Origin of the sequence: Paenibacillus cookii (assembly GCF_018333375.1) — a bacterium.
Lineage (GTDB): Bacteria > Bacillota > Bacilli > Paenibacillales > Paenibacillaceae > Paenibacillus_AQ > Paenibacillus_AQ cookii.
On the sequence record NZ_BORW01000016.1, the window covers coordinates 1 to 108,951 of the forward strand.

The 108,951-nt window shown below is 53.6% G+C and carries 95 protein-coding genes, 3 pseudogenes and 2 other annotated features; of the genes and pseudogenes, 83 read left to right on the top strand and 15 right to left on the bottom strand.

Translation table 11 applies throughout. From position 1 onward, the window contains the following. From KI367_RS15215 to KI367_RS27625, 4 genes and pseudogenes are all read left to right on the top strand, one after another. A partial coding sequence (locus KI367_RS15215) for a hypothetical protein (protein ID WP_212950676.1) occupies positions 1 to 275 on the top strand: 275 nt, incomplete at its 5' end. Between the two features lie 179 nt (positions 276 to 454). Further along, positions 455 to 1,537, top strand: a pseudogene (locus KI367_RS15220) (chitinase); the annotation flags it as partial. 18 nt (positions 1,538 to 1,555) lie between these two features. After that, complete coding sequence (locus tag KI367_RS27620) at positions 1,556 to 1,822, top strand: fibronectin type III domain-containing protein (protein WP_373316236.1); 267 nt, start codon at positions 1,556 to 1,558, stop codon at positions 1,820 to 1,822. Positions 1,823 to 1,943: 121 nt separating this feature from the next. Beyond that, a complete protein-coding gene (locus KI367_RS27625; protein WP_373316237.1) occupies positions 1,944 to 1,994 on the top strand; it encodes a hypothetical protein in 51 nt (16 codons plus the stop codon). 157 nt (positions 1,995 to 2,151) lie between these two features. Here the strand turns inward: KI367_RS27625 and KI367_RS15230 are convergent, their stop codons facing one another. Beyond that, positions 2,152 to 2,691, bottom strand: coding sequence for an NADPH-dependent FMN reductase (locus tag KI367_RS15230; protein WP_036715116.1), 540 nt, complete (start codon positions 2,689 to 2,691; stop codon positions 2,152 to 2,154). Between the two features lie 417 nt (positions 2,692 to 3,108). Here KI367_RS15230 and KI367_RS15235 point away from each other — a divergent pair, with 417 nt between their 5' ends. The 22 genes and pseudogenes from KI367_RS15235 (at position 3,109) to KI367_RS15340 (ending at position 26,058) form a co-directional block, all read left to right on the top strand. Further along, positions 3,109 to 4,911, top strand: a complete 1,803-nt coding sequence (locus KI367_RS15235) for a glycoside hydrolase family 30 protein (RefSeq protein ID WP_212950677.1) — start codon at positions 3,109 to 3,111, stop codon at positions 4,909 to 4,911. A gap of 148 nt (positions 4,912 to 5,059) precedes the next feature. Then, a complete protein-coding gene (metE, locus tag KI367_RS15240; protein WP_212950679.1) occupies positions 5,060 to 7,348 on the top strand; it encodes a 5-methyltetrahydropteroyltriglutamate--homocysteine S-methyltransferase in 2,289 nt (762 codons plus the stop codon). 333 nt (positions 7,349 to 7,681) lie between these two features. Continuing rightward, positions 7,682 to 8,629, top strand: coding sequence for a bifunctional riboflavin kinase/FAD synthetase (locus KI367_RS15245; protein WP_036715118.1), 948 nt, complete (start codon positions 7,682 to 7,684; stop codon positions 8,627 to 8,629). A gap of 38 nt (positions 8,630 to 8,667) precedes the next feature. Further along, positions 8,668 to 8,919, top strand: coding sequence for a YuzB family protein (locus KI367_RS15250; protein WP_036715119.1), 252 nt, complete (start codon positions 8,668 to 8,670; stop codon positions 8,917 to 8,919). A 206-nt stretch (positions 8,920 to 9,125) separates the two neighbouring features. Next, on the top strand, positions 9,126 to 10,061 hold the full coding sequence (locus KI367_RS15255; protein ID WP_036715120.1) for a cation diffusion facilitator family transporter: 936 nt from the start codon (positions 9,126 to 9,128) through the stop codon (positions 10,059 to 10,061). 268 nt (positions 10,062 to 10,329) lie between these two features. Continuing rightward, positions 10,330 to 11,154: a GNAT family N-acetyltransferase gene (locus tag KI367_RS15260; RefSeq protein ID WP_212950681.1), complete on the top strand. Its 825-nt coding sequence runs from the start codon at positions 10,330 to 10,332 to the stop codon at positions 11,152 to 11,154. A 224-nt stretch (positions 11,155 to 11,378) separates the two neighbouring features. Then, a complete protein-coding gene (locus tag KI367_RS15265) occupies positions 11,379 to 11,606 on the top strand; it encodes a hypothetical protein (RefSeq protein ID WP_052147403.1) in 228 nt (75 codons plus the stop codon). After that, entirely contained in the window at positions 11,557 to 12,687 is a 1,131-nt protein-coding gene (locus KI367_RS15270; protein ID WP_212950683.1) for a discoidin domain-containing protein, read from the top strand. The genes KI367_RS15265 and KI367_RS15270 overlap by 50 nt, the downstream gene beginning before the upstream one ends. 198 nt (positions 12,688 to 12,885) lie before the next feature. Further along, positions 12,886 to 14,124 carry an MFS transporter gene (locus KI367_RS15275; RefSeq protein ID WP_036713987.1) on the top strand — a complete coding sequence of 413 codons (1,239 nt, stop codon included), beginning with the start codon at positions 12,886 to 12,888 and terminating at the stop codon, positions 14,122 to 14,124. Between the two features lie 161 nt (positions 14,125 to 14,285). After that, positions 14,286 to 14,633, top strand: a complete 348-nt coding sequence (locus KI367_RS15280; protein WP_036713989.1) for an ArsR/SmtB family transcription factor — start codon at positions 14,286 to 14,288, stop codon at positions 14,631 to 14,633. A 15-nt stretch (positions 14,634 to 14,648) separates the two neighbouring features. Next, on the top strand, positions 14,649 to 15,944 hold the full coding sequence (locus KI367_RS15285; protein ID WP_036713991.1) for an arsenic transporter: 1,296 nt from the start codon (positions 14,649 to 14,651) through the stop codon (positions 15,942 to 15,944). 203 nt (positions 15,945 to 16,147) lie between these two features. Next, positions 16,148 to 16,483 carry an ArsR/SmtB family transcription factor gene (locus KI367_RS15290; protein ID WP_246536970.1) on the top strand — a complete coding sequence of 112 codons (336 nt, stop codon included), beginning with the start codon at positions 16,148 to 16,150 and terminating at the stop codon, positions 16,481 to 16,483. Between the two features lie 205 nt (positions 16,484 to 16,688). Continuing rightward, positions 16,689 to 17,159 carry a pyridoxamine 5'-phosphate oxidase family protein gene (locus KI367_RS15295; protein WP_212950687.1) on the top strand — a complete coding sequence of 157 codons (471 nt, stop codon included), beginning with the start codon at positions 16,689 to 16,691 and terminating at the stop codon, positions 17,157 to 17,159. 130 nt (positions 17,160 to 17,289) lie between these two features. After that, positions 17,290 to 17,551, top strand: a binding site (T-box leader). Positions 17,552 to 17,739: 188 nt separating this feature from the next. Beyond that, a complete protein-coding gene (asd, locus tag KI367_RS15300; protein WP_212950689.1) occupies positions 17,740 to 18,825 on the top strand; it encodes an aspartate-semialdehyde dehydrogenase in 1,086 nt (361 codons plus the stop codon). Between the two features lie 362 nt (positions 18,826 to 19,187). After that, on the top strand, positions 19,188 to 19,670 hold the full coding sequence (locus KI367_RS15305) for a DUF2975 domain-containing protein (protein ID WP_212950691.1): 483 nt from the start codon (positions 19,188 to 19,190) through the stop codon (positions 19,668 to 19,670). 10 nt (positions 19,671 to 19,680) lie between these two features. Beyond that, positions 19,681 to 19,920, top strand: a complete 240-nt coding sequence (locus KI367_RS15310) for a helix-turn-helix domain-containing protein (RefSeq protein WP_212950693.1) — start codon at positions 19,681 to 19,683, stop codon at positions 19,918 to 19,920. Between the two features lie 24 nt (positions 19,921 to 19,944). After that, a complete protein-coding gene (locus KI367_RS15315) occupies positions 19,945 to 20,772 on the top strand; it encodes a DUF817 domain-containing protein (RefSeq protein WP_212950695.1) in 828 nt (275 codons plus the stop codon). A 97-nt stretch (positions 20,773 to 20,869) separates the two neighbouring features. Then, positions 20,870 to 21,664, top strand: a complete 795-nt coding sequence (locus tag KI367_RS15320) for a carbohydrate-binding protein (RefSeq protein ID WP_246536982.1) — start codon at positions 20,870 to 20,872, stop codon at positions 21,662 to 21,664. A gap of 59 nt (positions 21,665 to 21,723) precedes the next feature. Then, positions 21,724 to 21,918, top strand: a complete 195-nt coding sequence (locus KI367_RS15325; protein WP_212950699.1) for a small acid-soluble spore protein H — start codon at positions 21,724 to 21,726, stop codon at positions 21,916 to 21,918. A 248-nt stretch (positions 21,919 to 22,166) separates the two neighbouring features. Then, positions 22,167 to 23,247: pseudogene (locus KI367_RS15330) on the top strand (DUF2264 domain-containing protein). Positions 23,248 to 23,273: 26 nt separating this feature from the next. Further along, a complete protein-coding gene (locus KI367_RS15335) occupies positions 23,274 to 24,803 on the top strand; it encodes a glycoside hydrolase family 31 protein (RefSeq protein WP_212950701.1) in 1,530 nt (509 codons plus the stop codon). Positions 24,804 to 25,074: 271 nt separating this feature from the next. Next, positions 25,075 to 26,058 (top strand): NAD(P)H-quinone oxidoreductase, encoded by a 984-nt coding sequence (locus KI367_RS15340; protein ID WP_212950703.1) that lies wholly within the window; start codon positions 25,075 to 25,077, stop codon positions 26,056 to 26,058. A gap of 87 nt (positions 26,059 to 26,145) precedes the next feature. Here KI367_RS15340 and KI367_RS15345 read toward each other — a convergent pair whose 3' ends face one another. Next, positions 26,146 to 27,042 carry a LysR family transcriptional regulator gene (locus KI367_RS15345; RefSeq protein WP_036714002.1) on the bottom strand — a complete coding sequence of 299 codons (897 nt, stop codon included), beginning with the start codon at positions 27,040 to 27,042 and terminating at the stop codon, positions 26,146 to 26,148. A 108-nt stretch (positions 27,043 to 27,150) separates the two neighbouring features. Here KI367_RS15345 and aroC point away from each other — a divergent pair, with 108 nt between their 5' ends. Further along, positions 27,151 to 28,209: a chorismate synthase gene (gene aroC / locus KI367_RS15350; protein ID WP_212950705.1), complete on the top strand. Its 1,059-nt coding sequence runs from the start codon at positions 27,151 to 27,153 to the stop codon at positions 28,207 to 28,209. A gap of 76 nt (positions 28,210 to 28,285) precedes the next feature. Continuing rightward, positions 28,286 to 28,786 (top strand): GNAT family N-acetyltransferase, encoded by a 501-nt coding sequence (locus KI367_RS15355; protein WP_212950707.1) that lies wholly within the window; start codon positions 28,286 to 28,288, stop codon positions 28,784 to 28,786. A 70-nt stretch (positions 28,787 to 28,856) separates the two neighbouring features. Here the strand turns inward: KI367_RS15355 and KI367_RS27185 are convergent, their stop codons facing one another. Both KI367_RS27185 and KI367_RS27190 read right to left on the bottom strand, forming a co-directional pair. Continuing rightward, positions 28,857 to 29,705, bottom strand: a complete 849-nt coding sequence (locus KI367_RS27185; protein ID WP_246536971.1) for a GTP-binding protein — start codon at positions 29,703 to 29,705, stop codon at positions 28,857 to 28,859. Continuing rightward, positions 29,678 to 30,817, bottom strand: coding sequence for a GTP-binding protein (locus KI367_RS27190; protein ID WP_246536972.1), 1,140 nt, complete (start codon positions 30,815 to 30,817; stop codon positions 29,678 to 29,680). The genes KI367_RS27185 and KI367_RS27190 overlap by 28 nt, the downstream gene beginning before the upstream one ends. A 333-nt stretch (positions 30,818 to 31,150) precedes the next feature. On the opposite strand from KI367_RS27190, the gene KI367_RS15365 reads away from it, so the two are divergent. The 7 genes from KI367_RS15365 to KI367_RS15395 all read left to right on the top strand — a co-directional run bounded on the left by KI367_RS15365 (position 31,151) and on the right by KI367_RS15395 (position 37,852). Continuing rightward, a complete protein-coding gene (locus tag KI367_RS15365; protein ID WP_156124696.1) occupies positions 31,151 to 31,315 on the top strand; it encodes a hypothetical protein in 165 nt (54 codons plus the stop codon). Positions 31,316 to 31,543: 228 nt separating this feature from the next. Beyond that, on the top strand, positions 31,544 to 32,923 hold the full coding sequence (locus KI367_RS15370) for an amidase (protein ID WP_036714006.1): 1,380 nt from the start codon (positions 31,544 to 31,546) through the stop codon (positions 32,921 to 32,923). Positions 32,924 to 33,172: 249 nt separating this feature from the next. Beyond that, a complete protein-coding gene (locus KI367_RS15375; protein WP_212950709.1) occupies positions 33,173 to 34,672 on the top strand; it encodes a spore germination protein in 1,500 nt (499 codons plus the stop codon). Then, complete coding sequence (locus KI367_RS15380) at positions 34,669 to 35,847, top strand: Ger(x)C family spore germination protein (protein WP_212950711.1); 1,179 nt, start codon at positions 34,669 to 34,671, stop codon at positions 35,845 to 35,847. The genes KI367_RS15375 and KI367_RS15380 overlap by 4 nt, the downstream gene beginning before the upstream one ends. 11 nt (positions 35,848 to 35,858) lie before the next feature. Beyond that, positions 35,859 to 36,092: a hypothetical protein gene (locus tag KI367_RS15385; RefSeq protein ID WP_036714011.1), complete on the top strand. Its 234-nt coding sequence runs from the start codon at positions 35,859 to 35,861 to the stop codon at positions 36,090 to 36,092. A 15-nt stretch (positions 36,093 to 36,107) separates the two neighbouring features. Then, positions 36,108 to 37,193 carry a GerAB/ArcD/ProY family transporter gene (locus KI367_RS15390; RefSeq protein WP_036714014.1) on the top strand — a complete coding sequence of 362 codons (1,086 nt, stop codon included), beginning with the start codon at positions 36,108 to 36,110 and terminating at the stop codon, positions 37,191 to 37,193. A 251-nt stretch (positions 37,194 to 37,444) separates the two neighbouring features. Next, positions 37,445 to 37,852, top strand: a complete 408-nt coding sequence (locus KI367_RS15395; RefSeq protein WP_306433240.1) for an SMI1/KNR4 family protein — start codon at positions 37,445 to 37,447, stop codon at positions 37,850 to 37,852. Between the two features lie 34 nt (positions 37,853 to 37,886). On the opposite strand, the gene KI367_RS15400 is transcribed toward KI367_RS15395, so the two are convergent. Then, positions 37,887 to 38,450 (bottom strand): hypothetical protein, encoded by a 564-nt coding sequence (locus KI367_RS15400; RefSeq protein ID WP_212950713.1) that lies wholly within the window; start codon positions 38,448 to 38,450, stop codon positions 37,887 to 37,889. A gap of 146 nt (positions 38,451 to 38,596) precedes the next feature. Further along, complete coding sequence (locus KI367_RS15405) at positions 38,597 to 39,259, bottom strand: hypothetical protein (RefSeq protein ID WP_212950715.1); 663 nt, start codon at positions 39,257 to 39,259, stop codon at positions 38,597 to 38,599. A 331-nt stretch (positions 39,260 to 39,590) separates the two neighbouring features. Between KI367_RS15405 and KI367_RS15410 the strand changes: the two genes are divergently transcribed. From KI367_RS15410 to KI367_RS15430, 5 genes are all read left to right on the top strand, one after another. Then, positions 39,591 to 40,697 (top strand): phosphotransferase, encoded by a 1,107-nt coding sequence (locus KI367_RS15410; RefSeq protein ID WP_212950717.1) that lies wholly within the window; start codon positions 39,591 to 39,593, stop codon positions 40,695 to 40,697. A 377-nt stretch (positions 40,698 to 41,074) separates the two neighbouring features. Next, the gene (locus KI367_RS15415) at positions 41,075 to 41,989 is read left to right on the top strand and encodes an ABC transporter permease (RefSeq protein WP_156124698.1); all 915 of its coding nucleotides are present in this window, start codon (positions 41,075 to 41,077) and stop codon (positions 41,987 to 41,989) included. Between the two features lie 16 nt (positions 41,990 to 42,005). After that, on the top strand, positions 42,006 to 42,884 hold the full coding sequence (locus KI367_RS15420; RefSeq protein WP_036714026.1) for a carbohydrate ABC transporter permease: 879 nt from the start codon (positions 42,006 to 42,008) through the stop codon (positions 42,882 to 42,884). A 67-nt stretch (positions 42,885 to 42,951) separates the two neighbouring features. Beyond that, positions 42,952 to 44,511 carry an ABC transporter substrate-binding protein gene (locus KI367_RS15425; protein WP_052147295.1) on the top strand — a complete coding sequence of 520 codons (1,560 nt, stop codon included), beginning with the start codon at positions 42,952 to 42,954 and terminating at the stop codon, positions 44,509 to 44,511. Between the two features lie 45 nt (positions 44,512 to 44,556). Continuing rightward, positions 44,557 to 50,202 carry a discoidin domain-containing protein gene (locus KI367_RS15430; protein WP_212950719.1) on the top strand — a complete coding sequence of 1,882 codons (5,646 nt, stop codon included), beginning with the start codon at positions 44,557 to 44,559 and terminating at the stop codon, positions 50,200 to 50,202. Here KI367_RS15430 and KI367_RS27630 read toward each other — a convergent pair. Next, the gene (locus KI367_RS27630) at positions 50,199 to 50,837 is read right to left on the bottom strand and encodes a hypothetical protein (RefSeq protein ID WP_373316235.1); all 639 of its coding nucleotides are present in this window, start codon (positions 50,835 to 50,837) and stop codon (positions 50,199 to 50,201) included. The genes KI367_RS15430 and KI367_RS27630 overlap by 4 nt on opposite strands. A gap of 768 nt (positions 50,838 to 51,605) precedes the next feature. Here KI367_RS27630 and KI367_RS27635 point away from each other — a divergent pair. Next, positions 51,606 to 52,682, top strand: a complete 1,077-nt coding sequence (locus tag KI367_RS27635; protein ID WP_373316238.1) for a helix-turn-helix domain-containing protein — start codon at positions 51,606 to 51,608, stop codon at positions 52,680 to 52,682. A gap of 151 nt (positions 52,683 to 52,833) precedes the next feature. Continuing rightward, positions 52,834 to 53,631 (top strand): polysaccharide deacetylase family protein, encoded by a 798-nt coding sequence (locus KI367_RS15440; RefSeq protein ID WP_036714044.1) that lies wholly within the window; start codon positions 52,834 to 52,836, stop codon positions 53,629 to 53,631. A gap of 44 nt (positions 53,632 to 53,675) precedes the next feature. On the opposite strand, the gene KI367_RS15445 is transcribed toward KI367_RS15440, so the two are convergent. Beyond that, the gene (locus KI367_RS15445; protein WP_212950721.1) at positions 53,676 to 54,722 is read right to left on the bottom strand and encodes a PocR ligand-binding domain-containing protein; all 1,047 of its coding nucleotides are present in this window, start codon (positions 54,720 to 54,722) and stop codon (positions 53,676 to 53,678) included. A gap of 260 nt (positions 54,723 to 54,982) precedes the next feature. Here KI367_RS15445 and KI367_RS15450 point away from each other — a divergent pair, with 260 nt between their 5' ends. From KI367_RS15450 to KI367_RS15465, 4 genes are all read left to right on the top strand, one after another. Next, positions 54,983 to 56,128 (top strand): glycerol dehydrogenase, encoded by a 1,146-nt coding sequence (locus KI367_RS15450; protein WP_212950723.1) that lies wholly within the window; start codon positions 54,983 to 54,985, stop codon positions 56,126 to 56,128. Beyond that, positions 56,125 to 57,885: a dihydroxyacetone kinase subunit DhaK gene (gene dhaK, locus KI367_RS15455; RefSeq protein WP_212950725.1), complete on the top strand. Its 1,761-nt coding sequence runs from the start codon at positions 56,125 to 56,127 to the stop codon at positions 57,883 to 57,885. The genes KI367_RS15450 and dhaK overlap by 4 nt, the downstream gene beginning before the upstream one ends. A gap of 218 nt (positions 57,886 to 58,103) precedes the next feature. Continuing rightward, positions 58,104 to 58,781 carry a response regulator transcription factor gene (locus KI367_RS15460; RefSeq protein ID WP_212950726.1) on the top strand — a complete coding sequence of 226 codons (678 nt, stop codon included), beginning with the start codon at positions 58,104 to 58,106 and terminating at the stop codon, positions 58,779 to 58,781. Continuing rightward, positions 58,778 to 60,604 carry a HAMP domain-containing sensor histidine kinase gene (locus tag KI367_RS15465; protein ID WP_212950728.1) on the top strand — a complete coding sequence of 609 codons (1,827 nt, stop codon included), beginning with the start codon at positions 58,778 to 58,780 and terminating at the stop codon, positions 60,602 to 60,604. Before KI367_RS15460 ends, KI367_RS15465 begins: the two co-directional genes overlap by 4 nt. A 154-nt stretch (positions 60,605 to 60,758) precedes the next feature. Here KI367_RS15465 and KI367_RS15470 read toward each other — a convergent pair whose 3' ends face one another. Then, positions 60,759 to 60,935, bottom strand: a complete 177-nt coding sequence (locus KI367_RS15470; protein ID WP_156124688.1) for a hypothetical protein — start codon at positions 60,933 to 60,935, stop codon at positions 60,759 to 60,761. A 96-nt stretch (positions 60,936 to 61,031) separates the two neighbouring features. Between KI367_RS15470 and KI367_RS15475 the strand changes: the two genes are divergently transcribed. The 16 genes from KI367_RS15475 to KI367_RS15545 all read left to right on the top strand — a co-directional run bounded on the left by KI367_RS15475 (position 61,032) and on the right by KI367_RS15545 (position 76,491). Beyond that, a complete protein-coding gene (locus KI367_RS15475; RefSeq protein WP_212950730.1) occupies positions 61,032 to 61,739 on the top strand; it encodes an N-acetylmuramoyl-L-alanine amidase family protein in 708 nt (235 codons plus the stop codon). Positions 61,740 to 61,778: 39 nt separating this feature from the next. Beyond that, the gene (locus tag KI367_RS15480; RefSeq protein WP_306433241.1) at positions 61,779 to 62,456 is read left to right on the top strand and encodes an SGNH/GDSL hydrolase family protein; all 678 of its coding nucleotides are present in this window, start codon (positions 61,779 to 61,781) and stop codon (positions 62,454 to 62,456) included. 38 nt (positions 62,457 to 62,494) lie between these two features. Then, complete coding sequence (locus KI367_RS15485) at positions 62,495 to 63,901, top strand: MBOAT family O-acyltransferase (RefSeq protein WP_212950732.1); 1,407 nt, start codon at positions 62,495 to 62,497, stop codon at positions 63,899 to 63,901. A 12-nt stretch (positions 63,902 to 63,913) separates the two neighbouring features. After that, positions 63,914 to 65,053 (top strand): DHHW family protein, encoded by a 1,140-nt coding sequence (locus KI367_RS15490; RefSeq protein ID WP_212950734.1) that lies wholly within the window; start codon positions 63,914 to 63,916, stop codon positions 65,051 to 65,053. Positions 65,054 to 65,057: 4 nt separating this feature from the next. After that, positions 65,058 to 65,555: a DUF4358 domain-containing protein gene (locus KI367_RS15495; RefSeq protein ID WP_212950736.1), complete on the top strand. Its 498-nt coding sequence runs from the start codon at positions 65,058 to 65,060 to the stop codon at positions 65,553 to 65,555. A gap of 332 nt (positions 65,556 to 65,887) precedes the next feature. Continuing rightward, complete coding sequence (locus KI367_RS15500) at positions 65,888 to 66,643, top strand: RNA polymerase sigma factor (protein WP_212950738.1); 756 nt, start codon at positions 65,888 to 65,890, stop codon at positions 66,641 to 66,643. A gap of 85 nt (positions 66,644 to 66,728) precedes the next feature. Further along, positions 66,729 to 66,929, top strand: coding sequence for a hypothetical protein (locus KI367_RS15505; RefSeq protein WP_212950740.1), 201 nt, complete (start codon positions 66,729 to 66,731; stop codon positions 66,927 to 66,929). A gap of 49 nt (positions 66,930 to 66,978) precedes the next feature. Continuing rightward, a complete protein-coding gene (locus tag KI367_RS15510; protein ID WP_212950742.1) occupies positions 66,979 to 67,791 on the top strand; it encodes a VOC family protein in 813 nt (270 codons plus the stop codon). Between the two features lie 21 nt (positions 67,792 to 67,812). After that, the gene (locus tag KI367_RS27195; RefSeq protein ID WP_246536974.1) at positions 67,813 to 68,124 is read left to right on the top strand and encodes a VOC family protein; all 312 of its coding nucleotides are present in this window, start codon (positions 67,813 to 67,815) and stop codon (positions 68,122 to 68,124) included. A 27-nt stretch (positions 68,125 to 68,151) separates the two neighbouring features. After that, a complete protein-coding gene (locus tag KI367_RS27200) occupies positions 68,152 to 68,598 on the top strand; it encodes a VOC family protein (RefSeq protein ID WP_246536976.1) in 447 nt (148 codons plus the stop codon). A 473-nt stretch (positions 68,599 to 69,071) separates the two neighbouring features. Then, entirely contained in the window at positions 69,072 to 69,512 is a 441-nt protein-coding gene (locus KI367_RS15520; protein WP_212950744.1) for a DoxX family protein, read from the top strand. 25 nt (positions 69,513 to 69,537) lie between these two features. Then, the gene (locus tag KI367_RS15525) at positions 69,538 to 70,389 is read left to right on the top strand and encodes a VOC family protein (RefSeq protein WP_212950746.1); all 852 of its coding nucleotides are present in this window, start codon (positions 69,538 to 69,540) and stop codon (positions 70,387 to 70,389) included. Between the two features lie 209 nt (positions 70,390 to 70,598). Further along, complete coding sequence (locus KI367_RS15530) at positions 70,599 to 71,399, top strand: Nif3-like dinuclear metal center hexameric protein (RefSeq protein WP_212950748.1); 801 nt, start codon at positions 70,599 to 70,601, stop codon at positions 71,397 to 71,399. Between the two features lie 40 nt (positions 71,400 to 71,439). Further along, on the top strand, positions 71,440 to 72,114 hold the full coding sequence (locus tag KI367_RS15535; protein WP_212950750.1) for a GntR family transcriptional regulator: 675 nt from the start codon (positions 71,440 to 71,442) through the stop codon (positions 72,112 to 72,114). 37 nt (positions 72,115 to 72,151) lie between these two features. Beyond that, positions 72,152 to 74,230 carry an alpha-glucuronidase family glycosyl hydrolase gene (locus KI367_RS15540; protein ID WP_212950752.1) on the top strand — a complete coding sequence of 693 codons (2,079 nt, stop codon included), beginning with the start codon at positions 72,152 to 72,154 and terminating at the stop codon, positions 74,228 to 74,230. Between the two features lie 188 nt (positions 74,231 to 74,418). After that, a complete protein-coding gene (locus KI367_RS15545) occupies positions 74,419 to 76,491 on the top strand; it encodes a serine hydrolase domain-containing protein (protein WP_212950754.1) in 2,073 nt (690 codons plus the stop codon). 75 nt (positions 76,492 to 76,566) lie between these two features. Here the strand turns inward: KI367_RS15545 and KI367_RS15550 are convergent, their stop codons facing one another. Continuing rightward, complete coding sequence (locus tag KI367_RS15550) at positions 76,567 to 77,754, bottom strand: MFS transporter (protein WP_212950792.1); 1,188 nt, start codon at positions 77,752 to 77,754, stop codon at positions 76,567 to 76,569. Between the two features lie 118 nt (positions 77,755 to 77,872). Here KI367_RS15550 and KI367_RS15555 point away from each other — a divergent pair, with 118 nt between their 5' ends. Together KI367_RS15555 and KI367_RS15560 are read left to right on the top strand one after the other, a co-directional pair. After that, entirely contained in the window at positions 77,873 to 78,184 is a 312-nt protein-coding gene (locus KI367_RS15555) for an ArsR/SmtB family transcription factor (RefSeq protein WP_212950755.1), read from the top strand. A gap of 166 nt (positions 78,185 to 78,350) precedes the next feature. Further along, positions 78,351 to 79,187, top strand: a complete 837-nt coding sequence (locus tag KI367_RS15560) for a hypothetical protein (protein ID WP_212950757.1) — start codon at positions 78,351 to 78,353, stop codon at positions 79,185 to 79,187. 194 nt (positions 79,188 to 79,381) lie between these two features. Here the strand turns inward: KI367_RS15560 and KI367_RS15565 are convergent, their stop codons facing one another. Continuing rightward, entirely contained in the window at positions 79,382 to 79,771 is a 390-nt protein-coding gene (locus tag KI367_RS15565; protein WP_212950759.1) for a hypothetical protein, read from the bottom strand. A 363-nt stretch (positions 79,772 to 80,134) separates the two neighbouring features. Between KI367_RS15565 and pepF the strand changes: the two genes are divergently transcribed. After that, complete coding sequence (gene pepF / locus KI367_RS15570; protein WP_212950760.1) at positions 80,135 to 81,934, top strand: oligoendopeptidase F; 1,800 nt, start codon at positions 80,135 to 80,137, stop codon at positions 81,932 to 81,934. A gap of 125 nt (positions 81,935 to 82,059) precedes the next feature. Here the strand turns inward: pepF and KI367_RS15575 are convergent, their stop codons facing one another. Both KI367_RS15575 and KI367_RS15580 read right to left on the bottom strand, forming a co-directional pair. After that, positions 82,060 to 83,343 (bottom strand): MFS transporter, encoded by a 1,284-nt coding sequence (locus tag KI367_RS15575; RefSeq protein WP_212950762.1) that lies wholly within the window; start codon positions 83,341 to 83,343, stop codon positions 82,060 to 82,062. Positions 83,344 to 83,358: 15 nt separating this feature from the next. Next, positions 83,359 to 84,174, bottom strand: coding sequence for an MBL fold metallo-hydrolase (locus tag KI367_RS15580; RefSeq protein ID WP_212950764.1), 816 nt, complete (start codon positions 84,172 to 84,174; stop codon positions 83,359 to 83,361). A 182-nt stretch (positions 84,175 to 84,356) separates the two neighbouring features. Further along, positions 84,357 to 84,607: a binding site (T-box leader), on the top strand. Positions 84,608 to 84,663: 56 nt separating this feature from the next. Between KI367_RS15580 and tyrS the strand changes: the two genes are divergently transcribed. The 7 genes and pseudogenes from tyrS (at position 84,664) to KI367_RS15615 (ending at position 91,020) form a co-directional block, all read left to right on the top strand. Next, a complete protein-coding gene (gene tyrS, locus KI367_RS15585; RefSeq protein WP_212950765.1) occupies positions 84,664 to 85,935 on the top strand; it encodes a tyrosine--tRNA ligase in 1,272 nt (423 codons plus the stop codon). 31 nt (positions 85,936 to 85,966) lie between these two features. Further along, complete coding sequence (locus tag KI367_RS15590) at positions 85,967 to 86,437, top strand: ankyrin repeat domain-containing protein (RefSeq protein WP_036713799.1); 471 nt, start codon at positions 85,967 to 85,969, stop codon at positions 86,435 to 86,437. Positions 86,438 to 86,707: 270 nt separating this feature from the next. Beyond that, positions 86,708 to 86,875 (top strand): annotated as a pseudogene (locus KI367_RS15595) (GNAT family N-acetyltransferase); the annotation flags it as partial. Positions 86,876 to 87,056: 181 nt separating this feature from the next. Next, on the top strand, positions 87,057 to 87,641 hold the full coding sequence (locus tag KI367_RS15600) for a TetR/AcrR family transcriptional regulator (RefSeq protein WP_036713801.1): 585 nt from the start codon (positions 87,057 to 87,059) through the stop codon (positions 87,639 to 87,641). Positions 87,642 to 87,753: 112 nt separating this feature from the next. Then, entirely contained in the window at positions 87,754 to 89,184 is a 1,431-nt protein-coding gene (locus KI367_RS15605) for an MFS transporter (RefSeq protein WP_212950769.1), read from the top strand. 38 nt (positions 89,185 to 89,222) lie between these two features. Further along, entirely contained in the window at positions 89,223 to 90,080 is an 858-nt protein-coding gene (locus KI367_RS15610; protein WP_212950771.1) for an NmrA family NAD(P)-binding protein, read from the top strand. Between the two features lie 364 nt (positions 90,081 to 90,444). Then, positions 90,445 to 91,020: a YdhK family protein gene (locus KI367_RS15615; protein WP_212950773.1), complete on the top strand. Its 576-nt coding sequence runs from the start codon at positions 90,445 to 90,447 to the stop codon at positions 91,018 to 91,020. A gap of 156 nt (positions 91,021 to 91,176) precedes the next feature. Here the strand turns inward: KI367_RS15615 and KI367_RS15620 are convergent, their stop codons facing one another. Continuing rightward, positions 91,177 to 92,586, bottom strand: a complete 1,410-nt coding sequence (locus KI367_RS15620; RefSeq protein WP_212950775.1) for an amino acid permease — start codon at positions 92,584 to 92,586, stop codon at positions 91,177 to 91,179. Between the two features lie 217 nt (positions 92,587 to 92,803). Here KI367_RS15620 and KI367_RS15625 point away from each other — a divergent pair, with 217 nt between their 5' ends. From KI367_RS15625 to KI367_RS15665, 9 genes are all read left to right on the top strand, one after another. Beyond that, positions 92,804 to 93,091, top strand: a complete 288-nt coding sequence (locus tag KI367_RS15625; RefSeq protein WP_212950777.1) for a GNAT family N-acetyltransferase — start codon at positions 92,804 to 92,806, stop codon at positions 93,089 to 93,091. Positions 93,092 to 93,114: 23 nt separating this feature from the next. Then, positions 93,115 to 93,921 (top strand): NAD-dependent epimerase/dehydratase family protein, encoded by an 807-nt coding sequence (locus KI367_RS15630; protein WP_212950778.1) that lies wholly within the window; start codon positions 93,115 to 93,117, stop codon positions 93,919 to 93,921. A gap of 154 nt (positions 93,922 to 94,075) precedes the next feature. Beyond that, positions 94,076 to 94,411, top strand: a complete 336-nt coding sequence (locus tag KI367_RS15635) for a TFIIB-type zinc ribbon-containing protein (protein WP_212950780.1) — start codon at positions 94,076 to 94,078, stop codon at positions 94,409 to 94,411. Between the two features lie 271 nt (positions 94,412 to 94,682). Further along, on the top strand, positions 94,683 to 95,810 hold the full coding sequence (locus KI367_RS15640) for a glycoside hydrolase family 88 protein (protein ID WP_212950781.1): 1,128 nt from the start codon (positions 94,683 to 94,685) through the stop codon (positions 95,808 to 95,810). Positions 95,811 to 95,907: 97 nt separating this feature from the next. After that, complete coding sequence (locus tag KI367_RS15645; protein ID WP_036713811.1) at positions 95,908 to 97,632, top strand: sensor histidine kinase; 1,725 nt, start codon at positions 95,908 to 95,910, stop codon at positions 97,630 to 97,632. Continuing rightward, the gene (locus KI367_RS15650) at positions 97,632 to 99,227 is read left to right on the top strand and encodes a response regulator transcription factor (protein WP_212950784.1); all 1,596 of its coding nucleotides are present in this window, start codon (positions 97,632 to 97,634) and stop codon (positions 99,225 to 99,227) included. The genes KI367_RS15645 and KI367_RS15650 overlap by 1 nt, the downstream gene beginning before the upstream one ends. 192 nt (positions 99,228 to 99,419) lie before the next feature. After that, positions 99,420 to 100,352 (top strand): carbohydrate ABC transporter permease, encoded by a 933-nt coding sequence (locus KI367_RS15655; RefSeq protein ID WP_246536980.1) that lies wholly within the window; start codon positions 99,420 to 99,422, stop codon positions 100,350 to 100,352. 18 nt (positions 100,353 to 100,370) lie between these two features. Then, entirely contained in the window at positions 100,371 to 101,207 is an 837-nt protein-coding gene (locus tag KI367_RS15660; protein ID WP_212950785.1) for a carbohydrate ABC transporter permease, read from the top strand. 135 nt (positions 101,208 to 101,342) lie between these two features. Next, positions 101,343 to 102,713: an ABC transporter substrate-binding protein gene (locus tag KI367_RS15665; protein ID WP_036715698.1), complete on the top strand. Its 1,371-nt coding sequence runs from the start codon at positions 101,343 to 101,345 to the stop codon at positions 102,711 to 102,713. A gap of 97 nt (positions 102,714 to 102,810) precedes the next feature. Here KI367_RS15665 and KI367_RS15670 read toward each other — a convergent pair whose 3' ends face one another. After that, the gene (locus tag KI367_RS15670; protein ID WP_212950787.1) at positions 102,811 to 104,139 is read right to left on the bottom strand and encodes an NCS2 family permease; all 1,329 of its coding nucleotides are present in this window, start codon (positions 104,137 to 104,139) and stop codon (positions 102,811 to 102,813) included. A gap of 287 nt (positions 104,140 to 104,426) precedes the next feature. Between KI367_RS15670 and KI367_RS15675 the strand changes: the two genes are divergently transcribed. Both KI367_RS15675 and KI367_RS15680 read left to right on the top strand, forming a co-directional pair. Continuing rightward, on the top strand, positions 104,427 to 105,509 hold the full coding sequence (locus KI367_RS15675) for a peptidylprolyl isomerase (protein WP_212950789.1): 1,083 nt from the start codon (positions 104,427 to 104,429) through the stop codon (positions 105,507 to 105,509). Positions 105,510 to 105,582: 73 nt separating this feature from the next. Next, a complete protein-coding gene (locus KI367_RS15680; RefSeq protein WP_212950791.1) occupies positions 105,583 to 108,798 on the top strand; it encodes a discoidin domain-containing protein in 3,216 nt (1,071 codons plus the stop codon). Positions 108,799 to 108,951: the final 153 nt, after the last annotated feature.

Genomic DNA, 108,951 nt, shown 5'->3' on the forward strand with positions numbered 1-108,951 from the left:
TGAAGGTGGCAGGCATCCGCCTCGCTACTTTCCTGCAAAAGCGACAGAACAAAAAAAGTTGGACGGAAAACATGACGTTTTTCCGACCAACTTTTTATTTTGGGGACTTATTGGACAGCCCCTTTTTCGCGTTTATTGCGCGACAAAACCGAAAAGGCCAGGGCTCCAATCCGAAGCCCCTATTTCTGCGGATTACCCTTTTAAACATACATAATATGGAAATTTATCCCTTTGTATTGTATATTATCCCTTCTGCTCGGCATCCCTTTTCCTGATAATGGAGAGGTAAGCAATCGCCCAAAGGAGATGGCCGGCAAACGCTTGGGAAGAAAGGAGGGGCAGGCAGGCGGTTCAAGCCGAAAATTGTCTTTTGGAAGCGGTATCATTTATTCCATGACAAGGAGGAAGATGCCCGATGATCCTCAAACGTATCGCGTTCCGGAAAACGTGGAGCATGGTCTTGATTGCATTGATGTTTTGCTTTTTGATCCAGGGATTCGGAGCAGCCGTATCCAAAGCCCATGCGGCCGTAGGGAGCAAAACGATGGTAGGGTATTGGCACAACTCCGACAACGGCTCCGGTTTTATCAGGCTCCGCGACGTTTCGCCCAAGTTTGACGTCGTCAACGTCGCTTTCGCGGAACCAGCCGCCGGGGCGACCAACGGGACGATCGGTTTTACGCCCTACAATTACACGGAAGCGGATTTTAAGGCGGACGTTGCCTTTCTGCAGAGCCAAGGAAAGAAGGTTCTCATTTCCATCGGAGGCGCGAACGGGCAGGTGCAGCTTGCAAGCGCGCAAGCCCGCGATAATTTCGTGGCTTCCGTCACGGCGATCATCGAAAAATACGGCTTTGACGGACTGGACGTCGATTTTGAAGGCCATTCGCTTTATTTGAATGCAGGGGACTCCGATTTTAAGCATCCGACAACGCCGGTCATCGTCAACCTGATCTCGGCGCTGCGCACGATCAACGACCATTTCGGGACGGAGTCGTTTTATTTGACGATGGCGCCCGAGACTTTTTTCGTGCAGCTGGGGTATTCGTTTTACGGGGGGAGCTGCATCAGCTGCGACAACCGTGCGGGTGCTTATTTGCCGGTCATTGACGCGACGCGGGATATACTCGACTGGCTCCAAGTGCAGAACTATAATTCGGGGCCGATCACGGGGCTGGATGATCAGTTTCACAATATGGGGACGGCGGATTTTCATGTCGCGATGGCGGACATGGTGCTGACCGGTTTTCCGGTTGCGAAAAATCTGAACCGCTTCTTTTCGGGGCTGCGTCCGGATCAGGTCGTGTTGGGGCTGCCGGCGAACGCGAATGCGGGAGGGGGATTCACATCCGTCAGCGAAGTCCATAAAGCGCTCGATGCCTTGATCAAAGGGGTTCAGCTGCCCGGTTATACGATGCGGGGGAATGCCGGAGGATATCCGGATTTCCGGGGGCTGATGACATGGTCCATCAACTGGGACCGCTTCAACCAGTTCGAATTTTCGAACAGCCACCGCGCCTATCTGGACGGGTTAAGTCCGCCGGTGCCGGATTCCGTGCCGCCTACGGCTCCTTCGAACGTCATCGTCACGTCCCAAACGGCAACCAGCGTATCGTTGAGCTGGAGCGCTTCGACGGATAACGTCGGCGTTGCCGGTTATACCGTATCCTATGGAACGGGGAGCGTTACCGTAAGCGGGACCAGCGCCGTCATCGGCGGTTTGACGCCAAATACAAGCTACAGGTTTACGGTGACCGCAAGGGATGCGGCAGGTAACCTGTCGCCAGGGATGCGGCAGGTAACCTGTCGCCAGGCACCGTGATTGCCGTCACGACGGATGCACAGGGCGGCGCTCAAGCTTGGGCCCCGAATGTCGGCTATACATCCGGCGACGAAGTTACTTACGGAGAAAAACCTATGTCTGCCGCCAGCCCCATACCTCGTTGACGGGGTGGGAGCCGCCGAACGTACCGGCCCTTTGGCAGATGAAATAAACGACACCCTTAAGCGGCATGCCTGCACGGGAAAACGAAGCCCGGCGGCGCCGCTTTTTTTTGATGATGACACCGAGTTTGGCGTCGGCAAAAGGCATATAAAAAACCGCCCCTTTCGGCATCTTTCGATGACCGATCAGGACGGTTTCCGCATTGTTTATCGCAACGTCTTCAAAGCGCCGCTCCATGCCAGCACTTGATCCAACATTCCGTTCAGGTTCGTCAGATGCAGGTCGGCAGGTTTGAAGGTGGAGAAATTTTCGAAGTCGGTGAACAGCGAAAGCGCCGGGTGAACGCGAACGTCCGCCACGGACAATTCGCCCAAAATGCCGCGCAGATGCTCGGCCGCACGGGCGCCGCCCACGGAACCGTAGCTCACGATGCCCGCTGCTTTATTAAACCAGGCGTCGCGCGCGTAATCCAGCGCGTTTTTCAGGGAAGCCGAGATGCTGTGGTTGTACTCTTGCACGATAAACACGAAGCCGTCCAGGCTGAAAAGCTTTTGGTTCCATGCTTCGGCTTGCTCGGCAGCGTCTGCTTCACCCAAAAGTGGCAGTTTGTAGTCCGCGATGTCCACGATTTCGTAGTTTGCGTCGCCGCGCTCATCCGCGATTTTTTTGACCCATTCCCCAACCTGCGGGCTCAAACGTCCTTCGCGGGTGCTTCCCAAAATAATGCCGATGTTCAATTTTGACATATTGTTTTCTCTCCTTATCGTTCGTTTTTATTCGTAATTTATGAGGTATGCATGATCAGTTGTCAGTATCATAAACTCTGCGCATATATTTTGTCAGGCCACTTACAAAAAGTTTGTGTATTATATTTTTTTTGGCTTGGATTCGGTTCCATGGACCCTATTTTGATATATGAAAGGGGAGCGCGAAAAAGTCACGGTAATGTTAGAAACAGGTCATGATTGTGGTAGCGGCCTTCGAAGAGGATGGATATAATCTAGATGAAAGCGCTTACATTTTTTTTGAGCGGGAAGGAGGTGGAAGAACGGAGATAAGACAACGAGCTCGGCACAAGGAGCAGCGGCGTGTTTTGCGAGCATGATACCGCATACGTTTTGTTTTTTAGGATTTCATGACAACGATTCGAAAGGTGGTTTGTTATGAGGAAAACATTCGCCAAAAAACTGATGGGCTTGACGATGAGCGTGATGCTGACGGCTTTCGCGGCCGTTCCTTTTACCGCGCATGCAGCATCGGACGTTACGGTCAACTGGAATGACGTTAAGCAGGAAATCGACGGCTTCGGGGTGTCGCAGGCCGGCTGGTCCGACGCCATCTATGATTTGCAGGAGCCCGTCCGCAGCGAGAGCATGGATCTGCTGTTCAAACCGGACACCGGCATCGGCATTTCGATTTTCCGCGGCGCGTTGTTCCCGCAGTTTAATCCTGCCCCGGGACAATATGATTTCAACGCCAGACCGGACCAAGTATGGGTGATGCAGCAGGCGAAAGCAAGAGGCGTGGATAAGCTGATCGCCAGCACGTGGAGCCCGCCGGCATGGATGAAAACGAACAACTCCACGACGCACGGCGGGTACCTGAAGCAGGAAAATTACGGCGACTACGCGCTGCTCATGTCCAAATTCATCAAAGAATACAAACGGCAGTTCGGTCTTGACCTGTACGCCGTCTCCATTGCCAACGAGCCGAACTCCATGACGTTCCTGACCTGGGATTCGAGCGAATGGAATTCGACGAACTTCCAGGTGTTCCTGAAGGATTATTTGAAGCAAGCGATGATCAACGAAGGGGTGGCGTCGACCAAAGTCATCGCCGGCGAATCGTCCTGGTGGTCGGAGGATCTGATCAAGGACTCCCTGAACGACCCGGCTTCCGCCGAAAGGCTGGACATCGTGGCCGGACATAACTACCCCGTGCCGATCATCAATGCGGAGTTGCCGACAACCCCGTTTACGACCGCCCAATCCAAAGGGAAAAAGGTATGGATGACGGAGGTGTCCAAGGTCGATTCCTACGATCCGGGCATGGGTTCCGGCCTCAAGTTCGCGAAGCAGACCCATAATTTCATGACCAAGGCGGGCGTCAACGCTTGGATGTATTGGACGGGCGCGATCCCGGGCAATAACGACGAAGGTTTGATCAACGTCGACAAAGCCGCCAACACCTACGCGCTGACGAAACGCTACTTTACCTTCGGCAACTTCAGCAAATTCATCAAACCCGGCTATGTGCGGATCGGAGCCCCTGACAATCCCCAGTCCGGCGTATACACCTCGGCTTACAAAGATCCGGCAACCGGAAAGTTCGCCATCGTCGCCATCAACGACACCGATGCCACGGCAGAGCTTGGCTTTGTGCCCAACGGCTTCACGGCTGGACGGCTCACTCCCTATACCACCAACGATAACCTCAATTTAGCGGAAGGCCCCGCCGTTCCTTTGCAAAACGGGAAATTCAACGTCTCCCTTCCTCCAAAAAGCGTCGTGACCTACACGGGCGAAAACGGCTCGCCGTCCCTTCAGGAGCAAACCTTGACGGACGACCTGAACGATTGGTCCAAAACCTTTTCCCATACAAGCGGCCTGGTCATGGATTCCTCCAACAGCGGATATTTTAACGGCGATACGTCCCGCGTGAAACGGAACAGCGGCACGACCGAAAACTTCGTTTACCACGTTCCCAACATCACGAATTTTAAAGCGGACTTGTATCAATTCAGCGTGTGGGACGGCGTCGCATTTTATGCGTCGGCCGACAATCAGCATTGGACCCCAGTCGTGCATACGAGCACGCCGGGAAGTTATACCGGAAGCAAATGGTATAAAAAAACGTACACGCCGCTGGAAATGCCCGCGGGAACGCAGTACCTGAAAATCGAGTTGTCCGGCAGCGACTCCTGGGAAAAGCAAGTATCCCGAGTGGTAATTAACTCTTTATCATAATCTAAAATCGGTGTCCATGTAATATAGCTTTTGGCTATAACTGGATATAGGATAATACAGTTACACTATATCGCTGAATCCGTGATATCTTTCTTGTAACCATTTGGATTGGAATTTTCGCAAAATCCATGATTAGGAGTGTTACAAGATGACAAAAAGCAGTATTTTGGGATATCCGCGCATCGGCGATAACCGCGAATGGAAAAAAGCGCTTGAGGCGTTTTGGGCGGGAAAGATCGAAGAATCCGAATTCCAGAGCCGGATGCAGGACATTCGGTTGAACCATTTGCGCAAGCTTCAGGAAAAGGGCATCGAACTGATCCCGGTGAACGATTTCAGCTATTATGATCACGTCCTGGATACGGCCGCGATGTTCGGCATCGTTCCGAAACGGTTTCCTTATGATGGCGGACCCGTGCCGCTCTCCGTTTATTACGGAATCGCGCGGGGAACGACGGATGCGGCGGCAAGCGAAATGACGAAATGGTTCAATACCAATTACCACTACATCGTCCCTGAATTGGACGGAGCGGAGCCGGCCGTTACGGAAAACAAGCCTTTGGCTGCCTACCGCGAAGCGAAGGAACGCCTTGGCATCGAAGGAAAACCCGTTATCCTCGGGCCGCTCACCTTCCTCAAATTGTCCAAAGGTTATGACGAATCCGAAACGGACGCCTGGCTGGAGCGCCTTGTGCCGCTTTATGCGCAGATACTTCGGGAACTGGCCCTTGAAGGCGCGGAGTGGGTGCAAATCGACGAGCCGATTCTGGTTACCGGCCTAAGCGATGCCGACATCCGGCGGTTGCACAGCATCTACGGCACGTTTGCCGCAGAGGCCCCAACCCTCAACATCATGCTGCAAACCTATTTTGAAGCCGTCGAAAGCTACAGCGACATCGTCTCCCTTCCGGTCAAAGGGATCGGCCTCGATTTTGTCCATGGTTATGCGGGCAATATCCGGTTGATCCAGGCATCGGGATTCCCGCAAGACAAAGTGTTGGGGGCGGGCGTCGTGGACGGGCGCGGCATTTGGAAGGCATCGCTCCGCGAGAAGGCCGCGCTGCTGGAGAAGCTCCAATCCTTCGTTCCGGCGGACCGGATCATCGTCCAGTCCTCGTGCAGTTTGCTGCATGTCCCGGTGACCGTGAGCAGCGAAACGAAATTATTGCCGGAATTAAAGGGGGCGCTTGCTTTTGCCGACGAAAAGCTGGACGAACTGGTTCTTTTGACGAAGGCCGTCTCTTCGGGAACGGACGCGATCGGTAAAGAACTGGACGAATGCGACCTGGCCATCCGTGCGCTGGAGCGGTCCAAGGAACGCAACCGGAACGACGTCCAGCAGGCCGTTGCCGCCATCAGCAAGCAGGACGCCAAACGCAGCCTTCCTTTTGCCGAGCGCCATGCCGTGCAACAGAAAAAATGGCAGCTCCCGGTGCTGCCGACGACGACCATCGGAAGTTTTCCTCAATCCGTAGAAGTGCGCAAAGCAAGGCAGCTGTGGAGAAAAGGGGAATGGAGCGGCGAGCAGTATGCCGGCTTCATCCGGGAACAGATCGACACCTGGATCGGATTGCAGGAGGAAATCGGGCTGGACGTCCTCGTGCACGGCGAATTCGAGCGGACGGACATGGTGGAGTTTTTCGGGGAGAAGCTTGCGGGATTTGCCTTTACCCAGTATGGCTGGGTGCAGTCGTACGGATCCCGGTGCGTCAAACCGCCGATCATTTTCGGGGACGTCGCGTTCGAAAAGCCGATGACCGTCGAGGAAACGCAATATGCCCAGTCGAAAACGAGCCGGCCCGTCAAAGGGATGCTTACCGGTCCGATCACGATCATGAACTGGTCGTTCGTCCGCGAGGATATTTCGCGCGAGCAGATCGCTTATCAATTGGCTTATGCTTTGAGGCAAGAAGTAGAAGCATTGGAGAAGGCCGGCATAGGCATGATCCAGGTGGACGAACCTGCCGTCCGCGAAGGGCTTCCCCTGAAAGAGAAAGACCAGGCCGAATATCTGGCATGGGCCGTCAAAGCGTTCCGCCTGACCACCTGCACGGTGCAGGATACGACGCAAATTCACACGCATATGTGCTATTGCGAGTTCCATGACATGATCGATTCGATTTCGGCGATGGACGCGGACGTCATTTCGATCGAAACCTCCCGCAGCCACGGCGAGCTGATCCATAGCTTTGAAGAGAACACTTACGGGCTCGGCATCGGACTTGGCGTGTACGATATCCACAGCCCGCGCGTTCCCGGCGTCGAGGAAATGACAGGCATGATCGACCGCGCGCTGCGGGTCCTCGATCCGAAGCTGTTCTGGATCAATCCGGACTGCGGATTGAAAACACGCGGCATGGAAGAAACGGTGGCCTCCTTGCGCAACATGGTGGAAGCGACCAAGATCGCACGCGAAAAATATGCCGTACAAGTCTGATTTCATATGCAACGCCCATGGACCCGCAGGATTGCGGGTTTCTTTTTTTTCGGGCGAAAAGTTCGGTATTCAGTTTTCCCCGGTTTGTTAGTATAATTAAATAAGCAGCTAACGAAACGTATGTTTGATGGGGCCAACGCGGATCACAGCGGCGCTACGCGCCCCGGTTCGTATTGAAAATAAGCGATTGATTTTTTCCGTCCATTATGTTCTAATGAAATCACCAAACTTTATATACATTCTAATATACTAAGTGTAGTATGTTTTGTTGAATACGATATTCGCTTTTTAGAAACAATCCATCATATTAAAGGATAAAGCGGGGTATTTTTCATGGAAGTCATCGACATCGCGTCACAACCTCCTTATGATTCCAAGCCGATCGTGCTGATGATCGGAAAATTCGACGGAATCCATAAAGGACATCAGGCGATCCTCCAAACGGCCAACGAACTGAAAAGGGAAGGGGAAGCGCTCGCCGTCATGAGTTTTTCGGAGCATCCGTTGTGGGTGTTGAAGCAGGATGAAGCGTTCAAGCGAAAAATAACGCCTGAGGACGAGAAAATTCGCATCCTTGGGCAATTTGGCGTCGAGCGTTATTACCGGATCCGTTTTTCGAAGGAATACGCCCAAATCTCGGCGGAAGAATTCGTCATGGAGCATCTTTCAAGGCTGAACGTCAAGCGCATCGTGGTCGGCGAAGGTTTTCATTTCGGGCACGGGCAAGGGGGAGGCACGAAGGAACTCGGCGAGCTATGTGCCCGCATCGGCGCGGAAGTGACGGTGATTCCGCTCGTGACCGATAACGGGGTAAAAATCGGCAGCTCGGAGATCCGAACCGACATTTCCGAAGGCCGCGTGGAAACGGCGTTTTCGCTTTTAGGCCGGCCTTATTCGGTTACCGGAATCGTCATACACGGCCAGAAGCTGGGCAGAAAGCTGGGTTTTCCTACTATTAATATGGGCGGGGTGGACGACTATGTTTTCCCGAAGCCCGGCGTTTACGTGGGGACGGCCGATATCCATGGCGAACCGGAAGGGAAAAGCCGGTATCACGTCCTGATCAGCGCAGGGTACCGGCCCACCGTCGATGGTCAGGGGTATTTGATCGAAGGTTACCTGCTGGATTTCTCCGGAGATTTGTATGATCGGACGGTGACGCTGACCTTCATGCATTATCTGCGCGGCGAAATCAAATTTACGGGTCTGGATGCGCTGATCGAGCAAATGAAACAGGATGAAGTGAATGCCAGAAGGTTGCTTAGCGTCGCTCCCGCCTGAATCGGCGGATCGGCCTGCTTGAAGGGAGGCGAAGCGGCATGGGGATCATCATCGTCGAAATTTGCGACGGCAGCCTGATTCAAGAGATCGAGGTCGAACAGATTTTAGAGGCCGAATATCCGGAAGTGGCCGTGCTTGAAAGCACCTGCCTTTCGTTTTGCGGGATATGCGCGAGAAGGCCCTATGCGATCGTCAACGGCAAGCGGATCTTTGCCGAAACGGCCGCCGAATGCCTAGATCTCATCAGGCAGCGTATCGACCTGGAATTAGCCGTCTACGCATCCATTTAGCCATAACAAATTAAAGTTTTTCGGAGATCCTGAAGCAAAGCTGTGCGAGACAAAATCTCGGCAGCTTTTTTTGCGTTTTGCGGCCATGAACATCATCCGCGGTATCCATTAAAAGTTCAATTGACGGGAGACACAAAAACGGGTATATTATTTATATAAATTATCAGATTAGAATAATTCTAATTAAGATACAGGAGGACGCAGACATGAAAAATTACGACTATCACCACCTGGACCATGTGAAAGAACAGCAGACCTCGAAAAAAACGCTTTGGATCACCCTGCTGCTGACGTTGTTTTTTACCATCGTCGAAGTCGCCGGAGGTTTGATCTCCCATTCCTTGGCCTTGTTATCCGATTCGGCGCATATGATCTCCGACGTTTTGGCTTTGGGGTTAAGCATGGCGGCCATTTACATGGCCACGCGCAAACCGAACCGGAAATATACGTTTGGTTTTCTCCGTTTCGAGATCATCGCGTCGTTTCTGAACGGCCTGGCATTGGCCGTCATTGCATTGGGCATTTTTGTGGAAGGCATTCAGCGCATGATCCATCCGGTGGAAGTGAAGCTGCCTACGATGCTGACGATCGCGGTGATCGGTCTCATTGTCAACATCGTCCTTACGGTCGTTCTGAGCCGCAGCATGAAGGAAGAAGAGAACCTTAACGTCAAAAGCGCGCTTTGGCATTTTATCGGGGACCTGTTAAGCTCCGTCGGGATTATCGTGTCGGCCGTGCTGATTTATTTTACCGGTTATCACTTTTTGGATCCGCTCATCAGCATGGTCATCGGGGGAATCATTTTCACCGGCGGGGCCAAAATTATCCGCGAGTCTTACCTGGTGCTGATGGAATCCGTGCCCGACCAATTCGATTTGGACGCCATTCGCAGCGATATCCGCGCCCTGGAAGGCATCAATGACGTGCACGAGCTTCATTTATGGGCCGTATCCACCGATCATTATTCGCTTACGGCACATGTGTTCATCCGGATAGACATGCAGGCGTTTCAGGTGATTTCGGCGATCAACCAACTCCTCCAAGAAAAATACGGCATCGCGCATTCGACCATTCAAATCGAACATCCGTCGATCCATGACCACGGGGAATACGGAAAGCAGTTTTTGTTGAAGCACGCGTAAGTGAAACGAATGAAGCCTAATAAATAGATTGACGTTAAAAATGCAACGAAATACAATATAGGAAAATATGTGAAATAGTAGTGCGTTGTATTTATCCCGGGTGTTTGACCGATATCTAAAGCAGTAGATGGGCCGTTGTTCATCTGCGGCTTTTTGGTTCCCGGTCGTTCGATGATTTTTCATGGCGCGGGACAAGCGATGATTGAAGAACCCCTTTGGGATGGGATGTCTGCATAATGGATGACATAAAAAAAGCGGGAGGGATCGCATGGAAGCATTACCGGTAATCCGTGAAGCATTGGCCAAGCAAATCCGGCAGTCGGAAATCGACTTCACGACTTCGCGGATCCGCTCGATTGGCGAGCAAGAAGGCAACCCGCAAGGGGTCGAAATCCAAACCTTCGGAAATGCGGTGTCCTATTATATCCGGACGATGCCATGGGGCGTATTTAATTCCGTCAAGGGTTTGTCCGATGAGGACATGGATCGCGTGGCAGAAATCATTCAATTTTACCGCGAACGGGATCGTGCATTCGAGTTGGATATCGATCCGGTAGGAACAAGCCCGGAGCTGCTCCGCCATTTAACCGAAAACGGGCTTGCCCATCGGCGTTTCCATTCCGTTTTGTACGGGCTGCCGGCCCCGGAAGCGCCTGGTCTGCCTTCAGGCATTTCGATCCGTCCGGTCGAAAACGAAGCGGATTTTGACGTCTACGCAGGCATTCATTGCATCGGCTCCGGCATGGATATCCGGCATAAACATCATTTCATCCAAAACAACATCGGTTTGCTGAACCGCCCCGGCTGGAATTTGTTCATGGCATCATGGCACGGCCGGCCCGCGGCCGTCGGCGTCATGCATATCAGCGGCCGGACGGCCTCGCTGACCTTGGCGGCAACGCATCCCGAGTTCAGGAACAAAGGACTCCAGACGTCGCTGTTGAAGTGGCGTTTGCATGAGGCCTATAAGGCCGAATGCGAGCTGGTCGCCGCCCAAGCCGCTTTCGGTAGCACTAGCCAAAACAACATGGAGCGGGCAGGGCTGCGGATCGCATGGACGCGGGCCGTTTGGGCGCCGATCGCGGAACGTTGAGTTCCAGCTTAGCGATCAGCCGGTCCGGGCGGATAATCATGTTTTCAAAGGGAAAGCGAATCGCTTTGGTCTAGGCATCTTGCGTTTGGCTGCCGATTTGTAAAAAAAGTGAAAATTTGTGCAAGCGGTCCGATTCTAAAAACCGGGAATTGACACATATCGTTAGATAGCTTCAGTTCTGCATGCACAGAACCTTTTTTACAAATCCCGGGCGAGGTGAATCGATGAAAAGAAAACCGCTTTATTGGCTGCTAAGCTGCCTGATGCTGATCGGGTTGTTTCCCGCGGGCGCATCGGCCCAAACGGAACCGGAATCCGTCATTTACGGGGGAGGCCCGTTTTATTCCGGCGGAACGCAGACGATGGACATCCTGAAGCAAGCAATCCGGCTTCACGACCGTCATGTTATGGACGATCCACGTTCACGGCAACGGAGATCTCTATTACAATGATCAGCTCGTCGTTTCGAACGGAGCGTACGTGGGCGATTCGGCCTGGCCGGCTCGTCTCGCCACGCTCAAGCAAGCCCCGACTTCGGTGAAACGCCTTGAGATCAGCGTCGGTTCTTGGGGCGTCAGCGATTTCCAGAACATCAAAAACCTGATTGCCGCCCAAGGCACCGGTACGAACAGCATTTTGTACAAAAACTTTGCGGCACTGAAAACCGCAACCATGGCGGATGCCGTCAGCTTCGACAACGAGGATTTGTACGACGTTAATTCATCGGTATCGTTTGGCAGCATGCTGGCCGGCCTCGGCTACAAAATCACCTTATGTCCTTATACCAACGTCAGCTACTGGAAAAGCGTCAAATCCCAGCTCGGGGCCAGCGTGGACCGCATTTATTTGCAGGTGTATGACGGCGGAGCGGGGAATGATCCGGCTTACTGGAACAGCCAATTGGGCATGACCGTCATGCCGGGACTCGACAGCAAAACGTCCGGCGGCGGCCATACCCCGGGCCAAGTCGCCTCCCGCATGACCGAATGGAAGGCGCAAGCGGGCATTCACGGCGGATTCATCTGGTATTATGACGCGATTTTGAACAACCCAAGCGCCGGGTCGGCGGGCGATTATGCCGCTGCCATCAACAATGCGCTGTCTTCGCCTAATGCCGGGTCGTTGACGACCGGCGGAACGGTTGCGGCGAGTTCTTCCAACAGCCCGTCCGGGGAAGGGAAGGAAAAGGCGTTTGACGGCAGCAGCGCAACGAAATGGCTGATTTTCGCGAACTCCGGATGGATTCAGTATCAGTTCGGAAACAACGCTTCCCATGCAGCCGCAACGTATTCGATCACGTCCGCCAACGACTTTCCGCCAAGAGACCCGAAAAATTGGACGCTTCTCGGTTCCAACGACGGGACGAATTGGACGACGCTCGATACCCGTTCGAACGAAGCTTTCGCCAGCCGGTTTTTGACCAAAACCTATGCCATTAACCAGCCGTCCGCCTTCAAATATTACCGGCTCCACGTTACGGCGAACAACGGCGGGGCGGAGCTTCAAATCGCGGAAATCGGTTTGTATCCTTAAAATGCGCATACTCCGGCGTGACTGCTGCGGCAGCCCGCCGGATTTTTTATTGATGCTCGAACGTAGTTCGATATATTTGTTATATCTTATATTTACATATGGCCGCTTTTCTTTTATCATTAGTTCCATTATTGCATGTGTGCCGTTCCCGTTGTCAGAGTGCGGCCGCTCGCGCAATCGGCTTGGAGGTTTAGCGGAGTGGAGAAACGTTTGAAAAAAACGAATAGCAGGTATGTCATTCAATTGGCGACCATTTTTTTAGGTTTCATTATCTTTGGATTTTCGGAAAACATCAAAGGGCCGGCCATTCCCCGGATTCAGATCGACTTTATGCTGGACGAATCCCAGATCGGCACTTTGTTGTCGCTGAACGCGCTTGGATATTTGATCGCCTGTTCGTTTACCAATGCGTTGACGCGATGGTGGGGGATTAAAATCGTCAGTAGCCTTTCCTTTGGCGCGATGATTCTTTCAGGCGTATTCATTTATTTGTCCCGCAGTTACCCGGCCTTTTCGGCTTCGTATTTCTTCATGTATATCGGCAACGGCATGCTTGAGATTGCGCTAGCCATTCTGGGGGCGAGAATTTTCGTGAAAAACACGGGAACGATGATGAATTTGGCTCACGGGTTTTATGGGCTTAGCTCGACCGTGGCGCCCATGATCGCAACCGGTTTCATGTCGGCGAGCCTTTTCGGCCATCCCCTTGATTGGCGCGGCATGTATCTCTTGATGCTGTCGCTTTCCGTTTTGCCGATGATATTCGCTTTGTGCGGGACGTTCCCCGGCGATCAGCTGTCCCACGAGGAGCGGGTTCCGTTAAAAACGTTGCTGCGGGACCGGGTGTTATGGTTCACGGTGCTCATCCTTTCGTTTGGCGTCGTCTCGGAGCTGGCGGTCGGCGGCTGGCTGGTCAATTTTCTTGAGAAGGCATACGGCTGGGAGCCGGTCAAAGCCTCGGGCATGCTGTCCGGATTCTTTTTGTGTTTTACGCTGGCCAGGCTGCTTTTGGGACCGGTTACCGATAAAATCGGCTTCACCTTATCTCTGGTTATTTTTCCGGCGTTTTCGGCCGTTTGCACGTTTGCGGCGATCGCGGGCGGGGAGTCTTTTGCGTTTTTGTTCGCCGCGGCGGGCATTGGGGTGGCGATGATTTATCCAACGGTGATGGCTTTTATCGCCAAGAGGTTTCCGGGAGGCAGCGATACTGCAATTACCTTTACCGTTACGCTGATGGGCGTCGGCAGCGTGATCGGCAATTACCTGATCGGAGGCGTGATCGAAGGCGCCAAAGCGATCTTCGGGGGCGAAACCGAAACCGGATTGTTGCGCGGTTTGCAGGCCGGATACGGGTTTATCGGGCTGTGCGCGGCCGTCTGCGCCGTTTGCAGCGTAGTTTTGTATCGATCTTTAAAGAAAAGAAACGAGCTGATTTAATGCAGGCAGTTGTCCCCGGGATTCCGGGGGTTTTTTTCGTACCGGCCCGTTCATGAGTGCCCAGCGTCTCTTTCCGATAACAGGCGCAACAAGTCTATTGTCTATATAAGCATATGCTTATATAATGATGAAGTTCATCAATGAATCGAGGATGTGAGGAGATGCCAAAAAACGTGTCCGACGAAGGGGGCGGGATCGCCCAAATTCTGAAGCTGCTGGGTGATCCGACCCGGCTTACGATCATCAAACTGCTTCAACACAGGGAATGCTGCGTATGCGAGCTGGTCGAAATTTTTGAAGTGAGCCAGCCTGCGATCAGCCAGCATCTAAGGAAATTAAAGGACGCGGGGCTTTTAAAGGAAAGAAAGGCAGGGCAGTGGGTCCACTACGCTTGGAATCCCGAAAGCAGGCATCATGCTCTTATAGCGGACATCATGGACCATGTGCCGGCTCAAGACCAGGAATTCAAGGCGTTGGAAGAACAAGGGATCACGCCTAATTGTTGTTAATTGGAGGGTATACTTTTGCTATCAGTCATTCTAGCCGTCATCATTTTTCTCATCACGCTTACGTTTGTCATTTGGCAGCCCAAAAATCTGTCCATCGGCTGGTCGGCCTGCGGCGGGGCGGTTTTGGCGCTGCTTTTTGGCGTAGTCACGTTCGGGGACGTGTGGGACGTTACCCAGATCGTCTGGAACGCGACGCTGACGTTTATCGCGATCATCATTATTTCGCTGGTTCTGGACAGCATCGGTTTTTTCGAGTGGGCTGCGCTGCATATGGCGCGGGCCGCCCGCGGCAACGGTATTCGGATGTTCGTATACGTGACCGTTCTCGGAGCCGTCGTTTCGGCATTTTTCGCCAACGACGGAGCCGCCCTGATCCTAACACCGATCGTGCTTGCGATGGTCCGGGCGCTTCGTTTCGACGAGAAAAAAGTGTTTCCGTTTATCATCGCCTGCGGCTTCATTGCGGATACGACCTCGTTGCCGCTTGTCGTCAGCAATCTGGTCAATATCGTGTCGGCGGATTTTTTCGGAATCACGTTTATGGAATATGCCGGCCGCATGATCGTACCGGACCTGTTTGCGCTGGGCGCCAGCATGCTGGTGCTGTATTTGTTTTTCCGGAGAAGCATCCCCAAGAAGTATGATTTGGCTTACGTAAAAACGCCTTCCGACGCGATCAAGGATCCGGTGATGTTCCGATGGTCGTGGATCGTGCTCGGCGTGCTGCTCGTCGGTTATTTTGTCAGCGAATTTTTGGACATGCCGGTATGCATCATTGCGGGAATCATTGCGGTATTCTTTTTGCTGATGGCGCGGAAAAGCCCGATGGTTCCCGTAAAGGACGTCATCAAAGGGGCGCCGTGGGCCATCGTGTTTTTTTCGATCGGGATGTACGTCGTCGTTTACGGGCTCAGAAACGCCGGGTTGACCGATTGGCTTGCCGAATTGATCCGGGCTGCGGCCAACCAAGGCATGTTTGTCTCGACGATCTCGATGGGATTCCTATCGGCATTCCTGTCCTCGGTGATGAACAATTTGCCGACGGTCATGATCGACGCGTTGGCCATCCATGCGGTTCATGCCACGGACGCGGTCAAAGAAGCGCTGGTATACGCAAACGTCATCGGTTCGGATCTCGGACCGAAAATCACGCCGATCGGCTCGCTGGCTACGCTGCTGTGGCTGCACGTGCTCGGCGCCAAAGGCGTTAAAATCTCTTGGGGGACCTACTTCAAAACGGGGATTATACTGACCATCCCGACGTTATTCATCACGCTTGTCGGGCTTTATTTGTGGTTGATGGCGGTTTAGCGGTCCAAACCATGACGGAAGCGGGCATCGGTATCTCGGGTCAAACCTCGAATGTTATCGATCCGTACGTCTGAACGCTGGAAACATTCCCGCGGACGAAAAAAAGGCAGAAAGACATTTGGAATTTAATATTCCCTTGAAGGAATATTCCCGTTATGATACATTAAATTCAGAGAATGTTGCAAAGAAAGGAAGCGGGTTCAGTGAACAACACGAATGTATTCAGCGCACTGGCCGAACCCAACCGGTTTCAAATCGTGGAACTGCTCCGGCGCGGCCCCTTAACCGTCGGGGAGATCAGCGAACGTCTTGCCATTCGGCAGCCGCAAGCCTCGAAGCATCTCCGCGTACTTCTTGAAGCGGGGGTCGTCGAAGTCCATGCGGAAGCGAACCGCCGGTTTTACGGTTTGCGCCGGGAGTCCTTTCAAGAGATGGAGGATTGGCTGAAATCGATCACCGAGGTTTGGGAGGAACGGTTGGATCGGCTGGAGCAATATTTGCAGGTTATGAAAGAGAATCAGAAACAACGTCCCGAATAGGGAAAACCTGGGGCGATGGAGGATTGGGCTAACGGGGTGGAAACGGAGCACACCTACAGGACCGGGAAATCTTATTCAACCGTACTTTTGATGCGCCGCGCGAAATTGGTGTGGCAGGCATGGACGGAAACCGGGCATCTGGTTCGCTGGTGGGGGCCCTGTCACGTTGGCCGGTCGACTTCATTTTTTGAAAGGATGTAGGGAAATGCAGCAGTTGCACGTGCCCGAGCTTTCGGATGACCTTTTCGAGCTGTTAAACGGCGAACATCTCGAACGGAAACAGCATGAGGCGATGTTTTTGATGACCGTAACCGAAGACGGATGGCCGCACAACGCCATGGTCAGCGTCGGCGAAATCGTCGCCCTGGATAAAAAAACGCTGCGGATCGCATTGTGGCCGGGAACGAACACGACCCAAAATTGCATCCGAAGCGGCAAAGCCGTTCTCGTCGCCGTCTATAAAGGCAAGGTGAATTACGTAAGGCTTTCGCTTCATCGCATCGGCATATTGGAAGGCGCTAAACATCCGTTGGAACGGTTTTCGGCCGCCGTCGAATCGTTTAAAGAGGATCAGGCCAAATATGCGGACATTACCTCGGGCATTCAAATCCGGTTGAAGCATGAAGGCAAAGTGCTCGAGCGTTGGAACGAAACGGTAAAGGAAACCAAGCGTTAAGCGGGCCGTCCCGCAAGCGCCAAGGCATTCGACAGGGAAATTTGAACCACCCGCGCGAAAAATTCAAAAAAATATTTACCTTCAAACGATTTTTTTATATTATTAACGTAATATCTAATGAAGCGTCATATCAAATGCGATGAAGAGAAGAGTAGATAAGCCGATTCTTTCCCAGAGAGCTCCGTCCGCTGAAAAGGAGCAAAGAAGCGTTTATTGAACAAAGCCTCCGAGCAGCACATTGGAACCGCAAGCCGCGGGGATAGTGTGCCAGGTGCTCCTGTTACAGAGCTAGAGTATATGCATGGTTTGCATGCCGTACTTGAAGAGGCCAATATGGCGACATATTGGCGAATTTGGGGTGGTACCACGAGTGTTCAAATCTCGTCCCTAAGACTACGGTCTTGGGGGTGGGATTTTTTATTGTATCAAGCATTCATATAGGTCATGTACGCCATGTACGCGGCAAAGATGCATTGAATAGTTATTGAGTAAGGGAATTTCGCAACAATACGAGTCCGGTACACGGACGATCCAAACAAACCTGAAGCCAGATGACACAATCGAAAGGAATTGAAAACTTATGTCTGAAAAACTTAAAGCGGGTATTGTCGGAGGAACGGGAATGGTTGGCCAGCGTTTTGTGCAGCTGCTGGATCAACATCCTTGGTTTGAAGTGACTGCGATTGCGGCGAGCAAAAACTCGGCGGGCAAAACGTACGAGGAATCCGTGCAGGGCAGATGGAAAATGGCCGGTCCCATTCCGGAGCCGGTCAAAACCATCGTCGTGCAGGATGCATCGCAGGTGGAGGAATTCGCTTCGCAGGTCGATTTTATTTTCTGCGCGGTGGATATGAGCAAGGATCAAATCAAAGCGCTGGAGGAAGCCTACGCCAAGACGGGAACTCCGGTCATTTCCAACAACTCGGCCCATCGCTGGACGCCTGACGTTCCGATGGTCATTCCGGAGATCAACCCGGACCATATCGGCGTGATTGAAGCGCAAAGAAAACGTCTGGGCACCAAAACGGGGTTTATCGCGGTAAAACCGAACTGCTCCATTCAGAGCTACGTGCCGGCGCTTCATGCCTTGCTTGACTTCAAACCGGAAAAAGTGGTCGCATCGACGTATCAAGCCATCTCGGGCGCAGGCAAAAACTTTACCGATTGGCCGGAAATGCTCGACAACGTGATCCCTTACATCGGGGGCGAAGAGGAAAAAAGCGAGCAGGAGCCGCTGCGCATTTGGGGCAGCCTTCAAAACGGCGAAATCGTCAAGGCAAGCTCGCCGCTCATTACGACCCAATGTATCCGCGTTCCGGTCACGGACGGACATTTGGCCACCGTCTTCGTCTCCTTTGAAAACAAACCGTCCAAAGAGGAGATCATCACGCGCTGGCGCGAGTTCAAAGGCCGTCCGCAGGAGCTTGGCCTCCCGAGCGCGCCGCAGCAGTTCATCACGTATTTTGAAGAAGAAAACCGTCCGCAGACGAAGCTGGACCGCGACATCGAACGCGGCATGGGCGTTTCGGTGGGCAGATTGCGCGAGGATTCCATTTACGATTACAAATTCGTCGGCCTTTCGCACAACACGCTCCGCGGAGCGGCAGGCGGCGCCGTACTGATTGCCGAATTGCTGAAAGCGGAAGGATATATTCAGGCAAAATAAGAGGCATAGCAAAGCAGCAGGCATCCTGATTTTAGGGGCTTGCTGTTTTTTTTCACCGATGCTTTTTTGAACGGACATTCCACCGCAGGATCGCTTTCCACGGAGCGTCTTTCCCCATGGGCAAAAACGTTGAAGGTCATGTGGATGAACGGATGATGAACTATGGCAAAGGATGCGGCGCGAAACGCGCACGCTTTGACAAACCGCGGTCTTCCGCGGTTTTTTCCTTTTGCAAGCAGGGCGGCTGACGGAGTTTTTTCTAAATGACAACAAAAACATGACCCTAAACGGCAATTATTTATTGTAAAACGATAAATAGTATGCTAAATTCAAGTTGATAATCAATGAGTGAGGTGCTTTTTATGCAACGGGTGTCAACGCTTTTTTTGAAAATAGCCCTGTTTTTCATTGGAGTTCCGATCCTTGCCTTGTGCGTCTTTTTGGTGCCTGAGTTAGGGAAGCTTGCGGCGGAGTTGCTTCCGGAATTCGCTCTTGTCAAATATCTGGTTTTCGCCGTCTTTTACGCGTCGGCCATTCCTTTTTACATTGCTTTGTACCAAGCCTTCAAGCTTTTGCAGTACATCGATCAAAGCAAGGCGTTCACCGATTTGGCCGTCATGGCTCTGAAGAACATCAAACGCTGCGCCATCGCCATCAGTATTTTGCACGTGCTGGTCCTGCCGCTGTTTTATCTCTTTGCGGAGAAGGACGACGCCCCGGGCGTGATCTTCGTCGGCTTGGTGGTTCCTTTCGCTTCCATGGTCATTGCGGTGTTTGCGGCCGTGCTTCAAAAATTGCTCAAAGAAGCGATCGACATCAAATCTGAAAATGATTTAACGGTCTGAGGTGAAAACTATGGCAATCATCATCAATATTGACGTCATGCTGGCCAAAAGGAAAATGAGCGTCACGGAACTGTCGGAGAGGGTCGGGATCACGATGGCCAACCTTTCGATATTAAAAAAGGGGAAGGCAAAAGCGATTCGTTTATCCACTTTGGAGGCGATTTGCAAGGCTTTGGACTGTCAGCCAGGAGATATTCTGGAATACCGGAGCGACGAAGACTCCCGTGATTCATCCGAAGGAGATTTTTAAACTCAAGCATGGGGGGGAAGGATTTTGAGAGCACTAAAGCAACTCGTCCGTTTCGGTTGGGAGCAGGCCTTTTCCTGTTTGTTTCCCGTCGTTATTTTCGCCTCTTTGGCTCTAACGCAGATCATTCCGCTTCCCTTCCTGCCGCGGTATGACTGGCTGCTCATCATCTGTCTTTTGATGCAATGGTGGATGGTCCGCTCTGGGCTTGAAACGCGGGATGAACTGAAAGTCATCACCTTGTTCCACCTGATCGGCCTGGCCCTGGAGCTTTTTAAGGTACATATGGGCTCGTGGTCCTATCCGGAGGAAGGATATTTCAAAATTTACGGAGTGCCTTTGTACAGCGGATTCATGTACGCAAGCGTAGCGAGTTATCTTTGCCAGGCATGGAGAAGGCTGAAGGTCGAACTGGTCCGGTGGCCTCCGTTTATGGCGGTTGTATCCCTGGCGGCGTCGATATATTTGAATTTTTTCACCCACCATTATTGGATTGACGTTCGTTGGTGGTTGTCGGGACTGGTCATCGTCGTCTTTTGGAAATCCTGGGTCGTTTACGAGGTCAATGGAACGCGGTACCGGATGCCGCTCGCGCTTTCCTTCGTGCTGATCGGATTTTTTATATGGATCGCCGAAAATATCGCCACGTTTTTTGGAGCTTGGAAATATCCGAATCAGGCCGAAGCGTGGAGTTTGGTCCATCTCGGGAAGGTGAGTTCATGGCTTTTGTTGGTGATCGTTAGCTTTTTGATCGTAGCGACGTTAAAGCAGGTGAAGGGGAATCAACCCGCCGGGACGGATGCCGCGCCATTGTTGAAACGTCAAGGCCTTTCGTTTAAAAAGTCCGATTCTTGACATGTTCCAAGCGGGAGTACCCAGTTTCAGGAAGTTGTGATATGGTGGTAAAGGATCACAGCAAACATGAACATGGGGAGGATGCCAATTGAACCGAATGACCCTCGAAGTTCGCGGCAACGACGGGATCGTCAAGGCAGCCGGCTCGGATGACGGCCAAGCCCAACTCGTATATTCGGGTGCCTATCAGCCAGGGGACGAAATCATTTTACGAAGCGAATCGAAAAACGTTTATCTCATCCTTCAGCTTGACGATGCCATGGGGCCGGCTTTCGTCTATTTAACGGATAACGAATACCGCTTTGCCGTACCGTTTGGCGAAAAAAAGTTTTCCTATTCCCCTAAAGCCTTTGCGGGCGAATTGCATGTGTTGACCGTGCGATTGGCAACGGAAGATGAAATCGGCGCTTACAAGGATGTTGCGCTTAATGTGTACGACCAGCACGAAAACGTTGCGTGTTTCCCGCACGCTTGCGCCAACGTGGAAACGCGCGGCGAATCCGTGTTTGCCGCCCGAAACGTGATTAATGGCAACGGCGTGAACTTTTCGCACGGAAAGTGGCCGTTCGAATCCTGGGGAATCAACCAGCGTCCCGATGCGGAGCTTACCGTCCATTTTGGCAGGCTCGTCGAAATCGATAAGGTCGCGTTAACGATCCGGGCCGATTTCCCGCACGACAGTTATTGGGAGCGGGCTACGTTGGCATTTTCGGACGGAAGCCGGCATACGGCGGATTTGATCAAAACCCGCAAGAAGCAAACGATCGTTTTTGAGCCGCGCAACGTGGAGTGGGTCACGATAAAAGAACTGATAAAAGCAGATGATCCGTCCCCGTTCCCGGCGCTGAGCCAGATCGAGATATTCGGCCGCGAAGGGGCAAAACGCGAATAGCGATTATTGGCTTAGCGCATAGTAAAAGGCGTACCGATCAAGCAAGGAGGCCTTTTCGCATGAATGTTCAAAGGGCAAAAGAAATCGCTGCGTCACCCGTCATGGCAAACGTGCTGTGCGAAGGCACGCAGATCTACATCCAGCACGTCAACGAGCAAACGGAAACGGCCCGCATCTATCCGCTCGGCAATCCGGAAGAGGAACGGGAAGTGCCGTTATATTCGTTATCGGAGCAAGATGGAGCGTTGGGATAAAAACGCGATACCGACCTGCAATATCCCGGCGCGAAAAAGCGTGCCAAGAACCTTCAACGGTTCGGGGAAGTGCCCGGCGTCGGCCATAACTGCAATGAAATCCCCTGTCGGAGGAATCCGGCGGGGGATTTTTTTGATGCGTTGTTGTCGAATAAATTTAAAGTTAGAAAAGGAAATGGGCGGGTCGCGAAGAAATGAGTTATTTGGTTGTAGATGATTTGGCAAGGGATGACATCATTTCGATAAAAATGAGGTGCGACTTGGATATGGTACTGGACAGCAGAAAGTATTGGGTGGAGACGCTGTGCCGCATTGCGGACCCGGTTTTGAATGCGCTTTCCGAAAAACGGTTGAAAACCGTGATGCCGATTAAAGGGGATCCTTCGCGGATTCGGTATATGCATTTGGAGGCGCTCGGCCGATTGCTGGCCGGCATGGCTCCTTGGCTTGAATCGGGCGCACGGTCTGGAGCGGAAGGGGAGCTGCGCGAGCGGTACGCGGCGTTGGCGCGGATGGCGATCGATGCGGGGACGGATCCGGATTCCCCGGATTACGTCAACTTGACCGAAGGCGAGCAGCCGCTGGTCGACATCGCGTTTCTGGCCCAGGCGATTCTGCGTGCGCCGAACGAGCTGTGGGATCAACTGGACGCCCGAGTCCGACGAAATGTGGCGCAAGCTTTGTATGCGATTCGGCGAGCAGTGGGACCCGATGCGGATCGACTATGCGCTAAAGCAGCATGAACATTGGTACGTGGGCGACGGGCTGTATTCGGACGGGGAGGAGTTCGCATGGGACTATTACAACGGGTTCGTCATTCATCCGATGCTGCTTGATATTCTGGAAACGGTCGGCGATCGATACGGGGATTGGGCCGCCCGGAAGGAAATGGCCGTTCAGAGAACAAAACGGTATGCGGCGATCCAGGAAAGGTTGATTTCGCCGGAAGGGACGTTTCCTCCGATCGGCCGATCGCTGGCGTACCGTTTCGGCGCTTTTCAGCCGTTAAGCCATATGGCGCTCCGCGGCGAACTTCCCGACAAGCTTGCCCCGTCCCAAGTGCGCTGCGCATTGACGGCGGTCATGCGGCGAATGGCGGAAGCCCCGGGTTTTTATGACGAACAGGGGTGGCTGAACATCGGCTTTTGCGGCGACCAGCCGGAAATCGGCGAGTTATACATTTCGACCGGAAGTGTATATCTTTGTTCCCTTGTCTTTTTGCCGCTGGGGCTTCCGGCGGAGTCTCCGTTCTGGAGCGATCCGGACCAGGATTGGACCTCGCGCCGGGCATGGTCGGGACGTTCTTTTCCGATCGATAAAAGCTTGTAGGCGGCGGGAAAAGAGGAGGGAAATTCATGTATAACGAAACGATAACGATTCCTTTATTGCCTGGTGAATGCTGGTGGGGCGGGGCCGTTCAGGACGGGACGCATATGCCTTTCGGGGCACTGCCGCATCGGCGCGATCTGTCGGGGGACCTGGCGTACAATCAGGGGAATCCGCTGCTTCTTTCAAACAAAGGGAGGTATGTCTGGTCGGATGAGCCCTTCCGTTTTGCGTTGGCCAAAGGCCAATTAACCATTGAAGGGGAGAAGGGGACATTGACGTTCGGAGCGGACGGAGGGAATTTGCGCGGCGCGTTCCTTCAGGCCTCCCGAAACCATTTCCCGCCATCCGGAACGTATCCGGACATGCAGTTTTTTAACGTTCCCCAGTATAACACCTGGATGGAAATGAGCTACGAGCCGACACAGGCGAAGGTGATAGCCTATGCGGAGGCGATCCTTGAACACGGGCTTCCGCCGGGGATTCTGATGATCGACGACAATTGGCATGAAGATTACGGAACGCTTGAATTCCACCCGGGCCGTTTCCCCGATCCGAGAGGCATGATCGACCGGCTCCATGAGCTCGGATTCCGCGTCATGCTGTGGGTTTGCCCCTTTATCAGCCCGGACGGCGAGGTGTTCCGCATGCTCCGGCAGCGGGGGTATTTGCTGCGGAATTCCGCAGGAAGCCCGATCGTCAGAGAATGGTGGAACGGGTACAGCGCCGTTTTGGACGGATCGCATCCCGAAGCCGTCGATTGGTTTACTGGCGAACTGGACCGGCTTATCCATAATTACGGAGTGGACGGTTTTAAATTGGACGCGGGAGATCCCCAATATTACCGTACCGATGATGTCAGCGCTCAGCCGATGACGCCGAACGGCCAATGCGAGGCTTGGGCCCGCATCGGATTGCGATATGCCTTCAACGAATACCGGGCTTGCTGGAAATGCGCAGGGCAGCCGTTGGTGCAGCGGCTCAGCGACAAAAACCACAGCTGGGGAAACGACGGCCTGGCCAGCTTGATTCCGAACGGTTTGGCGCAGGGACTTGCGGGTTATGCGTTTCATTGTCCGGACATGGTCGGCGGCGGGCAGTACGGGGACTTGATCCTGCCTGATTTTGAAGTCGATGCCGAGCTGTTCGTCCGTTACGCACAGTGTTCGGCGTTGTTCCCGATGATGCAATTTTCTACCGCGCCGTGGAGGGTGCTGGATGAGACGCATTTGGAGCATTGCATTCGAGCGGCGCATTTGCACTGCCGAATGGGAGAGGAAATCGCGGCTTTGGCCAAGTCCGCCGCAGCAACGGGTGAACCGATCATGAGGCATTTGGCCTATGTGTTTCCGGAAGAAGGATATGAGCAGGTAAGCGATCAATTTATGCTGGGGGACGATATTTTGGTGGCTCCGGTAGTCAAAAAGGGCGCGGTAACGCGTAAAATAGTCTTCCCGTCCGGAACGTGGCAGGGGGATGACGGCAGCATCGTAATCGGACCGTGCGAACGGGAAGTTGCCGCTCCGCTGTCGAGGCTTCCGTGGTACCGAAAGCAATAAAACGCCAAAAAAGCAGTCCAGCCGCTTGATCTTCAAGCGCTGGACTGCCGATTGATTATGCCCCGGTCTATAACTCCTTATAACCATGATAGAAGACATGGAGTCAATCATGGCACGACTATTTTGATCTGCTTCAGCGACGGCGGCCGGCCGCCCTAGTTTGTGATAAAAAAAGCCGGGCACTATAATAAAAAAGGTACGGGTCATAGAATCGGCCATCTTGGCGATCATAATCTCATATACATCACGCTAAAACGCAGGAGGCTATGCCATGTTAGGTGTCACGGTCAATCGATCGGACGAGCGTCGTTCGCTCGAAATGAAAGAAGTGGAAATTCCGCGCCCGGCTGCGGGCGAACTGCTGATCCAAGTGCATGCTGCAGCGGTCAACCGGACCGATATCGTTAACCGGCAGGGGAAGGCGGGTTATATGACTCATCCCATTTTAGGCGTTGAAGTCGCCGGAACGGTCGCAGAGGCAAGCGGCGATACCGGATTTAAAGCCGGCGACCGCGTCATGGGGTTGGTCAATGGGGGAGGTTATGCGGAATATGCCGTTATGCCCGCGGATCGGGCGATGAAAATTCCGGAATCCTTCACGTTCGCGGAAGCGGCCGCGATCCCGGAGGTGTTCCTGACGGCTTATCAAACGCTGTTTTGGATCGGAAAGCTCCGGGAGAACGAATCGGTATTAATTCATGCCGGCGCAAGCGGGGTGGGCACGGCGGCGATTCAACTCGCGAAAAAGCTGCGCAACGCCAAAGTCATCGTGACGGCCGGCAGCCGGCAAAAGCTTGATTTTTGCCAAAAGCTTGGTGCCGACGTCCTTATCAACTATAAAGAGCAAAACTTTGACGAGGAAGTGCTGAAGGCCACGGAGGGCCAAGGGGCCGATGTCATCCTTGATTTCGTCGGAGCGGATTACTGGACCCGGAATTTGAACAGCATCAAAAAAGGCGGCCGCTGGGTGCTGATCGGCATTTTGGGAGGCAGCACCGTCGAGAAGGTGGACTTGTTTCCGCTGATGTCCAAAATGATCGAGGTGACGGGAACGCTGCTGACGCCGCGGGACGACGATTACAAAGCACGGTTGACGCGGGATTTTTACCAGGCGGTGCTGCCTTATTTCGAAAAAAGGGAGATTCTGCCCGTCGTCGATACGTCCTTTCCTTTGGAAAAAGCGGAGGAAGCGCACGAGCATATGCTGGGCAACCGGAATATCGGGAAAATCATCCTGGACGTGAAAACACGGTAAAGATCGGAACATGTTAAAAACAGGAGGACAGCCCCGTTAGCGCGGGTCATCCTCCTGTTTTTCTTTCGAATCTGAAGTTTGTTTACCTTAAGCCCGGTCTTTTTTGTCCTGAAGCAGCTCCAAAAACGCCCCTGCGGCCAACGACGGGGTCAGGGCCTTCGGGACCGCGATGCCGATCCGCCGGTCGGGCAAGGGGATTTCCGTGACAAGTTCCAGCAGGGAACCGTCCGCGATATCGGAAGCGACAAACGTTCGGGGCAAAAAAGCAACCCCGTACCCGCGCCTTGCAAACTCGGCCAGCATGTCCAAATTGGTTAACTCGAAATCGGCTTCCGCTTCAAATCCCTGCGATCGAAACCATCCTTCGATAAAAGAGCGGGTCGAACTGTCGGGAGATAACATCAACAAAGGAAGCTTGGTTAGCGTTGCCGCCGATAGAGGCTGCCGGGCCCAATCGGCAAAGGCGGTGCCTGCCACCGCGCAATACGGGGAGGCTTGGGTGGAATGGATCATGATCTCGTCGTCCGAAATCGGGAGATGGACGAACCCGAGATCGAGCGAACCGTTTTTCAGGCGCTCCAATATCCGGCTCGTTTTTTCCTGGGACATCTGGATTCGCACATGCGGATATCGGGCATGGTAAACGTCGAGCGACGGCAGGAGGAAATCCTTGATGATCGCTCCGTTTGCGCCGATGCGCAGCCTTCCTTCGCTGAAGCCCTTCAGCTTCTTCATGTGCCGCTCCGCGGAATCCAGTTCAGCAAAAGCCTGTCTCACGTGCAGGTACAAGGCATGGCCTTCCTGGGTCAGCCGCACGCCCTTCGACAGCCGGTCGAACAAAGCGACCCCGAGCGCTTCTTCCAGCTGCTTGATGGCGTAACTAACGGAAGGCTGCGTCATATGCAAGGTTTGAGCCGCTTTGGTAAGGTTGGAATGTTCGGCAGCATGAAGGAAGATGCGGTACCATTCGGTATTGATGACCATTTGATATCAATCCTCTCTATGTCAAACAGGGAAAATTGCAATTTCATTTATTTCAAATATAACGCTAAACTATATAAAAAGGAATCCCAACAACATGGAGGAATCGATATGGCAGGAAGCACGTTTGGAGAACGATTAAAAATGACCACGTTCGGAGAATCCCACGGGGAGGCGGTAGGCGTCATCGTGGAAGGCGTTACGCCGGGGGTCGAGCTGGACGAAGCATACATTCAGGTTCAGATGGATCGGAGAAAGCCGGGGCAATCCTCCGTTACGACGCCGCGCAAGGAATATGACAAAATCCGGATCGTATCCGGAATATTCGAGGGACGCACGACCGGCACGCCGCTGTGCATTTTGTTGAACAACACGGACATGCGCCCTTCGGCGTACGATGACATCAAATCCATGTACAGACCGGGACATGCGGATTTCACCTACGACAAAAAATACGGGATCCGCGACTACCGCGGCAGCGGCAGAGCTTCGGGCAGAGAAACGGCAGGCCGGGTGGCCGCGGGCGCCGTGGCGCGGAAATTGCTGGAACGTCGGGGCGTTTCGGTCGTGGCCTACACGACCGAGATCGGCGGCATCCAATGCGACGTTTTCGATGAAAGCGCCATTGAACGCAACGCGGTGCGCGCATGCGATCCGGCGGCGGCCGAACGCATGATCGAACTTATCGAACGGTTGTCGGCCGAAGGCGACAGCTGCGGCGGCATCGTCGAATGCCGCATTCGCGGCGTCGCGCCTGGACTCGGAGAGCCCGTGTTCGACAAGCTGGATGCGGAGCTGGCCAAAGCCATGCTGTCGATCGGGGCGATCAAAGGCATCGAATTCGGCGCCGGTTTTCAGGCGGCCGCGATGCGGGGCAGCGAACACAACGACCAGATGGACGCGAGCGGTTTCCTCACCAACAACGCGGGAGGCATCATCGGCGGCATCAGCACGGGGGAAGAGATCGTGTTCCGGGTGGCCGTCAAGCCGACGTCGTCGATCTCCGCTCCGCAGCGGACCGTGGACGTGGAAGGGAACGAAAGGGAGATTCAAACGATCGGCAGACATGATCCGTGCATCTGTCCGCGCGTCGTGCCGGTGATCGAGGCGATGGCATGCATGGTCGTCGAAGATCATTACAAACGTCAGGCAGCTTTGCTGGACGAATAGAAAGGAGGTCAGCCGACGGATTTTCGATCGGCTGGCCTTTTCCTTTTGCCATGCGCAAACACAGGAGGGGAAGGTTATGGACTTGATGCTGGCCAAAGTGGAAACGGAGAACGAAATCGCAACCGTCGCTGAAATGGCATCGCAAATTTGGTTCGAGTATTTCGTAAGCATTATCTCGAAGGAACAAATCGCATATATGGTGGAGAAATTCCAATTCGCTCCGGCCATGACGGAGCAAATCAAAAGGCAAGGATATGAATATTACGTCATGAAAGCAGAGAGCCGGAACGTCGGCTATTTGGCCGTCAGAGAGGATGAAGGCAAGCTGTTCCTGAGCAAATTCTACATCCGCAAGGAAGAGCGGGGAAAAGGATATGCCAGCCAAGCGATGGAACAACTGACCGGGCGCTGCAAAGAGCGAAAATTGGCCTCGATCTGGTTGACGGTCAACCGGCATAATCATTCGGCCATCGCCGTGTACAACAAAAAAGGCTTCGAAACCGTCAAGACCCAGGTAGCGGACATCGGGAACGGTTTTGTGATGGACGATTATGTCATGGAGAAAACGATCGGTTGATCCCAAAGTTGCAAAGAAAAAAGAGTCTCGATTGCCTAAGGCGGCGAACCGGGACTCTTTTTTTATGGATTTACAGAATCTTGTTCAAGCGCAGCAAGTATTCCCCTCGGTTCAAAGGATTCAACCGTCTGCGTTCATTTTCCGGATAAGCGGACCGGACTTCCGCGTATCCGCCCGGCTTCATCGACAGCAGGCCTTCGCCGTTGGTTAACGAGCTCAGCTCCGTCTGCAGCCGGTCGGCCGTACGCACCGGAATGGTCCCGTTCAAACGGACCGCCGTCCCTTGAAGCTCCGGCTCATGAAATGAGCCTTCAAGCTGCGCAAGCCGCGTGATCACTTTGCTTAAAGCGGTCTCCGGCACGACCAAGTGAACGGCGTTCACAGGTTCGAAAACGGCCGTCCCCGCTTTGGACAACGCGTCCATCAACACGAGCGGGGCCAATCTCCGGAAATCCTTGGCCGTAGATACCGGGCTGGCGTATCCGGTATGCGTCAAAGTAACGGCGATATCGGTGACGGGCCAACCGTACAAACCTTCTTTCAACGTTTCCTCAACCGTCTCCCGGATAGCCTTCTGAAAAGAAAGGGGAAGGGACCCCAATTCAACCGCCAAGGAATAGGTGATCCCGCTGCCGGATGTTCCCGGCTCGACTGTGAAACCGACGGTGGCCCAAAAGAGATTGCCCGGATCCCCCATCATTTCCGCGGATTCCCCTACACCGGCCGGTTTTTCGATGCACAGCACTTTTGGCGGGGAAAAAGTCACCTGTATCCCGTATTGCTCCCGGATGGTATCGGCCAGCACTTCCTGTTGAACCCTGCCGAATACCCGGATCGTATGCTCGTTGGCGTACTGATCGTGTTGGTATTCCAAATAAGGATCCTCGACGGTCAGCCTGCTGAGCGCCTGATGAAGCATCGCCGAATGTTCCTTTTTTCGGCAAGTACCTGGACCTGGATCGGCGGTTTATGGAAGGCAAAGTCCTTGATTCGGTCGGAACGGAAGCCGATCACATCGCCTATGTGCAATTCGCTTCCGGGAAGCACGGCGATGTCCCCCGCTTCGATGCAGCCGGCCGCTGTTTTTTTCCCGGCTTGCAAGGCGTACAGCTGCTTGACCTTCAAGGATCGGATGTGCCCGGCCCTGGAAATGACCCGAACTTCATCCCGCAGCCGAAGCCGGCCCGCGAATAACCGGACGTAAGCAGCTTGTTCGTCGGACGAATCTTTGATCACTTTAAACACGAACCCCGACAGCGGCGGAAGGTCTTCGGCAGTTGAAAGCACGGCCGATCCGCTTGTCGGAATGAAATCGCCCAGACAGGACAGCAGCCGATCGACCCCAATGCCTTTGGCCGCAGAACCGGCGAATAAAGGATAGGCTTTTCCTGCCTTGGTTTGCCGGATCAATTCTTCATACAGCCTGTCTGCCGAAACCGGGATGTCCTCCGCATACATCCGCAGCAGCTCGTCGTCCTGAAGGGCCAGCGTTTCCAGCCATCCTGCGGATACCGGATCCGCAGGGAGAACTCCGGCGTTTTCGGATCCTTCGTTTTCCGTGACCGTCATGTCGCAGATATGGGGATCCAACAGGTCTTGGATCAGGGTCCGCACTTGCCCATAATTCGCGCCCCGGCGGTCGATTTTGTTCATGAATAAGAGCGTCGGTATGCACAGCTCTTTTAACGTTTGCATGAGTACCCTCGTCTGCGCCTGAACGCCCTCCACCGCGGAGATGACGAGTATGACCCCGTCCAGCACGCTTAAAGCATGCTCGACTTCCGAAATAAAATCGGCGTGCCCCGGCGTATCGATCAAATTGACTTTCAAGCCGTCCACATCAAAAGATACCGCTGCGGATTTGACCGTAATCCCTCTTCTCCGTTCGATTTCCAGCGAATCGGTCGTCGTATCGCCCTGGTCGACGGACCCGGCGCGCTCCTTGACCCCCGTTTGGTACAGGATCTGCTCCGTCAGCGTCGTTTTGCCGGCGTCAACATGGGCCAACACCCCAATATTGATGATTTTCATATCGTTTAAACCTCGATTTCCTCATGTTAAATGGTCCTTTCGAATGAGTTGAATTTTTGAGTTGCCGCATTGACAATCGCCTCCGTTTGTTTTATTGCTCCTTATTTTACCCGTGATGGCCGGGCGGTGAGGGGGAGAAATCGATTATAGATGTTTTTTACCGCGGGCATGGCTTACAAGGCTGTAAGGTTGGCGTAAGCCAAATCAATAGGGAAAACCGGCAGGATCTTTTATACTAGGGCTCAGAATCATTCCGATCGTCTTGCCCATGGTTGCCTCAACATCCATTTTTGCAAGGCGAGATTCATATTTTTTGACATGAAGGTGACTACGATGGAAGAGAAACAGAAAAATGAGATATGGTTGAACGTCCTTTTGGTCGTCATGGTATTAGGCTGCCTGTCGCTGGCTATTGGTCATATGATGGATTGGTCCATGCACCTTGGGAAGCGATTATTCGCTTTCGCCGGCCGCGTTCTGGAGCGTATCGCGATTTGATGTGCGGTTTTTTGCCGTCGGAAGCACCGAGCGGGAACGTTACATTCCAATCGACAGACCTGCGCAGGCGGTTCCTCTCGAAAGAGAGGTCCAGCCTTTTTCCGTATGTATGAGTTTTTCCCCATACCAATCTATCAAATCCGGCATAAATTGATAGGGACGCTGGAAAAAGCCGGATTGGATCGGCTTTTTTCTATCCTTATTTTGGATTGAAGGGAGACAAAGGTCATGGGCAGAAAATCAATACAAGAACTGCAGGCGGGTTATGCGGACCATTCGTTTACGCCCCTGGAAATAACGAAACATTATTTGAAACGAATCAAATGCATGGACCCCGAACTGAACACCTATATCACGGTGGCGAAGCAAAGAGCGGTCAAAGAGGCGCGGATGGCCGAGGCCAAAGAAAACGCGGGCGAACAGACGGGGCTGCTCTACGGCATTCCGCTTTCGTATAAAGACAACATTGACACCAAAGGCATCCGCACGACTTACGGATCTTCGATCGATGCGAATCATGTTCCCGATAAAAACGCGGCAATCGTTCAGCGGCTTTACCGGGAGGATTCCATTCTCCTCGGAAAAAACAATATGCATGAATACGCCCTGGGCGTAACCTCCAACAATCCCCACTACGGTCCCGTCCATAATCCATGGAAAACGGAATACACGCCCGGGGGTTCGAGCGGCGGATCGGGAGCGGCCGTGGCCGCCGACTTGGCGGTTGCCTCGGTCGGAACGGATACCGGCGGTTCCGTGCGGATTCCGGCTGCATCATGCGGGGTCGTCGGATTGAAACCGACGTATGGCAAGGTTCCCGCCAAGGGAGTCTTTAACGTTTCATGGACGCTGGATCATGTAGGTCCGCTGACCGCCAATATGACGGATATGGCCATCCTTGCGGGGGCCATGGCAAAGCAGTCTTATCTGCCGTACCTTAAGCAGGATATCCGGGGACTTCGGATCGGCGTGCCCACAAGTTATTTCAACGAGCATATCGAAGCCGAAACGTATGCGCTGTATGTTAAATCCCTGGAAGCGCTGGAGGCGCTTGGCGCAATCCTGATCGATACGGACGTGTCGTTTGTTGCGGGCAACGCCGACGTCTCGCTAACGATCGCGGCGTCCGAAGCAGGATACGTCCACAAATCCAGGATGGAATGCTGCCTGTCGCAGTACGGGGCTGACGCGAGAGCTTTCCTTGAATCTTCGCGGGATATCACCGCGCTACAATATATTGAAGCGCTGAAGATGAAGGAATTCTATATGAAGAAATTCGATCAACTGTTCAGGGAAAACATCGATGTGCTCGCCACGCCGACCATACCGATTCCGGCAAGAAAAATCGGCGTGGACGAGGTCCAGATCGGGTCGTACAAGGAAAGCATTTTTGATGCCATGACCCGCTACACCGGCATATTCAATATGGCGGAGCTGCCTGCCCTGTCCATCCCGAACGGTCTGACGAGCGAAGGACTTCCGGTAGGGCTTCAGCTGGTCGCCGCGCGCTGCAGGGAAGATTTGCTGATTCGTGCCGGGTATGCGTACGAGCAGGATCAGCTGCAGGATTTTTACCGGCTGCGCGACGAAATATGCGCCGGATATTAAAAGCACTAAACGAAAAAACCACGTCTTACGACCGTTTCAACCGGCATCCGGACGCCTTGCGCGCGCCGGATGCTTTTTTAGTTCCAGCACTCGCACGTAGTACATGGCGAATCATAGCCGTCGCCGGGGCAGCCTGAACAGAGAAAAAAACGCAATATTTCCGTATTTTCTCAAGTCCGGAGGAACATACTAACCGAAAACCAGATTTTTTCCTATGCGTTAACGAATGATTTCCCGGGAGGCGTGAACATGAACAACGATAGCGAATCTGCAATTTCGCCGCGATTGACGGAAAATCTCGATCGGATCAAAGCGTTGTACGCAGATAGTTATGATGTCGTATTTCACCATCTCCAATGCGGCGAGAAGGCAGCGGCCGTCATCTATTTGACGGGCTTGACCGACAGCGATCAACTGAATCAGTTTGTTCTGGAGCCGGCGCTGCGAAAGATGAAGGACCAAGAGGGGGGACTTGGCGCATTATGCGAATGTTTGCCCGTATCGTCGTTCGCCAAGGCAGCAACGCTTGATCAACTGATCATGGAGATTGGAAACGGAAATCCGGTTCTGCTGATGGAAGATGAGGATCAAGCGCTCTCGTTTTCATTGGCCAAGTGGGAAAAACGTTCCATCACCGAACCGGAGGCCGAATCGGTCGTACGGGGCCCGCGCGAAGGATTCGTCGAGACGCTGATCGACAATGTTTCCCTGATTCGCCGAAAGCTGAAAACGCCGGCGCTGAAGATGAAATCGATGCGGATCGGGCGTTATTCCCAAACGGAGGTCGTGATCGCTTACCTGAACGATATCGTAGATCCGGCGCTGATTAAAGAAATCGAAGCGAGACTGGGACGAATCGACGTCGACGGAATATTGGAGAGCGGGAACATTGAGGAACTCATTGAAGACAATCCGTATTCGCCGTTTCCCCAAATGCAAACGACCGAACGTCCGGATGTCGTGGCGGCCAATCTGCTTGAAGGAAGGGCGGCGGTCCTGGTTGAAGGGACTCCGATCGTCCTGGTCATGCCGACGTCGATCTTTACGTTTTTGCATTCGCCCGAAGATTATTACCAACGTTATTATATCGGCTCCGCGATCCGGTGGCTCCGTTATCTGTTTTCCCTTATTGCTTTAATCGGCCCTTCTTTTTATGTGGCCGTCGTCACGTTTCATCAGGAGATGATTCCGACCACGCTGCTGTTGAACATGACGAAATCGCGGGAACAAATTCCTTTTCCGGCGCTTGTCGAAGCCCTGCTGATGGAGATTACGTTCGAAGCGCTCCGTGAAGCGGGAGTGAGGCTGCCCAAACAGATCGGTTCGGCGGTCAGCATCGTGGGGGCGCTCGTCATCGGACAAGCTGCGATTGCGGCGGGCCTCGTTTCTTCCCCGATGGTGATGGTCGTTGCAATCACCGGCATTGCCTCCTTTTTGATTCCGCATTTCACCCTTGGCATAACCATCCGGCTGCTGAGATTTCCGATGATGCTCTTGGCAGGAACGCTCGGCTTTTTTGGTTTGATGATGGGATTTGCGCTTATTTTGACTCATCTCTTCTCGCTGCGGTCGTTTGGCGTGCCGTATACTTCGTTCGCCACCGTCACCCATTGGAACCAGTTGAAGGATGTCAGCGTCCGGGCACCGTTTTGGAAAATGAACAGAAGACCGAAAACGGGATTCTGGAACCGGTACCGGCAAGGCTCCCATCAACGTCCGGGTCCCCCCGATGGAGGGAACAAAACATGAGGCTGCTCCGAAAATTCGGCATGACCTGCTTTTTACTCTGCATACTGCCTCTGATCGGAGGGTGCTGGGACCGGACGGAAGTCAACGATCTTGGACTGATTATGGCGGCAGGGCTGGATCTCGCCGAAAATGGAAACGTGGAACTTTCCGTGCAGGTTTTTACGCCCAACCAATCTAGCGGCGAAGGGGGAAGCAACAGCTTAATGGGCGGAGGCTCGGGAGGAAACAACTCGATTATCGTGCAAAGCGCCACAGGAACCGATTTTGCCGATGCGGCGGCCAAGCTGCAGGAACAGATGCCGCGAAAGGTTTTTTGGGGACACGGCGAGGTGTTTATTTTTGGCGAGAAACTTGCGCGCCAAGGCATCCTGAATCAAATGGATTTTATTTTCCGCCACCCGCAGCCGCGCGAGCGCGCTTACGTTTTCGTGAGCAAGGGGGATGCGAAAGAAATTTTGAAAATCATTCCGAAGGTCGAAAGGGATGTTGCGGAGACGCTGCGCGAGATGGCTATTTTGCCGTTCGGAATGGGCGTTTCGCTTAAAGATTTGAGCGAGATGCTTACGGGAAGATCCAAAGCGGCCGTCGTTCCGCTGGTGGATAAAAGAGTGGAACCCGAAGGAAACACCTTTCCATACATCACCGGAGCGGCCGTGCTTAAGGATGGGAAACTGACGGGAACATTCGGCGATAAGGTCAAACGCGAAACGCAGCTGATCCGGAACAAACTGAAGAGGACCAATGTCACTTTTCCCGTTAGCGGCAACCGTGGGAAGGATGAAGGCATGATGACCGTGCGGATCGTCAAAGGCCGAACGTCCCTCATTCCCGTAATCCGCGGTCATTCATGGAGCATCATCGTCCGTTTTGATGCGGAAGCAAGCATCCTGCAAAACGAAACCCGCGTCAACGTGACGAAACCGCAGGAGCTGCGCGGCGTGGAAGAGCAACTGAACAAGGAAATCGAAAAACGGGTGGCAGAAACGTTCCGGCTCATTCAAAGGGAAACGGGTGCCGACATATTCGGAGCTTCGGACGCTTTTTGGAGGAAATATCCCAAGGTATGGCTGAAGGAGCAGCGGCGCTGGGATGAAATTTTTCCTAACGTCAACGTTCGCACCGAATCCCGAGTCAAAATTCTATCGCCGGGATTTTCCGGAAAAAGTTATAAATAAGGGGGAACTCGATGATTATTTTGAAAAACTTGGGGGTTACCCTGCTGGTTTTGCTGATGTTTTTTTACGAATATCCGAGATTTCGCCCCGAAAACAAGAAAGAAAAGGCGGCTTTTACGGTATTGGCCTCGGCCGGGTGGGCATTGGCGATTGCTTTGATGTGGTTCCCCCGCCTTCCCGGTCCGACCGAATTCATCAATTACGTGACGAAACCGATCTGGAGCATCTTTTATCCAGAAGGATAGGAGGGGACGGAAACGATGGAGAAGGAAAAAATCTCGAACATCCAATTGGGTTTAATGATGTATTTGATGATCGGCGGCACCTCGATTCTCGTCGTACCGTCATTCACGGCCATGTATGCGAAGCAGGATATGTGGTTGTCGCCTATCATCGGCTCGGTGTTTGGTTTCCTATGCGTGGGGCTTGCGTGGATCATGAACCGATATTATCCGGGGGAAACGATCATCTGCCATTTGAACCGCGTGTTTGGCAAGTGGCTCGGGAGCGTGCTCGGATTCATGCTCCTGTTTTTCCAGATCGATGCGATCGGATTGATTACGAGGGAATATGCCGAGTTTATCGTGCAGGCTTTTCTCTCGCAGACGCCGCTGACCGTGATCATCGGCTCCATCGTGGCCACGTCCTCGTTTGCCGTGCGTTCGGGCGTGGAAGTCATCGGGAGGTTTGCGATGATTTTTGCGCCGATATTCTTTTTGTTCGTCGCGGCCATTTTTTTGTTCCTTCTGCCCGAGTACAACGTTTTGAACATGCTTCCGGTCTTCGGAATGGGGGTGCTCCCTTCGCTGAAAGGCTCCTTGGAGCCTGCGGTCTGGTTTATGGAATTTTTGCTGATCACGTCTTTTTATCCGTCGGTCCGGAAGGGGGACAAAGGGGTTAAAGGAGGGCTATTCGCCGTATTTCTCATGATGCTTACGATGGTGATCACCAACTTTACCTGCCTGTTTTTGTTCGGGGAAACTACGGCTAATTTGACGTTTCCTTTTCTGTCGGCTTCCCGGTATATCAGCATTTCCGACTTTTTCTCGCACGTGGAAGCGATCGTGATGGCCTTGTGGATTCTCGGCGGTTTCGTGCAAATTTCGATGTGGTATTACTCGCTGTCCCTGAATCTTGCCGAGTGGCTAAACATCAAGGATTATCGTCCGCTTGTTTTTCCGGTCGGTCTGCTGATCTCGGTGTTTAGCATATGGGTCGCAAAAAACTTCCAGCAAATGCTCCACTATTTCCCTACGGGAGGGACAGGTTCGTCGGTGATCGTGCTCGTCCTGGTTCCGCTTCTCCTTGTGGCTGTCGCATGGCTGCGGCGGAAAATATCTTCCTGAATTCTTGCGGGCGGACAAGGGGAGGAAGCATAGCTTATACCGTTTAGTCATGTTTAACGAAAAGCCGCTTTCCAGCGGCTTTTTATTTTTTGTCTTTTAGGGGTTTCTTTGGATTGCCGGCTTGGGTTACCATAAAAATACGAACCGGAGCGGCTAAAGGCTGCAGCATTTGAAGTTCGGACTTTTTCATATTGAAGGGGAACCCGCGATGAATATACGAGACTACATCAAATCAGGATTTGAAGCTTATTATGACCGGCACAGCAAGGTTGGGGAGGACGGGTTTTGCGTATGGATGCGGCCTGACGTTTCCGGAATGGTACAAAGCCTTCATCTCCACTTATCATCACTATTTCGACGATATTCCGGAGCAGGATACGAACGAGCCTTTGAAAAACATCCGGGACATGTACAACCCGCTGCTCTGCAGGATTGGTTATCTTCCATTCACATGGGATGCGGAGTACGGATGCATTTGGTGCATCGACGTGGGCAGCGGACCGGACGAAGATCAACAGGCGATTTACGAAATCGACCACGACATTTTGTTCGGGTTGGACGAAGTACATACGGATCGGAAGCAGCTCCAAGAGCATCTTGTGTTGTTGTATCCGAGTTTTAAAGCTTATTTTGACCATCATTTTGTGGAAAAAGGGTAAAAAGAAGAGCCGCCGGGATTGGCTGACGCGCTTTTTAGCGCTGTCTCTTCGCTTCCAGGATCAGCTTGGAATGCTTCAACACTTTGACGCGGTAGGTGCCGCCTTCTCTCATATTGATCTTGCGGTCGGCAATCTCGTATTGCGTGCCCTCGCTTGTTTTCACCATGTCCCCGCCGCGTTTCGGATCCCATTTTTCCTCCACATGGATCACTTTGACGATCGGGCCCTGCACGATATCTGCCGTTACCATTCCGAGCATGATCAGCGGGTAGAAGGACAGCAGGAAGAGGAACGCCATGAAAACGAGATCCGCTTTGGTCGGGCCTGCCTGCCGGCGGCGGATTCGATAAAAGACATATGTAGGAAAAAAACTGAAGAAAAACAGTACGCCGCTGTATCCCCCGATGCCGATCCATAAATGCTTGCGCACGTTGCCTCCGTATTTGAAGCATACGACCAGCATGCCGATCAAGCAGAACGCGATGAGGGCCATCCGTAGGATGTTTCTTTTTTTCTTGTACCAAACCCGCCCGTCAGGGGGGAAGAGATTCAAAACCGACGCCAGCGCGGTCAAAGGCACTCGGGTCGTTTTGCTCATAGGACACTTCCTTTCCAATTAGCTCATGACATGATTATAATCAACCGGCTTCATGAATAAAATGGAATTTTAAAAGCAGCAGCGAATTTACGGACGATTTCATCAAAGCATCCAGATCCTGCTGCGCAAGGAACTTAAAAAGGCCGTTAATAAAAATCCGCCGGCAGTTGAAGCGTGACGCTTTCTTCTCCGATATTCTGCAGTCCGGAATCGCTCAAAAATTGTTGGCGAAGTTCTTTTTTGCTCGCCCCCAAAGCGTAACTGACGCTGATATCCACGATGTTTTCCTGCTTTGGCTTAAAGGACTTGAATTGATCCAGGTCAAAATAGATGCTATGCACTTGATAGGGAGGATTTTTTTTAGGATCGCATTCGGATTTGGTCTTTCCGTAACAGACGTTAACGTCAAAGGTATGATGACGCGGAGCCATGTTCACGATTTCCCCGTTGATGTTTCCTTCGAAATCTTCAATGCTGACTTCCCGATCTTCCCTCCGGTTTTCGACGGCGGCGATGACATAGAGCTGATCCGGAACGGGATTGTTTTCCTGATTGACGGCTCCCTTGACCAAAAAAGCGTATTGGTAATAAAGATTCATGTTTGTATCGATTTCCGAAATCTCATGCAAAGGCAGGGTCGATACGGATTTGACCGATTGGATGGACTCCCTTTCATACAAACCGTGCAATAGGGCTTCCGGCCCGACGTCTTGCGGAACGATTTGTTTTTTGGCAACGCTGCACGCCGGTAACAGGGCGATAAGGAAAAACAGGGCTAAACATCGAAGTACAATGCGCGACTTGGTCATGGATAGTTATAACTCCTTAACATGCTGGTTGGGCTGGGAAAATCTTACCTTTATCCAGTTCGAACATTAAGTTAAACGATACGGTGCAAAAATGCAAGCCTCATGGGGCCTGCGGCGGCAGCAAGCATCCGATGTTTTTGGCATTGGAACGTCATGGAAGGTGTGGTAGATTATATCGTAACGATACATCATGGAGGCGTTGCATAGGGATAGACGGGGAAAATGGGGTTAGACAGGCCTTATTGGCGCAAAACCATGCACGTTGGTTCCATTCATGCGGGCCCTGACGGGGAGGGGCGATATAATGCCCTTTAAGGAGGATCTTATTTTAATGATCACTGAAAGTGTACATTCCCAAATCGACGAAAAACGGCTGACCGGCATTTCGAAGCGTATCCTCCAAACCGAAGAGGGGGCGATGATCCGTTGGACTTGCGAACCAATCGGGCCGAAGGCCCGTAATTTCGTGACCGACGGGGTATACCGCGTCTCCGGTACCAATGAGTTCAAAGGAACGGTTCACGAATGGACCGTCATCCTTAAAATCGTGTTGGCCGACCCGAATCGGAGCGACCCTTCGCACTACAATTATTGGCGCCGCGAAGCGATGGTTTACGAGTCAGGTTTGCTGGAACATTTGCCGGAAGGTTTTCAGGCGGCATGTTACGGGATCGATGAACAGGCTGACGGATCCGTATGGTTGTGGCTTGAGGAGATGCCGCATGAGTCCCAGGGATGGGAACTGGAGGACTATGCGTTTGCAGCGAAAAAGCTGGGAGCGTTTCATGCCGTCTATCTCCTCGGAAAGGCGCTGCCTGAATATCCGTGGATCAACCGCGGCTGGATGCGGTCATGGATCCGGGAATGCCAGAAATACCGATCCTTGAATGTTGAACCAATAGCCCGTGATCCGGCGGTATCCCGCCATGGATTAGCTTCCCTGCTGGACAAGTTCGCGGCGCTGGAAACCTCCCTACCCGAGTGGATCGATGCGCTGGAGCGTCTGCCCAGAACGTTTTCGCATCAGGATTATTATGAAGCCAACATTTTGTTCAGTCGCAATCGCTTGCGCGCAGGGAGTCTGGCGTTGATCGATTGGCAGTTTGCCAGCATCTCCGGCGTCGGGGAAGATTTGGGCCGCTTTTTCGGATTATCCGTCAGCAGAGGGCAAATTCAGCCGGAGTCAGGCAGGGACTTGCGCGAACAGTTTCTCTCCTCCTATATTGAAGGGCTGCGAGAGGCAGGCTGGCATGGCGATGAAATGCTTCCCCGTTTCGGTTTTCTGGCGGCTTTCGCGCTGCGTTCCGTATGGGAGGTACCCAAGCTGCTGCAAAAGCTGAAGCAGGATTCAACATCGCCGCAGTGCGGCAAACTCGCGCTGATCGCCGAAATGCAGATGGAGGCGGCTGCCGAAGCGGAAGTGATTTTACGACGCTGAATGCCGCTTGAAGCCGGTTAAGAACCGGTCAGAAGCCATTATTTTTCGCGAAAATCATATTTTTTAACGAAAAGATCGATTTTTGCGTAATCGCATGCCATAAAGATTGGCCCGCCTTAAAAATTTAAGGCGGTTTTTTTGTGGAACAGTAATGGCAAGAAGAGGGGCGACTCCCCCGGCCGTTAAAGCGAAATAGTGGCGTTTTCCCTGACAAACGGCAAAAATCCGCATCCGATTAAAAATTTAAAGGGGCGTTTCGTAAATTTTTTATATCATCTTAACAAAGTGAAATTTCCTTTCCGGGGCAAACCTCCTATGATCGAATTTGACAACGCTTACAAAAGCGAAAATTTATGTTTGGGGAGCGATTCGATGGTATGAAGGGCATGTTCAAGGAACTGCGAAGCAACGGATGGTATTACCTCATGGCGTTGCCGGGACTGCTGTATTTCCTGGTGTTCTGTTATTTGCCGCTGCCCGGGATTCTGATTGCGTTCAAGGATTACAACTTCAAGGACGGCATTTTCGGAAGCCCGTGGGCGGGACTGCAAAATTTCGCTTTTTATTTCCATGGCGATTATGCGTGGAGAACGACGTTCAATACGCTGTTTATCAACGCCAACTATATTGTTTTCGGCACGGTGATCGCTGTCGGCTTTGCGATTTTGCTGAACGAGATCCGCAAAAGCTTTTTTCGCCGAACGTACCAAAGCCTGATGTTTCTGCCTTACTTTTTTTCGGCGGTCGTCGTCGGCAACTTCGTGTATCTGATGTTCAGCTCCAAATACGGGCTGGTGAACCAGTTGAGGGATCTGCTGCGCCTGGCGCCGGTCGACTGGTATTCCGCTCCGGGGTATTGGGTAGCCATCCTCGTCGGGGTCTACGTTTGGAAAAATACCGGGTATGCCGTCATTTTGTATCTGGCCACGATCGTTGGCATCGACGACGAATTGTACGAGGCGGCCGCGCTCGACGGCGCAAACCGCTGGCAAAGCATCCGCCACATTACGCTGCCGCTGCTTGTGCCGACCATCACGATCGTCACGCTGCTGGCAGTCGGGAAAATTTTCTACGGAGACTTTCAAACGATTTATTCGATCGTGGGCGATAACGGGCTGCTGTATGAAACGACGGATGTCATCGATACGTACGTCTTCCGCGCAGTCAAAAACGTCGGCGACATCAGCATGCCTGCGGCGGTAGGCCTCTACCAATCGGTCTGCGGATTCCTGTTCGTGCTAGGCTGCAACTGGGCCGTCAAAAAAATCAACAACGATAACGCGCTGTTCTAACTGGAGGAAGGATCTTATGCACATCCAAAAACGAAGGTACTCGTTTTCTCAGGTCTTATTTCATCTGATCGCCGTCGCCTTTTGCGCTTTTACGACCATTCCGTTTATTCTGACGATCATGGTCTCGGTCTCCGGCGAATCTTCGGTAATTAAGCACGGATATTCGCTGTTTCCGGACACGTTTTCGTGGGATGCCTATCGCCTTATTTTCTCCGGAGACGAAATTTGGAGGGGGTACATGGTTTCCGTTACGGTGATGGCGATCGGGACGGGTGCCGGGCTGCTGCTTAGCGCCATGCTTGCCCACACGATGGCCAGGCAGAAAGTGAGATACCGCAACGGCATCGCCTTGTTTATTTTCATTACGATGATTTTTAACGCGGGGCTTGTCCCATGGTACATCTTCGTCACCAAATATTTGCATCTAAAGGATACGCTGGCCGCCTTAATCCTGCCGATGCTCATCAATCCATTCCATGTGTTCTTGATTCGCAATTATTTCAAGTCGCTGCCGCCTGCGCTGCTGGAATCGGCCGAAATGGAGGGAGCGGGACCGCTCTATGTGTTTGCCAAGATCATGCTGCCGCTTTCCGCGCCGATCATCGCGACGGTAGCCTTGTTCTACTCGCTCGCGTATTGGAACGATTGGGGGCTGGCGCTCTGGCTGATCGACGACCGGAAGTTGTACCCGCTTCAGTTCATCCTGTTCAAAATCCAATCCATGATCAATTACATGAGCACGCAGGGGAACCTGGTGTCGGGCAGCCAAACGCTTCCGTCAGAGACGGCGCAGATGGCCATGGTGCTGGTCACGATCGGCCCGATCATCCTCGTCTATCCGTTTATTCAGCGGTATTTCGTGAAAGGCATCATGATCGGCGCGGTCAAAGGATAGGTTGCAGCCGTCCGAAGACGGTTCAACATAGACAGCTTTTTCAACTTAATCGGGGAGGTTCTAAACGGTGACAAAAAAGAAAGCATTTGCAACCATGCTCATCCTGGCAATGATGCTGAGCGGCCTGCTTGCGGCTTGTTCCGGTTCCGGCGGTTCAGCGACCGGAAAGGAGGAGAACCCGGGCGACAAGAAGACCGAGCAGGGAACGGGCGGAGAAGGCAAAACGCCAGTCGGCGGAACGGTCAAAATTGTGCTTCCCGGCGATGCGCCGAAAGATCTGGCGAACGTGCAGAAAGCGCTTGAAGACAAACTGAACGCCGATGGGCTGCCGCTGAAGCTCGAATTTACGTATTTCCCGTGGGATCAGTATTCCAACAAGCTGAACCTGATCGCCGCTTCGGGCGAAAAATACGATTTGGCCTGGACGCATGTCAGCTGGCTGTCGCAAATCGTTTCCAAGCATGTCGTGTCCCCGCTTGACGAATGGCTCGAAACGAACGGCAAGGACCTGAAGGCGAACATTCCTTCCGCCAACTGGCTCAGCGCTTCGATCGACAACAAGATTTACGGCATTCCCACGCTCGTGCCGACGGCGGAAAACAACAACTTCTTTGCGGTCCGGGGGGATCTGCGCAAAAAATACAACCTGCCCGAAATTCGCACGCTTGCCGACTTCGAACATTACCTGGACACGATCAAGAAAAACGAACCGGGTATGATGCCGATCGCCAACGACGGTACCCGCGCGCTGCTGCGGGAGTTCGGCGACGTCTACTTGCCCGTCGGCGACATGGGAGCAGGGCCGGGATATGTGGATCCCGCCGATCCGGAGCTGAAGGTGCGCAATTTTTACGAATCCGAAATTTTTAAAAACATCGTAAACACGAAACGGAAATGGTATTTGAACGGATGGATGCCGAAGGACGCGCAGGAAATCAAAGACCCCGAAGCCGCGCTCAACAACGGGAAACTTGCGGCAATCTGGTCCAACGTGCTAAAAACGACGGAACGGATCGACGCATTCAAGAAAACGCTTCCTCAAGGGGAGCTGGAAGACGTGTTCCTGCACCCCGACAAGCCCAAGTACATTTTCGATGCGGCTTCCAACCTTTTGTCGGTATTTTCCACGAGCGAAAATCCGGAGGGGGCCATCGCTTTCGTCAGTTGGTTCCGCAGCCAACAGGAGAATTACGACCTCTTCTCTTACGGCGTGAAGGACGTCAACTTCAAGCTGGACGGCAGCGCCATTTCCCTCGAAGGCATCGGGGAGCAGCAAACCTATAATCAGGTGTATTGGGCTTGGGACGATATTCGCCTCAAACATTTCAGCAAGCACGTCAGCCCTGAACTCATCCAGTCGCTGCAGAAATGGGACGAAGGGGCGAAAGAGGCCCCGACCCTCGGCTTCCGGTTTAATGCCGATCCGGTCAAAGCCGAAATGGCCCAAATCAACGCCGTCGAGAAGGAATATGTCGATGCGGCTTATGCGGGATTCTCGGATTACGACCAATTTTACCCGAAATTCGAAAACAAGCTCAAATCGGCGGGGATCGATAAAGTCATCGCGGAGATGCAGCGCCAGCTGGATGCATTTATCGCTTCTAAGCGCAAATCACCGCGAGGCTGAGGTACGCGCAGCGTAACATTTTGAATGTTGGAGGGATATCCGATCATGCTCAAGTTGAAATCATGGGCCATCGCGGCTTTGTCCGCTTCGCTTGTGCTTGGACCGTTTACCGCGCCGCTTTTTTCCCCCAGGGCCTATGCCGCCGTTTCAGGGACCGAAACGCCGGGTCCGGTAGAGGCGCCGCCGCAAGAAGGATGGCCTGAAGGCGAAGTACCGCCGGCGGCACAAGAACCGCCCGGCGAGCAGCCGCCCGGCGCGGAGCCGGAGCAGCCAGGGGAAAACCCTTCCCCTGCCGATGTCCAAGCGCCGCCCGGCACGGATGGGCAGGCCCCGCCGGAGGTTCGGCCGGGAGAGGAAGCGATGGCCCCCGGCAGCGGCGACGCGGCCGTACCCGGGGCAAACCTGGCGCTGAACAAGCCGGTAACGGCGAGCAGCGCGCTTCCGCAGCATCCGGGAGCGTATTTGACGGACGGCAGGCTGGACCTTATGTGGTCTACCAGCGATACCGGATGGCAAAGCAGCCCGCTGGCCGACGAATGGGCGATGGTGGATCTGGGCGCCGTTCAACCGATCATGCGCTGGACGGTCTATCACGGCGCGGCGGGAACATGGGCGACGAAGGATTTCCAATTGGAATACAGCACGGGGGATGCAAGCGGCCCCTGGCAAACGGCGGATTCGGTGGTCGGCAACATGGATGCCGTGACCGACCGGACGTTGCCGGATGCGATCTCGGCCCGGTATGTGCGTCTTCACGTCACGAAAAAAACGGCTGAAGGCGTCGACTGGCCGGCCGTACGGGTCAGCGAGCTGGAATTATTCTCGAAGGCCGCGGTCATTCCCGTATTGACGGCCGCTCCGCCGTCCGGAACCGTGCTGCCGGGCACCCAAGTGAAGCTGTCCAGCTCTCCAGGCACGGCGGCCATCTATTACACGACGGACGGAACGGATCCGGTGACATCCGAGACCCGGCATCCATATACCGAACCGATTTCGGTCGGATCCGACCTGAACATAAAAGCGGTTGCCGTCGACGAAAAGGGAGGGGGCGTCAGCGAGGTCGGAAGCTTTGAATACCGGGTTCCCAAGGAGGATTTGTCCCAATATCCGAACCTCGCGCTGACGGCCACGGCGGAAATGTCGTCCCCGGCAGGCTGGGGCAATGTCGCCGGACGCGCCATTGACGGCAACCCCGGGACGTATGCCCAACCGGAACAAAACGTGCTGTGGGATTTGACCGTCGATCTGGGCAGCAGCCAGCCGGTCAATTATGCGGTCCTTCGCAAAAATCCGGATCACGTCAACTACGTGACGAAATTTACGATCGACGTATCGGAAGATGGGGAGCGCTGGACGACGGTGGCCGAAGAAACCGGCAATGACGACTCCAAGGATCAGATATACGGTTTCGCCCCGGCGAAGGCGCGTTACGTCAGGCTTCATCAGTTGGACAAAACCGGCATCGCCGCGGCCATATGGGAGTTCGAGCTGTACAATACGGCCGTCGCGCTGCCTGTGGAAACCAGCGTCAAGCCGGGACCGGTGATTGACGGCACGGCCGTCGAGCTGTTCGGCGGGCAGCCTGGAGCCGCGATTTATTATACGACGGACGGCACCGATCCAAAGACATCGGAGACCAAGACCGTGTATAAGGAACCGATCATCCTGCACGGCGGGAGCATCGGCGCCGCAACCAAACTGCAAGCTTACGCCGCCATGGAGGGAAAAGAGGACAGCGAGGTCAAAACGTTCGAATATCAGGTCATACCGTTGTCGGCTACCCCGCCGCCGGGGGACGTGGCTGCAGGGACGGCCGTTGCATTGTCCAGCTCCATTCCGGGCGCTTCCATTTTCTATACGCTGGATGGAACGGATCCGCTGACATCGGTCTCCAAACGCCTGTATACGGAGCCGCTGATCGTGGAAGAGGACGTCACGATCCGCGCCTACGTATCGGACGGGGCGAATGCAAGCCCTTCGGCTTCCATTCCGTACAGCATCATGCGGGATGAAACCAACGTCGCGCTGAGCAAAGAGGCGTCGGCATCGTCGTCGCAGCCGGCAGCCAAACCGGGTAATGCCGTCGACGGCGATCAAGATACCGCGTGGATCGCCGGCAGCTCGGAACCCAACGGCTGGCTTCAGGTCGATCTCGGCGGCGATTACGACCTGACAGGCACGCAAATCGCCTGGAATGAAGCAAAAAATTACAAATACAAAATCGAAGTGTCCGCCGACGCCCTTCACTGGTATTCGGTTGCGGACAGGACCGATCTTACCGGCCGGGACCAGGTCCGAAAAGATCGCTTCCTGGAAACGGCGCGGCGTTATGTCCGGGTGACCGTCACGGGGCTGGAGCCCGGCACCAAGCCGGGCATCCGCGAGTTGGCGGTTTGGGGAACGCCAAGCGAACCGATGCCTCTCGTTCCGGTAGGTCCGGCAACGAACGGTTGGCCGCGGCCGGTGATCGTTCCGCTTCCTGCTTCGGTCAGCGGCGTACCCGAGCCGGTCGTCAGTCTGGACGGCACGTGGAAATTCAAGCTGAATCCCGGACAGGGCTTCTGGAGAAACAGTACCGATACGTCCGGGTGGAAAGAGGTCCGGGTCCCGGCCAACATCGAGGTGCTCGGCTTCGATATCCGCGGCCAGCAGGGCGGCGATTGGTTCCCGGACCGCAATATTGAACACGCGTACCAGAAAACGGTAAACATTCCGTCTTCCTATGATGGAAGCAGGGTGATGCTCCGCTTCGAAGCGGCGTTCAACTTCGCCCGCGTCTGGGTCAACGGCCATTTGGTCCGCCAGCACCGCGGAGGTTTTACGACGTTTGACGCCGACGTTACGGAATACGTTGCCCCGGGCGAAGACGCCACGATCACCGTCGGGATTACGGCAGAAACCGGGTTTGTCGAATACCAGCATGTCCGGGGACTGATCGGCCAGGTGAAGCTGTTTGCGCTGCCCGTCGATCACATCACCCGCCTGCACGCCGAAACCGAGTTCGACGCCGCGTATTCGGACGCGACGTTGAAGGTATCGGCCGGCATGGCGTTAGAGGAGGCGATGCAGGGGGAAATCGAGCTGCAGCTTACCGATCCGGACGGAAACGACGTACCGATCGAGCCGGCTGCAATTTCGTTGACGGGCAGTCAGCCGGAAGCGTCGATCCAAATCCCGGTCGCAAAACCCGTGAAATGGGATGCCGAGCATCCGCGGCTGTACACGCTGAAAGCTACGGCGAAAGCAGACGGCAAATCCGTGCAAACCGTGATCCGCAAAATAGGCTTCCGGTCGATCCGAATGGAGGGCAACCAGATGCTGGTGAACGGGAAAGTCGTGAAGCTGCGCGGCGTCGATTGGCATCAGTCGTCCCCGCTTATCGGTGTCGCCGCCGATCCGGAACATGACCGCGAGTCGCTGATCAAGCTCAAGGAAGCCAACGTCAACTACATTCGCGCTTCCCATTGGCCGCAGTACGAATACGTGCTGGATTTGGCCGATGAACTCGGCTTTTACGTCGAACAGGAGAACTCGGTGATGTTCGTCAGCGACGGCAGGGCCAGCGATCCGAAATATTTAAACAACTATATGGGCCAATTCTCCGAAACGATCGAGAAGGACCGCAGCCATCCAAGCATCGTCATCTGGTCCATCGGCAATGAAAGCGCGTGGGGAAGCAACGTGGCGGCAACCCATGATTACGTCAAGGCGGTTGATCCGTCCCGCCCCGTGAAATTCAGTTGGGGATTCAACGCTCCTGCCGGGTATACCGACTTGTTCAGTATTCATTACACCCCATACGGCCATACTTTCGGCACGCATGACAAGCCGGAGCTGTACGACGAATATGCCCACGGTTACGTCTATTACGGCGACTGGATCGACGACGATCCGGCCTACAGGGATTTTTACGGCACCGCTCTTCACCGGCTGTGGGATGATCTGTACGGGACGCCGGGCGTTCTGGGCGGAGCCATCTGGCACTCCCGCGACCTGCGCTTTTACGGTCCGGACGGGATCTGGCAGGGCTTCCTGGTCAACTGGGGCATCCTTGACGAATGGAACCGGGAAAAGCCGGAATATTGGAACGTCAAAAAAGCTTATTCGCCCGTAAGAATCGGGGCCGATTCGCTTCCGAACCCGGGAGCGGGCCAACCGCTGACGATACCGATCGAAAACCGTTATAATCATACAAATTTGAGCGAGGTTACCATCGAGTGGAGCGTCGGCCAAGAAAAAGGAAAGCTCCAAGGCTCTTCCGTGGAGCCCATGAGCAAAGGGCAGCTTACGCTTCCTGCAAGAAAGTGGAAAAACGGAGATGCCGTCCGCCTGAAAATTTACCGGGACGACCATACCGCTGCCGATTCGCTCGTGGACGAATACCTGCTAGTCGTCGGCCAGAGAACGATCGTGCCGTGGAAGCCGCAAGGGAAAGCCCCGGATATCCGGGAAACCGGCAGCCAAATCATCGTTTCCGGCAATGATTTCCGCCTAACGTTCAGCAAAACGACGGGCATGATCCAAACCGGCGAATACAAAGGGAAAACGATGATCACCGGCGGGCCGTACCTCGATATGGGCTATACGTCGAAGCTTGGGGCATGGACGCTCTCCGGCATCAGCCAAAGCCGCTCGGGCAAGGAAGCCGTCATCCGCATATCGGGCCAATACGGCAAGACGGGCGTCCATTTCGAGGTTCGCGTGGACGGCAAGGGGCTCATCTCCACCACGTATACCGTCACCGACCCGCCGGAAACTTACGACGCCGTCGGCGTATCCTTTGATGCAGCCGCGGATGCCGACCGGATCACCTGGGATCGGAACGGGGAATGGAACGAATATCCGGCAAACCATATTGGCAGACTCACCGGGACCGCTTATAAGAAGCGTTCCAAAGGTGAAGAGAAGTACGGCGTCAAGCCGGATTGGCCGTGGATGGAGGATGAGAAGGAGGGCCTCGGGACGGCGGATTTCCGCGCCTCCAAGACGAACGTGAATTACGCTTCCCTCCTGTTCGGCAAATCCCGAAACCGGATTTCGGTGCAGGGGGACGGCTCGGGGGCGGTCAAAGCTTCGCTGAACGCTGACGGATCGGTCCGCCTGCACATCCGGAACGAATGGTCCCATCCCGCAGGCTTCCCGGGTTGGGTCGAGGCCAATCCGGTGCAAAAGCCGATCGCGATCGATTCCGGCTATACCGGCACCGTCCGAATGAAGCTCGCTGCCCATGACGATTTCGATTTCACATTCGCGGACGCGCCGCAGTATTTAAGCGACATGCAGTGGTCGGACGCGACCAGCGGCTGGAGCCGGGTGAAAAAGGATTGGAGCGTCGGCGGAAACGTGCTGACCTTGTATGACGGAAAAGGAAGCCGTTCGTACGACAAGGGCTTGGGCACCCGTGCCTCCTCGGAAATCCGCTATTCCATCGGGGGCAAAGGCTATAAGCGGTTTACCGCCGCGGCGGGGATCGATCTGGAGAGCCCTGGTGGTTCGGCCGTGTTCCAGGTGTGGGCGGACGGCGTCAAACTGTTCGACAGCGGCACGATGAACCGAAACACGCCTGCCCGCCAAGTCGATGTCGACATTTCCGGCAAAAACGAGCTTACACTCGTGGTTCTGGACGGCGGAGACGGAAACGCCGAAGACCATGCCGATTGGGCCGATGCCAAACTTGAGCCGGCTCGTTAAAATACACATTCCAGCAGGCCTTCCCTCAGGGGAAGGCCTGCATCATCGATCAAGCCCGATTCGGCTGCCTTTGAACAGGGAGGATTCAGCCGATCGACGGCCAATATATTTAGGATTCCAGAGTGACAGGATGTGAAATGCCGGTGAACCCGATGAAATGGAGATGGCATGTACCGACCCGAAGCTTTTTGTTCAGATTGATCGCGGCCAACACGATCGTTTTTGGCCTGAGCCTGCTCATGCTTTCGGCCGTGAACTATACGTTTACCAATATGATCAGCGAGAAGCAGATCTCGGAAACGACCCGGAAGCTGCTCCATCAAACCGATGCCAGCATCGAGATGCTGTATGAAAGGGCGTTCCGGGCCGGGGAACAGCTCCTGAACGACAAGGACGTCATCCAAAGCCTGTACGCGCCAAACCTTGATCCGGTCGACTCGCTTGCGCTGGACCGAAAGCTCCATGAAATCGTCAATGCGAATGATTTTATCGATTCCGTTTATTTGCGCAACGGCGCGACGGGACAATTCATCCATTCGATTCCGCGGGACGTCGAGATCGCCGACATCGATCCGGAAGCGCGCAAGCTGGTTCAGGTCCGCAACGGACTGGGCAAAATGATTTTCCTCCCCCACAGGCAGCAGTACGTCTATTCGGGCAAGCGATACGACAACCCGATTCTTTCCCTTATCTTTATTCCGTCCGACGCGAGGTCGGAGTATGCGATCTTTATTAATCTGAAATTGTCCGCGCTCCAGGATTTATTTGATAAAATGGGCAATTCCCCGGAATCCAGCTTCATGGTCACGAACAAAAACGGGATTCTGATCACCCGCAGCGACAAGCCCGATGCCTTTATGGATGCGGCTTCCGGCGCCGAATTCATGGGCAAGGTGATGAATTCGGGCACCGATTCCGGCAGCTTCGTCGCTTCGATGAACGGTTCAAAATCCCTGATCACCTATACCTACAACGACAAGCTTGAGTGGTATTTGGTCAATGCGACAAGCTATGCTTATTTGGCCCAAGGGAGCTTTATTCTCCAGCGAAACATCATCATCGTATCCTTGCTGATGCTTTTGGCATGCTTTGCGGCAACGATCCTGATGAACCGTAAAATTTACGGCCCGATCGGGAACGTCGTTCAAATGGTGCGAGGAAGCCAGCCGGCGAATGCATCCGGGGAGGCCCGCAACGGATCGGCCGATGAAGCCGCGTATTTGAGCGACGTATTCAAAAGTTTGATCGGCAAGGTGACGTCCCTTGAAGATTCGGCGGTCAAAAGCAGGGAGAAGCTGAAAGAAAGCTACCTTAAAGATCTTCTTTTTAGCGGTATTTCTGCCGGCGATCTGCATGAAGAACTGCATGCCGCGCAGCATGGCATATTATTGCGCACAGGACCGATGCGAGCCTTGACGGTAGTTGTCGAGGACTCGCTTCAAAGGGAAGGCAGCGTGACGGACACAGGGATCCGATTGGTCAAAGATACCGTATTCGAGCTGGCCCGCCGCATTTTTCCCGAACGGGACGAGATGGAAAAGGTCGACGTTGGACGGCAGTCGCTGGCCATTTTGATGCGGGAGCCTGAAGATCATCCTTCGATCCATCGGCTGAACAGGCTGGTGCAGCAAGCCGAACGGGTGACGGGTTTCCAGATGAAAATCGGCGTGGGCGGCCGTGCGGAGTCGATCGGGGAACTGGGACGGTCTTTTGAGGAGGCGAGGGCAGCGTTGGAGTACAGTTTCGTGGATAATCGCCGAACGGTCTATGATTTTGAGGGGGTTCGCGCCGCAACCGGCACTCCGTTCCGCTATCCCGCCAAATTGGAAAGGGCTTTGTTTGATGCCGTCAAAGTCAACGACCGAAAAGAGGCAAGAAGGATTCTCGGCGAATGGTTCGAAGCGCTGCGGGGCAGCGCGCCGGCAGATATCCGTGCCGCGTTGCGGCAATCGGTGACGACGATTGAACATGAATTTGGGACGATGACGGATTTTACGCCGCTGCTGATGGATCGTGGAGAAGATTCGCTTTACGGGATCGTGCAGCGCTTTGCGGAGCTGGAACGGGTCGAGGCATTTTACGGGGATCTGGTAGATTTTATCATCGGGCAGTTGCAAACGAACCGGCACCAAGATCGCGGCGAACTCGTAAAAACCGCTTGCGGATTTATCCGAAACCATTACCGGAGCAGCGGTCTTTCGGCCGAACTTGTCGCTTCCGAGCTCGACATTTCCGTGCCTTATTTCAGCAAGCTGTTCAATGAAGCCATGGGCGTGTCCTTTACGCAATACGTGACCGATTTGCGGCTGTACGATGCCGAACAACTGCTGCTGACGACAACATTAAACGTAAAAGAAATCGGGGAGCGGATCGGCTTTCAAAACAGCTCCTATTTTATTACGGTATTCAAAAAGAAAAACGGCACTTCGCCCAACCAGTTCAGAAAGTTAAACAAAGCCGGCCGTGCGGCGGAGCCATGATCACACTTGTTCACTTTATGGGCGCTGGGTTCGCGCCATGGCGCTGGAACGGAATGGAACGTTCCTTGGCCGGGCAGGACCGATTTACTTCCCGGCGCGAATTGAATATAGTATTGGACGAGAACATCATTTTGGGGGAGGCAAATTTTGAATGCGCATTCAATTGGACCGGTTTCCGAACGGCCTGCATAAGGCCTTGACGCTCAGCTTCGACGACGGGAGGGACCATGACCGCAGATTCGTCCGCATGCTAAACGGCTACGGTATCAAAGCGACGTTTCATTTAAACAGCGGTTTTTTGGGCAAAGAAGGATACATCGGCAAGGAAGAGGCAGGGACGTTGTACCGCGGGCATGAGGTATCGGCGCATACGGTAAGCCATCCGTTTTTGGAGCAGTCCCCGCCGGAGCAGGTCGTATCGCAAGTCGTGGAGGACCGGAAGGCGCTAGAAGCTCTCGTTCACGTGCCGATCAAAGGAATGAGTTATCCGTTCGGGACCTACAACGATCAGGTGGTAAGCCTTCTTCGCGCCGTCGGCATCGAATATGCCCGGACGGTCAACAGCCACGGCTCGTTCCATATGCCCGAAGATTGGCTCCGCTGGCATCCGACCTGCCACCACAAACAAATGGTGGAATTCGCGGAGCAGTTCGTCCGTTTGGAAGAGCGGTTTTCGCGCATGGCGCTTTTGTACGTATGGGGACACAGCTATGAATTCGAAAACGACGGGAATTGGGATCTGATCGAACGGTTCGGCGAAACCGTCGGCGGACGGGAGGACATCTGGTACGCGACCAACGCCGAAATTTATGCCTATGCGGACGCGTTAAAACGGCTTCGTTTCTCTGCGGACAGCCGCATCGTCCATAACCCGTCGGCCTTGTCCGTCTGGATCAGCGCGGAAGGCGACCCGGTCGAGATCCCCGCGGGGCAAACGGTACGATTATAATCCGTGCGGGAAAAGAACAAGCCGGGTGTTTACGCACGGGGGCTTTAATCGGCAGAGTTTCGGCGCTGCTCACGAGAATAGATTTTTCGGTATACGGCCGGCGTCAAGCTTTCGAACTTTTTGAACGTTTTGATAAAATAACCGGGATCCGCGAAGCCGAGTTCATCGCCGATGTGGTTCACGGATAAATCGGTCGTCTCGAGCAGCTGCTTGGCCCATTCGATTTTCAGGCGGGGGACGAACACCGAAAAGTTTTCTCCCGTTTCCCGGGTGAAGACGCGGCTGAAATAACTCGGACTGACGTGGCACAGCGCGGCCATATCCTGCAGGCGCACGTTTTCGTTTTTATGCCGGTACATGTAATCAAAAGCGGGCTGCAGCAGCGGGTTCGCCGCGCGATATGCGCGTTCCGTGCCCTGCTTGATTTTCGCTTCGATCAGCGTGCTGGACAGCTCGTGCTGCATGGCCTGGATCTGCTCGTAGGCTTGCGGCGCGGCACTGACCGGATCGGGAGCGGCCGGCTCCGCGGTCAATACCTTTTTGTACATGTCGACCGTCGCATGTTTTTGGATCGCTTCCCCGACGATGTAGTTGCACAAATGAAACAGCATGTCCGCAATGGCCGACACCTCCTCGGAGGACAACTCGGGGAGCGCGCGGTATTCGGGTTCCAGCTCCTTGAACTTCCGGTCCGTTTCAGCGTTCGGCGGACGGGTTACGATTTGTTCGAGGGGCAAGTCCGCATCGCGAAGCTTGATTTGCCCCGCCATGATGGCGCCGATATATTGGCCTTCGACGATGATGGGCACGGCGATGTCGACGATGCCGAAATGGCAGCGGTAAACGTACGGCTTATTGGTGCGTACCGCCTCGAGGCCGCCGCGGGCATCGCATTTTTGGCAGTAGGAGGACAGGTTGCCGTCCTTGCGAACTCCCTGGCAAAAGGCTTGGCAGCGGCTGTGTTTGGTGACCGGGACGCCCTTGTAATCGACGGTGATGATCGCCATTCGGGTGACGAGGGAGAGGGAATCCTGCAGCTTGTGCCATTTTTCGATATCGATGATTCGTTTCAAGTCGTAGCGCGGGTTCATGTGCATCGTCTCCAAATATTATTCATTCCCTAAGGGCAGTGCAGGGTGCGGCTGCAGCGAATCTGTATTTTGAGCGCAACGTTGCTTGTTCTATTATACTAAAAACCCGGTTTGAATGAACAAGATAGTACAATTTTACAGGCAAAAGGACAAAAAAACACCATCGGAAAGCGCTTTAAAAGGCGGTTTGAGTGCCATGATTTCCGCTGGTCCCCGCGCGTATAATGGACATGAGATTACGGCGGAGGGGAAAAGAGATCATGAGAAAAGCGTTTATCAGTCCAAGCAAATATGTCCAAGGCGAAAACGAACTGCTGAATTTGGGATATTTTATTCGAACTTACGGCGAGTCCGCGCTGCTGATTGCCCACCCGGAGGACGTCAAACGGGTGAAGGACAAGCTTGATTTTACATCAAAAAAATTCAATGTTACGCTGGTTGAAAGCGAATTCCGCGGGGAATGCTCCCGCGAAGAAGTGCAGCGCCTGCAGCATCTGGCGCGGGAAAAGCAATGTTCGTGCACGATCGGGCTCGGCGGGGGCAAAGCGATCGACACGGCCAAATGCGTCGCGGAAGGCGACGCGCTGATCATCGTGCCGACGATCGCCGCCACGGACGCGCCGACCAGCCATTCGGCGGTTATATATACCGGGGAGGGGGCATTTGAGGATTATGCTTATTTCAAGCAAAGTCCAAGCGTGGTGATGATCGATACGACCGTCATTGCCAATGCGCCGACCCGATTCCTCGTATCCGGGATGGGCGATGCCCTGTCGACGTATTTCGAAGCCCGAGCCACATCCCGCTCCTTTTCGAAAGTGAATGCGGGTTTGCCCTGCGGCGTCCATGAAGGTGCGGCGCCCGCGGCGGGAGGAACCAAGGCGGCCCTGGCGCTGGCCAAGCTGTGCTACGAAACGCTGCTGGAAGACGGAGTGCGGGCCAAAATCGCCTGCGATGCCAACCAAGTGACGCCGGCGCTGGAGAACATCATCGAGACCAACATCCTGCTGTCCGGCCTGGGCTTCGAAAGCGGCGGTTTGGCCGCCGCGCACGCGATCCACAACGGCCTGACGGTTCTGCCGGGCACTCATCATTATTTTCACGGGGAAAAAGTGGCGTTCAGCACCATCGCCCAACTCGTGCTCGAAAACGCGCCCAAGGCGGAAATCGACGAAGTGTTGGAATTTTGCTTCTCGGTCGGCCTGCCGGTATGCTTGGCGGACATCGGCGTAGATGCCGTTACAGCGGACGAGCTGCGTCTGGTGGCTGAAACGGCCTGCATTCCGGAGGAATCCATCCATGCGATGCCGTTCCCGATCACGGAGGAAGCCGTGATTTCGGCGATCGTAGTCGCGGACCGAATCGGCCGGGACTTTAAACTAAGCAAAAAGGATGCGATACGATGAAAAAAATCATGAACAAACCGGAGACGCTTGTCAGGGAAATGCTTAGCGGCCTCGTCATGGCGCATCCGGAACTCGAATTCGACAGCAAATATAAAATCGTCAAGAAAAAGGACATCAATCCGCAAAAGGTCACCCTGATCAGCGGCGGCGGCAGCGGCCACGAGCCGGCTCACGCCGGGTTTGTGGGCAAAGGGATGCTTGACGTCGCGGTCTGCGGCGACGTGTTCGCTTCGCCGTCGCAAATCCAGGTCTACCAAGCCATCCGCTCGTCGGCGAGCGAAAAAGGGACGCTGCTCATCATCAAAAACTACAGCGGCGACATCATGAACTTTAAAAACGCGGCGCATCTTGCCGGCGAAGACGGCATTCAGGTCGATTACGTCAAAGTCGACGACGACATCGCGGTGGAGGACAGCCTTTACACCGTCGGGCGCAGAGGCGTCGCAGGCACGGTGCTCGTGCATAAAATCGCAGGGGCCGCCGCCGAAGCGGGCATGTCCTTGGAAGAGGTCAAAGCTGCCGCCCAACATGCGATCGACAACGTAAAAAGCATCGGTTTTGCGCTGACGTCCTGTACCGTGCCGGCCAAAGGCACGCCCACCTTCGAAATCGGCGAAGGGGAAATGGAATACGGCGTGGGCATCCACGGCGAACCGGGCATCCGGCGCGAACCGATGATCCCGGCGGACGTCCTGGCTGCCCGGATGGTGGCGCAGCTGCTGGAAAGCCTGCAGATGAACGTGAAGGCCGCCGAAGAGGTTGCCGTATTGGTCAACGGCTTCGGGGGCACGCCGCTGCAGGAGCTTTATCTGCTGAATCATGCCGTCATGCGGGAACTGCACGCGCGCGGAATCGCCGTATACAAAGTGTTTGTCGGCAACTACATGACAAGCATCGACATGGCCGGCGCATCCGTCTCGATCATGAAGCTGGACGACCGGCTGAAGCGGCTGCTTGCCGCCGAATGCGAGACGCCGGCGCTGGCCGTGCGCGGCCCGTTCGAACCGGTGCGCTATCGCAACGGCGCCGTTGAAGAGAACGGCAATAAGCCGGCTTCCTTCGGCCTGACGACCGGCGAAGAGCATGCGGTCATTCGCGACGGGAAGCTTTCGCTTGATAACCTGATTTATGTGGTCGATAAAATGAGCGCCATCATCATCGAAAACGAAGTGCCCTTCTGCGAACTGGACTCCCATGCGGGGGACGGGGACTTCGGCATGAGCGTGGCGAAAGGATTCAAGCAGCTCAAAGCGGAATGGGACGAAGTGACCGCCCAAGCAAAAGACATCGGATCGTTCCTGGACGCGTGCTCGCTGGTGATCATGGAGCACTGCGGCGGAGCCTCCGGACCGATCTGGGGTTCGGCGTTCCGGGCGGCGGGCAAATATGCGGGCGAGCGGAAAGAGCTGTCCGTGCCGGAAATCGCCGAAATGATGGCCGCCGTGGTCAAAGGCGTTCAGGATACCGGCGAACGTTCTTTCGGCAGGGGAGCCGTCGTCGGCGACAAAACGCTGGTCGACGCGCTGGCGCCTTACGCGGATGCGTGGGCAGCGGCGGCTGAAGACGGCGCTGACCTGATTGCCGCCGGCATCCAGGCAGCGGAGGCGGCGGTCGAAGGCGCCAAAAAGACCGAAGCAATTGCCGCCCGGATGGGACGCGCGGGAACGGTCGGCGACCGGAGCATCGGGTACCCCGATGCCGGAGCGTATGCGCTGGGCGTCATTTTTACCGGAATTGCCCGGTCGCTTAGAGCGTAACGGAGGATGATTGCATAAGATGCCGGATGCCGCATGTTCAACGCGAACATGCGGCATCTTTTTTCATGGATTTTTCATGGATTCAATGAGGCAAGGGGTTTGTCTGCAAGATGCAAACATGCTAGGATAACGAATACATACGTTGCCGGGACTCCTTTTGGAAGATCAGGGAACCCGCGCCGCAGCCATAGGCAAGAAACATGCAGAGAGGTTGTCACATGCCGAATACAATTTTGATTGTGGAAGACGAACCTATTTTACGGGAAATCATGAAGGATTATCTGCTTGAGGAAGGATACGGGGTGCTCGAAGCCGCCGACGGCAAACAAGCGCTTGCGTTATTCCAGGAACATGAGGTCGATTTGATCATTTTGGACATCATGCTGCCGGAATTGGACGGCTGGTCCGTGTGCAAGAGGATCCGCAAGGCGTCAAACGTCCCGATCATCATGCTCACCGCCCGCTCGGACGAAGACGATACGCTCCTCGGATTCGAGCTCGGCGCCGACGATTACGTCACCAAGCCGTACAGCCCGCCGATCCTGCTTGCACGGGCGAAGCGGCTTTTGGACCGCCGGCAGGATCGCGAACAGGATAGCGATACGCTGACTAGCAGCGGCATTACGATTCATTTTCCGTCCCGCACCGTATCGGTCGAGGGGGAAAACTGCAGCTTAACGCATACCGAATTCGAGATTTTGGCCCATCTCATGAAAAACAAAGAAATAATCATCACCCGGGAGCAGCTGATCACGAAAATTTGGGGATATGATTTCGCAGGCGACGACCGCACGGTAAACAGCCATATCCGCAATCTGCGTTCCAAGCTGGGGGAGCATGCCAAACATATCGTCACGGTCGTACGTTCGGGATATAAATTCGAGGAGCAGCCATGAAAAGGAGCATCGTGCTTAAGCTGTTCTTATTGACCGCGGGGTTGTGCCTGTTCCTGATCGTCGTGATTTTCGCCTTGCAAACCGTGTTTTTCAAACAATTTTATGCCCATCAAAAGGTAAAGGATGTGCAGTCGGCGCTGCAAGCTTACGGACAGGACTACGTGAAACATGCCGCGAACGCGCAGCAGACGGCGAAGCTGGAGCAAGATTTTTACCAAAAGTATAATACATGGATCACGGAATTGGACTCCTTTGGAAATTTGCAACATACCGACGATTACTTAATGGAGATCAAGCTGGATCGTATGGACGACTACCCTGAGTTCTCCGGTCGCACGATCAAAGTCCCGCTCTACAGTTTTATTAACGTGGAAGATTTTTATAGCGATAACCAATTTATCATGCCTTGGATCAAGGAGGGCGAACCCATCGCCTTTGAAGGATTGATCATAAAAGAGCAGCTGGTTATCCAGCGGATGGCGAAATACCCATACAATCTGCGGGAGGAAGGCCAGTTGGAAAATCGGCAGATGGTCAACAAAGAGTACGAAGTCGTCAATCGGTACCCGAGCCCCCCGACCCAGTATCATGAAACTTATCCCAGCGTTTTGTTCACCGGGATGATTACGAAAGTCGAAATACCGGAAGGCGCAGGAGGCTCGCGCTACACGAACCACTTGTTTCTGGAGCGCATCAAAGCTTTCCAGGCCGATTTGCTTTACGGGGATTATGATCAAACGGCGGATGCGAAACCATTGCTGAATTACGAAGAAAACGGCGTGAGTTACAAAATATTCATCGATCCGCTCCAAGACGAGAAAGGGAAAACCGGATACCTGTTTGCGGTCACGTCGCTGCAGCCGGTGAACGAAGCTGCGGGGATGATCCGGCATTATTACGCCTACATTGCGGCCGGCGCGCTGCTGCTCGTGCTGCTTGCGTCGTTCTATTATTCGCGCCGGATCGCCCGGCCGCTGCTCCGCATCAACCGAACCGCGCAGCAAATGGCGGCGCTCGATTTCTCCGAAAAAATACCGGTTGCGACCAAAGACGAAATCGGCGATTTGTCGCGCAGCATCAATGAGCTTTCAGAGAAGCTGCACAGCCATATCGTCAGGCTGGAGCAGGACATCGAAAAGGAAAAGCAGCTCGAGCATACGCGGAAGGAATTTATCTCCGGGGTGTCGCATGAACTGAAGACTCCGCTAAGCGTCATCCAAAGCTGCTTGTCCGTGCTCAAGGACGGGATTGCCAGCCATAAGCGGGATCATTATTTTGCGGCGATGGAAGACGAAGTGAACCGGATGAACCTGCTGATCGGGGACATGCTGGAATTGGCCAAATACGAGTCCGGCACGTACAAAATGGAGATGGGACCGTTTGACATCGGCGCTGCCGTCGGGCGGATATGCGCCAAATTGGCGCCGGACATGGAGCGAAAAGGACTTCGCCTGCACGTGTCGCTTCAACCGGCCGAAGTCGTCGGCAATGAGCTCCGGATCGGTCAGGTCCTGGTCAATTTTTTGACGAACGCGATCCGTTATACGCCCGAGGAAGGGGCCGTTTTGGTCGCCGTCACGGAAGAAAGGGAACGGGTAAAAATAGGCATCGAAAACAAAGGCGCCCATATCCCGGAGGAGAAGCTGGGAAAAATATGGGACCGTTTCTACCGCGGGGAACCCTCCCGCCAGCGGTCGACCGGAGGTACCGGGCTCGGGCTGGCCATCTCCAAAAAAATCCTGGAAATGCACGGCGCCCCTTACGGCGTAACCAACACGGAGGACGGGGTCCTGTTCTATTTTTATTTGAATAAAAAAACGTAAGATGAAGGCGCGAACTTCGGTTCTGCGCTTTTTCATTTTTATTTGATGACGATGATGACGTCTGCATCTCTTGCTACTAAATCTTTATTGCAGATACCCATCAATATAAAAAGTTTTACGATCAACAGCAATTTGTAGACCGTAAGCTCCGCGATCAAATCGCCGAGGAAGGCATCAAAATCCGGGATTGGACGATCGATTCGAACGATTGGAAGCTGAAGGATCGCAATTTATAGCCGCAGGGCGGCGTTAAAAAGGAAGATTTGACGGAAGGAGCTATCTCTACGGGCCGATCGGTTCTTGGAGACAGCTCCTTTTTCTCGTTTCGCATCGCAGCCCTCCGGAATCTCTACATCGTTTTGATGCCATCTGCACTTGATCTTTATTTCGCGCGATTAAACTATTTTTCGGAAGGAGGAGAGAGAGAATGAGAAAATCCGTGCTGATCGTGACTTGCTTGCTGTCCGTCGCGCTGATCGTCCTGCTTTACGGCATCCGTTCGGCAGGGTTAAGCCGCGGCAGCATCGATCTAAATCATCGAATGATAAGCTTTTTGGGCCAAAACGGCGCCGCCTCCCATCCGCCGGGGACGCCTTATAAAGTCGTCATCGATCCCGGACACGGGGGCAAGGACCGCGGCGCGACCGGGGCGAGCGGAAATTTCGAGAAGGATTTTACGCTGCGGCTGGCGCTTAAAGTGGAGGAATTAGCGAAGAAGGAGACGGAAATCGAGGTTCATCTGACCCGGACGGATGACCGGTTCATATCTTCGGCGGACCGCGAAAGGCCGAAACTCGCCAACGATCTGGGGGCCGATTTGTTTATATCCATTCACGGCAATACGTACGAGGACGCAAGCGTTTCGGGGACGGAAACTTACTATTATCACGACGATTCCCTCCCTTTGGCCGAAATCATGCAAAAGCATGTCGTTCAAGGAAGCGGGTTTCGGGACCGGGGCGTCAAGAAAGAGAATTACTTCGTCGTGAAGGATACGGAGATGCCGGCCGTTTTGATTGAGACGGGGTATCTAACGAATCCGCAGGAAGAAGCGCAAATGCTGGGCGACGAGGCGCAGTACCGGATAGCCGGGTCCATCCTGGACGGTATCAAGGAATATCTGCAGCTGGATTAAACCATAGATGGAAATTCGATTCAAGGAAGGTAGATGGACATGAACAAAAAAATCGTAACGTCATTGCTCATCGGGAGCATCGCGGTAGCCCTGGCGGCATGCGGAAACGATGCGCCGGAAAAGCAGGCGCAAGAGACTGCTTCCCAAACGCAGGAACGGGGGAATGCTGCTGCATCCGCGCCGGAGGATTCGTATCAACGGACATTTGAAGATTGCGTGTTTCTGGGGGATTCCATTACGGAGGGGTTGTCCTTCCACGAGTTGCTCGACGAGAAAAACGTGCTGGCCGGCGCGGGGAAAACGGCGGAATTTTCGCTGGAGGACATCGGCGAGCTCACGAAGCGCAATCCAAAGCAGGTGTTTATTCAATTGGGTTCGGATGACATTTTGTGGCCGACGGACGACCCCATAGCTTACTCCATGAAAAACTACGCGAAGCTGATCGGCAAGATCAAAGAAAAGCTTCCGCAAACCCGGATCACGCTGTTGTCGGTGACCCCGGTAACGGAGGAGGCCGTCAAGATGGAGCCGCGCTATCAAAATATCGGCCGCTACAATCAAGCCGTCAAAGAATTGGCCGGCAAGGAAGGCGCCTCTTTTGTCGATTTGTCGCCGATCTTTTCGGGCGGCTCCGATTTTTACGATGCCGATGGGATTCATTTCAAATCTGAATATTATACGAAATTGCTGGAGCTGCTAAAGGAGCAAGCGAAATAACATGGCGGCGGTTCAGTCCCTTTTGGAGGTGACGCGGGTTGGTTTTTAGCAGTCTGATTTTTTTGTTTCTTTTTCTGCCCGTCACCCTGCTGGTTTATTATGCGTCGCCTAGGAAGCTTCGGAACGGCGTCCTCTTTGTCGCAAGCTTGATTTTTTATGCCTGGGGCGAACCCGTATACATTTTGATCATGGTGTTCTCGACGGCGTTTGATTACGTGAACGGTCTTTTGATCGAGAAGTACAGGCACCGAAAGGGGATCGCAAGGGCTGTATTCATCGGTTCGATGACGGGAAGCTTAGGCCTTCTCGGGTTCTTCAAATATGCCGGATTTCTCGCGGATAACATCAACGGGCTGTTTCATCTGCATCTGCAAACGGCCGATCTGCCGCTGCCGGTGGGCATCTCCTTTTATACGTTCCAAACGATGTCGTATGTCGTGGACGTATATCTTGGAAAAGCGCCCGCACAGAAAAACATCGTTGCTTTCGGGACGTACGTGACGATGTTCCCCCAGCTTGTCGCGGGTCCGATCGTCAAATACGGCGACATCGCCGGGCAGCTTGCTTCGCGCAGCGTCAGCTTGGCCCGCTTCGGCGAGGGGGCGGAGCTGTTCATGAAAGGCCTCGCCAAAAAAGTGCTGCTGGCCAACAACATCGGGTTGCTGTGGACAAGCGTCAAAGCGGAGCCGTTCGCCGAGCTTTCCGTCCTGTCCGCCTGGCTTGGGATCATCGCGTTTACGCTGCAGATTTATTTCGATTTCAGCGGGTATTCCGATATGGCGCGCGGCCTCGGCAAAATGTTCGGCTTCGATTTCATGGAAAACTTCCGCTATCCCTATATATCCAGAAGCGTCACGGAGTTTTGGCGCAGATGGCATATTTCGCTTGGCGCCTGGTTCCGGGAATATGTGTACATTCCGCTTGGCGGCAATCGTCAGGGCATGGCGAAGCAGCTTCGGAACGTGCTGGCCGTATGGTTTTTGACCGGTCTATGGCATGGCGCCAGCTGGAATTTTATCGTATGGGGATTGTATTTCGGTTTTTTCGTCATGATCGAAAAGCTGTTCCTGCTGCTGTGGTTAGGTCGTTGTCCCGCATGGTTCGGGCATGTCTATACGCTGCTGATCGTCATCGTCGGCTGGGTATGGTTCGAAATGGAGCATTTGGCGGAAGCCGTGCAATTCATCGGCGTGCTGTTCGGCTTCGGCGGTAATGGCTTTGTGGATCGGCAGGCACTGTACGCGCTGTCCGCGAATGCCGCGCTGTTTATCGTATTAGCCTTTTGCGCGACCCCGATTCCGGGCAAGATGCTCGCATTCGTGAAAACGAAATGGCAATGGGCCGGCGCTATCGCCGCTCCGCTCCTGTATTTCCTGTTCATGGCGTTGTCGACGGCTTACCTGGTCAACGAAACGTACAATCCGTTTTTATATTTTCGATTTTAAAGGAGGGCGGCCATGGACAAGTTCGAAAATTTCAACAAAAAAACGCCGGCGGTATTGCTGCTGCTGTTTATCGGCGTCATGCTCGCCCTGAATCTGGCCGCGCCGGACCGGACCTTTTCGGACTCGGAGAACCGCATGCTGAAGCAGCTGCCGCATTTTACGTTCGAATCGCTGCTTTCGGGCGCCTTTACTTCCGATTTCGAGGCTTACGTGTCCGATCAATTTGCCCTGCGCGACTTATGGATCGGAGCGAAAACCGACGCGGACCGCGCCATGGGAAAAAAGGAAAGCAACGGGGTTTACCTTGGAAAAGACGGTTACCTGATCCAGAAGTTCGTCCCTCCGGCGGAAGGGGATTTGGAAGCCAAAATGCAAGCCATCCATGCGTTTGACCAAGCGACGCCAGGCTTGCGCAAATATGCGATGATCGTGCCGACGGCAGCGGCCGTGCTTCAAGACAAGCTGCCGAAATACGCCGAAACCGGCGCCGAGGAGGATTATTTGGGCATGATCCGGCAGATGATGCCTCCCGGCATCCGTTTTGTCGATGTGTTCCCCGCATTATATGCTGTACGGGAGCAGCCCATTTTTTATCGAACCGACCACCACTGGACGACGAAAGGGGCTTATGCCGCCTATCTGGAGCTGTGCAAGCACATGGGGCTGAACGCGCAAAAAGAAGAGGATTTTCACATCCGGCAGGCCACCGGCACGTTTTTCGGCTCGCTGTATTCCAAAAGCGGGTACAGGCATGTGCAGCCCGACTCCATCCAGCTCTATCTGCCAAAGCATCCGGAAGCCTATACCGTCTCGTATGTCGACGAAGGGCGGACCACCGATTCGTTGTATGCGATGGACCAGCTGCGGAAGAAGGATAAATATGCGGTCTTTTTGAACGGCAACCACGCGCTGGTTCGGATCCAAACGGGTCAGAAGAACGGGAGAAAGCTGCTGGTCGTCAAGGATTCGTACGCAAACAGCTTCGTTCCGTTTTTGCTCATGCATTTCGGCGAAATTGACGTGGTGGATCTTCGTTACTACGAGGACGATCTGGCGGCTTTGGTGAAGGAACGCGGCATTCGGGAGATGCTGCTGTTATACAACGCAATCACGTTTTGCGAAGACCCATCCATCAAACACATATCGGAGTGATTTTATGAATACGCCATGGAAAGGAAAAACACGGGGCTGGCTTGCCGCCATCCTCGCAATCGCCGTCGTCATTGGCCTGTTATCCGGGTGCGCAGGGGGGAGGGGCAAAGGAACCGCCGCGACGTCCCTCGATGAAATAGGGGAAAAGATCGGACAGGCGGCAGATTTGAAAGAAATGAAAAAGGGAGACCTGAAAAAGCTGCAGAAGTTGTACAATATCGATCCGGACGCCGTCGAGGGCTTCATCCTCTATACGTCGAACTCGAACGTCAGAGCGGATGAATGGGCAGTGATCCAACTGAAGGATCCGCAGCAGGCGGAAAACGTCAAAGCCGGCATCGGGCAGCGGATTGCCGCGCAAAAAATCAAATTCAAGGATTACCGCCCCAACGAGTTTTTTCTGGTGGAAAACCATGTGCTGAAAACAAAAGGTTCGTTCGTCTTTTTTGCTGTCTCTCAGGAAGCGGAGCAAATGGAAAAAGCGTTCGACGATGCGTTTTGATGCTTTTTGACTGGATAGATGCACAGATGGATATCAAATGATCATAGTTTGCTGCCAAAGGGCCAGCGATAAATACAATTGTTTAACGAAGCCGCGAAACTGCGCGGCTTTTTTTCATGGGAGCAGAGATTCAGGAACCTGACGACAGCGATTCGGAACGTTCCCTGCCCGGTTCACAATACCTGCTTGGCAGGCTGCACGGTTTCTGACTGATTTTTTTGACATTGCAAGGAAAAGTATGGAAAATGGGAACGAATGTGTGGTAAAATCAGATCAATTTAAAAGCATTTGACGAATCATAGGATTTCATTTTGATCATATGGAGCCGAACGATGACGACACCCCTTTATTCTACTTTTCCCCATGACCTCGAAGGAATGTTGACGGACGTGAGACCGGAACTGCTTCGTTACTGCCGATCCCTGACGGGCAGGGAATGGGAGGCCGAAGATCTGGCGCAGGAGACGTTGATCCGCGTCCTGTGCCGCCATGCAAAAATGCCGGGAATCAAGGTGAACAAGCCTTACGTGTTCCGGATAGCCCGGAATCTTTGGATCGACCGCTGCCGCCTTGGCCGCCGCCAGACATCCGTATCCTTCGAAGAGCTGGATCCTTGTGCCGCACCGGCAGCCCCGGCCGAATCGGACTTCCTCATCACTCGCGAGCTTCTGGAGGAGCTGATGTACCGTCTGACGCCCAAACCTTTTGTCATCGTATTGCTGTGCGACGTGTTCGGCATGACCGCCAAAGAAGCGGGGCGCTGCATCGACGCGGCGGAAGTATCGGTGCAGGTTGCCCTTTCGAGGGCTCGAAAACGGTTGCGCCGTCTCGCGCTCCAGGAACCGGAGGGACCTCCCGACGGCGGTTTCCCGCACCGGAAAAGCCCCGAAGCGGTACATGCCAAACTGCTCTCTTCCGTGGCCGAAGCATTTCGCCGTTACGATCCCCGGCTGATCTACGAGGCCTACTTGCATCTGTTTGAACATGGCTGCCGGATCGCGGAAATCCATGCGAAAGGCTGCCGGTGCTTTTTGACGCTCCATGATCCGGACGGCAATCTGCTGATGATCAGCGAATCATTTATTTGAGAAACTTTTGCAGCCATGTATGGTTTGAGGCTTATTCATCGTTATTCATATGAAGTAAGCAGATCCGATCGAAAGGAGGAACTCCATGCCGCCCGTGCTAACGATGATGGAGTGCATCGGCAGGGGCATTCTGCCGGTTCCGGATGCCAGGCTGGCAGCGGAATGGTACGCCGGCGAATTCGAATTTCAAATCGCGCGGCGGGGCAGCAAAGAAATCGATTTAATGCTCGGCGAGGGAGAAATATCAATTACCATGATCCGCATGGAGGAAAGGATACATCGTTAAACGTTGCAAGGTCTGAGGCTACAAATTTAGGAAAGGGAGGTGGTTCTTATTGGTTAATCATGGCCATGGCGTTCAGGCTGCTGCCGGCATCCCGCTTGCGAACCGGGTAGCCAGCGTGTTCGTGCACGTGACGGATCTGCGCACGTCGGCGGAATGGTACAGCCGTTTATTGGGACTGCCGCTGATGGAGGAACGGCTGAACGGAGGACCCGTCTATTGGTTTGATTTTCAAGGCACGCATTTGATTCTCGATTCGAACCGCGTGAACCGGCAAAAACCCGATTGGGACGAAGGGATGATGCCTCGCATCATGTTCGCGGCGCAGGAGATCGACGCAGCCTTTAGGCATGTGCGGGAAAAAGGCGGCGAACCGATCGATGAGCCGGAAAGGCACGGCACGATGGCCTTCTTCAATTTCCGCGATCCGGAGGGGAACGTCCATATGGCGTGCTGTGCTGAGCACGCGGGGGAGGCGTTGCCACCCGAGCCGAGCAACGTTAGTCCGATTTTGCCGCGCGTCGGAGGCGTGTTCGTCGACGTGAAGAACATGCCGGAGGCTGCGCGCTGGTATTCCGATCTTTTGGGCGTGCCTTTTGACGGATCGGCTGCAGAGGAACGCATCTATTCCGTGCCGACGGATTCCGGCGCCGCGCTGCTGCTCGATCATAACCGTTATTTAAATCGGGAGTCGTTTACGGAAGTGTTTTATTTCGAGACGGACGATTTTGATGCGGCCTTCGCATTCGCCCGAGACCAGGGGTTTCAGATTGCGGGCGAACCCTGCCGCTTTCCGGATCTGAGCGAGTTTGCCCTCTTGGATCCCGATGGCAACCGCATCGTCGTCGCGCATATGCATATTTAATCGAAAAGGAGAAGTGAAACCGTGTCCAAGCAAATCAGCAGTTCATTAACCGTATTATCCGTATCCGATTTGGTACGCTCCAGGCAGTATTACCGGGAGGTTCTTGGTTTCGACGTGACGGACTGGTGGGCCGAACGCGACGGACTCACCGGGCTTGCGCTCAAACTTCATCAGGCTCCGGACCCGGCCGCCGTACATCCGAACCCGCCTGAACCGGGAGCGGAGCTTGGCATCGATGTTTCCGCCTATGTCGATACATGGGCCGCGCTGGACAGCCTCTACGAAGAATTCAAGTCCAAAGGCGCCATCATCGCCCAAGAACCGGTCATCTAAGCAGAAGGCGGACCCTGGAAGGAATTCGTGATCGCCGATCCGGACGGGTATCATCTGGCGTTTGGCGGGATCGACGGCAGCCGGGCCCATTGCAGCATCGATCCGCATATTCAAGCCGCATTTTTGTGGGTGCGGGACTTGAACCGCGCAGTGGAGCGGTATGCCAAGCTGATGGGGCTGGAGGTCAGGGCGGAGGACCGTTTCGATCATCTGCACGTGTTTCATCTGAATAACGGGGCGGAGCTCATTTTGGATTCCAACGGGATGGAGGACGTGCCGATTCCCGAGCGGGGGCCGGTTCTTTTTCAATTGGGCACGTACAATATCGAAAAAGCCGCAAAAGAAGCGGAGGAAATCGGCTTTGAGATCGTTTACGGCATTCAAAGGCTCCCCCGCGTGTCGTTTTTTAACATTCGGGACGAGGACGGGAATATCGTGATGGTTTGCCAGCGGCATGCGGGGGTGGCGTCGTGAACGTGGAAATCGAAGAAATCCCCGAAATGAAAGCCGCGGTTCTGCGGGTTCTTAGAGACGGAAAACGGGTCCGCAAATCTTGGGCATAAGTCACCGCATGGCTCAACGGACATCCGGCGGTGGCGGAACGGGAGCACGGAGTCTTCATTCCGGAGTGGCAGTGTGCGACGGAAGTGACCACGCGCGAAGGTTCCTTCGGGTTCGAAATGAACTGCATCCGTTGAATCCGTTTGACGTTCCGGCGGACGAAATCGACGGGATCCCGGTCATGGCGCTGCTGGGGCTATATTTGAAGACAAAATAGAAAGGACGATTTCCAAGGTCAATCGACTTGCCCGGAATATCGTCCTTTTGTTTTCCATCCAAGGTTATTTCTACTCAAAAACTTACAAAAAACATTAGTTTACTTGACATTAATCGCTAGTCAAAATATAATCACAAACATAAAGTAATTAACTTACAAAAATAACGCTATGTCCAATAGGTTATCAGGGAGGAATTCTTATCATGACAAAAAACAAGAAATCGGCGCGTTGTTGTTGAGGATTTTTTTAGGCGCTGCCTTTTTCGCCCACGGTTTGGCTAAGTTCCAAGGAGGCATCGGCAACACGGCCGCATTTTTCGAAAGCTTGGGTCTGCCGGGTTTTGCGGCTTACATCGTGGCGACGATCGAGCTCATCGGCGGAGCCGCCATGATTCTCGGGATTGGAACGCGGGTGATCGCGTGCTTGTTTGTCTTGATTATGGCCGGAGCAATCTTCAAGGTAAAACTGGCCGCAGGTTTTTTGGGGAGCAACCAATCTCCGGGATACGAAATCGACCTGGCGCTGCTGATCATTTCCGTGTACTTCATCATCGGCAACCGCTCATCGCTCGCATTGGATAATCTCATTTTTCGATCGAAACAACAATAAATCAAAACGGAGGACTCGGCGTAACATGAACTTTCATCGTAAACCGCACACCTTTATCGGCCAGGTGGACTTAAAAGTTTCCAATTTGGAGCGTTCGCTTGCCTTTTATCAATATGTGATCGGATTTCGCGTTTTGGAGCAGTCCGACGGAAAAGCGATCTTGACGGCGGACGGCAAAACCCCGCTGTTATCGATCGAACAACCCGGACAGGTTTCGCCGAAACAGCCGCGCACGACAGGCCTGTACCATTTTGCGCTCCTGCTGCCGAAGCGGTCCGATTTGGCCCGCGTGCTGCAGCATTTTATCCAGCACCAGATTCCGCTTCAAGGGGCGTCGGATCATTTGGTCAGCGAAGCCCTGTATTTGGCGGACCCGGACGGCAACGGCATCGAAATATATGCCGACCGGCCGTCATCGTCATGGGCGTGGGCCAACGGGCAGGTCGTCATGGATACCCGGGCCCTTGATATTCGCGATCTTTTGCAGGAAGGGGAGGGAGCCCAATGGGACGGCCTTCCTGCGGAGACGTTGATGGGGCACATCCATCTGCATGTCTCTTCTTTGCAGGAGGCCGAAACATTTTATGGCCATGGGCTGGGCTTCGATGTCGTCAGCCGGCTTGGCAACCAGGCGTTATTTATCTCGACGGGCCGGTATCACCATCATATCGGGTTAAATACCTGGAACGGGGTAGGCGCTCCTGCGCCCGCGGAAAACAGCGCCGGGTTGGCTTCCTTCGATATCGTATTTCCGGACGAGGAAGCGAGAAAAAGCGCCGTTCGGCGGCTGAAGGCCATGGGTGTTACCGTTCATGAAAGCCAAGCTGCCTGGATTACGGAAGATCCGTCCCATAACCGGATCCGGCTGTTGATTTAAACCGGCCAATACGGATTGATTCAAGCCCATTTGCAGGCATTAGGCCATGCGATGGGTTTTTTTCTGGTTTCTAACATTTATTAGCCAAGTGATTAAATTCAATGATTGTATTGATGAACATTGTCCATTACAATAAGACAAACCAAACTACCATACTAGTTATACTAGTGTGCCTTTGATGGAGCATGCGCCATGGGGAGGGGAAACGTTTGAGCATCACCGTACAGAATGTGATCGACAAACTGCATCGTGCATTCGGGCCATACGAAACCACGGTGGACGGCATCGTTGCGGGAAGCGGCCAAACGGCCGTCCGCGGCATCGCGGTATCGTTTGTCGCCTCTTACGAAGCGATCAAGGAAGCGGCGGCGCTTGGCGCCAATTTGCTGATTACCCACGAAGGGGCGTTTTACCGCCATCAGGAAGGCGGGAGGGGGACGGCCGATCGCAGCCGGGTTCGACTCATGAAGGAGAGTTACATTCAATCGGCAGGAATGGCGATCTATCGGTATCATGACCATCCGCACCGGACAAATCCCGATTTGATCACCCGGGGACTGCTTCGTGCATTGGAGTGGGAGCGGTACCAGCACGACTATGCCGATGCCGCGGTTGTGGTGACCCTGCCGGAAGCGCGCCGGATTCGCGAGATCGCGTCCCATGTCAAAAGCAAACTTCATCTTCCCTACCTGCGCGCGGCAGGGAGCATGGAAACCGCCTGTCAAACCATCGGCATCGCCGTAGGATACCGGGGGGGCGGCGAGGTAGCCATTCCTCTGTACGAGAGAGCGGAAGTCGATCTCCTGCTCGCCGGGGAAGGTCCCGAATGGGAAACGCCGGAATACGTCCGGGATGCGGCCGCCCAAGGCATCGGCCGTTCGTTGTTCGTATTGGGTCATGCGGCCAGCGAAGAGCCGGGCATGGAACTGCTGGCGGAACTGATCGGGGATCTGTTCCCCGGCATGCCGGTTCATTTTGTCCGGACGCCGTCGCCGCTGCTAATCATATGAATGAATACCCTACGAAGCGAATGCAGAAAGAGGTTGCCGTATGTCCATGGAACAAAAGATCAAAGGATCGACCCGGGATTACTCCTATCAATTGTTGAGGAATAAAATCATGCATCTGGAGATTGAGCCGGGAACGAAAATTTCGGAAAAAGAGATCGCCAACGAGCTGAACGTCAGCCGGACGCCCGTTCGGGAAGCCTTCATGAAACTGGCGGAGGAGGAGCTGCTCGACATCATCCCGCAGAGCGGCACCATCGTTTCCCGAATCAATCTGAGGCATGTCGAGGAAGGCCGTTTTATCCGGGAAAAAATCGAAAAAGAGATCGTGGCGCTGGCTTGCGGACAGTTCGGGGATGATTTTCGCTTTCGCATGGAAGCCAACATCGCGATGCAGGAGGTTTGCGCCTCCCAAAACAATGTTTGCAAGCTGTACGAATTGGATGAGGAATTCCATCAAATTTTGTTTGAAGCTTCGGGGAAGCAACGAACCTGGAAAATGCTGCAGCAGCTGAATATCCATTTCAACCGGCTCCGGCTGCTGCGTCTGTCGAAGGACTCCCACTGGGAGCATATCATCCAGCAGCATAAAGAAATGTACCAGCTCATCATACGGCAGGAGAAGGAGCAAGCCGTGCAAATCATGGAAAACCATTTGCGGCTTGTCGTAATCGAACAGGACATGTTGAAGGAAAAGTACCCGCACTACTTTATCTAAAGCAATGCATAGAGGAGAAACGAAAGGGGAAACGAAAATGACGCTTGATAAAAACGATAAGCTTCCTTATTCGGATGCCGATCCCTGCTGGTTGAGGTATACGAAAAATGAATCCCTTGAAGGCATCCCGCGTTTGGCCAAAATTACCGTCCATGGCTCGTCGGAACAAATCCGTTCGGCGCTGGCGGAGCTTGTTTACGGCATGACGGAGATGACCGGGTCGGTGCCGGAAACGGCGGAAGATCCGAATGGCCTTGAAGCGAACGTCGTCCGGCTCGTCCAATTCGACGAGGCTTTGCCGGAACGGTTGCGGGAACTGGCGCCATTCCACGACTTGCACGAGGAAGGTTATGTCATCCGGTCCGTCCCGGAAAACGGGGGGGAGTCGATTCTCGTAGCGGGAAAATCCGGCAAAGGCGTACTGTACGGCACATTCCATTTATTGAGGTTGATGCAAACCGGAGATTTGCGGAGCGGACTGCAAATTCTGGAAAATCCGCGGAACGGGCTCCGCATGATGAACCACTGGGACAACATGGACGGCTCGATCGAACGCGGATACGCCGGGCAATCGATCTTTTTCAAGGATAACGAGTTTGTTCGGGACCAGGCTCGGATCAGGGATTATGCGAGGCTGGTGGCTTCCGTCGGCATTAACGGCGTGGCCATTAATAACGTGAATGTTCACAAGACCGAAACGCAGCTGATCACGTCCCGGTTTTTGCCGGACGTGGCGGAGGTGGCCGGGATTTTCCGCCGGTACGGAATCGCCTTGTTCCTCAGCGTCAATTATGCGAGCCCGATCGAGCTGGGAGGACTGGATACGGCCGATCCTCTCGACTCCCGCGTGCGGGCATGGTGGAAGGAAAAGGCCGCCGAAATTTACGGGCACATCCCCGATTTCGGAGGATTTGTGGTGAAAGCGGATTCGGAGCACCGGCCCGGCCCCTTTACCTACAACCGGACGCATGCGGACGGCTCGAACATGCTTGCGGAGGCGCTCGCACCGTACGGCGGCATCGTGGTCTGGAGATGTTTCGTCTATAACTGCCTTCAGGACTGGAGAGACCGCACGACCGACCGGGCCAGAGCCGCCTATGACCACTTCAAGCCGCTGGACGGCCAGTTCAAGCAAAACGTCGTTTTGCAAATCAAAAACGGGCCGATGGATTTTCAGGTCAGGGAGCCGGTTTCCCCGCTATTCGGCGCGATGCCGGAGACCAACCAAATGGCGGAGTTTCAAATCACGCAGGAATACACGGGCCAGCAAAAACATTTATGTTATCTCGTTCCGCAGTGGAAGGAGGTGCTTGACTTCGATACTTTTGCGCGGGGCAAAGGTACCGAAGTAAAAAAGATCGTCGCCGGAGAAACGTACCCTTATGCACATTCCGGGATGGCGGCAGTCATCAACGTGGGAGACGATCCGAATTGGACCGGGCATACGCTGGCGCAGGCCAATCTTTACGGCTTCGGGCGGTTGGCGTGGAATCCGGACCTTTCGGAAGAGGCGATCACGGCGGAGTGGATCCGGCTCACTTTCGGCAAAGATGAAAAGGTTTATCAAGTCTTGCGTTCCATGCTTGCCGAATCCTGGCGGGTATACGAAAGTTATACGTCGCCGCTCGGGATCGGATGGATGGTGAATCCGGGGCATCACTACGGGCCGAACGTCGACGGTTACGAATATTCCGTGTGGGGGACGTATCATTATGCCGATTGCCGCGGCATGGGCGTGAATCGGACCGTGAAGGACGGAACGGGGTACACGGCGCAGTATTATCCCGAAAACATGGAGCGTTACGAATCGCCGGAGACTTGTCCGGACGAGCTGCTGCTTTTTTTCCATCACGTGCCGTACACCCATACGCTGCATTCAGGCAAAACGGTCATTCAACATATTTATGACAGCCACTTCGAAGGGGTGGAAGGCGTGGAGGCTTTCATCGAACGTTGGCAAGGCCTCGAAGGGCGAATCGATGCGAAACGCCATGCACAGGTGATGGAACGGCTTCGGATTCAGCTCGCGCATGCCAGGGAGTGGAGAGATGTCGTCAACACGTACTTTTTCCGGAAGTCGGGAATCGAAGACCGTCACGGCCGCCCGATCTATTAAGCTTCGGACCTCAGGCCGCAGGATTAGACCGATCTATAAAAGGTAAGGAACTTTCAAGATGCAGGATATGTTGCGTTGGGCCGCAAATCTCCTGCATTTTTCATTATTTTTTTAAGTGGAAAGTTGAACCATTTTTGCTAGTCATACGTACTAACTTATGAGATTCCCAACTCCAAGGAGGTACGAATATGAGGAAAAAGAAGTTCATCTGGCTGCTGGCCGCCGCGCTTGCGCTGATTCCGCTGGTGCCGACCGGGGCGCTTGCATCCGAAAGCAAAGCTGTCGCAGCGGTTCAAGGGCTTGAGAAATTCGCTGCCGAAAAAGCCGCGCTGCTTACCGAAAAATACGGGACGACCAGCGTCCAATATGCGCTCATCGACGGCGGCACGATATTGGCTTCGGGTCAAACGGGCCTCAACGATCCGGCAAGGAAGATTCCGCTGACCAAGGATACGATGTACGGCATCGGTTCCACCAGCAAGATGTTTACGACAGCGGCCGTTATGAAGCTGGTCGACGAGGGCAAAATCGATCTGGATACCCCGGTTGTGAAGTACATAACCGATTTTACAATGAAGGACGAACGATATAAGCAAATTACGCCGCGCATGCTGCTCAACCATTCTTCGGGCCTGCAGGGGTCCAGCCTCGGCAATGCTTTCCTGTTCAACGATCAAGACACGTACGCGCATGACACGCTGCTTAAACAGCTGGCATCGCAACGGCTCAAGGCCGATCCGGGCGCCTTTTCCGTATACTGCAACGACGGGTTCACGCTGGCCGAAATTCTCGTCGAAAGAGTCAGCGGCATGAATTTTACCGCATTCATCCATCAGCATTTTACCGGCCCGCTGTCCATGGATCATACGAAAACTTCGCAGGATCCCTTAGGGCAAGGCAAGTTTGCCGGGCTTTATTATCCGGGATTTGACGCGCAGCTTCCCAATGAAACGGTCAACGTGATCGGCACGGGCGGAATCTACTCGACGGCGGAGGATCTGGCGCGATTTTCGCAGCTGTTTACGGGACAACAACAAGGAATTTTATCGGAAAAGTCGATTCAAGCCATGCAGCAGGAGGAATACAAAAAAGGACTGTGGCCTAAAGACGCCGACAATTCCGTCGATTACGGGCTCGGCTGGGACAGTGTAAGGCTGTATCCGTTTAACGACTACGGCATCAAGGCTTTGGTCAAGGGCGGCGACACCGTTTTGTACCATGCTTCATTGGTCGTGCTTCCGGAGCAGAACATGGCCGCTGCCGTCTTGTCTTCCGGGGGGAGCAGTTCGACGAACCAGATGCTGGCCTCTGAACTGCTGCTGCAAGCGTTGAAGGAAAAGGGAGCGATCCAAGCGATCAAGCCCGAGAAGTCGTTCGGCAAGCCGGTAAAGGCCGACATGCCAAGCGAAGTGAAAAATTACGCAGGATATTACGGCGCCTTGGGCCAACAAATCCGCGTCGCCATCCATAACGGCGAGCTTACGCTGTCGATGCCAGGCGCGTTTGGGGCTCCCGAACAAAAATTCGTCTACACGGCGGACGGGACATTCGTGAACGCGGAAGGAACCGCGAAGCTTGCTTTCGTCAAGGAGAAAAACGGACGCACGTACCTGTGGGACCGGGAATACACCAGCATACCGGGTTTAGGGCAAATCGCCGTATCCCAATACCTGGCGGAAAAGCTTGAAGAGCACCCGATCTCCAAGGAAGCCGAAAAAGCGTGGTCGAAACGCGAGGGCCAAACGTACTATCCGATCAACGAGAAATTCGATTCGCTGATATACATGATGAAGCCTTCGGTCGAAATCACCCGCGCCGATGATTTGAAAGGATACTTCGGAGACAGGCAAATTACCGGCCCCGACACGGCGGCAAGCCAGCTGCAGATTCCGGCCATGAGCGGCCGCGATCAGGCGGAATTCCATTTTTATAAGGAGAACGGCACGGAGTACCTGGAGGCAGCCGGGGGACTTTACGTCAGCGGTGAAAAGATAAAAGCGCTCTATAAAGGGAAACAGTCCACGGTGACGATCCAGCCTGACGGCTACGCCAAGTGGTTCACCATTCCGGAAGGGGCGGCCGGAAAACAAATGACGGTCAACATGCCGGCACGGGGTTCGTATGCTGTCTATGACGAAAAGGGAACCTGCATGAACTTCACCGTCGCCACGGGGAAAAACGAAGTCGTTCTGCCGAAGAACGGAACCGTCGTTTTTGCCGGGGAAGCGGGTTCGACCTTCGTCATTACGTTAAAAAAGTAGTCCATCTTTAACTGCGCAAAAAGGTGGGGCACCGGAATACATACCGGGATGTCCGCCTTTTTTTGGCTTCAAACGTCATTGCTTTAATGTTTGCTTTTTATGGGATAAAACGGGGGAAACGGCGCTAAACGCCCCGCTGCCGGAAAACAGCCCGAGCGAAAGACAGAAACAGACGGCGGCTAACAGGCTGACCGACATAAATGCTCCTGAGCAGGAATATAAAAATCCGGCTGTCAATGAGCCCAATGTCGTACCGAAATACATAGACGAATTGGCAAGGGACGATATTGTGCCGCGCGCGGTCGGAGACAATCTTTGCAGCGCGTTCATCATGAGGGGAAACAACATGCCCAGGGCAAGGAAAATGAGAAAATATGCTGCTTCGACAAGGGCGAGTTTAGGCATGAAGGGCAGCAGCAAATACAGAAGGGAGATAAAAATAACGCCGTATGCGAATGCATGCCTTTGACCGAATCTGGCCGTAAAACCGCTGCCCCAAAAGCTGCCGATCATATTTCCCAAACCAAGAAACAGCATGACGGTTCCGACGCCCGCAACGCTCAGATGGAAACGGTCGGAAAGCCAGGTTCCCATGAAAGAGAAGGCCCCGAAGTTTCCGAATTGAAACAGGAAGTAGGCGATGAACGAGAGTTTCGGAGCGGATCCGGACATCAGGGAACGGTATCTGCCCCAAATTGAAGCGTTCTTCGAGCCCGAAGCGGGCATTGCAGGCAACAGGATCGCGGCGAGAATCGCGAGTACGAAGGCGGCAGCGCCGATGGCAAAAAACGGGGTATGCCAGCCGGATGCGGCGAGGTAACTTCCGAGAGGAACGCCCAGCATTTGGGAAGCGGCCAGCCCTGCGGTTGCGATGCCCATCGCTTTTAATACGTTTTGCGGCTTTACCAGCTGCGAAATGGCGGCCCAAATTTGCGGCGAGGCAAAGGCGGCGCTGACGCCGGCCAAAAAACGAAAAGCGACCATTTGCCAAAAGCCCGCGGCAAAACCGCAAAGCAGCGTGAACAAGCCAAAAGCGAACAAGCCGTACACAAGCACCCTTTTCCGGTTCCATCCATCCGATAACGGTCCTGCAATCAAGGCAAAAGCGGCATATCCCAAGGCGTAGGCAGACACGAACCAGCCCGATTGCGCCACGGTGATCCCAAAGGACTCGCGAAGCGTCGGCATCAGCGGCGAGACGATAAACGAGTCGGTTCCGATCGCGAACATAATCAAGAAAAACAAAGCCATATTGCGGTTCATCATGTTATTCCTCCGTTTTAATTCGTATGTACGAATATATTCGAACAATGGAAATATAGCATGGATTATGGTACAATGCAAGCAACAAGATATGTCCGAGAAAGGTGCATGATCCATCATGAGAACTTTGTATCATCCGCGCACGGATGAATTGAACCTGACCACGGTTTTATATGCTTTAAGCGATCCGATCCGTTTGAACATCATCAAAATTTTGGATGCAAAAGGCGAGCAGTCCTGCAGCTCGCTGGAGATCGATGCGCCCAAGTCCACTTTGTCCCACCATTTTAAGGTGCTTCGCGAATCCGGAATCGTTCATACGAGAATCGAAGGTACCCAACGGTTTATTTCGATTCGTTACGAGGATTTGAATGCCCGCTTTCCCGGCTTGCTGCCGGCCGTACTGCTCAATTTCCGGCAGGAGGAATAAGAGGGGACGCCAAAATCGGCGGGAACACCTTGCGGAAACCGGGCTTGGCCGCTCTTGGCCGCAGTAAAACCTATCTATGTCCGCGTACGAAACCGGCTGTCTGCAAAAAACGTATAAGATAACGATAAAAGTTTGCGGGCAGCAAATAGGGGAAGGAGCGGCATTATTGGCACCAAAACATGTATACCAGTACAGCCATGCGCGCAAAAAGAAAGCATCCAAAAACAAAAACAAGCGCAAAACCCCCAAGGAAAGCTGGGGCTCCAGGTTCTGGTTCGGATTTTTAAAAGCGCTTGGATTCGTGGTTTTGTTGGGCATGATTCTGCTTTATGGGGATTCGGCCCGGCTGACGTCGATCATATTAAACGCGACGCCGGTCGATCAACTGACCGACGAGACGACAGGCATGGTCAAACTCGAAGGCCAGGCCGAGGGCACGGCCGCCTTCACGGACGAAGGCAAGCTCAGGGCTCACTTCGCGCTGATCCAAAAGGAAACGTTCTATTGGCAGTGCAGCAAAAGCGGTTGTTCCTATAAGCGAAATGAAGACCGGAAGCCCGAGGTTTCGGGTTTGATGGGCGTAAACGGGGCCATCGTGGAATCGGATTGGTTCCGGTTTTACTCGGACTGGCTGCCCTTGAATGCTTCTACGGTTGATGCGGATGAAGTACCGAATATTTATGAAGGCGATTCTTCCCGTCCGCTTTTGGTCGAAAGCCCGAAAGAAAAGGCTTACGGCTATTATGCCGTTTCGCCGGGCGATCACGTGGCGGTCATCGGTTTGGCGCGCGATGGACGGCTGGAGCCGTTTGCGTTGCCGGGGGAGGATGAGAAGCGCGTCATTTTGATCGGAACAAGCGTGGAACGCATGGTATCGGAGGAAAGGAAAAGCCAAATCGTGTATTTGATCATCGGGGCCGTCGTCGCTCTGATGCTGCTGCCAACGGTCATTCGATGGATTCGGGGTTTGTACCGGAAGATCCATGGCGTTGTCCATCGTTAATGCAGACGGTCCGGATGGAGCATCATCCATTTGGCCGTTAATGCCCATCATCGCCTGATGCACGAATAAGGACTTTCTCCCGCCGGAAGGAGCGGCAATCGCCGCAACGTTCCGATGGAGAGAAAGTCCTTATTGGTTTTCGGAGCAGAATATCAAATTTAGGCACGGAGCATCTGCTTCTTATGTACCTTCCGTCAGCCGAAGGAGGTATAGACGCTCTGTTCTACGAGTTCCCTGATTTCGGCTTTATGCGCGGCATGCTGCTCTGCGGTTATGCTGCCGCTACGGAGCCGGTCATCCAGCTGTTTCGAAAGCTGGGCGACCTGGAGCTCGATGACGTTTTCGATATCGCCGCCTTGCTCTGACGCAATGTCATGCAGGGATTTGCCTTCGTATAAAGATTGAACCAATTCCTCGTCGGACGACTGGTTGAGTGCCTTCAAAAAATCGTCTTTTTCCGGAGCGTCCGTGGAGGACCACTTCGGCGCCGGGCATGCGCTTGTGATGGAGCCGCTTAACGCGGTGTTTCCAAAGGACAATATGACTACCATCGTTCCGACAATCATCACTCGCTTTATGTTCATGGTGAAAATCCTCTTTTCTTGTTTTATCGTGCGTATGGTCTGCGTAAAGTTTCGGGAAGCGGGTTGCCAGCCTAATGTCATTGTAAACGGCAAACCTGAGGGGAACCTTAATCGTTCTTTAAAATATCCTAAAGTTTGGCTGGGACCCGGAGCTTCCGCGCTCGAAATCCGGAGCGTTTGGCATTTGGAGCGGATCTGACCTGACATCGAGCATAGCCTAAATAGTCTGGTTATGTAAAAATTACCATTTTCGCTGTCAGTAGGTACAAATCTTCCGGGTGACGGCGTAAAAAAGTATGATACAATGGGATTTATTGGAGCTAAACATTGGTCAATTCATATCATGGGAGAGGTGCTTAGCGTATGGCGAAAATTTTGACCCGGTCGGAAGTGGCCGTGGAATCCACATGGAATTTGGACGATATTTTTGCGACCCCGGAGGCATGGGAACAGGAGCTGAAGGCCATTGAGCAGGATATCGCTTCCGTTACCCGGTTCGAAGGGAAACTCGGCGAAGGGGCGGATACGCTGCTGGCTTGTTTGGTTGCGCAGGAAGAACTCCTGGGCAGAACCAACCGCACCGCCGCTTATGCTCACCTGCTTCAGTCGGGAGACAGCATCAATCCGGACAATCAGATCAAAGCGGCCAAAGCCCGGGATGTATCTTCGTTGGTCAGCACCGCGCTGTCTTTCATCAAATCGGAAATCATCGCGCTGCCTGACGGAACGATCGAGCAGTACATAAAAGAACAACCTGCCCTTGAGGATTTCAAGCGCAGCCTGCAGCTGCTTTTGCAAACCAAGCCGCATCGATTGACGGCGGAAACCGAAAAGGTACTGGCTTCGTTCGGCGAAATTTTGGGAGCGCCTTATCGCATCTATGAACGCAGCAAGCTGGCAGACATGACGTTCCCGTCCGCCCTAAACGGCGAAGGGGAGGAGGTACCGGTGTCGTTTGCGCTTTATGAAAACAAATACGTCGAATCACCGGATACCGATTTGCGCCGCAATTCGTTCAAAGTTTTCAGCGAAACGCTGCACAAATACCGCAATACGTTTGCCGAAACGTACGGCACCGAAGTGAAACGGCAAGTGATCGAATCGCGCCTGCGCGGATACGACTCCGTCACGGACATGCTGCTCACGCCCCAGCAGGTCACGAAAGAAATGTATAACAATATTTTGGATATTTTGCAGGAAGAACTTGCGCCGCATATGCGAAAGTACGCCGCCCTTAAGAAACGGGTGCTGGGTTTGGACGAAATGACGTTTGCGGATTTGAAGGCTCCCCTTGATCCCGAGTTCAATCCGAGCATTTCTTTTCAGGAGGCAGGCGAGCTGATCAAGGAAGCTTTATCGATTCTGGGTCCGGAATACGGGGAAATCGTGTCGGCCGCTTTCCGCGACCGTTGGGTGGACTATGCGGATAATGCCGGAAAGAGAACGGGAGCGTTTTGCAGCTCCATTCCGGGAGTGCATTCCTATATTTTGATCAGCTGGGCGGACAGCATGAGAGGCGCCTTTACGCTCGCGCATGAAGTCGGTCATGCAGGCCACCTCATGCTCGCAAGCAAATACCAGCGTTTGACGAACTACAGACCGTCCTTGTATTTCATCGAAGCGCCGTCGACGATGAACGAACTTCTGCTTGCGGATCATTTGCTGTCCCGTTCCGATGATCCGAGGATGCGCCGCTGGGTCATTTCCCAGCTGCTCGGCACCTACTACCACAATTTCGTCACCCATTTGCTTGAAGGAGAGCTTCAGCGCCGGGTGTACGATCTGGCTATGGCCAACGTTCCGATCACGGCCGTGAAGCTGTGCGACCTGAAAGGGGATATCCTGTCCTCGTTCTGGGGAGAGGATGTGGTCATCGATGACCATGCCAAGTTGACCTGGATGCGCCAGCCGCATTACTATATGAGCCTGTACCCGTATACTTACGCTGCCGGGCTTACCGCATCCACGGCGGTAGCCAAACTCATCCGGGAGGAAGGGCAGCCGGCCGTGAACCGCTGGCTCGAAGTCCTTAAAGCCGGGGGCTCCATGAGCCCGCTGGACTTGATGAAGCTGGCCGGCGTGGACATGTCCCGGCCCGATCCGATCCGCAGCGCGGCTGCCTATGTCGGATCGCTTATCGATGAGCTGGAAAGCTTGTATTAAGCCGTTTGCGCCAAACGTTCAAAGAAGCCGAATCCAACAACGGCAGTCTCCGATGCATACCATCGGAGACTGCCGTTTTTCGTTTATGTCGTCCGGAACGTGAAAGGGTTCCAAGCTTTCATTCATCATTGGGATTTTTCGAAAGGGCCCAAGTTTTTGTGTGCGGCCTCGTTAACCAACTGCGCATTTGACCGATGCCATATCGCCAGCACCACCAAAACGACGGCGCTTCCCATGTAGGTGTACATGATACCGTGAGGCAGGTTGAGGATCAAATACGTCAGCATCGGGCCGATCGCCGATCCCAAATCCGCAGCAACCGAAAAAGCGGTCATGACGGCGATGACGGAAGAAAGACGGGCGACATCCGAAGCCAAAGCATCCAGTAACGTGGTGATGGCCGTACTGGCTGCCATGACGAACAAGATGGCCGCGCACCAAACGAAGACGGGAAGCTGCCACGGAATCAGTGCATATCCCGCCGCCGAAACGATCAATGCCATACGGAAAAGAGGCAGTCTCCCCTTGACTCCGTCCGACCATCGGCCGAACAAAGAAGCGAGAAACGGCTCCCAGGCCCAGCGAACCGCTTGCAGCACGCCCGACAGCATCGTGCTTGTCACGATCATGCCGATGAGCATCATCGGCTGCGCATAGTGGGTTTCGATCAGGAGACTTAGCGTAGAAGTTAATACCGTTTGGATGAGAAATAAGAGCAAGCCGGTAGCGATGATTTTCATTACGGGTTTCGTCCAGACGTTCTCGCGCAGGTTGCCGCGATCCTTCTGCTGATGTGAATCGTCGCCGCCATTTGCCGTCCGATCGGTGGTGCCGGTGATATGTAACGCAACATAAGGAAGTCCCGCCAGCATAAACAACCCGAATGCGACGGAGACGGCATCCATGCCGGTAAACGGGACCAAAATGCCTCCGGCCAACATGCCGACCAGGCTTCCGAGGCGTGAAATTCCGTTAAACCGCCCCATGAGGTGGCCCCGGTTCGAATCGTCGGAATAACGGATGACCGTTAAGTAACTGCCCATGCGGAGAAAGGACCACGCAATCCCCCATAGGCACCGGAGCACGAGCCACGCGGCGAACCCGTTCAACACGCCGTAACCGACCGTTGTCACAGATGCCAGCAGGACGGCAAAAGCAAGGCCGACCCGGAGCGGCAGTTTTCGATAGAGCAGCCCGATCAGCGGCGTGATGGGCAAGCGGACAAACCGGTTGATCGAAAGGAGGAGGCCAACCTCCCAAAGGGCCGTGAGACCGGCCTCCTTCCAGTAAATCGGCAAAACGATGTAGAGCATCGAATCCCCGAGCAGACAGAGCGCGGTAACGATGGCGATGACGGTGACCGGCTGCTGGCGATTACCTTGATAATCTTTTCGCAGAGTAAAGTTCATGGTTTCTCCTGAAAGTCAGACATGGAGGATAAGGCCGTCGTATGCCACTCCGATGCCGTGAGGCTCGAATATTCGGACCCAGTCCTCGTGAAGCAGGCCGGCGTTGTGCGTGAAGTGGGTAACGTAGATCAAATCGTTTTCGGTCAGGATCTTTTCCTGCAGAAATTTGCTTTGAACGTCGAGGATGGTATCTGCGCTCATATGTCCGGACTGGCGCTTGTTTCCCGTCAAGCCATGGGTGCAGTCCAGGATCGCGATATCGGCTTTTTTTCCCTGCAGCCATTCCCAGGTCGCATCCGGAAACCATCCGGTATCATTGCCGTAGAGCAGCGTTTTGCCGTCTTTCTCCACGAAATAAAGCAAGCAGGTTTCCATGGGGTCGTGGTCCGCAAGGAGCGGCGTCACGGTTGCGGAGCCGATCGGCACCGGTTGAAACGGTTTCATGCGATGGAAAGCAAAGCGGTTTTTGAAGTGTCCGAGGGCTTGGCGGGAATGAAACATGACGAGATCGTTGCCGTAAATCCGTAGCGGGTGCTCGATGCCGTGCGCGAAACCTTCGATCCGGCTGATGAGATCCTGCGGCTGAAAATGATCATAATGCGTGTGGGTCACAAGCAGATGCTCGATTTGGCCCAGATCGATATCGTCACGCAGAGCCTGCATTTGCGAATCGGCCGAATAATCGAATTTCCAAGTGTCGTCGAGGATGACGGAAGCACGCGTGCGGACGTTTTTCCCGCCGAGCTTCCTCGACTGCAAGCATGTATCGCAGCGGCAAAACACGTTTGGCACGCCTTCGGCGGCCGCCGTTCCCAAAAAGTGAATTTTCATCGTTTACAGATCACGCTCCTTTGGATGGATTAACCATTTCTCCCCGCTCTTTTCATATACCGGAACGGATCCGATTTGTAAATGGATAATTGTTAGATCCATGTCGGACATAGACCATGCCGGTGAAAGAGAGGCGTTGACATCCATGGCATTTTTTGATTAAATGGAAAAAATTGAATATCAGGAAAGCGATGATGGATAGGGTGTACACCTTCAGTAAGGAGCTTGAATGGACGTCTGCAGAGAGCCGGTGGCTGGTGTGAACCGGTGCGATCATGTTCCCGAATTACGATCCGGAGCTGGAAAAGCGAAATGCGCGCACAGTAGCTTTTACCCGGCATGTCCAGATGCCGTTATGACAAATAAGCGAAAGAGGTTATTCCAAACTTCTTTAATTAGGGTGGTACCGCGAGACAGCCTTCTCGTCCCTTGATGGGAGAGAGGGCTGTTTTTTTATTATTTCTGGTTGAGTTTAAGGAGGAGACACATATGGAATCGTGGGTAAGACAGTTGTCGGATGAACAAAAACGAGAGCTGGACCGGCAGCTGAACATCATTCGCAGAGGAACGGCGGACATCGTTCCGGAAGAAGCGTTGGCGCAAAAAATCGCGTCGTCGATCGTTACGGGAAAACCGCTGAAAGTGAAGCTCGGGCTGGATCCGTCCGCCCCGGACATCCATATCGGTCACACCGTCGTCCTGCACAAGCTGAGGCAGTTTCAGGATTTGGGACATGAGGTTCAGCTGATCATCGGCGACTTTACGGGGAGGATCGGCGATCCGACGGGAAAATCCGAAACGAGGAAGCAACTGACGGAAGAGGATGTCAAACGTAACGCGGCCACGTATGAAAAGCAGCTGTATAAACTTCTTGACCCTCAAAAGACCCAATTTTATTTTAATTCTGCATGGCTTCAAAGATTGAATTTCGAAGATGCGCTGCAGTTGGCGGGGAAGGTGACGGCGGCGCGAATGCTGGAGCGGGATGATTTTGCGAAACGTTACGCGAATCGTCAGCCCATTCACATCCATGAGTTTTTTTATCCGCTCATGCAAGGGTACGACTCGGTTTCGCTGGAAAGCGACATCGAGCTCGGAGGCACGGATCAGACGTTTAACATATTGATGGGGAGGACGCTCCAAAGCGCACTTGGTTGCAGCAGCAGCCAAATCGCCATCCTGATGCCCATTTTGGAAGGGCTTGACGGTTCGCAAAAAATGAGCAAAAGCCTCGGCAATTACATCGGCATCGACGATTCGCCGAATGATATGTTCGGAAAAGCGATGTCGATCCCGGATGAACTCATGTTAAAATACTACGAATTGAGTACGCCGATCTCGAACGACGACCTGCTTCTGCTGAAGAAAGGGCTTGAAAACGGGGAGATCCATCCCCGCGACGCGAAAGTCCGATTAGCCAAAACGTATGTTCAGATGTACCATGGCGAGCAGGCGGCAGAACAAGCGGAAAGGCATTTTGCCTCTGTATTCCAGCATCGCTCGCTTCCGGAAGATATTGAGGAATTTTCGCTAAGCCGCGATCATTTGGAGGAAGGAAGCATTCCGGCCGGCAAGCTGCCGGTCGTGCTCGGGTTCGCGGCGTCCAACAGCGAAGCAAAGCGCAGCGTAACGCAAGGCGCGGTCAGAATCAACGGGAAAAAGCTGTCGGACCCGTACGAGCCGATCCGGATCCAACATGGCGACATCGTGCAGTCAGGCAAAAGGAAATTTGTTAAAATCGTGATTGACGAAGGACATTAGAACGTTTTATCGGGGGAAGGAAGGGGCAGCAATGACCTATACGTTCGAAGATTTGTACGAAGCGGCGGAGATCGATGATTTTACGGCCGTGAAACGGATTTTGCAAGCGGACCCGACGTTGATTCACGGGAAAGACGAATACGAATTTTCAGTGCTGCATGGCGCCGTTTCGACGGATAACGAGGAATTGGTCGAATATTTGATTCGGCAGGGGGCGGACATCCATGCCAGGAATGAGGATGGGATTACGCCTCTGCATATCGCACTGTATCCCGAAATTGCTTCGCTCCTGGTCCGCCATGGGGCGGACGTCAACGCGGCAGCGGAGGACGGAAGCACGCCGCTCCACACGCAGGTATCCGACGGCGAGGAAAGGCTGGATGTCGTCGAAGCGCTGCTGCGCCTGGGAGCCGACAAAACGCGAAAAGACCGGAGCGGCCAGACCCCGATCGACATCGCCAGAGGCCGCGAAGAACTGGAAATGATAGAATTGTTACGGTAAGCAACTGTCGGCGGATGTACCAACGGAGGGGAAAGCCGAACGGCTGGGAAAGCCGAACGGCTTTCCTCTTCATTTTTGGATTATGTTTATAGGTTCATTGAATCCCGATTGATGATGTTCCCAGGATGTGCTGCACGATGCGTTTGGCGGGGAACCGTTGAAACGCGTTTCAGTGAAATGAACACCTTAGAGATGATGACAAGTGGACTTGGGGTGATTTATGATTAGATATGACCTAAAAGAAAGGATGTATAACGCCAGGGACAAGGGCTCGGCAAAAAAATCATGTCCGAGGTGACGGCTTACCTGGATCGGCATGCCACGAAAGGGGCTTACGTCAGCCTGATGGCCGATGTACCGGCAGACCGGTTGTACCGGCAGTTCGGTTTTGAATACGGAGCTCCTGCTTCCGTCGGCATGTACAAAAAATACGATTGACGTGGGAACTGGCCGGTACCGGCGGTTCGAAGATTTTATTATTGACTGAATGATCCGGAAATGATAATATACGGACATGAAAGGAAGGAGGTTTGGATTCGCATGTTTTAGACTGAATGGTCCGATAAGAAGGATCGAATTGCTGGCCGCATGAAGAGGCCTAGAAAAGAGGTATCGTTAGATGGCAAGGAACAAAGAATTCGATACGACCCTTGTCCTGCATAAGGCGATGGAAGTGTTCGGACATTACGGTTATGACGGCACATCGCTCCAAACGCTGCTTGATGAACTGGGCATCGCCCGCCAGAGTCTGTACGACACGTACGGGACGAAAAGGGATTTGTTTATCAAGGCCGCCAAACATTACTTACACGAAAAATCCTCGTCGGTTGTCGCCAAACTGGAGCAAGCGGAATCGGTGAAACGAACGATCAGCGACATTTTTCGGATCATCGTGTCCACGCTTCAGGATGAGGAACGGAAAAAGGAATGCATGATTTTGCACAGCGCGATCGACCAGATCCCCCATGATCCGGAAATGGCGGCGCTGTTCGAGCAAGATCGGACACGGCTTGAAAAAGCTTTTTACGAAGCGCTCGTCCGTGCCCAGGAGCAGGGAGAAATCGGGCCGGGCAAAGATCTGCATGTGGTGGCGCGGTATTTGTACCATGTCAGGTATTCGATGACGCAAGCGGCAAAGCTGTCCAATAACCCGAAAGAGCTGGAAGAAATCGCAGCCGTCGCGCTGTCGGTTCTCGATTGTTGATGGAGCGTTCGTTGACGCTTCTTCACTTTGATCATTCTAGATTAAATAGTCAAAAATATTTTTGTTCAAATTAGACCGTTTGGTCCGTAAATTGCGAAAAGGAGAGATATCCATGAACAAAAGCAGGCATAAAGGATTGGCGCTCATTCTTCTTGCCGTTTCCCAATTGATATTGGCGCTGGATTATACCATCGTTTTTGTCGCCATGCCTTCGATTGGAGCGGATTTGGGGTTTTCGGCGAATCATTTGCAGTGGGTGGTTAGCGCATACTCGCTCGTTTTCGGCGGATTTTTGCTGATTGGAGGAAGATTGTCCGACCTGATGGGAAGGCGGCGCATGTTTATCATTGCCATGGCTCTTTTCGGCGCCGGTTCGCTTCTTGGCGGATTGGCGGATTCGCAAATGGTGCTGATCGCGGCGAGAGGATTGCAAGGCCTGGGCGGGGCGCTGCTGTCGCCTTCCACGTTGTCGCTGATCATGTCCAATTTTGACGAAGGCGCCGAACGCAACCGGGCGATGGGCATTTGGGCGTCGATGGGGGGCGTCGGATTGTCGCTTGGATTGCTTCTTGGCGGAGTTTTGACCAGTTATTTGGGCTGGGAGTTCACGTTCTTCGTGAATGTGCCGATCGCCCTGATCACGCTTATTCTTGCCCCGTTCGTGCTGGCGGAAAACAAAGCGGCTGCGGGACCGAAGCGTTATGATGCCTTGGGAACGATATCGGTGACGGCGGGGATGATCCTTATCGTATATTATTTGATCCAATCCCCGGTCGAAGGATGGCTAAGCCTGGGAACCTTGCCGTTTGGACTGCTCAGCGCGTTATTGCTCGTTTTGTTTGTCGTGATCGAACAGCGCACGAAAGAACCGTTAATCCCGTTCAGGCTGTTCCGTAACCGCAATTTAACCGGAGCGGCGCTTATTGCTGTCTTATTTTCGGCCTCCTTTGGTTCGCTGTATTATTTTCTAACCCTGTATACGCAGGAGGTACTGCATTACTCGGCCATTCAATCCGGGGTCAGCTTCCTGCCGCTGACGATCAGCGCTTTTTTGGGCGGAAGGCTCATTAATAAAATGCTGTCCATGGCAGGCGTGGCCGGTACGGTCACCATCGGGATGATTCTGGGAGGCATCGGTTTTTTGGTGCTCACGCAGTTATCCGAGAATGGCTCCGCCTGGGGGATCATTCCAGGTACCGTCATCGTCGGGCTGGGTCAAGCGCTCGTGTTTACGACCATGTTCATTGCGGGAAGCACGGGCATCGATCCCAAGGAGCAAGGCGTGGCGTCGGCCATCATTTCGACCGGCCAGCAAATAGGCAGTGCGGTAGGTTTGGCCGCGATCATGGCGATCATCTCCGCCAACCTCGGATCGGGCCTGAAGCTGGAAGCCTTGGAATCAAGCGATTTGAATCATGCCATTCATATGTCCTTTTTCGCGGCCTCCGTCATGACGCTGCTGGGCGTAGCCGTTACTTTTATCACCCTCAAACGGAAAAAGCAGCCATCCAAGATGGAGAAAAAAGAAATGGCTTCGCATTAATATTTTAGACCAATCAATCTGAAAAGGGGAAACCAGACATGAACAACGACAGCAAAATTTTGATAACAGGCGCGAGCGGCAAAACGGGAAGCCGCATTACGAAACGGCTTATCGAGTTAGGATACGGCGTTCGAACCGCGAGCCGCGGGCAATCGGCTACTCTCGGGGCAGGCGAGCAAGTGACATTTGACTGGTTCGACGAATCAACGCATGCACCCGCTTTAAAAAACGTCGATAAGCTGTATTTGGTCGGTCCGGTTGGGATGATGGATCCTTCGCCAATCGTGCTGCTTTTTCTGGAAAAAGCTTTAAGGGAAGGCGTACGCAGGATCGTTTTTCTCGGCAGCGCTTCGATCCCCGAAGGCGGCCCGGTTTTTGGCAAGATACATCAGGCCATACGCCAGCGCGTTCCGGAATGGGCGGTACTGCGGCCGTCCTATTTCATGCAAAATTTCACCGAAGGCCATCATGGAGCCCAAATCATCCGTGAAGGGAACATGATCACTGCCACCGGGTCAGGCAGGGTCGGGTTCGTGGACGCCGACGATATTGCAGAAGTGGGGGTGAGGGCGCTGATCGATCATCAGCCCCACAACACCGATCATATCATCACGGGTCCGCATTCCCTGACTTACGCGGAAGCGGGTGAAATCATCGGCGCGGCGGCCGGCCGGGCGATTCATCATATACATGTAAGCACGGGGGAGCTGGCGAACCGGTTGACGTCTTTTGGCATGGCGGAAGATTATGCCTGGTTTCTTGCCGGAATGGATGAAGACATCATGCTCCATGGCAAGGAGGATTTGGTAACCGATACGGTCGAGCGCATCACCGGGCGCCCTCCAAAGTCGCTGGAACAGTTTGCCCGCGAGCATGCTTCGTTTTGGAGACCGTAATAAACAGAAAACCGCGGATGCCGCGGTTTCAGAGTGTCGAGAAAGTCCAACGGACTTTTCGACACTCTATTTTTTATATGGGGAATCATATCTTTTAAAATAAAAATCGATTTAAAGCGCTCTGAGAACCCTACTTCAGTGACCGACGAGGCAATTTTAAACCCCCTGCAAAAAAACAGGGGGTTTCTCGACAGCCTGAAACCGCGGATGCCGCGGTTTTTTTGTTTTTGGGGCCGGACGGCATATCCTGAAAAAAATAATATATCAACATCTGCATCTCATATCTCGGCGATTTTGGGTAAAAATGTTAAGGCATAGGGGGTTCCCGGGCAAGACCAAAAAAACGCAAAGGTGTGTGACATCGATGAACAAAAGAATCGTCTCTCTGTGCCTTGCAGCCGTGCTTCTGACAAGCGGTTGCGACCGTGGTGCCAACGGCCATGCGGAAACCGCCGCGGAAAAGGAAAATGCGGAAATGGGCATGATGAGCATGCATCATCACTCCGATTCGGGAGAAGTACCGAAAGGGTTAAGAGAAGCCGAGCATCCGACATACCATGTGGGAGATACCGTGGTCATCCACGCGAAACATATGGCTGGCATGGACGGGGCCACGGGAAAAGTGGTCGGCGCTTATAATACCGTAGCCTATTCCGTTACGTACACGCCGACGGACAGAGGCAAACCGGTGCGCAACCATAAGTGGGTCATTCAGGAAGAAATCAAGGATGCAGGCAATCAACCCTTGGAGCCGGGACAGAACGTGATATTGGAAGCCGATCATATGGAAGGCATGATGGGGGCTCAGGCCACGATCGAAACGGCCGACCGGACGACGGTATACATGGTGGATTACATCCCGACAAACGGGGGAGCCCCGGTAACAAACCATAAATGGGTCGTGGAAAGGGAGCTTTCCGAAAGATTATATAAAAGTTAACTTCCCGTACCCGGACCAATCAGTCTCTTTCGTCCTGTTTCCCCGGAGCGGCTGCCGATGACGATGCCCGTTTCCCATCTTCCACTTGCGTAAAACAAGGCGCCCATCGAGAGATGGACGCCTGATTTGCATTCGGACACACGACTTTTTATGGCTTTATGCGGTTTTGTTTCCGGTTTTCCGATGCCGCCGCAGCAGCGGGTAAAACAGGATGCCGCTGACGATCAGCGCAACTCCGAGCAGGAACGTTTTGAGATCCGCCGTCCCCGCGATGATCACCCACAGCGAATAGATCGCCGCCAATCCGGCAATGATTCCCTCGCTTACGCGCTCCTTCCGCAGCGCGTAGGTTTCGCCGGTCCAGATCAGCTTGAGGTGATAAAGCGAAGCGATCAGGTAAGGCACCAAATAAGCGAGCGTAGCGATATAGATGATAAAATCGAATGCGGCCGAAATGGAGCCGGAAACCGTGGACAACAGCAAAATCTGGCCGAGCGCGTTGGAGACCCAGAGGGAAACCTTAGGCATGCCTTTGCCGTTTTCCTTGGAAAACGACGGGAGGAACACGCCCAGCTTGGCCGCTTGAAAAGGCACCTCGGCGCTGAGCAGCACCCAGCCGATCGTGGAGCCGAGCAAACTGATGAGCCCAAGACCCGCCAATAGCTTGCCCCCGATCGGGCCCGTCACGGCGGAAATGCCGTCGACTAACGGATTCTGGGAAGCCATCAGCTGCTCCTGCGTCAGGAGGCCCATCGTCAGCATGCTGATGCCGACATACAGCACGATCGAAATCAGCAGCCCCGCGATGGTCGCGCGGCGGATATCCTGCTTCCGGCGGGCGCGGGCGGCAAAGACCATCGCGGATTCGACGCCGATGAAAGCCCACAGCGTCGCAACCGCAGCCGCATTCACCTGGGAAAGCAGGCCAAGCGTCTCGCCGCTTTCGTTGGTGCGCGGAGCAAGAAACGGCCCGATGTTGCTTTGCTGGAACGCGAATAACGCAATCACGATGAACAGGACAAAGCCGATGACCTTGGTTGCCGTCGCGATGAAATTGAGGCGTCCTGCGCCTTTCATTCCTTTCAGGCAGATGGCATGCGTCCCCCACAGCAGCAAAGAGCAGACGAGGAACGTCAGGACATTGCCTGCTTTTAACGTAAAACCTCCGAAATCCACCCAAACCTTATCGCTCGTAAGTACCGGAAAAAAGGCGGAAAGGTAGCTGGCGAACGTCGTGATCACCGCCACAAAACCCGCAATATTGCCGACCCAATATCCCCAAGTGGACATAAACCCGGCAATAAGCGAGCCTTGCGAGCCTTCGCGGAAAAGTTCCTTCGCATAAATTTGCGGACCGCCGCTGAGTTCAGGTTTGCGGACGGCAAGGCTTCCGAAGACAAGCGCGAGCGTAAGCACGCCCAGCCCGGTAGCAATCCAGGCCAGAATAACGCCCGCAGGGCTTGCCGCTGCCGACAGGGAGCGGGGAAGCATGAAAATTCCGGAACCGACCATGTTGCCGACGACAAGCGCGGTCAGGATCCAGAAGCCCAATTTGTGTCTGGTCATGATGACAAACTCCTTTAATAATCGAATGATGAAGTCGCAAATTGCATGAATAAAAAACACTGACAGGTATTAATCATACACTTTCTTCTGGTAAAGCACCAGAGTAAATTTCAGGAGAGAGCTTTTTTCGGTTTGATATTTTTGTTAAACGTTTCGGCAGACTCCGCGACGGGGAAGAATAGAAGAGACGGAAAAAAGCGAGATGGGGTGTGTGCCAATGAGAGAAATTCGTGAGATCGGCGGAGGATTCGTCATGGTCGAGGATGGACGGGAGGTCGCGGATATCACTTTCCGGCCGGTGGATGAACAGACGATCATGATTGAACATACGTTCGTTTCGGAAGAGCTAAGGGGCCAGAAAATCGGCGATCAGCTGGTGAAGGCCGTCGTGGATCTGGCCCGCAAGGAAGGCAAGAAGATCGTTCCCGCATGTTCGTTCGCATTGGTCCAATTTAAACGGCATAAGGATTACCAGGATGTGTGGCAACGGGGTGAAAAAGAATAGGTCATGATGGAGGACATTCGTCAATGAACAAAAAAATTTTGATCACCGGAGCCGCCGGGCGGATCGGGAGCTGTTTGGCCGAAGGCTTGCGGGCCGCCGGCCGGTACGACGTCATCGCCACCGACATCGCTCCCGATCCGGACCGCGGCATCGAAAAGCTGGACGTCACGGACGCGCAAGCCGTCGAAACGGCGCTGCAGGGCATGGATACGGTGCTTCATTTCGGCTGGGCGAAGGATGAGGACGATTTCCTTGGCAAGGTGCTCCCCGTTAACGTGACCGGAGCCTATCATGTATACGAAGGCGCCCGCAAAGGGGGCGTCTCGCGGGTGATCTTCGCCAGTTCGAACCACGCGACGGGTTTTTACCGGGTAGGCGAACAAGTGACCCCCAAAGACCACCGCCCCGACAGTTTTTATGGACTAAGCAAAAGCTATATTGAGCTGCTGGGCCGGCTATATTCGGATCAGTACGGGATTTCTTCCTTCAATATCCGGATCGGCAACTTTCCGGGCGACGACCGGCCGCATTCGGACCGGGCCGCGCATATCTGGATTTCGCGCCGCGATATGGTGCATCTGGCGATGTGCTGCATTGAGGCCGATCCCTCTTTGACGTATCTCACCTTATACGGGACATCGGCCAATGCAGACAATTACTACGACATCGGGTATCTGAGCGAGCTGATCGGCTACCGGCCAAGGGATGATGCGGCAGAGGTGTTGGCGAGCCAAAAATGCGGAGGAGAAGACATAAGGCATGATCTCGGCGAGTTTCAGGGCGGTCCGGGGGTCCGGAAGGTGGAGCGGAGAGAACGGGAGCCGCAGTGAAGCCGTCATGGTGAAGCGACGATGATGTCTTTAGCCGAAACCCAAGCGAAGTTAGGCCGATGAAAATCATGGAGCTTTGAAACCATTCCTGCATTGATCCGTAATATGCGTTAAGCCGTGAAATTTGTAAATGGATCCCAAGGAGGAATTCAATATGAATTGCCCGATTTGCGAAGGTTCTCGCATGAAGGAAGTGGAGAAGGACGGTATCCTGATCGACATTTGCCCGAATTGCAAAGGGGTGTGGTTGGATCGGGGGGAACTGGACAAGCTGATGGCGAACGTCCGGGAAGAGCGTCCGAAATATAACGAATGGTACTACGGGGATTCCGATGAGCATCGCGCACCCAAGGGACACCAGCCAAGCGGACAGCATTACCCGCCGCCGAAGCAGCACTACTCCGAATATGACAAGCACGGCCATTCCTCGTACCCGAACAAGAAAAAGAAAAAAAGCGTGCTGGACGTGTTCGGGGACTTGTTCGACTGATACTAACCGTGGGACGCAAGACATGCATATGCGATATACGAAAATGAAAGCCTGGCTTATCTTAGGATAAATGCCGGGCTTTTTTCGTTGGATCCGGCCAACGATTGATATCCCGGATTCGCCGGCGCTGTGCTTTCGAAACGCGTTCGTTTTCTGGGGCAAAAAGTCAAAATTGTGCACATCACTGAACAAATTCGCGCGCCTGGCGAGCCCTTGAATCCGATATGATGGTTCTAAAATCGTAAACCAATCAGGATAGGGGATGTATCATATGTGGACCCAAGCGATCGAGGATGCCGTGGCCAAAACGTTAAAAAATATCGACCGGTTCGGACCGAAATTCCCTCATGTAAGCCGAAACGGAACGTACGAGCTCAATGATAACGACGACTGGACCGATGGATTTTGGTCGGGGATGCTGTGGCTGTGTTACGAATATTCCGGAGACGATCGGTTCCGCCAGGCCGCCGAAGCGACGGTCGCGAGCTTTCGCAAACGTCTGGAGGACCATGTGGTGCTGGATCATCATGATATCGGTTTTTTGTATTCGTTATCCGCCAAAGCCCAGTGGATCGTCTTGAAGGACGAATCCGCCCGGCAGTTAACCCTGCAAGCGGCGGATGTGCTGATGAAGCGGTGGCGGGAACCCGGCGGTTACATCCAGGCATGGGGCAGGAAGGACGACGCCAAGGAAGCGGGACGGATCATCATCGACTGTCTGCTGAACCTTCCGCTATTGTACTGGGCAAGCGAACAAACGGGCGACCCGGTTTATCGGGACGCTGCGGCCGCGCAGGCGGAGAAATCCAGGCGGTATCTTGTCAGGGGCGATGACAGTTCGTATCATACATTCTTTTTTAACCCGGAGACGGGGGAACCCATTGGAGGAGCGACGCATCAAGGGTATTCGAACGGTTCTACCTGGACGCGCGGTCAAGCCTGGGGCATCTACGGGTTCGCGTTGTCTTACCGGTATACCCAAAACCCGCGGTTCCTGGAAACTTCAAAACGCCTTGCCCGTTATTTCCTGGAACATCTGCCTGAGGATCATGTCGCTTATTGGGATTTTAACGCACCTGTAAAAGCCGACACCTACCGGGACAGCTCCGCATCCGCCATTGCGGCCGCAGGCCTGCTGGAGTTGATCTCCCATCTGGATGCACGGGACCCGGACCGGAGCTATTTTCAGGACATGCTCATCAAATCGATGACAAGCCTGGTCCAGCGGTATGCCACCATCGGCGAAGAAAACGCGGAAGGGCTGCTGAAGCACGGATCGTATCACGTCAACGGAGGCATCTCTCCCGACGATTACATGATTTGGGGCGATTATTATTACCTGGAGGCGCTCATGCGATTGGAGAAGGGAATCTCGGGATATTGGCACGAACGCAAATGACCGGGATTCGACAAAAAGGAATGACAACTTGTCCGAGACGAGATACGATACGGGTAGCATGATCATCTTAGAAGCATGAAAGAGGAGAAAGTCACCCATGTTCAAGCTGAACTATTACCGCAGAATCCAGCTGTCATTCCTGTTGTTCATTATCGTGCCGATCATCACCGTTTCGGTGATTTCCTTTGCGCTCATCAAAGAAACGATGGTAGAGAAGCTGCAATTGACGAACGACAATTTTTTGAAGGTCATGACCGACGAAATCGGCAAAACCATAGACGACGCATCGTTTGCCTCCCATTTCATGGTGAACGATACAAGCTTCAAAAAATACCTGAAAAACTTCGCCGATACGGACCGTCTGCGGTCTTACGACGATTACACCAACTTCACCGAGATTAAAGGCGTCTTTTCCCTGATCACGTCCAAGCCTTTGAACAACAATACCCGGATGTATCTGGTAAACCGTAAGCGCTTTATCATTCCTTCGAGCGAAGACGACATGACAAGCGTCAACAAGCACTTGGACGAATTGTACGGCAAAATCGATTTCAACCAGCCGGAAACGTTGCAGTGGCTCGGCATGGTGAGGGACAACCCGGGCAAAGCCGGAACCTATTACATTGCCAGGGTCATCCACGACAAACACGAGAAGCAGTATTTATCGGTTCTTCTGATCGGGATTTCCCAATCGTATTTCGAAAAGCTTCTCAAGCCGGTCGAGTTCGGCAAGGTGGCCTTGTTTGATGCAAAACAGAACCGCATTGCCGGAAGCGCGGAGCTTTCCGCGCCCGATCCGGCAGCCCCCCCGTCCAACCTGCGCTCGGAAGTGACGCTCGACAAAGCGGATTGGACCTTGGTTTATGAGGCCAGCAAAGAGGCGTTTACCGGGAAAATTTCTCGGACCTTTTACGCGGGGATCGGGGGCGTCGTTTTGTTTTTCGTCATTTTTTCGATTTCGTCGATGTTTATCGCCAAAAGGCTGCACAGGCCGATCCAAAAGCTGCAGCGCGTCGTCCGGCAGTTCGGCATGGGAAATTTGGACGCCAGGCTGGAAGTGAAGGGAAGGGACGACATCGCCGAGCTGAGCCGCACGCTAAATACGATGCTCGATCAGCTTCAGGGACTGATTCACGACATCGAACAGGAGCAGGAGCAAAAGCGGGTCATGGAGCTGGAGGCGCTGTTCATGCAGATTCGCCCGCATTTTCTGATCAATACGCTCAATTCGGTCAAGTGCAGCCTGATCCTGCAGCAGGATCATCTGCACAGCGGCATTATCGATTCCTTGATGAGCCTGCTACGCGCGTACATGAAATTTAACGAACCGGCGACGCTGCAGGAAGAATGTGAATTGATGCGCCATTACGTCGATATCATGAAAATCCGGAACGACATTCCGGTGCAGCTTACGATCGAGTTGGAACCCGGTTTAGCGTCTTGGACCATGCCCAAGCTGATGCTGCAGCCTTTGATCGAAAATGCGATCGTGCACGGACTGATGGATCATCCGGATGCCTGCATTCGGATCCGCGCCCAACGAAAACAGGGATTCGTCACGATCGAAATCGAGGATAACGGCGACGGCATCGAAGAAGAACGGCTCTTAATGGTGAACGACCGGCTGCAAATCCCCGATTCCGGCCCGGATACCCCTTATGACAGGGTGGGGCTGATCAACGTGGCCCAGCGGCTCCGGTTATCCTTCGGTTCGGAAGCGGGAATCGCGCTGGTTCCGAACAAGCGGCGGGGGATCACCGCCGTGCTGCGAATACCGGATCGGGATACCCGCAATACTCTTCCAGGGAGGTATGTTATCTGATGTTTAAAGTCATGTTGATCGACGATGACGTTCCGATGCTGAAGGTGCTGAAGCAAATGATCGATTGGGATGCGCTCCAGCTCCATATCGTCGGTTCGACCTATTCGAGCGCCAAAGCGCTGCATATGTTCCAGGAGACTTGGCCGGACATTGTCGTGACCGACATCGGACTCCCGCAAAAAAACGGGATTGAGCTTGCCGAGGCCTTCCGCGGCATGAAACCCGACACCCGTGTCATTTTCTTGACCTGCCATGAAGATTTTCATTATGCCCAGCAGGCAATCAAGCTGAACGCCGACGATTACCTGCTCAAGGATCAGTTGACCGCAGCGCAGTTGGAGCAAAGTTTGCAAAAATCGATCCGGCTCCTCCGCTCCAAAGGAACTCCGTTGGTTCATAAAAGCTCCAATTATAACAGCGATTTGTTCAAGCAGGGTCTCATCCAACGGGTGCTGGACGGAGTGCATCCCGAAACGATGCGCGAGTACGCGGCCGGGCTCGGGATCTCATGGCAATACCCTTGGTTCATGATGGGGATCGCGCATTTGCATTATGCGACCTTTGAACGGCTGTACGTTCAAGGCAACGTCCCGTTGATCGCTTATGCCGTATACAATATCGCCGTCGAGCTCGCTTCGTCATACGAAGGGATCACGCCGTTCATGGAGCAGGATCATTTGATCGTTTTATATAATTACAGGTTGAATTTGGCCGGCAACGCCTGCTCCCATTTTCGGGATTATTTGCGGGAGCTGCGGTCCCGGACGGAGCAATTTTTGAAATTGCGGTTAAACATCTCGGCCGTGACGGACAAAATGGAGCTTGCGGCCCTGGGTTCCTGCTATCATCAGATGATTCGGCACAAATACGAGTTTTACGAGAATGGGAATTTTACGGCTGCCGACATGCAGCTCCTCGTGCAAAACATGTTTTTGCCTTTGCCCCAAGGGACGTTGGACGGCATGAAAGCGGAGCTTGAGCGTGCGGTGTTGGGAAACGATCTCTCCGCCATTCGCGAGTTGGCCGCTTCCATCGGGCATATGGCCAAGGAGAAGCGTTTTGAACCGGCCGAGTTCATTCAGGAAATTACGATGCTGCTGCGCCGCATGGACGTCATCTTTGCGGGGAAAAAGACGGATGAGACAAGATACGGTTACCTCCGTGCGGCGAGAACCTTGGACGATTGCATGGAGCTTGCGGAAAGGCAGCTTGCGCACATCGCGCAGCATCAGCAGAAGGGAGCGGTCCGGGCCATCCAAGAGCCGAAGCTGCAGGTGATTCAGCAATTTATCGACCAGCACCTGGCCGACAATATCACTTCGATCGACATCGCCCGGTATTTATATTTGAATTCCAGTTATTTTTCCCGCTATTTCAAGCGTCTCACCGGCGTCAATTTTACGGATTACGTCCACCAATACAAAATGGGCATCGCCGCCAAAATGATGAAAAGCTCCGCGCAGACCTTGGAATCGCTCGCCATGGGGCTGGGCTATTCCGATCGCACCTATTTTTCCAAAGTGTTCAAGAAATACATCGGGATGACGCCAAGCGAGTACAAAGCGAAGCATGCCGTAAGCAAAACCGCGAGATGAAGCGCTTGCAGCCACGGCGGCCGGCCAACATCGGCTCGGTGCGGAAAAAGTCAAAATATTACCCATACCAGGTCAGAATCCATCCTTCGAGCGGGATGGATTTTTTTTATGATATAAGCAAGTTCAAATCCCTGGATTTTGCAAATCGTACACGCGGCCTTGAGGCCAACTAATCATGTTGAGGTGATACAAGTGGAAGCTGCCAAACCAAGTCTGAAGACCGAGAAACCTCAGAAAGCCCGCAAATTTTGGACGCCCAAGCGGAAGGAGGCCCTCGTCGGCTGGTTGTTCCTTGCTCCCGAAATCGTCGGGATGCTGCTGCTCAATGTTTTTGCGCTTGGATTTTCCCTGTATTTAAGCTTTACTTCCTGGAACCTTTTGTCCGGGATTTCGGGGATCAAATTCGCGGGGCTCGAAAATTACATTCACATGTTTCAGGATCCGACGATCCTGAAGGCGCTGAAAAACAATTTGATTTATACCGTCCTGACGGTTCCGGTTCCGATCGCGATCGCGCTCGTGCTCGCCGTTTTGATCCATAACAAGGTGTTCTGGAAGGACTATTTTAAGGTCGTGTTTTTTATACCGTATATCTCGTCCATCATTGCCGTTGCGGCCGTATGGAGCGCATTGTTCCATCCTTCTTTGGGGCCGGTGAACCAGTTCCTGATGGACCTGGGCATCTCCAACCCGCCGAAATGGCTCGTGGATCCCAAAACGTCGCTCATTTCGATCGCCATTATCAGCTCCTGGGCCGGACTCGGGTATACGATCATCATTTATCTGGCCGGACTTACGAACATATCGAGCGAACTGTATGAAGCCGCGGAAATCGATGGCGCTACGGCCCTGACGAAGTTTTTTAAAATTACGGTTCCGCTGCTTCGCCCGACAACCTTTTTCCTGCTCATCACGATGCTGATCGGCTCCTTTAAAGTGTTCGATATCATTTCCTACCTGACGGAAGGAGGGCCGGACAATTCCTCGACGGTCATTGTGTTCCGGATCTACGAGGAAGGGTTCGTGAACTACAACATGGGTTATGCTTCCGCGATTTCCTGGCTGCTGTTTGCCATTATTGCGGCTATTACGGCAGCTACCTGGAAAATGAGAAAAGAAGAGTAGAAGGAGGAGAGGACGACCATGCCGTTTATTCGCAGAAATATTTCAAAGCTCATTACGACGGTGCTAATGGGAGCTTTATCCGTATTTTTCCTGATTCCGTTCGTGTGGATGGTCTCGTCGGCGTTTAAATTCGAAAAGGACGTCATGCGTTTTCCCATTGAGTGGATTCCTAAATCGATAAATGTGGTGTACAATTTCAAAGCGGTTTGGATGGGGAAAGTCCCCTTCCTGCACATTTATTTCAACTCGATCAAGGTTGCCGTCATCGTTACGTTCATCACCTTGCTCGTGTCGACCATGGCGGCCTATTCGTTCACGAAGCTTAAATTTCGCGGAAGAAACCTGGTGTTTACGGCGCTGCTCGCCTTCATGATCATCCCGGACCAGGCAACGCTGATTCCGCGGTTCATGCTCATCCGCTGGATGGGGCTCTATGATACGCATGTCGCGCTGATTTTCATGAGCATGTTTTCGATTTATTTTACGTTCCTGCTGCGCCAGTTTATGGTGGGGATCAGCGATGAATACATCGAAGCGGCGAAAATCGACGGGGCAGGCCATTTCCGAACCTTCGCGTCGATCATCGTCCCGCTCTGCCGGCCGGTGCTGGCGACCGTGGCCATCATCAAATTCATCTGGTCGTGGAACGACTATCAGAACCCGCTCATCTTTTTGCAGACGAAGGACCTGTATACCATCCCGCTCGGCATGACCTTGTTCCGGGACGATTATACGACCAACGACGCCATCATGATGATGGCCTCGCTTTCCGCGATCGTGCCGCTTTTGATCGTATTCATCATTTTGCAAAAACAGGTCATCAACGGGATCGCCTTGGGCGGGGTCAAGGGCTGACATTGATCGCGTATGCGGTTTCAAAAAGTCAAAAAAGTGATCGTTATACCTCAAAATTATGCACTTGCGAACCGCGGCCAGTGATTATACTGGGGTTGCAAGGATGAGGAACTTCCATATTTAGGGGGCAGAAAAATGAGAAGGAAAAGCAAACGGAATTTTGTGGCTTCACTTTGCCTGTTGTTGGCAGCGTTTACCGCGCTGAGCGGATGCGGCGGCAATTCCGGTTCGGCCGGCGGAAGCGGGAAATCGTCCGATGGACAAGTCACGATTAAGTACTACAACTGGGACAATGCCGATCAGGAAGCCGCGACGGACGCGATGCTCAAAGAATTCGAAGCGCAAAATCCGAACATCAAAGTAGAGCATGTCGTGCTGGTTCCCGGCAACTCGGTGGAAATGCTGAAAAAACTCGATTTCCTCATATCGTCCGGCGAAGCCGTCGATGTCGTCAACCTGCCGAGCTCAGGCACCGTGATCGAACGGGCGGCCCGGGGGGCGCTTGCTCCGTTGAATGAATTTTACGACAAAGAAGGGTTAAAGCCGGAAGACGAATATTACGTCAATCCGAAGGTAGGCGACAAATATTACGGCATGCAGATGACCGCGGGTTATCAGTTCGTGCTGCTCAACAAAGATGCGTTGGACGAAGCGGGGCTGCCCGTGCCGACCTATGGCTGGACATGGGACGATTTCCGCGATTACGCGAAAAAGCTGACCAAAGGCGAAGGCGTCGACAAACGTTACGGCACGTATTTCCATACATGGGAGCTGTACATGAACGCGCCGGCCCAGACGGTCATGAAAGACCCGTTCCGCTACGATGACGGCACCACCATCCTTTCGGACCCGACGTACAAATACTTCTTCCAGCTTCGCAAGGACATGGAGAACATCGACAAATCCGCGAAGCCTTACGCCGATACGCTTGCCGCCAAGCTGAACTACCGAAGCGAATTTTTCAGCGGCGATGCCGCGATGCTGCTTTCGGGAAGCTTCATGATCCCGGATCCGGGGAACGTGGAACAGTATCCGCATGATTTCAAAACCGCGTTTGCGCCGGTACCGCTTCCGCCGCAGAATGCTTTGCCTAAAAACTACGAGGGCGGCAAATATTTCGTGGGCGGCGGCCAGCTGGCAATGGGGGCAACGTCCAAACATAAAGAAGAAGCCTACAAGCTGATGCGCTTCATGACGACGACGGACTCGGAATCGAGAATGGAGTTCTCCGGCTGGAAAAAATCCGACCAAAACAAAGTGCTTGACCGTCTGGTCGGCAAAAACAAGGACATGTACGACGTGGATTCGTTGAAAAACACGCTGTTTGGTCCGGACATCAAATATTTGGACGCTTCGCCGATCGTGACGACAAGCTCTTCCGATCTGACCAAAGTCATCGATGACGGGTTCAGCAAATTCATGCTGAGCAACGAACCGATTGACGACGTTCAGAAGTGGATGGTGGAGGAAGCGACCAAAATCATTAACGAAAAAGAAGCAAAGTAGTTGGTTTTCAACTGACTCAAGCCAAAAGCAGCAGGCAGCGAAAAAGCCCGCTCGCACGCCAAAGCGTACGAAGCGGGCTTTTTTTCGTTTGTGCGGATCAAATCGCCTGCATCACGAAATAGATCACGAAGAGAAGCGACACGACATAAAAGAGGGGCTTCACTTCGCGCCATTTGCCGACCGCGACATGGAACAGGGCATAGCTGATGAAACCGATCGCGATCCCGTCCACGATACTGTGCATCAGCGGGATAAACGCGATGATAAAAAACGCGGGAAACCCTTCTTCCAGCCGTTTAAAGGAAATATTGCGGACCGCCGGCATCATCAACCCCCCGATAAAAACGAGGATCGGCGCAACCGCCTGATCCGGGACGAGCATGATGACCGGCATCGCGATCAGCGAGAGCAAAAACAGCGTCCCCGTAACGATCGGGGTCCAGCCGGTTTTTCCTCCGGCCGAAATGCCGGCGGCAGCCTCCACGGTAGAGACCGTCGGGCTTGTGCCGAAGAGGCCGCTCAAAAAGACGGTGAACGAAGTCGCCTGGATGGCGCGCTTAAAGCGCTCCTGTTTTCCGCTCATGTTCAACTGGGCGTTAATGAGTCCGACGTTCTCGAACACGATGACAAGCGTCAGCGAAAATACGGCGACGATCAACGTCGTTATTGAGGCGCCTTTCACCGACAGCTGCCCGAACACGTCTCCGTAAGTGGACCACGAGGACCCTCCAACATCCGCCGCCTTCGAAGGCGCGGCTCCGAGCAGATAAGCCAGCACCGTTCCTCCGATGATGGCCAGCAGCAAATTGCCGGGCACGTTGCGCATGTAGAGGATGCACGTCAACGCCAACGTCGCAAGCGTTACAAGCACGCCCGGATCGGCGAACGAACGCATGGCAATTACCGAGGACGGATCCGAAGCGATCACGCCGCCTTTATGCAATCCGATCAGGACCAGCATGAGGCCGATGCCGACCGAGATGGCTTCCTGAAGCGAGGCGGGAATGGCCGACCGCAACTTTTCGACGAAAGAGGTCATGCTGATGGCCAAAAAACAGAGGCCGGACATCATGCCGACCGCCAGCGCCTGCTGCCACGTCAACCCCATCCCTTGGACGAGCGTGTAGGTAAACATGGCGTTAATCCCCATCCCGGGCGCGATGATCAAGGGAGCTTTTCCCCAAATGCCCATGACGAAGCACCCGACCGCCGACGCCAGAACCGTGGCGATAATCCCGGCTTCCTGGGGGATGCCGGCATCCGCCAATATCGATGAATTCACAATAATAATGTAGACGATCGCAAAAAAAGATACGACTCCCGCTAACAGCTCCCGCCGCCAAGCGCTCGGGGCAAGGCGGGAAGCCGGACTAGGTGAAGCGTTCTCTTTCGTATGCGACGGTCCATGGTTTTCCTGGTGGACCAACCGAATACCTGCTTTCCATTGTAGCCCCTCACCCAACCCTTTCAATGGTATTGAAAGAAATGGCGGCGCAAAACCGCCATGTGCATGATTGTATCACATTTATGTCAGCAATGAGGTAAAAAATATGAAACAAAAGTAAAGAACTTTAAATTGTAAGCGTTTTCTGCTGAAATCTATAATGGATTTGCGAAGCATTTATAACATGATTTGGATATTTTCTTGCCGTATGATGGAGATCAAAGTTTTCATTGCCAAAAAATTCAAGGACGAGGGAGGTGCTTATGGCCATGACGTCACGAAAATTAAGCAGATCCAGCGTGTGGCTTATCGCCGGAATGACCGTCATTGCAGCCATTGCGTTCATCTTCGTTGAAAGGCCCGTTTTCTCCAAAACCAACCGATCCGACGATCCGATGGCAACCGTAAACGGCGAACCGATCCTCTTAAGCGAGTTTCAAAGAGCCGTGCAAGCGAACAAAGCCCGCGTCATCGACTATTTTCACGAAAAATACGGCGCCGGGCAGTCGGCCTCCTTTTGGACCGAGACCTATGGCGGGGAAACTCCGCTTGAGCGTTTGAAGAGGACAGCGCTGGAGGAGAGCGTGAATTTGAAAGTCCAGCAGCTGATCGCCAAAGAACAGGGAGTGCTGACGGATATCCGTTACGACGTTTTTTTGCAAAATTTAGAGAACGAAAATGAAAGAAGAGCAAAGGCCATCGAAAATCATGAGGTGGTGTTCGGGCCTGCCCAATATACCGAGGATGCTTATTTCGAATATGCGATGGTGAATGCGGTGTTGTCGGTCAAAAAGCATTTGGCGGAACATGACTGGAAACCGGACGAACCGCAGCTGAAACGGTTTTACGAAACGAAAAAAAGCGAGCTGTACCAAGCGCCCGAAGCCGTAAAGGCGAGGCAGATATCGATATCTTTTCTTGATGCGGACCTGCATGCCGATGAACGCCGGAAGGCCCAGGCGAAACGAAAAATCGAGGCAGCGGCGGCGAAAATCTCAAACGGCATGGCATTCGAGCAAGCGGCAAAGGAAATCGGTCCGGATGGACAAGTTGCGGAGCAATCCTATCCTTTGGACAACTTCAGGCATAACGCCAAAAGTCCGGTAGCTCAGGCGGCTTCGATGCTGCAGGCCGGGGAGATCAGCGGAATCATCGAAGAAAACGCCCGTTTTTACCTGATCCAAAGATTGGAGAACGTGAGGGCTGGCTCCCGCTATTTGGCTTTTGATGCCGTAAAGGATCAAGTGTCCAAAGACTATATCGATGACCGCTATGCCGGTTACGTTCGTCAGCGGATCGCGGATGCGCGGGTTGTCGTCAATGAACGACTGTACAAGACGTTTCGAATGTAAAGCCGATCAGGCATTACATAAACGAGGATTTTTGCAAAATCCTCAAATCAAAAACGGAAAGGAATGTTGCTCATTGAGCCGACGGGGATTCAAAAAAGCAATCGGCATGATTCTGATTTTCTCCATGTTTTGTTCATTGGTGATCGCTTTGCCGCCTGCGGCGAAGGCCGCCGGAACCACGTATTACGTGGATAGTTTGGGAGGGGATGACGGCAACAGCGGCACAAGCGAAAATTCCGCCTGGAAGTCGCTGGATAAAGTGAACGCAACGACCTTTGCCCCGGGCGACAAAATTTTGTTTAAAGCCGGGGGAAGCTGGAATGGAAGATTATGGCCTAAAGGCTCCGGGGAACATGGGAACCCGATCGTCATCGACATGTACGGCACCGGCAGCAAGCCGTTAATCGCCGGGGTGACGTCCGAACTGGAAGCCGTCTTTTTGAAAAATCAGCAGTATTGGGAAATCAACAACCTCGAGGTGACGAACAGCTCGCCGCTGCCTTTCGACAGGGATTGGCAGAACCCGCGGGGCCAGCGGAGAGGCGTCTATATTTTGAATGAGGAAGCAGGCATATTGAATCATATTCATATCAAAAATTTGAATATCCACGATGTGGACGGTTCTTATACGACCCGTTCCGGAGGAATTATCGTCGACTCGGTCGGATCGAACACCCCAAGTGCTTTTAACGATATTCTGATTGACGGCAACACGCTGACGGATGTGGACGCCTATGGCATATACATCGGCTCCAACTGCATTTTGCGCTACGGCATGGGCGATTTATGGCCGTGGGTGCCGAAACCTTACGGACCGTGGACGCCTTCCACGAACGTCAAAATATCCAACAACACCGTGCTCCGGGCGGCAACCGGCGGGATCGCATGGAACGTAACCGACGGGGCGGTCGTCGAGCGCAATACGGTAGGTCAAGCCACATACCTGGCAACCAACGCCTCGATTTGGTGGGCTTATGCTGACAACAATCTCGTGCAATTCAACGAATCGTTCGCAAGCGTCAACGGCGCAGAGGACGGCCACGGCTTCGACGTGGATGCGGGCAACATCGGTTCGTTGGTCCAATACAATTACAGCCACGACAACGCCGGCGGGTTCATGCTTTTTGTCAACGATACCTATTACACCGTCAACACGATCGTGCGATACAACATCAGCCAAAATGACCGGAAAAGCATCTTCCGTTACAGCGGCTCGATCGATAACGTCTATAATTACAACAATACGGTTTATGTAGGCCAAGCGTCCGGCAACCCGGTAATGAGCGATTATTTCACGAAAGCTTCGGGCACGCCGCGCAACATCAAAAATTATAACAACGTGTATTACAGCGTCGGCGACCGGGGCTGGGATTTGCGGGGCCAGACCTTCGACTACAACGCGTATTACGGAGGGAACACGTTAGTGCAGGCCGATGCGCATAAGGTGACCGCCGATCCGAAATTCGTCGACCCCGGAAGCGGTTCGATCGGCATGAATACCGTCGGCGGATACAAGCTGCAAGCCGGCTCCCCGTTGATTGGGGCGGGCATACGGATAAACGACAACGGAGGGCGGGACTATTTCGGCAATCCGCTATACAACGAGGCTCCCGACATCGGCGCGCACGAATATGAAGGCAGCGTGCCTCCGGCCGGCTCCATGCCGGACCCGATCGATATCGTACGGATCCGTCCGGTCAGCACGCCTGTGGATGATTTGGCGCCGCTGGCCGTCGCCAGCACGTCGTTTCATTCTTCCCCTTCCGAGCCGATCGGCAGCATTAACGACAAATATTACGACACGGCTTGGAAATCCGAGGATTCGCCTGCGTTTCCGAACGATATTACGCTGGATTTCGGCAATGAACCCGTTTCCGCCAACCAGTTGAAATTAAATACGAGAATGGGGAAAGAATCCGGGATCACGGATTTCGATCTGGAATATCATAACGGCTCTTCCTGGGTTCCGATTCGAACGGGAGTTCACCTGACGTGGGATTCGACGACCGGCTATAATGAGATCAAATCCGTGGAGTTCCCATTGACCCGTTTCTCTAAACTGAGATTGAAGGTCCATGACGGGAATCGGCAATCGGGACATCTTTCGCTGAACGAACTTGAATTATACAACAATCCTGATTTATACAAAGACATGGTCACGACGAGTTTTCCGACAGGGGCCGGCGAAATTACGAACATCCTTGACGGCAATTTGAACTCGGCGTGGGGAAGCGCCACCAATATCAGCTTTCCGGGTTACATCACCCTGGATTACGGAGATCGACCGGTGCCCGTCAATAAAGTCACGTTGGTCACTTTTTTCGGCATCGGCCAAGGCATTACCGATTTTGACGTGGAATATTATGACGGCAGCCGCTGGCTAACCGCGTTATCCGATGCTACCATCGAGTGGAAGCTGAACGACAGCACGAAAGAACGCCAAAGCGTTGCTTTTCCGACGGTAAACGCTTATAAACTTCGGTTGAAGGTGAACGATGGCAACCGGGTTTGGGGCAACATTGCGCTCAATGAGCTGATCGTAGAGCACATTCCTGAACATATTCCCGTCACGGGAATTTCGCTCGATCAGCCGCAGCTTGTGCTTAATCAGTCTTCCGATCGCCGTGTGGAACTGAAGGCAACCGTTAAGCCGGAAAACGCGACCAATCCAAAGATCGCATGGAGCACAAGCGATGCCCGGGTGGCCACGGTGGACGATCAGGGAACGGTGACGGCGGCAGGAGAAGGAACGGCGGTAATCACCGCCCAAACGGATGACGGTCATTTTGAAGCTTCCAGCCGCATCACGGTCGATTGGACGGCACCGGAAATTACGATCCGTTCGGTAACGACTTCCGTATATAACACTGGCATGCTTCAACCGCAATTGGACATTTCGGACCGTCTGACCGGAGTCGACGAGGCGAAAACCGAAGTGCTGCTGGACGGTAACAAATTAGGGACATTAGACGGCGTACCTCTGTACTTGTTGGAGCCTGGAGATCATGTACTGACCGTTCAAGCCGCGGATTTGGCGGGGAACGGGGCTGAAAAATCCGTCCGTTTTCAGGTGCTGACCAGTTATGAAACGCTTGGAGAACTGGTTCGGCATTTCACGGAACGCGGCTATATCGACAATCAAGGGATCGCGAACAGCCTGCTGAAAAAATTGCAAAAACGGAATGCAGGCAGCTTTATTCAAGAAGTGGAGGCCCAAAAGGGGAAGCACATCTCTGCCGAAGCCGCGGAGTTTTTGCAGCGGGACGCGGGGCGGCTGCTTAACCCGTAGCCATTTTAACAAGAGAAGATGAAACGAAGGGGCTGTCCAGAAAGTCAGTGAAAACTGACTTCTGGTCCGCCCATTTTCGTTGAATGCAAAAAATAACACAAAAAAACCGTCTGATCTTGTAAAATGAAAGTTACCAGACAACCATTTTACAGA

What these genes read in the sequence shown, in the direction of transcription:
- KI367_RS15230 (WP_036715116.1), bottom strand. Translation starts at nt 2,691, where the DNA reads ATGTCAAAATTGAACATCGGCATTATTTTGGGAAGCACCCGCGAAGGA.
- KI367_RS15235 (WP_212950677.1), top strand. Translation starts at nt 3,109, where the DNA reads ATGAGGAAAACATTCGCCAAAAAACTGATGGGCTTGACGATGAGCGTG.
- metE (WP_212950679.1), top strand. Translation starts at nt 5,060, where the DNA reads ATGACAAAAAGCAGTATTTTGGGATATCCGCGCATCGGCGATAACCGC.
- KI367_RS15245 (WP_036715118.1), top strand. Translation starts at nt 7,682, where the DNA reads ATGGAAGTCATCGACATCGCGTCACAACCTCCTTATGATTCCAAGCCG.
- KI367_RS15250 (WP_036715119.1), top strand. Translation starts at nt 8,668, where the DNA reads ATGGGGATCATCATCGTCGAAATTTGCGACGGCAGCCTGATTCAAGAG.
- KI367_RS15255 (WP_036715120.1), top strand. Translation starts at nt 9,126, where the DNA reads ATGAAAAATTACGACTATCACCACCTGGACCATGTGAAAGAACAGCAG.
- KI367_RS15260 (WP_212950681.1), top strand. Translation starts at nt 10,330, where the DNA reads ATGGAAGCATTACCGGTAATCCGTGAAGCATTGGCCAAGCAAATCCGG.
- KI367_RS15265 (WP_052147403.1), top strand. Translation starts at nt 11,379, where the DNA reads ATGAAAAGAAAACCGCTTTATTGGCTGCTAAGCTGCCTGATGCTGATC.
- KI367_RS15270 (WP_212950683.1), top strand. Translation starts at nt 11,557, where the DNA reads ATGTTATGGACGATCCACGTTCACGGCAACGGAGATCTCTATTACAAT.
- KI367_RS15280 (WP_036713989.1), top strand. Translation starts at nt 14,286, where the DNA reads ATGCCAAAAAACGTGTCCGACGAAGGGGGCGGGATCGCCCAAATTCTG.
- KI367_RS15295 (WP_212950687.1), top strand. Translation starts at nt 16,689, where the DNA reads ATGCAGCAGTTGCACGTGCCCGAGCTTTCGGATGACCTTTTCGAGCTG.
- asd (WP_212950689.1), top strand. Translation starts at nt 17,740, where the DNA reads ATGTCTGAAAAACTTAAAGCGGGTATTGTCGGAGGAACGGGAATGGTT.
- KI367_RS15305 (WP_212950691.1), top strand. Translation starts at nt 19,188, where the DNA reads ATGCAACGGGTGTCAACGCTTTTTTTGAAAATAGCCCTGTTTTTCATT.
- KI367_RS15310 (WP_212950693.1), top strand. Translation starts at nt 19,681, where the DNA reads ATGGCAATCATCATCAATATTGACGTCATGCTGGCCAAAAGGAAAATG.
- KI367_RS15320 (WP_246536982.1), top strand. Translation starts at nt 20,870, where the DNA reads ATGACCCTCGAAGTTCGCGGCAACGACGGGATCGTCAAGGCAGCCGGC.
- KI367_RS15325 (WP_212950699.1), top strand. Translation starts at nt 21,724, where the DNA reads ATGAATGTTCAAAGGGCAAAAGAAATCGCTGCGTCACCCGTCATGGCA.
- KI367_RS15335 (WP_212950701.1), top strand. Translation starts at nt 23,274, where the DNA reads ATGTATAACGAAACGATAACGATTCCTTTATTGCCTGGTGAATGCTGG.
- KI367_RS15340 (WP_212950703.1), top strand. Translation starts at nt 25,075, where the DNA reads ATGTTAGGTGTCACGGTCAATCGATCGGACGAGCGTCGTTCGCTCGAA.
- KI367_RS15345 (WP_036714002.1), bottom strand. Translation starts at nt 27,042, where the DNA reads ATGGTCATCAATACCGAATGGTACCGCATCTTCCTTCATGCTGCCGAA.
- aroC (WP_212950705.1), top strand. Translation starts at nt 27,151, where the DNA reads ATGGCAGGAAGCACGTTTGGAGAACGATTAAAAATGACCACGTTCGGA.
- KI367_RS15355 (WP_212950707.1), top strand. Translation starts at nt 28,286, where the DNA reads ATGGACTTGATGCTGGCCAAAGTGGAAACGGAGAACGAAATCGCAACC.
- KI367_RS27185 (WP_246536971.1), bottom strand. Translation starts at nt 29,705, where the DNA reads ATGCTTCATCAGGCGCTCAGCAGGCTGACCGTCGAGGATCCTTATTTG.
- KI367_RS27190 (WP_246536972.1), bottom strand. Translation starts at nt 30,817, where the DNA reads ATGAAAATCATCAATATTGGGGTGTTGGCCCATGTTGACGCCGGCAAA.
- KI367_RS15365 (WP_156124696.1), top strand. Translation starts at nt 31,151, where the DNA reads ATGGAAGAGAAACAGAAAAATGAGATATGGTTGAACGTCCTTTTGGTC.
- KI367_RS15370 (WP_036714006.1), top strand. Translation starts at nt 31,544, where the DNA reads ATGGGCAGAAAATCAATACAAGAACTGCAGGCGGGTTATGCGGACCAT.
- KI367_RS15375 (WP_212950709.1), top strand. Translation starts at nt 33,173, where the DNA reads ATGAACAACGATAGCGAATCTGCAATTTCGCCGCGATTGACGGAAAAT.
- KI367_RS15380 (WP_212950711.1), top strand. Translation starts at nt 34,669, where the DNA reads ATGAGGCTGCTCCGAAAATTCGGCATGACCTGCTTTTTACTCTGCATA.
- KI367_RS15385 (WP_036714011.1), top strand. Translation starts at nt 35,859, where the DNA reads ATGATTATTTTGAAAAACTTGGGGGTTACCCTGCTGGTTTTGCTGATG.
- KI367_RS15390 (WP_036714014.1), top strand. Translation starts at nt 36,108, where the DNA reads ATGGAGAAGGAAAAAATCTCGAACATCCAATTGGGTTTAATGATGTAT.
- KI367_RS15395 (WP_306433240.1), top strand. Translation starts at nt 37,445, where the DNA reads ATGACCGGCACAGCAAGGTTGGGGAGGACGGGTTTTGCGTATGGATGC.
- KI367_RS15400 (WP_212950713.1), bottom strand. Translation starts at nt 38,450, where the DNA reads ATGAGCAAAACGACCCGAGTGCCTTTGACCGCGCTGGCGTCGGTTTTG.
- KI367_RS15405 (WP_212950715.1), bottom strand. Translation starts at nt 39,259, where the DNA reads ATGACCAAGTCGCGCATTGTACTTCGATGTTTAGCCCTGTTTTTCCTT.
- KI367_RS15410 (WP_212950717.1), top strand. Translation starts at nt 39,591, where the DNA reads ATGATCACTGAAAGTGTACATTCCCAAATCGACGAAAAACGGCTGACC.
- KI367_RS15415 (WP_156124698.1), top strand. Translation starts at nt 41,075, where the DNA reads ATGAAGGGCATGTTCAAGGAACTGCGAAGCAACGGATGGTATTACCTC.
- KI367_RS15420 (WP_036714026.1), top strand. Translation starts at nt 42,006, where the DNA reads ATGCACATCCAAAAACGAAGGTACTCGTTTTCTCAGGTCTTATTTCAT.
- KI367_RS15430 (WP_212950719.1), top strand. Translation starts at nt 44,557, where the DNA reads ATGCTCAAGTTGAAATCATGGGCCATCGCGGCTTTGTCCGCTTCGCTT.
- KI367_RS27635 (WP_373316238.1), top strand. Translation starts at nt 51,606, where the DNA reads ATGCGAGCCTTGACGGTAGTTGTCGAGGACTCGCTTCAAAGGGAAGGC.
- KI367_RS15440 (WP_036714044.1), top strand. Translation starts at nt 52,834, where the DNA reads ATGCGCATTCAATTGGACCGGTTTCCGAACGGCCTGCATAAGGCCTTG.
- KI367_RS15445 (WP_212950721.1), bottom strand. Translation starts at nt 54,722, where the DNA reads ATGAACCCGCGCTACGACTTGAAACGAATCATCGATATCGAAAAATGG.
- KI367_RS15450 (WP_212950723.1), top strand. Translation starts at nt 54,983, where the DNA reads ATGAGAAAAGCGTTTATCAGTCCAAGCAAATATGTCCAAGGCGAAAAC.
- dhaK (WP_212950725.1), top strand. Translation starts at nt 56,125, where the DNA reads ATGAAAAAAATCATGAACAAACCGGAGACGCTTGTCAGGGAAATGCTT.
- KI367_RS15460 (WP_212950726.1), top strand. Translation starts at nt 58,104, where the DNA reads ATGCCGAATACAATTTTGATTGTGGAAGACGAACCTATTTTACGGGAA.
- KI367_RS15465 (WP_212950728.1), top strand. Translation starts at nt 58,778, where the DNA reads ATGAAAAGGAGCATCGTGCTTAAGCTGTTCTTATTGACCGCGGGGTTG.
- KI367_RS15470 (WP_156124688.1), bottom strand. Translation starts at nt 60,935, where the DNA reads ATGCGAAACGAGAAAAAGGAGCTGTCTCCAAGAACCGATCGGCCCGTA.
- KI367_RS15475 (WP_212950730.1), top strand. Translation starts at nt 61,032, where the DNA reads ATGAGAAAATCCGTGCTGATCGTGACTTGCTTGCTGTCCGTCGCGCTG.
- KI367_RS15480 (WP_306433241.1), top strand. Translation starts at nt 61,779, where the DNA reads ATGAACAAAAAAATCGTAACGTCATTGCTCATCGGGAGCATCGCGGTA.
- KI367_RS15490 (WP_212950734.1), top strand. Translation starts at nt 63,914, where the DNA reads ATGGACAAGTTCGAAAATTTCAACAAAAAAACGCCGGCGGTATTGCTG.
- KI367_RS15495 (WP_212950736.1), top strand. Translation starts at nt 65,058, where the DNA reads ATGAATACGCCATGGAAAGGAAAAACACGGGGCTGGCTTGCCGCCATC.
- KI367_RS15500 (WP_212950738.1), top strand. Translation starts at nt 65,888, where the DNA reads ATGACGACACCCCTTTATTCTACTTTTCCCCATGACCTCGAAGGAATG.
- KI367_RS15505 (WP_212950740.1), top strand. Translation starts at nt 66,729, where the DNA reads ATGCCGCCCGTGCTAACGATGATGGAGTGCATCGGCAGGGGCATTCTG.
- KI367_RS15520 (WP_212950744.1), top strand. Translation starts at nt 69,072, where the DNA reads ATGTCCAATAGGTTATCAGGGAGGAATTCTTATCATGACAAAAAACAA.
- KI367_RS15525 (WP_212950746.1), top strand. Translation starts at nt 69,538, where the DNA reads ATGAACTTTCATCGTAAACCGCACACCTTTATCGGCCAGGTGGACTTA.
- KI367_RS15535 (WP_212950750.1), top strand. Translation starts at nt 71,440, where the DNA reads ATGTCCATGGAACAAAAGATCAAAGGATCGACCCGGGATTACTCCTAT.
- KI367_RS15540 (WP_212950752.1), top strand. Translation starts at nt 72,152, where the DNA reads ATGACGCTTGATAAAAACGATAAGCTTCCTTATTCGGATGCCGATCCC.
- KI367_RS15545 (WP_212950754.1), top strand. Translation starts at nt 74,419, where the DNA reads ATGAGGAAAAAGAAGTTCATCTGGCTGCTGGCCGCCGCGCTTGCGCTG.
- KI367_RS15550 (WP_212950792.1), bottom strand. Translation starts at nt 77,754, where the DNA reads ATGAACCGCAATATGGCTTTGTTTTTCTTGATTATGTTCGCGATCGGA.
- KI367_RS15555 (WP_212950755.1), top strand. Translation starts at nt 77,873, where the DNA reads ATGAGAACTTTGTATCATCCGCGCACGGATGAATTGAACCTGACCACG.
- KI367_RS15565 (WP_212950759.1), bottom strand. Translation starts at nt 79,771, where the DNA reads ATGAACATAAAGCGAGTGATGATTGTCGGAACGATGGTAGTCATATTG.
- pepF (WP_212950760.1), top strand. Translation starts at nt 80,135, where the DNA reads ATGGCGAAAATTTTGACCCGGTCGGAAGTGGCCGTGGAATCCACATGG.
- KI367_RS15575 (WP_212950762.1), bottom strand. Translation starts at nt 83,343, where the DNA reads ATGAACTTTACTCTGCGAAAAGATTATCAAGGTAATCGCCAGCAGCCG.
- KI367_RS15580 (WP_212950764.1), bottom strand. Translation starts at nt 84,174, where the DNA reads ATGAAAATTCACTTTTTGGGAACGGCGGCCGCCGAAGGCGTGCCAAAC.
- tyrS (WP_212950765.1), top strand. Translation starts at nt 84,664, where the DNA reads ATGGAATCGTGGGTAAGACAGTTGTCGGATGAACAAAAACGAGAGCTG.
- KI367_RS15590 (WP_036713799.1), top strand. Translation starts at nt 85,967, where the DNA reads ATGACCTATACGTTCGAAGATTTGTACGAAGCGGCGGAGATCGATGAT.
- KI367_RS15600 (WP_036713801.1), top strand. Translation starts at nt 87,057, where the DNA reads ATGGCAAGGAACAAAGAATTCGATACGACCCTTGTCCTGCATAAGGCG.
- KI367_RS15605 (WP_212950769.1), top strand. Translation starts at nt 87,754, where the DNA reads ATGAACAAAAGCAGGCATAAAGGATTGGCGCTCATTCTTCTTGCCGTT.
- KI367_RS15610 (WP_212950771.1), top strand. Translation starts at nt 89,223, where the DNA reads ATGAACAACGACAGCAAAATTTTGATAACAGGCGCGAGCGGCAAAACG.
- KI367_RS15615 (WP_212950773.1), top strand. Translation starts at nt 90,445, where the DNA reads ATGAACAAAAGAATCGTCTCTCTGTGCCTTGCAGCCGTGCTTCTGACA.
- KI367_RS15620 (WP_212950775.1), bottom strand. Translation starts at nt 92,586, where the DNA reads ATGACCAGACACAAATTGGGCTTCTGGATCCTGACCGCGCTTGTCGTC.
- KI367_RS15625 (WP_212950777.1), top strand. Translation starts at nt 92,804, where the DNA reads ATGAGAGAAATTCGTGAGATCGGCGGAGGATTCGTCATGGTCGAGGAT.
- KI367_RS15630 (WP_212950778.1), top strand. Translation starts at nt 93,115, where the DNA reads ATGAACAAAAAAATTTTGATCACCGGAGCCGCCGGGCGGATCGGGAGC.
- KI367_RS15635 (WP_212950780.1), top strand. Translation starts at nt 94,076, where the DNA reads ATGAATTGCCCGATTTGCGAAGGTTCTCGCATGAAGGAAGTGGAGAAG.
- KI367_RS15640 (WP_212950781.1), top strand. Translation starts at nt 94,683, where the DNA reads ATGTGGACCCAAGCGATCGAGGATGCCGTGGCCAAAACGTTAAAAAAT.
- KI367_RS15645 (WP_036713811.1), top strand. Translation starts at nt 95,908, where the DNA reads ATGTTCAAGCTGAACTATTACCGCAGAATCCAGCTGTCATTCCTGTTG.
- KI367_RS15650 (WP_212950784.1), top strand. Translation starts at nt 97,632, where the DNA reads ATGTTTAAAGTCATGTTGATCGACGATGACGTTCCGATGCTGAAGGTG.
- KI367_RS15660 (WP_212950785.1), top strand. Translation starts at nt 100,371, where the DNA reads ATGCCGTTTATTCGCAGAAATATTTCAAAGCTCATTACGACGGTGCTA.
- KI367_RS15665 (WP_036715698.1), top strand. Translation starts at nt 101,343, where the DNA reads ATGAGAAGGAAAAGCAAACGGAATTTTGTGGCTTCACTTTGCCTGTTG.
- KI367_RS15675 (WP_212950789.1), top strand. Translation starts at nt 104,427, where the DNA reads ATGACGTCACGAAAATTAAGCAGATCCAGCGTGTGGCTTATCGCCGGA.